Source organism: Actinomadura rudentiformis (genome assembly GCF_008923185.1).
Lineage (GTDB): Bacteria > Actinomycetota > Actinomycetes > Streptosporangiales > Streptosporangiaceae > Spirillospora > Spirillospora rudentiformis.
The window spans coordinates 1-113524 of the sequence record NZ_WBMT01000019.1 but is presented as its reverse complement, the minus strand read 5'-3'; the positions used below and the strand labels follow the sequence as shown (position 1 = coordinate 113524).

General features: G+C 70.4%; 105 protein-coding genes and 2 pseudogenes (2 of these 107 running past the window's edge). 67 read left to right on the top strand and 40 right to left on the bottom strand.

What is annotated here, in order from left to right; translation table 11 throughout:
• A protein-coding gene (gene sodX / locus F8566_RS34890) for a nickel-type superoxide dismutase maturation protease (protein ID WP_225993778.1) crosses the window boundary here: on the top strand, nt 1–32 show its 3' end. Its footprint begins 304 nt before the window's first position; the window shows 32 of its 336 coding nt (coding positions 305–336); its start codon lies beyond the left edge, outside the window; it ends in the stop codon at nt 30–32.
• Here sodX and F8566_RS34885 read toward each other — a convergent pair.
• Both F8566_RS34885 and F8566_RS34880 read right to left on the bottom strand, forming a co-directional pair.
• On the bottom strand, nt 1–610 hold the 5' portion of the coding sequence (locus F8566_RS34885) for a CGNR zinc finger domain-containing protein (protein ID WP_151566131.1). It extends 14 nt beyond the left edge of the window; 610 of the gene's 624 nt are visible here — the first part of the coding sequence; it begins with the start codon at nt 608–610; its stop codon lies beyond the left edge, outside the window. The genes sodX and F8566_RS34885 overlap by 46 nt on opposite strands.
• A gap of 294 nt (nt 611–904) precedes the next feature.
• Nucleotides 905–2095: an NAD(P)-dependent malic enzyme gene (locus tag F8566_RS34880; protein WP_225993777.1), complete on the bottom strand. Its 1191-nt coding sequence runs from the start codon at nt 2093–2095 to the stop codon at nt 905–907.
• Between the two features lie 352 nt (nt 2096–2447).
• Here F8566_RS34880 and F8566_RS34875 point away from each other — a divergent pair, with 352 nt between their 5' ends.
• The 3 genes from F8566_RS34875 to F8566_RS34865 are packed head-to-tail and all read left to right on the top strand — an operon-like array spanning nt 2448 to nt 5016.
• Nucleotides 2448–3293 (top strand): ABC transporter substrate-binding protein, encoded by an 846-nt coding sequence (locus tag F8566_RS34875; RefSeq protein ID WP_151566130.1) that lies wholly within the window; start codon nt 2448–2450, stop codon nt 3291–3293.
• Between the two features lie 8 nt (nt 3294–3301).
• The gene (locus F8566_RS34870) at nt 3302–4153 is read left to right on the top strand and encodes an amino acid ABC transporter permease (RefSeq protein ID WP_151566129.1); all 852 of its coding nucleotides are present in this window, start codon (nt 3302–3304) and stop codon (nt 4151–4153) included.
• Nucleotides 4150–5016: an amino acid ABC transporter ATP-binding protein gene (locus F8566_RS34865; protein ID WP_404800373.1), complete on the top strand. Its 867-nt coding sequence runs from the start codon at nt 4150–4152 to the stop codon at nt 5014–5016. Before F8566_RS34870 ends, F8566_RS34865 begins: the two co-directional genes overlap by 4 nt.
• Before the next feature lie 132 nt (nt 5017–5148).
• On the opposite strand, the gene F8566_RS34860 is transcribed toward F8566_RS34865, so the two are convergent.
• The gene (locus F8566_RS34860; RefSeq protein WP_151566128.1) at nt 5149–5730 is read right to left on the bottom strand and encodes an RICIN domain-containing protein; all 582 of its coding nucleotides are present in this window, start codon (nt 5728–5730) and stop codon (nt 5149–5151) included.
• 231 nt (nt 5731–5961) lie between these two features.
• Here F8566_RS34860 and F8566_RS34855 point away from each other — a divergent pair, with 231 nt between their 5' ends.
• Nucleotides 5962–6930: a zinc-binding dehydrogenase gene (locus F8566_RS34855; RefSeq protein ID WP_151566127.1), complete on the top strand. Its 969-nt coding sequence runs from the start codon at nt 5962–5964 to the stop codon at nt 6928–6930.
• A gap of 4 nt (nt 6931–6934) precedes the next feature.
• Here F8566_RS34855 and F8566_RS34850 read toward each other — a convergent pair whose 3' ends face one another.
• The 5 genes from F8566_RS34850 to F8566_RS34830 all read right to left on the bottom strand — a co-directional run bounded on the left by F8566_RS34850 (nt 6935) and on the right by F8566_RS34830 (nt 13723).
• Nucleotides 6935–7657 (bottom strand): PadR family transcriptional regulator, encoded by a 723-nt coding sequence (locus F8566_RS34850; protein ID WP_151566126.1) that lies wholly within the window; start codon nt 7655–7657, stop codon nt 6935–6937.
• A gap of 1 nt (nt 7658) precedes the next feature.
• A complete protein-coding gene (locus F8566_RS34845; protein WP_151566125.1) occupies nt 7659–8489 on the bottom strand; it encodes a DUF4097 family beta strand repeat-containing protein in 831 nt (276 codons plus the stop codon).
• Nucleotides 8490–8597: 108 nt separating this feature from the next.
• Nucleotides 8598–8777, bottom strand: a complete 180-nt coding sequence (locus tag F8566_RS34840; protein ID WP_151566124.1) for a DUF6104 family protein — start codon at nt 8775–8777, stop codon at nt 8598–8600.
• A 248-nt stretch (nt 8778–9025) separates the two neighbouring features.
• The gene (locus tag F8566_RS34835) at nt 9026–12787 is read right to left on the bottom strand and encodes a multifunctional oxoglutarate decarboxylase/oxoglutarate dehydrogenase thiamine pyrophosphate-binding subunit/dihydrolipoyllysine-residue succinyltransferase subunit (protein ID WP_151566123.1); all 3762 of its coding nucleotides are present in this window, start codon (nt 12785–12787) and stop codon (nt 9026–9028) included.
• A gap of 237 nt (nt 12788–13024) precedes the next feature.
• Complete coding sequence (locus tag F8566_RS34830) at nt 13025–13723, bottom strand: AIM24 family protein (RefSeq protein WP_192810027.1); 699 nt, start codon at nt 13721–13723, stop codon at nt 13025–13027.
• A gap of 130 nt (nt 13724–13853) precedes the next feature.
• Between F8566_RS34830 and F8566_RS34825 the strand changes: the two genes are divergently transcribed.
• Nucleotides 13854–14903 carry a serine/threonine-protein kinase gene (locus F8566_RS34825; protein ID WP_151566121.1) on the top strand — a complete coding sequence of 350 codons (1050 nt, stop codon included), beginning with the start codon at nt 13854–13856 and terminating at the stop codon, nt 14901–14903.
• Here the strand turns inward: F8566_RS34825 and F8566_RS34820 are convergent.
• Complete coding sequence (locus F8566_RS34820; RefSeq protein ID WP_151566120.1) at nt 14890–15810, bottom strand: glutathione S-transferase family protein; 921 nt, start codon at nt 15808–15810, stop codon at nt 14890–14892. The two genes, F8566_RS34825 and F8566_RS34820, sit on opposite strands and share 14 nt — an antisense overlap.
• Nucleotides 15811–15948: 138 nt before the next feature.
• Here F8566_RS34820 and F8566_RS34815 point away from each other — a divergent pair, with 138 nt between their 5' ends.
• From F8566_RS34815 to F8566_RS53115, 3 genes and pseudogenes are all read left to right on the top strand, one after another.
• Nucleotides 15949–16851, top strand: coding sequence for an SDR family oxidoreductase (locus F8566_RS34815; RefSeq protein ID WP_151566119.1), 903 nt, complete (start codon nt 15949–15951; stop codon nt 16849–16851).
• 12 nt (nt 16852–16863) lie between these two features.
• The gene (locus tag F8566_RS34810) at nt 16864–17658 is read left to right on the top strand and encodes an enoyl-CoA hydratase/isomerase family protein (protein WP_151566118.1); all 795 of its coding nucleotides are present in this window, start codon (nt 16864–16866) and stop codon (nt 17656–17658) included.
• Between the two features lie 142 nt (nt 17659–17800).
• A pseudogene (locus tag F8566_RS53115) lies at nt 17801–18528 on the top strand (tyrosine-protein phosphatase).
• A gap of 30 nt (nt 18529–18558) precedes the next feature.
• Here F8566_RS53115 and F8566_RS34800 read toward each other — a convergent pair.
• Together F8566_RS34800 and F8566_RS34795 are read right to left on the bottom strand one after the other, a co-directional pair.
• Entirely contained in the window at nt 18559–19404 is an 846-nt protein-coding gene (locus tag F8566_RS34800) for a sirohydrochlorin chelatase (RefSeq protein ID WP_151566116.1), read from the bottom strand.
• Nucleotides 19405–19414: 10 nt separating this feature from the next.
• Nucleotides 19415–21148, bottom strand: coding sequence for an AMP-dependent synthetase/ligase (locus F8566_RS34795; RefSeq protein ID WP_151566115.1), 1734 nt, complete (start codon nt 21146–21148; stop codon nt 19415–19417).
• A 320-nt stretch (nt 21149–21468) separates the two neighbouring features.
• Between F8566_RS34795 and F8566_RS34790 the strand changes: the two genes are divergently transcribed.
• The 16 genes from F8566_RS34790 (at nt 21469) to F8566_RS34715 (ending at nt 40457) form a co-directional block, all read left to right on the top strand.
• A complete protein-coding gene (locus F8566_RS34790) occupies nt 21469–23997 on the top strand; it encodes a sensor histidine kinase (RefSeq protein WP_151566114.1) in 2529 nt (842 codons plus the stop codon).
• A 90-nt stretch (nt 23998–24087) separates the two neighbouring features.
• The gene (locus F8566_RS34785) at nt 24088–24465 is read left to right on the top strand and encodes a DUF742 domain-containing protein (RefSeq protein WP_151566113.1); all 378 of its coding nucleotides are present in this window, start codon (nt 24088–24090) and stop codon (nt 24463–24465) included.
• 113 nt (nt 24466–24578) lie between these two features.
• A complete protein-coding gene (locus F8566_RS34780) occupies nt 24579–27437 on the top strand; it encodes a sensor histidine kinase (protein WP_151566112.1) in 2859 nt (952 codons plus the stop codon).
• Entirely contained in the window at nt 27434–27892 is a 459-nt protein-coding gene (locus F8566_RS34775) for a roadblock/LC7 domain-containing protein (RefSeq protein WP_151566111.1), read from the top strand. The genes F8566_RS34780 and F8566_RS34775 overlap by 4 nt, the downstream gene beginning before the upstream one ends.
• Before the next feature lie 6 nt (nt 27893–27898).
• A complete protein-coding gene (locus F8566_RS34770) occupies nt 27899–28276 on the top strand; it encodes a DUF742 domain-containing protein (RefSeq protein WP_151566110.1) in 378 nt (125 codons plus the stop codon).
• Complete coding sequence (locus tag F8566_RS34765) at nt 28257–28871, top strand: GTP-binding protein (RefSeq protein WP_151566109.1); 615 nt, start codon at nt 28257–28259, stop codon at nt 28869–28871. Before F8566_RS34770 ends, F8566_RS34765 begins: the two co-directional genes overlap by 20 nt.
• A gap of 146 nt (nt 28872–29017) precedes the next feature.
• Nucleotides 29018–31672 (top strand): sensor histidine kinase, encoded by a 2655-nt coding sequence (locus F8566_RS34760; RefSeq protein ID WP_192810019.1) that lies wholly within the window; start codon nt 29018–29020, stop codon nt 31670–31672.
• Nucleotides 31669–32112 carry a roadblock/LC7 domain-containing protein gene (locus tag F8566_RS34755; protein ID WP_151566107.1) on the top strand — a complete coding sequence of 148 codons (444 nt, stop codon included), beginning with the start codon at nt 31669–31671 and terminating at the stop codon, nt 32110–32112. Before F8566_RS34760 ends, F8566_RS34755 begins: the two co-directional genes overlap by 4 nt.
• Before the next feature lie 13 nt (nt 32113–32125).
• On the top strand, nt 32126–32587 hold the full coding sequence (locus F8566_RS34750; protein ID WP_151566106.1) for a DUF742 domain-containing protein: 462 nt from the start codon (nt 32126–32128) through the stop codon (nt 32585–32587).
• A complete protein-coding gene (locus tag F8566_RS34745) occupies nt 32568–33182 on the top strand; it encodes a GTP-binding protein (RefSeq protein WP_151566105.1) in 615 nt (204 codons plus the stop codon). Before F8566_RS34750 ends, F8566_RS34745 begins: the two co-directional genes overlap by 20 nt.
• Before the next feature lie 202 nt (nt 33183–33384).
• On the top strand, nt 33385–34566 hold the full coding sequence (locus F8566_RS34740) for an ROK family transcriptional regulator (protein ID WP_151566104.1): 1182 nt from the start codon (nt 33385–33387) through the stop codon (nt 34564–34566).
• A gap of 35 nt (nt 34567–34601) precedes the next feature.
• On the top strand, nt 34602–36119 hold the full coding sequence (locus F8566_RS34735; protein ID WP_151566103.1) for a sugar ABC transporter ATP-binding protein: 1518 nt from the start codon (nt 34602–34604) through the stop codon (nt 36117–36119).
• The gene (locus tag F8566_RS34730; protein ID WP_225993776.1) at nt 36116–37120 is read left to right on the top strand and encodes an ABC transporter permease; all 1005 of its coding nucleotides are present in this window, start codon (nt 36116–36118) and stop codon (nt 37118–37120) included. Before F8566_RS34735 ends, F8566_RS34730 begins: the two co-directional genes overlap by 4 nt.
• Nucleotides 37121–37180: 60 nt before the next feature.
• Entirely contained in the window at nt 37181–38236 is a 1056-nt protein-coding gene (locus F8566_RS34725) for an ABC transporter substrate-binding protein (protein ID WP_151566102.1), read from the top strand.
• A gap of 50 nt (nt 38237–38286) precedes the next feature.
• A complete protein-coding gene (locus F8566_RS34720) occupies nt 38287–39435 on the top strand; it encodes a Gfo/Idh/MocA family protein (protein ID WP_225993775.1) in 1149 nt (382 codons plus the stop codon).
• Nucleotides 39432–40457 (top strand): sugar phosphate isomerase/epimerase family protein, encoded by a 1026-nt coding sequence (locus F8566_RS34715; protein ID WP_151566101.1) that lies wholly within the window; start codon nt 39432–39434, stop codon nt 40455–40457. Before F8566_RS34720 ends, F8566_RS34715 begins: the two co-directional genes overlap by 4 nt.
• 12 nt (nt 40458–40469) lie before the next feature.
• Here the strand turns inward: F8566_RS34715 and F8566_RS34710 are convergent, their stop codons facing one another.
• Nucleotides 40470–40946: a MarR family winged helix-turn-helix transcriptional regulator gene (locus tag F8566_RS34710; protein ID WP_192810018.1), complete on the bottom strand. Its 477-nt coding sequence runs from the start codon at nt 40944–40946 to the stop codon at nt 40470–40472.
• Between the two features lie 82 nt (nt 40947–41028).
• Between F8566_RS34710 and F8566_RS34705 the strand changes: the two genes are divergently transcribed.
• On the top strand, nt 41029–41862 hold the full coding sequence (locus F8566_RS34705; protein WP_151566099.1) for a TIGR03619 family F420-dependent LLM class oxidoreductase: 834 nt from the start codon (nt 41029–41031) through the stop codon (nt 41860–41862).
• Here the strand turns inward: F8566_RS34705 and F8566_RS34700 are convergent.
• Nucleotides 41859–42533: a cupin domain-containing protein gene (locus F8566_RS34700; RefSeq protein WP_225993774.1), complete on the bottom strand. Its 675-nt coding sequence runs from the start codon at nt 42531–42533 to the stop codon at nt 41859–41861. The two genes, F8566_RS34705 and F8566_RS34700, sit on opposite strands and share 4 nt — an antisense overlap.
• Before the next feature lie 107 nt (nt 42534–42640).
• Nucleotides 42641–43372, bottom strand: coding sequence for a CPBP family intramembrane glutamic endopeptidase (locus tag F8566_RS34695; RefSeq protein ID WP_225993773.1), 732 nt, complete (start codon nt 43370–43372; stop codon nt 42641–42643).
• A gap of 340 nt (nt 43373–43712) precedes the next feature.
• Here F8566_RS34695 and F8566_RS34690 point away from each other — a divergent pair, with 340 nt between their 5' ends.
• Nucleotides 43713–44303, top strand: coding sequence for a hypothetical protein (locus F8566_RS34690; RefSeq protein ID WP_192810017.1), 591 nt, complete (start codon nt 43713–43715; stop codon nt 44301–44303).
• Here the strand turns inward: F8566_RS34690 and F8566_RS34685 are convergent.
• Entirely contained in the window at nt 44204–44791 is a 588-nt protein-coding gene (locus tag F8566_RS34685; RefSeq protein WP_225993772.1) for a Uma2 family endonuclease, read from the bottom strand. The two genes, F8566_RS34690 and F8566_RS34685, sit on opposite strands and share 100 nt — an antisense overlap.
• Before the next feature lie 185 nt (nt 44792–44976).
• Here F8566_RS34685 and F8566_RS34680 point away from each other — a divergent pair, with 185 nt between their 5' ends.
• From F8566_RS34680 to F8566_RS34670, 3 genes are all read left to right on the top strand, one after another.
• Nucleotides 44977–45531 carry a DUF1707 SHOCT-like domain-containing protein gene (locus tag F8566_RS34680; protein WP_151566098.1) on the top strand — a complete coding sequence of 185 codons (555 nt, stop codon included), beginning with the start codon at nt 44977–44979 and terminating at the stop codon, nt 45529–45531.
• A gap of 1630 nt (nt 45532–47161) precedes the next feature.
• Nucleotides 47162–48760, top strand: a complete 1599-nt coding sequence (locus F8566_RS34675; protein ID WP_151566097.1) for a hypothetical protein — start codon at nt 47162–47164, stop codon at nt 48758–48760.
• Nucleotides 48757–49710 (top strand): D-cysteine desulfhydrase family protein, encoded by a 954-nt coding sequence (locus F8566_RS34670; protein ID WP_151566096.1) that lies wholly within the window; start codon nt 48757–48759, stop codon nt 49708–49710. Before F8566_RS34675 ends, F8566_RS34670 begins: the two co-directional genes overlap by 4 nt.
• Nucleotides 49711–49851: 141 nt before the next feature.
• Here the strand turns inward: F8566_RS34670 and F8566_RS34665 are convergent, their stop codons facing one another.
• The 5 genes from F8566_RS34665 to F8566_RS34645 form a co-directional block, all read right to left on the bottom strand.
• The gene (locus F8566_RS34665; protein WP_151566095.1) at nt 49852–50040 is read right to left on the bottom strand and encodes a hypothetical protein; all 189 of its coding nucleotides are present in this window, start codon (nt 50038–50040) and stop codon (nt 49852–49854) included.
• A 141-nt stretch (nt 50041–50181) separates the two neighbouring features.
• On the bottom strand, nt 50182–52062 hold the full coding sequence (locus tag F8566_RS34660; RefSeq protein WP_225993771.1) for an endonuclease/exonuclease/phosphatase: 1881 nt from the start codon (nt 52060–52062) through the stop codon (nt 50182–50184).
• Between the two features lie 81 nt (nt 52063–52143).
• A complete protein-coding gene (locus F8566_RS34655) occupies nt 52144–53229 on the bottom strand; it encodes a Zn-dependent alcohol dehydrogenase (RefSeq protein ID WP_151566094.1) in 1086 nt (361 codons plus the stop codon).
• 102 nt (nt 53230–53331) lie between these two features.
• Nucleotides 53332–53526 (bottom strand): ferredoxin, encoded by a 195-nt coding sequence (locus tag F8566_RS34650; RefSeq protein ID WP_151566093.1) that lies wholly within the window; start codon nt 53524–53526, stop codon nt 53332–53334.
• A 15-nt stretch (nt 53527–53541) separates the two neighbouring features.
• Complete coding sequence (locus tag F8566_RS34645; RefSeq protein ID WP_151566092.1) at nt 53542–54012, bottom strand: pyridoxamine 5'-phosphate oxidase family protein; 471 nt, start codon at nt 54010–54012, stop codon at nt 53542–53544.
• Between the two features lie 232 nt (nt 54013–54244).
• Here F8566_RS34645 and F8566_RS34640 point away from each other — a divergent pair, with 232 nt between their 5' ends.
• Entirely contained in the window at nt 54245–54901 is a 657-nt protein-coding gene (locus F8566_RS34640) for a class I SAM-dependent methyltransferase (RefSeq protein WP_404800374.1), read from the top strand.
• A 45-nt stretch (nt 54902–54946) separates the two neighbouring features.
• On the opposite strand, the gene F8566_RS34635 is transcribed toward F8566_RS34640, so the two are convergent.
• Genes F8566_RS34635 through F8566_RS34625 form a run of 3 tightly spaced genes read right to left on the bottom strand, consistent with a single transcriptional unit; the run spans nt 54947 to nt 58184 of the window.
• Nucleotides 54947–56083 carry a prenyltransferase/squalene oxidase repeat-containing protein gene (locus F8566_RS34635; protein WP_151566091.1) on the bottom strand — a complete coding sequence of 379 codons (1137 nt, stop codon included), beginning with the start codon at nt 56081–56083 and terminating at the stop codon, nt 54947–54949.
• Entirely contained in the window at nt 56073–56828 is a 756-nt protein-coding gene (locus F8566_RS34630; RefSeq protein ID WP_192810026.1) for a class I SAM-dependent methyltransferase, read from the bottom strand. The genes F8566_RS34635 and F8566_RS34630 overlap by 11 nt, the downstream gene beginning before the upstream one ends.
• A 45-nt stretch (nt 56829–56873) precedes the next feature.
• Nucleotides 56874–58184 (bottom strand): glycosyltransferase family 4 protein, encoded by a 1311-nt coding sequence (locus F8566_RS34625; protein WP_225993770.1) that lies wholly within the window; start codon nt 58182–58184, stop codon nt 56874–56876.
• A 155-nt stretch (nt 58185–58339) separates the two neighbouring features.
• Here F8566_RS34625 and F8566_RS34620 point away from each other — a divergent pair, with 155 nt between their 5' ends.
• The 3 genes from F8566_RS34620 to F8566_RS34610 all read left to right on the top strand — a co-directional run bounded on the left by F8566_RS34620 (nt 58340) and on the right by F8566_RS34610 (nt 61362).
• Nucleotides 58340–58807 carry an SRPBCC family protein gene (locus F8566_RS34620; RefSeq protein WP_151566089.1) on the top strand — a complete coding sequence of 156 codons (468 nt, stop codon included), beginning with the start codon at nt 58340–58342 and terminating at the stop codon, nt 58805–58807.
• Between the two features lie 49 nt (nt 58808–58856).
• On the top strand, nt 58857–59948 hold the full coding sequence (locus F8566_RS34615; RefSeq protein ID WP_151566088.1) for a zinc-binding dehydrogenase: 1092 nt from the start codon (nt 58857–58859) through the stop codon (nt 59946–59948).
• A gap of 160 nt (nt 59949–60108) precedes the next feature.
• Entirely contained in the window at nt 60109–61362 is a 1254-nt protein-coding gene (locus F8566_RS34610) for a cytochrome P450 (protein WP_151566087.1), read from the top strand.
• 62 nt (nt 61363–61424) lie between these two features.
• Here F8566_RS34610 and F8566_RS34605 read toward each other — a convergent pair whose 3' ends face one another.
• The 4 genes from F8566_RS34605 to F8566_RS34590 all read right to left on the bottom strand — a co-directional run bounded on the left by F8566_RS34605 (nt 61425) and on the right by F8566_RS34590 (nt 66001).
• A complete protein-coding gene (locus tag F8566_RS34605) occupies nt 61425–62666 on the bottom strand; it encodes a cytochrome P450 (protein WP_151566086.1) in 1242 nt (413 codons plus the stop codon).
• 58 nt (nt 62667–62724) lie between these two features.
• Nucleotides 62725–63618: an SDR family NAD(P)-dependent oxidoreductase gene (locus F8566_RS34600; RefSeq protein ID WP_225993769.1), complete on the bottom strand. Its 894-nt coding sequence runs from the start codon at nt 63616–63618 to the stop codon at nt 62725–62727.
• A gap of 224 nt (nt 63619–63842) precedes the next feature.
• A complete protein-coding gene (locus F8566_RS34595) occupies nt 63843–64838 on the bottom strand; it encodes an MBL fold metallo-hydrolase (protein WP_151566085.1) in 996 nt (331 codons plus the stop codon).
• Between the two features lie 2 nt (nt 64839–64840).
• Complete coding sequence (locus tag F8566_RS34590) at nt 64841–66001, bottom strand: steroid 3-ketoacyl-CoA thiolase (protein WP_151566084.1); 1161 nt, start codon at nt 65999–66001, stop codon at nt 64841–64843.
• A gap of 131 nt (nt 66002–66132) precedes the next feature.
• Here F8566_RS34590 and F8566_RS34585 point away from each other — a divergent pair, with 131 nt between their 5' ends.
• Complete coding sequence (locus tag F8566_RS34585; RefSeq protein ID WP_151566083.1) at nt 66133–67206, top strand: SCO2583/SCO2584 N-terminal domain-containing protein; 1074 nt, start codon at nt 66133–66135, stop codon at nt 67204–67206.
• On the opposite strand, the gene F8566_RS34580 is transcribed toward F8566_RS34585, so the two are convergent.
• Nucleotides 67203–68429: a cytochrome P450 gene (locus tag F8566_RS34580; RefSeq protein ID WP_151566082.1), complete on the bottom strand. Its 1227-nt coding sequence runs from the start codon at nt 68427–68429 to the stop codon at nt 67203–67205. The genes F8566_RS34585 and F8566_RS34580 overlap by 4 nt on opposite strands.
• Before the next feature lie 218 nt (nt 68430–68647).
• Between F8566_RS34580 and F8566_RS34575 the strand changes: the two genes are divergently transcribed.
• The 7 genes from F8566_RS34575 to F8566_RS34545 all read left to right on the top strand — a co-directional run bounded on the left by F8566_RS34575 (nt 68648) and on the right by F8566_RS34545 (nt 76479).
• Nucleotides 68648–69655, top strand: a complete 1008-nt coding sequence (locus F8566_RS34575; RefSeq protein WP_151566081.1) for a 3-oxoacyl-ACP synthase III family protein — start codon at nt 68648–68650, stop codon at nt 69653–69655.
• A gap of 37 nt (nt 69656–69692) precedes the next feature.
• On the top strand, nt 69693–70445 hold the full coding sequence (locus F8566_RS34570; protein ID WP_151566080.1) for a glycosyltransferase family 2 protein: 753 nt from the start codon (nt 69693–69695) through the stop codon (nt 70443–70445).
• 14 nt (nt 70446–70459) lie between these two features.
• On the top strand, nt 70460–71614 hold the full coding sequence (locus F8566_RS34565; protein WP_151566079.1) for a cytochrome P450: 1155 nt from the start codon (nt 70460–70462) through the stop codon (nt 71612–71614).
• The gene (locus F8566_RS34560) at nt 71611–73131 is read left to right on the top strand and encodes a class I adenylate-forming enzyme family protein (protein ID WP_151566078.1); all 1521 of its coding nucleotides are present in this window, start codon (nt 71611–71613) and stop codon (nt 73129–73131) included. The genes F8566_RS34565 and F8566_RS34560 overlap by 4 nt, the downstream gene beginning before the upstream one ends.
• Complete coding sequence (locus F8566_RS34555) at nt 73128–74102, top strand: NAD-dependent epimerase/dehydratase family protein (protein WP_151566077.1); 975 nt, start codon at nt 73128–73130, stop codon at nt 74100–74102. The genes F8566_RS34560 and F8566_RS34555 overlap by 4 nt, the downstream gene beginning before the upstream one ends.
• Before the next feature lie 142 nt (nt 74103–74244).
• Nucleotides 74245–75705, top strand: coding sequence for an MFS transporter (locus F8566_RS34550; protein WP_151566076.1), 1461 nt, complete (start codon nt 74245–74247; stop codon nt 75703–75705).
• A 177-nt stretch (nt 75706–75882) separates the two neighbouring features.
• Nucleotides 75883–76479, top strand: a complete 597-nt coding sequence (locus F8566_RS34545) for a hypothetical protein (protein ID WP_151566075.1) — start codon at nt 75883–75885, stop codon at nt 76477–76479.
• 21 nt (nt 76480–76500) lie between these two features.
• On the opposite strand, the gene F8566_RS34540 is transcribed toward F8566_RS34545, so the two are convergent.
• Entirely contained in the window at nt 76501–77445 is a 945-nt protein-coding gene (locus F8566_RS34540; protein ID WP_449693129.1) for a helix-turn-helix domain-containing protein, read from the bottom strand.
• Between the two features lie 85 nt (nt 77446–77530).
• On the opposite strand from F8566_RS34540, the gene F8566_RS34535 reads away from it, so the two are divergent.
• Together F8566_RS34535 and F8566_RS34530 are read left to right on the top strand one after the other, a co-directional pair.
• On the top strand, nt 77531–78067 hold the full coding sequence (locus tag F8566_RS34535) for an NIPSNAP family protein (RefSeq protein ID WP_225993767.1): 537 nt from the start codon (nt 77531–77533) through the stop codon (nt 78065–78067).
• A gap of 43 nt (nt 78068–78110) precedes the next feature.
• On the top strand, nt 78111–78596 hold the full coding sequence (locus F8566_RS34530) for a YfbM family protein (RefSeq protein ID WP_151566073.1): 486 nt from the start codon (nt 78111–78113) through the stop codon (nt 78594–78596).
• A 5-nt stretch (nt 78597–78601) separates the two neighbouring features.
• Here the strand turns inward: F8566_RS34530 and F8566_RS34525 are convergent, their stop codons facing one another.
• Both F8566_RS34525 and F8566_RS34520 read right to left on the bottom strand, forming a co-directional pair.
• Nucleotides 78602–79366, bottom strand: coding sequence for a PP2C family protein-serine/threonine phosphatase (locus tag F8566_RS34525; protein ID WP_225993766.1), 765 nt, complete (start codon nt 79364–79366; stop codon nt 78602–78604).
• Complete coding sequence (locus F8566_RS34520; protein ID WP_151566072.1) at nt 79363–79980, bottom strand: TetR/AcrR family transcriptional regulator; 618 nt, start codon at nt 79978–79980, stop codon at nt 79363–79365. The genes F8566_RS34525 and F8566_RS34520 overlap by 4 nt, the downstream gene beginning before the upstream one ends.
• A 36-nt stretch (nt 79981–80016) precedes the next feature.
• On the opposite strand from F8566_RS34520, the gene F8566_RS34515 reads away from it, so the two are divergent.
• Nucleotides 80017–80424: a RidA family protein gene (locus tag F8566_RS34515; protein WP_151566071.1), complete on the top strand. Its 408-nt coding sequence runs from the start codon at nt 80017–80019 to the stop codon at nt 80422–80424.
• A gap of 5 nt (nt 80425–80429) precedes the next feature.
• On the opposite strand, the gene F8566_RS34510 is transcribed toward F8566_RS34515, so the two are convergent.
• Nucleotides 80430–81998 carry a PucR family transcriptional regulator gene (locus tag F8566_RS34510; RefSeq protein WP_151566070.1) on the bottom strand — a complete coding sequence of 523 codons (1569 nt, stop codon included), beginning with the start codon at nt 81996–81998 and terminating at the stop codon, nt 80430–80432.
• A 246-nt stretch (nt 81999–82244) separates the two neighbouring features.
• On the opposite strand from F8566_RS34510, the gene uraD reads away from it, so the two are divergent.
• The 16 genes from uraD (at nt 82245) to gcl (ending at nt 99823) form a co-directional block, all read left to right on the top strand.
• Entirely contained in the window at nt 82245–82820 is a 576-nt protein-coding gene (gene uraD / locus F8566_RS34505) for a 2-oxo-4-hydroxy-4-carboxy-5-ureidoimidazoline decarboxylase (protein WP_225993765.1), read from the top strand.
• Nucleotides 82817–83131, top strand: coding sequence for a hydroxyisourate hydrolase (uraH, locus tag F8566_RS34500; RefSeq protein ID WP_151566068.1), 315 nt, complete (start codon nt 82817–82819; stop codon nt 83129–83131). Before uraD ends, uraH begins: the two co-directional genes overlap by 4 nt.
• A gap of 5 nt (nt 83132–83136) precedes the next feature.
• Nucleotides 83137–84057 carry a factor-independent urate hydroxylase gene (gene pucL, locus F8566_RS34495; protein ID WP_151566067.1) on the top strand — a complete coding sequence of 307 codons (921 nt, stop codon included), beginning with the start codon at nt 83137–83139 and terminating at the stop codon, nt 84055–84057.
• Between the two features lie 31 nt (nt 84058–84088).
• Nucleotides 84089–85021, top strand: coding sequence for an FAD binding domain-containing protein (locus F8566_RS34490; RefSeq protein WP_151566066.1), 933 nt, complete (start codon nt 84089–84091; stop codon nt 85019–85021).
• Nucleotides 85021–85515, top strand: coding sequence for a (2Fe-2S)-binding protein (locus F8566_RS34485; RefSeq protein ID WP_151566065.1), 495 nt, complete (start codon nt 85021–85023; stop codon nt 85513–85515). Before F8566_RS34490 ends, F8566_RS34485 begins: the two co-directional genes overlap by 1 nt.
• The gene (locus F8566_RS34480) at nt 85512–86870 is read left to right on the top strand and encodes an 8-oxoguanine deaminase (protein ID WP_225993764.1); all 1359 of its coding nucleotides are present in this window, start codon (nt 85512–85514) and stop codon (nt 86868–86870) included. Before F8566_RS34485 ends, F8566_RS34480 begins: the two co-directional genes overlap by 4 nt.
• A gap of 80 nt (nt 86871–86950) precedes the next feature.
• The gene (locus tag F8566_RS34475; protein WP_225993796.1) at nt 86951–89248 is read left to right on the top strand and encodes a xanthine dehydrogenase family protein molybdopterin-binding subunit; all 2298 of its coding nucleotides are present in this window, start codon (nt 86951–86953) and stop codon (nt 89246–89248) included.
• Between the two features lie 221 nt (nt 89249–89469).
• Nucleotides 89470–90924 carry an NCS2 family permease gene (locus F8566_RS34470; RefSeq protein ID WP_192810014.1) on the top strand — a complete coding sequence of 485 codons (1455 nt, stop codon included), beginning with the start codon at nt 89470–89472 and terminating at the stop codon, nt 90922–90924.
• A 38-nt stretch (nt 90925–90962) separates the two neighbouring features.
• A complete protein-coding gene (locus tag F8566_RS34465; RefSeq protein WP_151566064.1) occupies nt 90963–92081 on the top strand; it encodes an XdhC family protein in 1119 nt (372 codons plus the stop codon).
• Between the two features lie 151 nt (nt 92082–92232).
• The gene (locus tag F8566_RS34460; RefSeq protein WP_151566063.1) at nt 92233–92625 is read left to right on the top strand and encodes an allophanate hydrolase-related protein; all 393 of its coding nucleotides are present in this window, start codon (nt 92233–92235) and stop codon (nt 92623–92625) included.
• A complete protein-coding gene (locus F8566_RS34455; RefSeq protein WP_151566062.1) occupies nt 92622–93434 on the top strand; it encodes a hydroxypyruvate isomerase family protein in 813 nt (270 codons plus the stop codon). The genes F8566_RS34460 and F8566_RS34455 overlap by 4 nt, the downstream gene beginning before the upstream one ends.
• On the top strand, nt 93431–94333 hold the full coding sequence (locus F8566_RS34450; protein WP_151566061.1) for an NAD(P)-dependent oxidoreductase: 903 nt from the start codon (nt 93431–93433) through the stop codon (nt 94331–94333). Before F8566_RS34455 ends, F8566_RS34450 begins: the two co-directional genes overlap by 4 nt.
• Nucleotides 94334–94366: 33 nt before the next feature.
• On the top strand, nt 94367–95530 hold the full coding sequence (locus tag F8566_RS34445) for a glycerate kinase (protein WP_151566060.1): 1164 nt from the start codon (nt 94367–94369) through the stop codon (nt 95528–95530).
• Nucleotides 95527–96939 (top strand): amidohydrolase family protein, encoded by a 1413-nt coding sequence (locus tag F8566_RS34440; RefSeq protein ID WP_225993763.1) that lies wholly within the window; start codon nt 95527–95529, stop codon nt 96937–96939. Before F8566_RS34445 ends, F8566_RS34440 begins: the two co-directional genes overlap by 4 nt.
• Before the next feature lie 8 nt (nt 96940–96947).
• A complete protein-coding gene (alc, locus tag F8566_RS34435; protein ID WP_151566058.1) occupies nt 96948–97976 on the top strand; it encodes an allantoicase in 1029 nt (342 codons plus the stop codon).
• A 65-nt stretch (nt 97977–98041) separates the two neighbouring features.
• Entirely contained in the window at nt 98042–99823 is a 1782-nt protein-coding gene (gene gcl / locus F8566_RS34430) for a glyoxylate carboligase (RefSeq protein WP_151566057.1), read from the top strand.
• On the opposite strand, the gene F8566_RS34425 is transcribed toward gcl, so the two are convergent.
• Entirely contained in the window at nt 99820–100746 is a 927-nt protein-coding gene (locus F8566_RS34425; RefSeq protein ID WP_318836456.1) for a GbsR/MarR family transcriptional regulator, read from the bottom strand. The genes gcl and F8566_RS34425 overlap by 4 nt on opposite strands.
• Before the next feature lie 180 nt (nt 100747–100926).
• Between F8566_RS34425 and F8566_RS34420 the strand changes: the two genes are divergently transcribed.
• The 3 genes from F8566_RS34420 (at nt 100927) to F8566_RS34410 (ending at nt 104859) form a co-directional block, all read left to right on the top strand.
• Nucleotides 100927–101775: an ABC transporter ATP-binding protein gene (locus tag F8566_RS34420; protein WP_151566055.1), complete on the top strand. Its 849-nt coding sequence runs from the start codon at nt 100927–100929 to the stop codon at nt 101773–101775.
• Nucleotides 101772–102608, top strand: coding sequence for an ABC transporter permease (locus F8566_RS34415; RefSeq protein WP_151566054.1), 837 nt, complete (start codon nt 101772–101774; stop codon nt 102606–102608). The genes F8566_RS34420 and F8566_RS34415 overlap by 4 nt, the downstream gene beginning before the upstream one ends.
• A 73-nt stretch (nt 102609–102681) precedes the next feature.
• Entirely contained in the window at nt 102682–104859 is a 2178-nt protein-coding gene (locus F8566_RS34410) for a bifunctional serine/threonine-protein kinase/ABC transporter substrate-binding protein (RefSeq protein ID WP_151566053.1), read from the top strand.
• On the opposite strand, the gene F8566_RS34405 is transcribed toward F8566_RS34410, so the two are convergent.
• Nucleotides 104819–105280, bottom strand: coding sequence for an ATP-binding protein (locus tag F8566_RS34405; protein ID WP_192810013.1), 462 nt, complete (start codon nt 105278–105280; stop codon nt 104819–104821). The genes F8566_RS34410 and F8566_RS34405 overlap by 41 nt on opposite strands.
• A 148-nt stretch (nt 105281–105428) precedes the next feature.
• On the opposite strand from F8566_RS34405, the gene F8566_RS34400 reads away from it, so the two are divergent.
• The 3 genes from F8566_RS34400 (at nt 105429) to F8566_RS34390 (ending at nt 108731) form a co-directional block, all read left to right on the top strand.
• On the top strand, nt 105429–106229 hold the full coding sequence (locus F8566_RS34400; protein ID WP_192810012.1) for a helix-turn-helix domain-containing protein: 801 nt from the start codon (nt 105429–105431) through the stop codon (nt 106227–106229).
• Nucleotides 106220–106465: a DUF397 domain-containing protein gene (locus tag F8566_RS34395; protein ID WP_151566050.1), complete on the top strand. Its 246-nt coding sequence runs from the start codon at nt 106220–106222 to the stop codon at nt 106463–106465. The genes F8566_RS34400 and F8566_RS34395 overlap by 10 nt, the downstream gene beginning before the upstream one ends.
• A gap of 88 nt (nt 106466–106553) precedes the next feature.
• On the top strand, nt 106554–108731 hold the full coding sequence (locus tag F8566_RS34390) for a bifunctional serine/threonine-protein kinase/ABC transporter substrate-binding protein (RefSeq protein ID WP_151566049.1): 2178 nt from the start codon (nt 106554–106556) through the stop codon (nt 108729–108731).
• 30 nt (nt 108732–108761) lie between these two features.
• On the opposite strand, the gene F8566_RS34385 is transcribed toward F8566_RS34390, so the two are convergent.
• From F8566_RS34385 to pafA, 6 genes and pseudogenes are all read right to left on the bottom strand, one after another.
• Nucleotides 108762–108998 (bottom strand): DUF397 domain-containing protein, encoded by a 237-nt coding sequence (locus F8566_RS34385; RefSeq protein ID WP_151566048.1) that lies wholly within the window; start codon nt 108996–108998, stop codon nt 108762–108764.
• A 41-nt stretch (nt 108999–109039) separates the two neighbouring features.
• Nucleotides 109040–109432, bottom strand: coding sequence for a hypothetical protein (locus F8566_RS51765; RefSeq protein ID WP_225993762.1), 393 nt, complete (start codon nt 109430–109432; stop codon nt 109040–109042).
• Nucleotides 109429–109674 (bottom strand): DEAD/DEAH box helicase family protein, encoded by a 246-nt coding sequence (locus tag F8566_RS51760; RefSeq protein ID WP_225993761.1) that lies wholly within the window; start codon nt 109672–109674, stop codon nt 109429–109431. The genes F8566_RS51765 and F8566_RS51760 overlap by 4 nt, the downstream gene beginning before the upstream one ends.
• A 16-nt stretch (nt 109675–109690) precedes the next feature.
• On the bottom strand, nt 109691–110047 hold the full coding sequence (locus F8566_RS34375) for a hypothetical protein (protein WP_151566047.1): 357 nt from the start codon (nt 110045–110047) through the stop codon (nt 109691–109693).
• Nucleotides 110048–110108: 61 nt separating this feature from the next.
• Nucleotides 110109–111207: pseudogene (locus F8566_RS34370) on the bottom strand (RNA polymerase sigma factor).
• 479 nt (nt 111208–111686) lie between these two features.
• Nucleotides 111687–113045 (bottom strand): Pup--protein ligase, encoded by a 1359-nt coding sequence (gene pafA / locus F8566_RS34360; protein WP_151566046.1) that lies wholly within the window; start codon nt 113043–113045, stop codon nt 111687–111689.
• Nucleotides 113046–113524 lie beyond the last annotated feature (479 nt).

Below are 113524 nucleotides of genomic sequence, written 5' to 3'. Positions count from 1 at the left end.
CGCGGGCCTCGGTCTTCCGTCCGTCCGGCTGAGAGGACCGCCGCTGGGCCGGCACGGTGGTGTCGATCGCCGCCCGGGCGCTCGTACGGGACGGATGGTGGGCCGCGGCCACGCTCGGCCGGCCGGCGCACCGTTCCGAGCAGTAACGCTGGGACATGTTGGCCGTCGAGTCGAAGAACACCCGCTCGCAGCCGTCGGCGCGGCAGATCCTGAGCCGGTCGAGTCCGCGGTCGCTCACCTTGACGGCCAGCCCCATCGCCGCCCACGCCGCGTACCGGTCCTGAATCGAGCCGCCCTCGTTCAGATGCAGGTGCCAGCGCAGGCCGTCGTGGCCGGAGAGCTGCGGATGGACCGGATGGTGCATCAGCAGCGAGTTGAGCCGGTCGATCGCGTCCTCTTCGTCACCGGCCACCGCGGAGACGAAGACGGCGCGCAACTGGGCGCGCAGTTCGCGCATGGCGTCGAGGTCGCGGTGGGAGACCCGGCCACCCAGATGGGGCCGGATCACCAGCAGCTCCCGCAGCGCGTCGAGGTCACGCAGATTGTCCGCCTGCGAGTCTTGCGTGTTCACGAGTTCGATCGCCAGGTCTGCGTAAGAGGCGAGGTCCACGTTCGCTCCTGACGGAGTCGACCTGATCGTGCGAATCGTAGGTGTCATTCCCCCTTGTCGAGTATTACACCTCCGAGCATCCCGGAGACCGAAGTGGCCAACGCGGAATATGAAATATTGTGCGGCACCCATGGGTGTGGACCGGCAAATTGATCGCCACATGCCCGATATAACGGAGATTTCACAGTCGTCACGGATGCTTCGCAGACGATTACGGCCCGTGATCCTCGCCTAGGGATCACGGGCCGTTCGCTCAGATATGAGGGACCATCCTCGCTTCGCCGCGGTCGCCCCTCATATCCGGTTGACGCCGTCCGCGCGGGCCTGCGCGGCCACGGCCGCGGTGACGGCGGGCGCGACGCGCTCGTCGAACGGGCTCGGGACGACGTAGTCGGGGGCCAGGTCGTCGCCCACGATGTCGGCGATCGCGGTGGCCGCCGCGAGCTTCATGTTCTCGGTGATGGAGTGCGCCCGCACCTCGAAGGCGCCCTTGAAGATGCCGGGGAACGCGAGCACGTTATTGATCTGGTTGGGGAAGTCGCTGCGGCCGGTGGCGACCACCGTGGCGTGCCGCCGCGCGACCTCCGGGTGCACCTCGGGAGTCGGGTTGGACAGCGCGAAGACGATCGCGTTGTCCGACATCGTGGCGATGCACGACTCGTGCACGGTGCTCCCGGACAGGCCGATGAACACGTCGGCGCCGCGCAGCGCCTCCTCGGTCGAGCCCTTGAGGTGCGACCGGTTGGTGATCGCGGCGATCCGCTGCTTGATCGGGTTGAGGCCGTCCCGGCCCTCGTAGATGAGGCCCTTGCTGTCGGACAGCGCGATGTCGCCGATGCCGGCGTTGATCAGGATCCGGGAGACCGCGATCCCCGAGGCGCCCGCCCCGGCGACCACGGCGCGCAGGTCCGACAGCGGCTTGCCGATCAGCCGCGCCGCGTTGGTCAGCGCCGCCAGCGCCACGATCGCGGTGCCGTGCTGGTCGTCGTGGAAGACCGGGATGTCGAGCGCTTCCCGCAGCCGGTCCTCGATCTCGAAGCAGCGCGGCGCGCTGATGTCCTCCAGGTTGATGCCGCCGAAGCTCGGCGCCATCCGGGTCACGGTGTCGACGATCTCGTCGACGTCGGTCGTGCTCAGCGCGATCGGCACCGAGTCCACCCCGGCGAACTCCTTGAACAGCAGCGACTTGCCCTCCATGACCGGCATGGAGGCGGCCGGGCCGATGTCGCCCAGACCCAGCACGGCGGTGCCGTCGGTGACGACCGCGACGACCTTGGAGGTCCAGGTGTAGTCGTAGGCCAGCTCCGGGTGGTCGGCGATGGCCGTGCACACCCGCGCGACCCCGGGCGTGTAAGCCAGGGACAGATCGTCCTTGTTGCGCACCGGGATGGTCGAGCGGACCTCGAGCTTGCCGCCGCGGTGCAGCGGGAAGGCCGGATCGTCGTCATAGGAGAGCGGTTCGTTGGGAATGGGCTGAGCAGCCACAGCGACCCCTGTCAGAGAATTGGGTATGCGGGCGATGCCGCCGCGTAGGTGCGGTCTGTTGGCCGTCACCGTGTTGGGCATCTCGCGACGTACGGGGGTCACCCGTTGTCCGATTGTGCCATACCTGACCGCGCCCGATCCTGAAGTGTGAGGTGGCGGCCATCACCATGACGTCACAGCGTGATACCAATCTTACGCACTGCGTTCGTATTACGGTGATCTTCCCAAGCGGGGTTGCAGTGTTGTCCGATTGTTTCGGAGCCTTAATCCAGATAGCGCCTGGTGTAGGCCAAAATGTGCCATTGACCTCCGGATCTGCGAGGATCCGCTGAACCGAACTGGAGGGGGACCTGTGATCATTGGTTCTCTGCGCCGTAGTGTTGTAGCGACGGCCGCGCTTGCCCTGACCGGTCTCCTGGCGCTGAGCGCCTGTGGTGACGACGGTGGAGACACGGGCGGGACCAAGGCCGCCGGCGGCTACAAGCCGGTGAAGGCCGGCAAGCTCACTGTCTGCACCAACCTGCCGTACCCGCCCTTCCAGTTCGACCAGGGTGGCAAGACGGTCGGCTTCGACGTCGACATGATCGACCTCGCCGCCAAGAAGCTGGGGCTGACCCAGGAGATCACCAGCCTCGACTTCAACCTGATCAAGAGCGGTGCCGCGCTGAACTCGCGCAAGTGCGACGTGGCGGCGGCCGGCATGACGATCACCGACGAGCGCAAGCAGGTGTTGAACTTCTCGCGTCCGTACTTCCCCGAGTACCTCGCTCTCCTGGTGAAGAAGGGCTCCGGCCTCAAGACGCTTGACGACGTCAAGGCCAAGAACCTCAAGCTCGGCGTTCAGGCCGACACCACCAGCCTCGACATGGCCAAGGAGAAGGGCTTCACGCCCAAGGAGTTCAAGGACTCGGGCAAGCAGCTCCTCGCGCTCCAGTCCGGTCAGGTCGACGCGGTCCTGCAGGACCTGCCGGTGGTGAACGACTGGATGAAGAAGGGCGACATCTCCGGCAAGTTCGAGGTCGCCGGCGAGATTCCGACCGGCAAGCAGTACGGTTTCGCGGCCAGGAAGACGGGCAGTGAGGACCTGATCAAGGCCATCAACGAGGCCGTGACCGAGTCCATCAAGAACGGCACCTGGGCCGCCACCTACAAGAAGTGGATCGGTTCGGAGCCCAAGTCGATGCCCGCGGAGAGCTGATCCCGGCGATGACCACGACCACGGAGCCTGCCGGACCGGCCGGGAAGACCCCCGGCCGGTCCGGCGGGCTGAGCCCCCGCAAACGGCAACAGATCATCCGGTACGTCCAGTACGCGGTCTTCGTCGGCCTCGTGGTGGTGGCCGCGCTGCTGGCGGACTGGCCCAGGCTCTCCGACCAGTTCCTCAACTTCGGCAAGCTCGAGGGCAGGTGGGGGACCCTTTTCACCACCGCCCTCAAGAACACGATCATCTACACCCTGCTCGCCTATGCGGTCGGCATGGTGATCGGGCTGGTCGTCGCGTTGATGCGGCTGTCGCAGGCCGCGCCCTACCGCTGGTTCGCTCTGGTCTTCATTGAGATCTTCCGGGGGCTGCCGGCGCTGCTCATCCTGGTGCTGTTCGCCTTCGTCCTGCCGGTCGCCTTCCCGATCTTCGCCAACCCGCCGGGCGGCGTCTACTTCCAGGTTGCGGTCGGCCTCGGCCTCGTCGGCGCGGCCTACATGGCCGAGACGATCCGGGCCGGCATCCAGGCGGTGCCGAAGGGGCAGCTCGAAGCCGCCCGTTCGCTGGGCATGTCCCGCGGTCGGGCGATGATCTCGATCGTCATCCCGCAGGCGTTCCGCATCGTCATCCCGCCTCTCACCAACGAGCTGGTCCTGATGTTCAAGGACTCCTCGCTGGTCTTCGCCCTCGGCGTCACCGCGAACGAGATCGAGCTGACCAAGTTCGGTGAGAGCATCTCGATCGAGAAGGTGAACCCGACCCCGATCATCGCCGCGGGTCTGGCCTACCTGATCATTACCATCCCACTGGGTTTCGTCGTGCGCCGACTCGAGGCCCGCCAGGCGAAGGCTCGGTGAGCGCAGTGAACCATGTGGTTGAGATCCGCGACCTGCACAAGTCGTTCGGCAACCTCGAAGTCCTGAAGGGCATCGACTTCACCGTCGACCGCGGCCAGGTCATCTGTGTCATCGGCCCGTCCGGCTCCGGCAAGTCGACGCTGCTGCGCTGCGTGAACCTTCTGGAGGAGCCCACCAAGGGCACGGTGCTCGTCGACGGGGCAGACCTCACCGACCCCGACATCGACATCGACGCGGCCCGCCGCCAGATCGGCATGGTCTTCCAGCAGTTCAACCTCTTCCCGCACCTGAAGGTGCTGGACAACCTCACCATCGCGCAGCGCCGTGTTCTCAAGCGCGGCAAGGCCGAAGCAGTGCGGGTGGCCCGGGAGAACCTGGCCAAGGTCGGGCTGGAGGACAAGGCCAACAGCTACCCGGCTCAGCTCTCCGGTGGCCAGCAGCAGCGCGTCGCCATCGCGCGGTCTCTGTCGATGGACCCGGACCTGATGTTGTTCGATGAGCCGACGTCGGCGCTCGACCCCGAACTGGTCGGCGATGTGCTCACCGTCATGCGCAAGCTCGCGCAGGACGGCATGACCATGCTCGTGGTCACGCACGAGATGGCCTTCGCCCGTGACGTGGCCGACCGCGTGGTCTTCATGGACGGCGGTGTGATCGTCGAGCAGGGTCCGCCGTCCCAGGTCATCAGCGACCCGCAGCACGAGCGCACCAAGATCTTCTTGCGCCGCGTCCTCGACCCCACCCACGTCGAGGTCGGCGGGGCATCCGACGTGGACACGCTGGACGCGTCCCGATCCCACGAGACAGGAACTCCCCCGGTCGACCCGACCCATCGCGGCGGCGGTGGTGTCGGCGGCTTCTGACCGGAGCCGCCGACACCACAAGGCAAGGGCGGTTGGTTCTGCGAAGGCAGAGTCGGCCGCCTTTGCCTTGTCACTCAACACGTTCGACCACGCCAAGAGGTCTCACCGACAAGGCCGGGCACCCGGTCAGGGTCAGCGGATCGCGAAGCGCTGGTCGCGGGTCTTGTTGCACTTCCAGAGGATCAAGGGTGCGTTCTCCCGGTTCGAGCCCCCCTTGATGGAGAGGCACTTGGTGCGCTCGGAGTACCGGGCGGGGCGGATCTCGCAGTTGGACTGGTTTCCGTAGCAGACGATCCAGAAGACCTGGTTGATCCGGCCGTTGCAGGACCAGACGATGGCTTGCGTGCCCTTCCGGTACCGGTTGGGAATGTCGAGGCACAGATTTCCTCGGTGCTGGGCCCTCAGCGTGTACCAGCCGCCTCGAACAGGAGTGATCTCCCACTTCTGGTTCTTCTTCCCCAGGCAGGTGTACTGGTTCACCTTGGCGCCCTTCCCGCGGGCACCGTGGACGGTGATGCAGACGCCTGGGGCGTGCCTCGGCTTGAGGTAGTGGACGCCGGGCACTCCGGCCACCTTCGCCGCCGGTGGCTTGGCGGAGGTCCCGGACGGCTCCGGGTCCGCCTGGTCCGCCCAGGCCGACGCGGTGCCGAGAGTGCCGGCCGCCGCAATGGCGGCCGCTCCGATGACCACGGAGTTACGGATGGATCGTCGCATGGTGGCTCCTTTGCTCAAGGTGGGAAGAGCGCACCATGCGACCGTCTCGGTGCCGTCTCAGGAACGTCGTGAGAGCGTCTTCAGCGCAGGTCAGGCGTGCCGTGGTGAGGGGAGAGGCAGGCGGCCCGGGGCGGCAGCGAGATGTACCTGCCGACGCGATTCGCGCACTGAGCGAGCGGAACGCGGCCCGGGGGCGTTGCGGCGATCTAGGCCGTGTGTAATGTGCGGGGCATGTTCGCTGTCACGGCTTCGCAGTTCGACGCAGACAATCCGCTGACCGGCCTGACCCTGGGCGAGCGGCCCGATCCGGTGGCGCCCGAGGGTTGGACGACGGTCACGGTGAAGGCGACCGCGCTCAACCATCACGATCTGTGGTCGCTGAAGGGCGTGGGGCTCCGCGCGGAGCAGCTCCCGATCATCCTCGGCTGCGACGCGGCGGGTGTGGACGAGGACGGGAACGAGGTCATCGTGCACTCGGTGATCGGCGACCCGGACCGGGGTGGCGGTGACGAGACGCTCGACCCGAAGCGTTCGCTGCTCTCGGAGTCCCACGACGGCACGTTCGCCGAGAAGGTGGCGGTGCCGCGGCGCAACATCGTGCCCAAGCCGGCGGAGCTGTCCTTCGAGGAGGCCGCCTGCCTGCCGACCGCCTGGCTCACCGCCTATCGCATGCTGTTCGACAAGGCGGGCCTGGCGCCGGGCTCGACCGTGCTGGTCCAGGGGGCGGGCGGAGGTGTCGCGACCGCGCTGATCGCGCTGGGCGCCGCGGCGGGCTTCCGGGTGTGGGTCACCAGCCGGAGCGAGGGCAAGCGCAAGCGGGCGCTGGAGCTGGGGGCGGACGAGGCGTTCGAGCCTGGCGCGCGGCTGCCCGAACGGGTCGACGCGGTCATGGAGACCGTCGGCGAGGCCACCTGGTCGCACTCGCTGAAGTCGCTCCGGCCGGGCGGGCGCATCGTGGTCTCTGGCGCGACCAGTGGCCAGGTGCCGCCCGCGGAGCTGAGCCGGGTGTTCTTCCTGCAGCTGTCGGTCGTCGGCTCGACGATGGGCACCCGCGACCAGCTGGAGCGGCTGGCCCGCTTCCTGGTCAAGAGCGGCGTCCGGCCGCGGATCGACCGGGTGCTGCCGCTGGCGCGGGCGAACGAGGGCTTCGCGGCGATGGCCGAGGGCGAGCTCTTCGGAAAGATCGTCTTCACGCCCTAGCGGCTCAGCGGTCGCGGTCCAGGATCTCGTTCTTGAGACGTTCGCGGGTCTCGTCCAGGAGCGCCTGAACGGCGGTGAGGTCGTCGTCGTCCAGGCGCGCCTTCTTGGCGCTCTTGCGGACGTCCTCGACGAACTTGCGCAGCAGGCGCTCCAGCTTGAGGCGGGCGATGTCGTCCTTGGAGCCGGTCGCGGTCTTCCAGGCTTCGTCCCAGTTCTGCCGCCACTCCTCCATCCAGGCCTGCTTTTGCTCACGCCAGTGGTCCTTTTGGCGGCGCCACTCCTCGCGCGGGCGGTCGGTGGTCTCCTTCCAGGCGTCCTTGGACGTGGACCGGGACTGGTCGCGCATGTCGCGGGCGGCCTGGGTGAGCTCCTCGCGCAGTGACCGCACGGTCTGGCGGACGTCCTGCTGGACCTCGCGGGCGAACTCCTGGGCGGAGGCTGTGATCTCCTCCTCCAGTTCGGCCAGCTCGTCCATGCGGCGTTCGAGCTCCGCGCGCCCCTTGTCGGTCAGCGTGTAGACCTTCTTGCCCTTGATGACCTCATGGCTGACCAGGCCCTCGGCCTCCAGCCTGGCCAGGCGGGGGTAGATCGTGCCGGGTGAGGGGGAGTAGACCCCGAGGAACCGGTCCTGCAGCAACCGGATGACCTCGTAGCCGTGCCGCGGGCTCTCCTCCAGCAGCTTGAGCAGGTACAGCCGGAGGCGGCCATGGCCGAAGACGGGGCTCAACTCAGTTCTCCATTCCGGATGTGTCGATCTCTGGGGCGTCGTCCTCGGGCCTGCTGAGGAGGGTGACACCGCCCGAGACCGTGGTGACCGACAGCTTGCCGGAGCCGTCCCCGATCGTGCCGCCCAGGCTCCGGCCGACGGGCGGCCGGTCCTGCCGGTCGAGGCCGGCGAACGAGGTGTCGATCTGGCCGACCGCCGAGTTCAGGTTGACCGTGGCCGAGGTCGAGTCGGGGACCCGGAGCGTGACCTCGCCGGAGACGGTGTTGACCTCGACCCGGCTCGTCCCGGCCAGATCGACGTCGGCGGCGATCCGGCCGCTGACCGTACGGGCCGCGAGCCGGTCGATCGAGCCGCCGGCGAGGGCCAGGTCGCCGGAGACGGAGGTGAACGCGACCTTGCCGTCCAGGCCCTGTGCCTCGACGGCGCCCGACACGGTGTTGGCGTCGATGTCGCCGACGACCCCGTCGAGGGTGACGTCGCCGGTGCCGCTCTTGATCGAGGCACGGGCGGTCAGCCCGGCGATCACCGCGTCCGCCGAGACCAGGTTGATGGTGACGGGGCACTCCCGGGGGACCGTGACGGTGATGTCGGCGTGCACCTTCTGCCGTTGCAGCCAGCTGAGCATGCCCTCCCACATCCGCTCGTGGGTGACGCTCAGCATGCCCGCCTCGTGTGTGATCACCAGCGGCGGCCCGTCGATCGCGGCGACCTGGATCGAGGGCCGGTCGTCGGAGGCCAGTACCGAGATGCTCCCGGCGATCAGCGTCGCCTTCAGCGCGACCACGCCGTCGAAGTCGAGGGTGGTCGGTTCTTCGATCGTCCAACGCGACATCGCGTCTTGCCTTTCGTTCGAGCCCTCAGGTCACGGGACCGGAGACCACCTACCAGTAAACACGATATGTCGCGTCCACCCAAAGTCAAGACATGTCGCGTCTGTCGGCTACTCGTCGTCCTCGTCGTCCAGCCGTGCCAGCCAGGTCGCCAGCCGTTCGACCGGCGTCTCGAACTCGGGGTTGAGGTCGACGAACTCGCGCAGCCGGTCGGCCAGCCAGACCAGGCTGACCTCCTCCTGGCCACGCCGCTCGACCAGCTCCTCGATCCCCCGATCGGTGAAGTACATGTTGTGATCCTCTCACCAAACGTGAAGGGTCCCGGGCGAGCGCCCGGGACCCTTACATGACCTTCATCGCGACGACCGCCTCGGCCACTGTCACCACGCGACGACCCCAGCCCGCACGCGAGCGCGCTAACGGGTCGTGAAGCGAGCCGAAGGCGAAGCTTCACGAGAGATCGCGAAGCGATGTCGCGCTCGCCGCTTTTGCGGTTCGGGGGCCGAGCCGCCAGGCGAGGCCCCCGAGGCCGAAAAAGCTATGAAAAAAGGCGGGCTAGGAGGGCCTCCTGCTCGGCCTGGTGGAGCTTGCCCGAGCCGACCGCGGGCGAGGACGAGGCCGGGCGGGAGACCCGCTTCAGGACACGTCCCTCCAGATGCGGCTGGAGCTTGAGCGCGAAGAACGGCCACGCGCCCATGTTGGCCGGCTCGTCCTGGACGTAGACGACCTCGGCGTCGGCCGGGTACTTGGCCAGCTCGGCCTTGATCTCGTCGATCGGCGGCGGGTAGAGCCGCTCCAGCCGGACCACCGCGGTGTCGCCCGCGCCGGCGGTCTTGCGGGCGTTCACCACGTCGTAGTAGATCTTGCCGGTGGTGAGCAGCACGCGCTTGACCCCGGCCGGCTCGATCGCCGGGTCGCTCTCCGGGATGACCGGGAGGAACGCCCCGCCGGTGATCTGCTCGACCGACGAGGTCGCCGCCTTGAGCCGCAGCAGCGACTTGGGCGTGAAGACGACCAGCGGCTTGCGGCGGTCGGACAGCACCTGCCAGCGCAGCAGGTGGAAGTAGTTGGCCGGCGTCGTCGGGTAGACCACGGTCATGTTGTCCTGGGCGCACAGCTGCAGGTAACGCTCGATGCGCGCCGAGGAGTGGTCTGGGCCCTGGCCCTCGTAGCCGTGCGGCAGCAGCAGGACCACGCCGGAGCGCTGGCCCCACTTCTGCTCGCCGGACGAGATGTACTCGTCGACGATCGACTGGGCGCCGTTGGCGAAGTCGCCGAACTGGGCCTCCCACGCCACCAGGGCGTCCGGCCGGGTCATCGCGTAGCCGTACTCGAAGCCCATCGCCGCGTACTCGCTGAGGAGCGAGTCGTGCACGTAGAACTTGGAGATGCCCTGGCCGAACTGGCGGAGCGGGGTGTACTCCTCGCCCGTCTTGCGGTCGACGAGCACCGCGTGCCGCTGGCCGAACGTGCCGCGCCGGGTGTCCTGGCCGACCAACCGCACCGGGTGGCCGTTGATCAGTAGCGAGCCCATCGCGAGCAGCTCACCGGTCGCCCAGTCGATCGCGTCGTCCTCGATGGACTGCACGCGGCGCTGCAGGATCGGCTGGAGCCGCGGGTGGACGGTGAAGCCCTCGGGCAGGCTGAGCTGCGTCTCGATGATCCGCTTGACGACCTCCTGCGGGATCGCCGTCCCGGCCGAGGCGTGGTCGATCGGGATGCGCTCCTCGACGTCGGGCTTGACGACCGAGCCGGGCGCGGGGGGCTGCTTGACCGCCTCACGGGTCTCGGTGAAGGCGCGTTCGAGCTGCTCCTGGTAGTCGCGGAGCGCGGCCTCGGCCTCCTCGACCGTGATGTCGCCACGGCCGATCAGCGCCTCGGTGTAGAGCTTGCGCACCGACCGCTTGGCGTCGATCAGGTCGTACATCAGCGGCTGGGTGAACGAGGGGTTCTCACCCTCGTTGTGGCCCCGGCGCCGGTAGCAGACCATGTCGATGACGACGTCCTTCTTGAACGTCTGGCGGTATTCGAACGCCAGCCGCGCGACCCGGGCGCAGGCCTCGGGGTCGTCGCCGTTCACATGGAAGATCGGCGCCTGGATCATCCGGGCCACGTCGGTGGCGTAGACGCTGGAGCGCGAGTACTCCGGCGCGGTGGTGAAGCCCACCTGGTTGTTGATGATCACGTGCACGGTGCCGCCGGTGCGGTAGCCGCGCAGCTGCGACAGGTTGAGGGTCTCGGCCACCACGCCCTGCCCGGCGAACGCGGCGTCGCCGTGGATCAGGACCGGCAGCACGGTGAAGCCCGCCTCGCCGACGTCCAGGATGTCCTGCTTGGCGCGGACGACGCCCTCCAGCACCGGGTCGACCGTCTCCAGGTGGGAGGGGTTGGCGACCAGCTCGGTGCGGATCTTGGAGCCGTCGTCGGCGATGAAGTCGCCCTCGGCGCCCAGGTGGTACTTCACGTCGCCGGAACCCTGCGCGCTGCGCGGGTCGAGGTTGCCCTCGAACTCGCCGAAGATCTGCGCGTAGGACTTGCCGACGATGTTGGCCAGCACGTTGAGGCGGCCGCGGTGCGCCATACCGATGACGACCTCGTCGAGGCTCGCCTTGGCGGCGGCGGAGATCACCGAGTCGAGCAGCGGGATGACCGACTCGCCGCCCTCGAGCGAGAACCGCTTCTGGCCGACGAACTTGGTCTGCAGGAACGTCTCGAACGCCTCGGCGCTGTTGAGCCGGCGCAGGACGTGCAGCTGCTCGTCGCGCGACGGCTTGTCGTGCGGGACCTCGACGCGCTCCTGGATCCAGGCGCGCTCCTCGGGGTCCTGGATGTGCATGAACTCGATGCCGACCGTACGGCAGTAGGCCATGCGCAGCACGCCGAGGATCTCGCGCAGCTTCATGGTCGGCTTGCCGCCGAAGCCGCCGGTCGCGAACTCGCGCTCCAGGTCCCACAGGGTGAGGCCGTGCTTGAGGATGTCGAGGTCGGGGTGGCGGCGCTGCTTGTACTCCAGCGGGTCGGTGTCGGCCATCAAGTGGCCGCGGACCCGGTAGGCGTGGATCAGCTCGTGCACGCGGGCGACCTTGGCGACGTCGTCCTCGTGGCTGGCGGAGATGTCCTTGACCCAGCGCACCGGCTCGTACGGGATGCGCAGCGCCTCGAAGATCTCGTCGTAGAAACCTTCCTCGCCCAGGAGCAGCTGGTGGATCCGGCGCAGGAAGTCGCCGGACTGCGCACCCTGGATGATCCGGTGGTCGTAGGTGGAGGTCAGCGTCATGACCTTGCTGATCCCCATGCGCGCCAGGGCCTCGTCGGAGGCGCCGGCGAACTCGGCCGGGTACTCCATGGCGCCCACGCCGATGATCGTGCCCTGGCCCGGCATCAGGCGCGGCACCGAGTGCACGGTGCCGATCGTGCCGGGGTTGGTCAGGCTGATCGTGGTGCCCTGGAAGTCGTCCAGGGTGAGCTTGTTGTTGCGCGCCTTGCGCACGATCTCCTCGTAGGCCGCCCAGAACTGGCGGAAGTCGAGGGTGTCGGCGGACTTGATGCTCGGCACCACCAGCTGGCGCTGGCCGTCGCTCTTCTGCAGGTCGATGGCCAGGCCGAAGTTGACGTGCTCGGGCTTGATCAGCACCGGCTTGCCGTCGACCTCGGTGTACGCGGCGTTCATCTCCGGCATCGACGCCAGCGCCTTGACGATGGCGTAGCCGATCAGGTGCGTGAACGACACCTTGCCGCCGCGGCCGCGCTTGAGATGGTTGTTGATCACAATGCGGTTGTCGATCAACAGCTTGGCCGGCACGGCCCGCACGCTCGTCGCGGTCGGCACCGCGAGGCTGGCCTCCATGTTGGTGGCCGTCCGGGCGGCCACGCCGCGCAGCCTGACCTCCTCGGCGCCGGCGGGCACCGGGGGCGGGGCGGGCTTGGCCGCCGCCGGCTGGGCGGCGGGCTTGCCGTCGGCCTTCGCGGGGGCCTTTGCAGGGGCCTGCGCGGGGGCCTGCGCCGGAGCGGCGGGCTTGGCGGGGGCCTGCGCCGGCGGCGCTGTCGGCGGTGCTGTCGGCGGGGCGGCTGCCGTACCGTTCGCGGCCCGGGGGGCCTGGCCGTCGGTCGCCGTGGTCACTCCCGGGGTCGCGGACGGCCGGGTGTCCGGCTGGTAGTCCGCAAAGAAGTTCCACCAGGCTTCGTCAACGGAGTTGGGGTCTTCGAGGTACTTCTGGTACAGCTCGTCGACCAGCCACTCGTTGGCGCCGAAATCTGTGTGCTTGGGGTCGGCACTTGAATGCGACGACTCTGTCGACACGGCGGAGATCGCCCTCTTCCGCAGCTCGCAGGTGAGTTCTGAGACGAGTCAAGGCTACTCGCACTTCCGTGTCGCAGAAGCAACCGAGGTGCCTTCCACCGCCTGTCACACCCCAATCCGGCCGATCTTGCCCAAGCCCGGCAGCCGGTTTCGTCAAGATCGGCCGGTGTGGAGAACGTGCTGGTGACGAGAGGGTGCCGCCCCCCACAGGAGGGGATCAGCCCCCTCAGGAGGGGATCAGCCGCCCAGGATGCCGCCGAGGCCGCCCTTGCCGCCCTCACCGATCACGGGCGGGCCCTCGCTCGCCTGGACGAGCACGAAGCCCTGGCCCTGGTAGGCGAGCTGCATGGCCTCGCCGCTGCCCCGTCCGATCAGCGCGCCCGCCTTGAACGTCTTGTTGACGCCCACCTGGAGGCTGGTGCTCCAGGCGATCGCGGACTGGCCGTCGGCGAACGTCGGGGCCCGGCCGCAGTCCAGCATCACCGGGGTGCCGTGGGCGGTGAGCGCCACCCAGCCGGTGCCGGTCAGCGTGGTGTTGAACAGCCCGCCCGCCGCGACGCCCGCGCCCTGCACGCGCTGGATGTCGGACTGCAGCTGGGGGTCGTAGGCCAGGATGTTGGTGCCGTTGACGGTGATCCCGTCGTTCTCCAGGTAGAACAGGTGGATGTCGTCGGCGTTGTTGGCCACGAACAGCAGGCCCTGCCCGCGCACCCGCATGAGCGGGACGCCCTCGCCGGTGACGGCCTTCTTGAGGAACTTGCCCATCCCTCCCGAGCCCTCGTAATCGAAATCCATCTGGCCCTGGAAGGCGACCATTGAGCCCTGCCGGGCCAGGACCTCGCCGTTCAGGTGCACCCGGAGCATCTTGGAGTTCTGCAGGGTGAAGTGGCCGGGGACCTGCCCCTGCTCCAGGTTGCCGAAGAACTGACTGCGCAGCATCGGAGGGCCTTTCTCGTTCTATCTCGGAGAGTGTCCGTCGGTGGGAAAGCTCGCCAGCATAGTGGCGGGTCGATTTTTGGACGACCAGGGCAATCCAGACGGTTCCCGCCACCGAATCACCCGTGTGATGCAGACGGATCGGGTGATCGCCGAACGCTACCGCCTGCTGGCCGAGCTCGGCCGGGGAGGCATGGGAATCGTCTGGCGAGCGGAGGACATCGTCCTCGGCCGCCAGGTCGCGGTGAAGGAGGTGCTGAGCCCGTCCGACGACGCCGCGCGCCGGGCCCTGCGAGAGGCCCGTTCGGCCGCGCGGCTGTCCCATCCCTCTGTCGTCAAAGTCTATGACGTGGTCGAGGAGGGCGGCCGGCCGTGGGTGGTGATGGAGTACGTCGAGGCGCGTTCGCTCCACGAGGTGATCAACCAGGACGGCCCGCTGCCGCCGGACCGTGCCGCTCGCGTCGGCCGCCAGCTCCTGTCCGCGCTGGGCGCCGCGCACAGCGTGGGCATCCTGCATCGCGACGTCAAGCCGGGGAACGTTCTGCTGGCCAAGGGCGACCGCGCGGTGCTCACCGACTTCGGCATCGCGTCCATCGAAGGCGACGTCACCCTGACCCAGGCCGGCGGCCTGCTCGGCTCACCGGCCTACATCGCGCCCGAGCGCTTCCTGGGCGAACGTGCCCTCCCCGCCTCCGACCTGTGGGCGCTCGGTGCGACGCTCTATGCGGCCACTTCCGGACGGCCGCCCTTCCACCGTGACGATCCGGTGGCCGTGTTCGGGGCCGTCCTCAACGAGGAACCGCCCATCCCGCCCCATGCCGAGGCCCTCCGGCCCGTCCTCGAAGGCCTGCTCCGCAAGGACCCGCGCGAGCGCATGCCGATCGGGGTGGCCGAGGCCGTCCTCCTGGCGATCAGCGAAGATCGCCTTCCCCGGCTGCCGCCGGTGGCCCCTCCCCAGGTCACCGGCGGCGGCACCCACCGCACGACCGCCGCCACGACCGAGTTGCCCGTCGTGCCGGAAACCGTCGTGCCGGAAACCGTGGCGCCGGAAACCGTCCTGCCCGAAGCCGTGCCGGAAAGGGGCACGGATCTCACCTGGCGGGTGGGAGGGGTCTTCGCGTACGTGGGGATGGCGCTGCTGTTGCTGGGATCCCTCTTCGTACTCCTCAGCTCGCGCTGAGCGCCGCGCGGCCGTGGGGCTCGGTCCAGTCGACGACCGGGCCCTTGGGGACCACGCCGGACGGATTGACGTTGGTCAGGGTCACGTAATAATGCCGCTTGATCTGGTCAAAGTCGGTGGTGTCGCGGAAGGCCGGCTGCTCGTAGAGGTCCCGCGCGTACCCCCAGAGGTTGGGGTAGTCGACCAGCCGGCGCAGGTTGCACTTGAAGTGGCCGTGGTAGACCGCGTCGAAGCGGGCCAGCGTGGTGTAGAGGCGGATGTCGGCCTCGGTCACCCGGTCGCCGAAGAGGTAACGGCGGGTGCTGAGCCGCTCCTCCAGCCGGTCCAGCGTCGCGAAGAGGGCGTCCACGGCCTCCTCGTACGCGTTCTGCTCGGTGGCGAAGCCCGCGCGGTAGACGCCGTTGTTGACCGTGGCGTAGACGAGCTCGTTCAGCTCGTCGATGTCCGGCCGCAACTCCACCGGATAGAGGTCGGGCGCGCCCGTGGGGTGGTAGTCGGTGAACTGCGTCTCGAACGTGGTCGTGATCGCCGGGAAGTCGTTGGTGACCAGGCGGCCGGTCACCGTGTCCCAGATGCAGGGCACGGTGTACCTGCCCTTGTACGAGCCGTCCGTCGCCAGATAGAGCTCGGAGAGGAAGGCCGCCCCGGTGACCGGGTCGCGGTCGGGGAAGCGCCAGCCCCGTTCGTCCCGGATGGGGTCCACGACGCCGAGGCTGATCACCTCGTCCAGCCCCAGCAGCGCGCGCACGATGAGGGTGCGCTGTGCCCACGGGCAGGCGTAGGAGACGAAGAGCCGGTAGCGGCCGGACTCGGCCGGATACCCGCTGGAGCCGTCGGCCGTGATCGTGTCCGTGAACCGGTTGGGCTGGCGTACGAACCGGCCCGCCGCCATCTCCTGGGTGATCATCCGCGTTCCTCCTGGGTGGGAGCCCTTCCGCCACGATAACCGCGGGCCCGAATCCGAGCGCCGTTCGGTCGGCGTGGTACTAAGTAACCCCCTGGTCGTTCACAGGGGACGGCAGTCGGTGCGATGTGAGGAGACAGGATGTCGGAACTGCGCTACGACGGGCGGGTCGCGGTCGTCACCGGGGCGGGGCACGGCCTCGGCCGGCAGCACGCGCTGGAGCTGGCGTCGCGCGGCGCCAAGGTCGTCGTGAACGACCTCGGCGGCGACCGCACCGGCGCGGGTGCCTCCGCCGGCCCGGCTCAGGAGGTCGTCGAGGAGATCAAGAAGAACGGCGGCGAGGCCGTCGCCAACCCCGACAACGTCGCCACTCCCGAGGGCGCCCAGGCGATCATCCAGACCGCGCTCGACGCGTTCGGCAAGGTCGACATCGTCATCAACAACGCGGGGATCCTGCGCGACAGGTCGTTCAAGAACATGAGCGTCGAGGAGTTCGACGCGGTCATCGCCGTGCACCTGCGCGGCTCGTTCCTGGTGTCCTCGGCCGCGTGGCCGGCGCTGCGCGAGCAGGGCTACGGGCGCATCGTCAACACCTCGTCGCCGGCCGGGCTGTTCGGCAACTTCGGCCAAGCCAACTACGCCACCGCCAAGATGGGCCTCGTCGGCTTCACCAAGACGCTCGCCCACGAGGGCGCCAAGTACAACATCAAGGCCAACGCGATCGCCCCGGTCGCGTGGACCCGCATGACCGAGGATCTGCTGCCGGCCGACTTCGCCGACAAGCTGGGCGTCGACCAGGTCACCCCGCTGGTGGCCTACCTGGCGCACGAGAGCAACCCCGACTCCGGCGAGGTCTACACGGTCGGCGGCGGCCGGATCGCCAAGATCTTCGTCGCCGAGGGACCGGGCTACGGCCAGAAGGAGACGCTCACGGTCGAGGCCGTCCGCGACAACTGGGCCGCGATCAACGCCGACTCCCCGCTCACGGTCTTCAAGAACGTGGGCGAGCAGATGGGTCCCCTCATCCAGCAGCTGACCTCCTGACGGGACCTCCTCATGGGAGACCTACGGCTCGACCGGCGGGACGGGGTGCTCACCATCACCCTGTCCCGCCCGGAGCGGCTCAACGCGGTCACCGCGTCGGTCACCGAGGAGATGCTCGACGTCCTCAACGAGCTGATGCGCGACCCGGACACCCGGGTCGTGATCCTCACCGGTGAGGGGCGCGGCTTCTGCTCCGGCATGGATCTCCAGGGCGGCGACCCGGGAGGCGGGGACGAAGGGCGCATCCAGCGCATCTATCGCGGCATCGCGCGGGGCGGCGAGGTGACGGCCCGGCTCCGGGAGATCCCGCAGCCGGTCATCGCCGCGCTGCACGGCCCGGTCGCCGGCATGGGAGTCTCCTGGGCGCTGGCCTGCGACCTGCGGGTGGCCGACCCGACGACCAGGTTCGTGGTGCCGTTCGTCGACCTCGGGCTGTCGGCGGGCGACTGCGGCCTCTCGTGGCTGCTGCCGCGGCTCGTCGGCCCGGCCAAGGCCGCCGAGATCTTCTACCGGGCCCAGCGCCTGGACGTGGCGAAGGCGGCCGAGCTCGGGCTCATCACCGAGCTCACCGCCGAGGGCGCCGACCTCGAAGGCGCGCTGGCGCTCGCGGGGGAGCTCCTCACCAAGTCCCCGTACGGGCTCCGCCGCACCAAGGAGCTCCTCAACATGTCGCTGGACGCTCCAGGCCTCCGCCAGCAGCTCGCGATGGAGACGGGCATCCAGACCATGGCCTTCTTCACCGAAGACCTCGTCGAGGGAATGACGGCCACGCTCGAAAAGCGCCCCCCGGCGTTCAAGAACCGCTAGGGCGTGTCTCAAGGTCGGCGCCCGTGACGAGCGTCGCGCAGTAGGGCAGCTGAGCTTGAGACACGCCCTGGGCCTGCTGTTGACTCGTGGCGGTTCGTCTACCGGACGAACCGCCACATGTCGACCAGCGCAAGGGGGCGCGGTGGAGCGGGAGATCGCTCTCGAGGGCTGCGTGAACTTCCGGGATCTCGGCGGTTACGCCGCAGACGGCGGCCACGTCCGGTGGCGCAGGCTCTTCCGCAGCGACGCGCTGCACGAGCTGACCCCGGCCGACGTGGCGGCCATCCGGGACCTCGGCGTGACCACGGTGATCGACCTGCGGTCCGACTTCGAACGGGCCCACGACGGCGGCCCGCATCCCCTCGGCGGCGCGGTGGAGCTCGTCCGCGCACCGATCATCAACGAGGGCAACGGGCACCTCATGGCCGACACGTCGCTGACGCTCGCCCAGCGGTACGCCGGATCATGGAGAGCACCGGCACCGCGCTGGCCGACGCGGTCCGCGCCATCGCCGAGGCGCCGGGCGCGGCCGTCTTCCACTGCGCCGCGGGCAAGGACCGCACCGGGATGGTCAGCGCCGCCGTGCTCGGCACGCTCGGCGTCGCGGACGAGGACGTGATCGCCGACTACGCCATGACCGGCCGCAACCTGGTGGACATCCAGGCCCGCCTTGAGCGCCACGCCGCGTACGAGCAGACCTACGCCTACGTGCCGCGCGACGCCATGACCGCTGAGGCCGACACCATGGGCGAGCTGATCGCCGACCTGCGCGCACGCCACGGGGACATGCCCGCCCTCCTGCGTGCCCTGGGCGTCACCGAGGCCACCATCACCCGCCTCCGCGCCACCCTGATCGAAGCGCCCGCCTGACCGAACGCCGGGGCTCCGGTCGAGCGCCGTTCAGTCGGACAGTGCGGTGGCCAGGGCCTCCACGTAGCGGAGCGCGGCCACCTGGGCCAGCGCCGGGTGGGCGCCGATGGGGGCGGCGTGCTCCGCGCCGGCCGCCGCCGCGGCGGCGGCGAGGCGCTCGGCGGAGACCTCGGGACCGATCAGGTGCGGCGCCACCGCCAGCCGGGTGGCACCGGACGCGCGCAGCTGCGCGGCGGCCGCCGCGATGGCGGCCTCGTCGCCGAGCGAGGCGGTGAAGACCGGTGCGGCCAGCCGGGCCGCCAGCAGGACGCTGGTGACCTCTGCCTGGCGGACCGCCTCCGGGTCGCCGGGCGTGACCACCACGACCCCGCTGGCGGCGGTCACCATCGTCATCATGCGCACCCGGTCGGCGCGGGCCAGCCCCGCCTCGGCGAGCCGCTCGTGCAGCGCCTCGGCGATGAGCGGGTGCGGGCCGAGCGGATCGGCGGCCACGGCCGGCACGTGGGCATCGGCCACGATCTTGCGGACCGCGGCCTCCACCTCGGGATCGGGGCCCGTGGTGAGCGGCACGACGACGGCGGCCGGTTCGTCGGGCCGCTCCGCGCGCACCTCCGCGAGGACGGCGCTCAGGTGCTGCTCGGCGCCTTCGAGGTGGCCGACCAGCGCGGGCTGGCCGGTCTGCTCGATCTCGACGAGCCGTGCGAGCTCGGTCGCGACGGCGCCACCGGGAGCGGTGGCAGGGCCGGGAGCTGCGAGGATGAGGGCGGGGGAGCCTGGTGGCAGCAGATAGGATTCAGCGCCGCGATGCCGCCCGCCCCTGGGGGTTCGGCGGCGCCGCGACGGAAGTGCCTCGGATGCCTGGCTTTCGGGACTCACGGCCGGAATGTTAACGCTCCTGAGCGTGTCTGTCGGTCTCGAGTCGTGATCCCCGCTGGTAGAGATCTTCGATCTCCCTGCCGTACCGGGCCGCGATCGGCTTCCGCTTGAGCTTCATGGTCGGCGTCAGCTCGTCGCCGCCGGGCGCCCAGTCGTCGGCGATCACGGTGAATTTCTTGATCTGTTCGACCCGGGACAACCGGGCGTTGGCGCGTTCGACCGCCGCCTCGACCTCGGCCAGCGTGGCGGGGTCGGCGGGGGAGCGGCCGGTCTCGGGGTCGAGGACGATGAGGGCCACGTTGTACGGGCGGCGGTCGCCGACGCAGACCGCGTGCGCGATGAGGGGACTCTCGGCCTTGATCGCGTTCTCGATGTTCGCCGGGGACATGTTCTTGCCCGCCGCGTTGATGATCATTTCTTTCTTGCGGTCCACGATGGTGACGTAGCCGTCGCCGTCGATGGTGGCCACGTCACCGGTGCGCAGCCAGCCGCCGGCGTCCATCGCCTCGGCGGTCAGGTCGGGCCGGTTGCGGTAGCCGCGCATCACCACCGCGCCGCGGCAGAGCAGCTCCCCGTCGTCGGCGAGCCTCACCTCGACGCCGGGAAGCGGCCGTCCGACCGAGCCGGGACGCAGTTCGCCCGGCCGGTTGACCACCGCGAACCCGCTGGTCTCGCTCATGCCCCAGCCCTCCAGGAGGGGGATGCCGATGCGGCCGAAGAAGTCCTGCACGTCGCGCGGGGTCGGGGCGGCGCCGGTGAGGAAGTACTCGGCCTGGTCGAGCCCGATCGCCTCCTTGATCTTCTGGTGGCCGGCCGGGTCGCCTGCGGCGAGCTCGCCCGGGAACAACACCTCCAGAGCGGCCTTGAGCTTCTCCCAGATGCGCGGCACCCCGCCGAAGAACGTCGGGCGGAGCTGCGCGGCCAGCCCGATCAGCGCCTTGGGGTCGGGGCAGGTGGTGACGGTGAGGCCCCAGGTCATGAGGCCCGAGTAGTGCGAGGTCCAGCGGTCGGCGACGTGAGCCGAGGGCAGGTAGGAGATGAGCCGGCCGCCGGGCGTCACCGGCATGACCTCGTGCAGCCCGCGGATCTCGGCCATCATCGCGGCGTGCGTGATCTCGACGCCCTTGGGCGGGCCGGTCGTGCCGGAGGTGTAGATGAGCGTGAGCACGTCGTCGGGGCGCACTGAGCTCCAGGCGGCGTCGAAGTCGAAGTCCGCAGTCCCGGCCGCCTCGACGTCGCCCAGGCTCAGCGCGCCGTCCCCCGGGCTGTCCCCTTCTGTGCCGTCCCCTTCTGTGCCGTCCACGATGACCAGGTGCGCGGCGGGCACGCCCGCCGCCTTGACGGCGTCCGCGAACAGCCGCTCGGTGACGACGATGTGCGGCGCGGCGTCGGTCAGCACATGTGCGATCTGTGCGGGCGCGCTGGTGTTGTAGACCGAGAACGGGACCGCGCCGAGGTGCATCGCGGCGGTGTCGACGAGGTGGAACTCCGGCCGATTGGTGAGCATGACGGCGACCCGGTCGCCGTGCCCGAGGCCGAGGGCGGCGAACCCGGCGCTCAGCGCGCGCACCCGCGCGGCCAGTTGCGCGTGCGTCAGCTCCACGGTCCCGTCGTGGCTGCGGACCGCGAGCTGGTCTGGCCGTTCGGCGGCGGTGGCCTGGTACGCCGCGCAGAGCGTGTCCGCCGACAGGGCCCGCGCCGCGGTGTCGATCGACAGGGGCTCCGCTGCTGTGTCCGTGCTCAACGTTCCGACGCCTCCGCTCGAAGATGATCAAACTCGAAGGTGATCAAAGAGGCCGAGTATGGCGTACGGCCCGGGCCCGCGGCAGGGGCTTGAGGGTGAATTGCCCGGTGTGGTCCACGCCACAGACCTACATGATCACTAAGCGCGACTCGTTTCGGTCGGCCCCATTCCCATCAGGCCGAATGGCCACCAGGCATTCGAAATCCGGGCGAGGGGGGTTGCGGCGGCATTCGGGGCGGCCTTTATGATCGAGAGCTCTGGCCCCGCGGGTGCTGGGGCCGGATGTCAGGACACCATGAGTCCGAAGGTTCGAGGTTCATTTGAAATCCCCCCGCACACGGTCGATTCGCGCTGAGATCGCCGTTCTGCTCTTCGTGCCGCTGATCTCCCTGATCGCGCTCTGGGGCTACGCCGCGAGCGTCACCGTCGGCGACGCGCTGGCCCAGCGCCGCTACCACACGCTGGACCGCAAGTTCGCGCCCAGCGGCCAGGGAGTGCTGATCGAGCTGGGCAAGGAGCGCCTCGCCTCGGCCATCTTCCTCAGCACGCCGGAGTCGGCCGCGCCTGAGGTCCCCGCGGAGCTGCGTGCGCAGCGCGCCAAGGTCGACGCGGCGGTGGCCTTCTTCCGCAAGGAGGCCACCGGCGACGTGGCGCGCGGCGCGACCAACGCCGCCATGGAGCAGCGGGTCGCGGACGTGCTCGACGAGCTGGACATGCTGCGCACGTCGCGTGCGGCCGTGGACGACCGGTCGGTGGACCGGCTGGAGGCCGTCCAGGGCTACAACCGCATGGTCGACGCCATGCACCGCGCCTACGACGCCCTGGTCGTGATCGACGACTCGTCCCTCTACAACTGGACGCTGTCGACGCGTGCGGCCGGGCGGGCACTGGAGCTGATCCAGCGTGAGAACGCGCTCGTGGCCGGGGCGTTCGTCACCAAGAACCGGATGACCGCCGCCGAGCACCGGATGTTCGTGGAGATGGTCGGCGAGCAACGCCAGCAGTGGGTGAAGCAACGGTCCCTGCTCGACCCGGCCATCTACAACACAGGCACGGCGCAGGTCTTCGCCTCGCAGCAGTACCGGGCCTTCAGGATGATGGAGGACCGCATCGCCGAGCAGGGACGCGGCGCGCTGCCGGTGTCCGCCGGCGAGTGGCAGGCGACGGCGCAGCCGCTGGTCCTCAGCATCAACAAGATGGTGCTGACCAACTCCAAGCGCGCGGGCGAGCACGCGGACGACCTCGGACGCTCGGCCTACATCCGGGTGGGCGTCGTCGGCGGTGTCGGTCTGCTCGCGGTCATCGTGTCGATCCTGCTGTCGCTGCGGTTCGGCCGCGGCCTCGGCCGCGAGCTGGTCGGACTGCGGCGGTCCGCGCAGGAGATGGCCGAGCAGCGGCTGCCCGGCGTCGTGGAACGGCTGCGGCGGAACGAGAGCGTGGACGTGGCCGCCGAGGTCCCGGCACTGCAGACCCGCGGCAAGATCGACGAGGTCGTCAAGGTCTCCGAGGCGTTCGCGTCGGTGCAGCGCACCGCCGTCGACGCCGCCGTGGGCCAGGCGGAGCTCCGCCGCGGCGTCAGCCGGATCTTCCTCAACATCGCGCGCCGCAACCAGTCGCTGCTGCACCGGCAGCTGACGATGCTGGACACGCTGGAGAGCCGGGCGGAGGCCGACGACCTCGATGACCTGTTCCGGCTCGACCACCTCACGACCCGCATGCGGCGGCACGCCGAGAGCCTCATCATCCTGTCCGGCGCGACCCCGGGGCGCGGTTGGCGCCAGCCGCAGCGGATCGTGGACGTGCTGCGCGGCGCCGTCGCCGAGATCGAGGAGTACACCCGCGCGAAGGTGATGACCGACTCCGCCGACGGCCTCGTCGGCCCCGTCGTGACCGACGTCGTGCACCTGCTCGCCGAGCTGGTGGAGAACGCGGTCGCCTTCTCGCCGCCCAACACCGACGTGCGCGTGCTCGCCGAACGGGTCGGCAGCGGGTTCGTCGTGGAGATCGAGGACCGGGGCCTCGGCGTCCAGCCCGAGCTGCTCGCGAGCATCAACGCGCGGCTGGCCGAACCGCCGGAGTTCGACCTCGTCGACACCGACCAGCTCGGCCTGTTCGTGGTGGCGCGGCTGGCCGCCCGCCACAACATCAAGGTCTCCCTGAACCCGTCCCCGTACGGCGGCACCACGGCGATCGTCCTGCTTCCGCACGAGCTCGTCGTGCCGGCCGAGCACATGACCGATGCGATGGCGTCCGCCGAGGCCGAGCGGCAGAACCAGGGTCCCCGGGAGACGCCCAGAAGGCCGGTGCCCGTTCCGCAACTGCATGCGCAGCCACCCGCGCCGCCAGCACCGCCCCCGCCGCCCGCGCAGGTCGTGCAGCCTGAGCCACCTGCCCCGGTCGTGCAGGCTGAGCCACCTGCCCCGGTCGCGGAGACTGAGCCCTCGTCGCCGCCCACGCCGCCCGCGCAGGCGGTGCCTTCGCTTCAGGCTCCGGCGGAGCCCACGCCTGCGCCTCCGCCGCCCACGCCTTCGAGGCGGCTGGGTAATCCCTGGTTCGACGACGCCCCAGAGCTGCCGCAACACTCTCAAAGTCCTGCGCCGGCGCCGGTCCCCGAGAACGGCGAAGCACCCGTGAACGGTGAGGCTCCGGCGACGCACGCGGGACTGCCGCGCCGCGTTCGCCAGGAGAACCTCGCCCCACAATTGCGCAAGGAGCGTCCTGCGGCGCCCGACCTCGCCACCGGCCCGGTCGCGCGGTCTCCCGAGGAAGCGCGGTCGCTGATGGCTTCGATGCAGCAAGGGTGGCGACGTGGCCGAGAGTCGGACGTCGAGGGTGAGGACGAGCAGTGACCAAGGACGAGCAGTGACGACGCACACGATGGCGGTGCCGGTCAAGCGCGTCGGCAGGCACCTGCAGGCGAACCCGAGGTCGGTACCGTGATGAGCCGTTCACGGGACCAGTGGTTCGACCGCGAGGCCGGACCGCTCGTCCGCCCGTACGCCATGACTCAGGGGAGGACGCGGCCGAGCGGCGAGTCGTTCGACCTGATCGCGGTCGTCGCCGCCACCGGCGAGCCGCCGGGCGACCGGCTGCGCTACAGCCCCGAGCACCAGTGGATCCTGCGGCGCTGCGGTACGCCGGTGTCCGTGGTCGACCTGGCCTCGGACGTCGGGCTGCCGCTCGGGGTGGTGCGCGTGGTGCTCGGTGACCTGCGCGACGAGGGCCTGATCCGGGTGGTCGCGACCATCGACCGGTCGAGCGAACGGCCCAACCTGGGAGTGCTGCGGGAGGTCCTCGACGGCCTCCGTGCCCTGTGACGCGGGGGGAGCCGGTGCGCCTGAATTGTCGGGAACTTGCGGTTGAAGTGTGACGAAGGCCCTATGATCGGCGGACATATGCCGTACGGGGGGTCGTACTGCCACGAGGTGTCATGAGTCCTCGCACGCGATCGATCCGGTCGAGAACCGTCGTGTTGCTGCTGGTTCCGCTGCTGTCGCTGGTGGCTCTCTGGGCGTTCGCGGCCAGCCTCACCCTGGGCGACGCATTGGAGCACCGCCGGGGTGAGTCGTCGACGTCGCGCCTGACCAAGCCGCTGCAGGCCGCCACCTACATGCTGGAGATGGAACGGCACGCGGCGGTATCGCTGCTGAGCGCGGGCAAGTCGGCGCCGCCCCAGCCGTTCGACGCCCTGCGGGGGCGCACCGACAGCGCGCTGGCCGATCTGCAGAAGCTGGCCAAGAAGGAGATGGACGAGGCCGGCGACCCCGACTCCCAGCGGATCAGGCTGCTGCGGGAGGCCCTCAAACAGCTGGAGGCGCTGCCCACCACGCGCACCTCGGTCGAGACGCACGCGGTGACCCGCCTCCGCGCGCTCGAGTCGTACAGCACCATGATCGACGCGCTGTTCGACTTCTCCGCCAAGCAGACGCCGACCGACGACGCGCGTCTGCACTTCTGGGCGTCCAGCCTCGTCGCGGGCTCGCGCGCCATGGACATGGTCATGCGCGAGAGCGCGCTGGTGGCCGGGGCCGCCATCACCGGCGGGCGCATGAACGCGGCGGAGCACCGGCACTTCGCCGGGCTCGTCGCGCAGCAGCAGGCCTACTGGGCCGAGCAGCGCGCCAGCCTCGACCCGAAGATCTACGCCCGGTCCTGGGCCCCGCTCTTCTCGTCCGCCGCGTACACCGGCTTCAAGACGATGGAGCAGGACGTCGCCGAGGCCACCGGCAAGATCGACATCAACACCGAGCAGTGGGACGCCAACTCCAAGGCGCTGCTGGGCGCGTTCACCCAGGCCGCGCTCCAGGACAGCAAGGCGCTCGCCGCCGACCAGGACTCGGCGAGCCAGAGCATCCTGCTCCGGCTCATCGTCGCCGGCGGACTCGGGCTGGTCGCGGTGATCGGGTCGATCCTGCTGTCGGTGCGGTTCGGCCGCGGCCTGGTGCGCGAACTGATCGACCTGCGCGCCGCCGCGCAGGACCTGGCCGGACGGCGGCTCCCGGACGTGGTCGCGCGGCTGGTCCGCGGTGAACGCGTCGACGTCGCGGCGGAGGCGCCGCCGATCCCGGCCGGACGCACGGCGGAGATCGCCGCGGTCGCCGAGGCGTTCGGCACCGTGCAGCGCACCGCGATCCAGGCCTCGGTCGGCCAGGCCGACCTGCGCGACGGCGTCAGCCGGATCTTCCTCAACATCGCGCGCCGCAACCAGTCGCTGCTGCATCGCCAGCTCGCGATGCTCGACTCCCTGGAGAGCCGGGCGGAGGCCGACGACCTCGATGACCTGTTCCGGCTCGACCACCTCACGACCCGCATGCGGCGGCACGCGGAGAGCCTCATCATCCTGTCCGGCGCGACGCCCGGTCGCGGCTGGCGCCAGCCTGTGCGGATCGTGGACGTGCTGCGCGGCGCCGTCGCCGAGGTCGAGGACTACACCCGCGTCACGGTGATGACCGAGTCCGAGGACGGCCTGCTCGGCGCGGCCGTCACGGACGTGATCCACCTGATCGCCGAGCTGGTGGAGAACGCGTGCTCCTTCTCGCCGCCCAGCACCGAGGTCCGGGTCATGGCCGAACGTGTGGGCAGCGGTTTCGTGGTCGAGGTCGAGGACCGCGGCCTCGGCGTCCAGCCGGACCTGCTCGAAAGGATCAACCAGCGGCTCGCCACGCCGCCCGAGTTCGACCTCGTCGACACCGACCAGCTCGGCTTGTTCGTGGTGGCGCGGCTGGCCGCCCGCCACAACATCAAGGTCTCGCTGCGGCCTTCCCCGTACGGCGGCACCACGGTGATCGTCCTGCTTCCGCACGAACTCGTCGTGCCGGTGGAGGACTTCGACAAGGAGCCGCCGGTCGAGGAGCCGCCCGAGCCCCAGATCGACGCCCGGCCGGACGCGGGCGTCGTGGCGCTGCGCGATGTCGGCGCTCTCCGGCGGGGCGACGCGGCGCCCGAGGCCGAGCCCGCCCTCCCGCCCCCTACCGCTCCCGCTCCCGAATCCTTGCCACCAGCCGGCGGTGGCCTGTACGACGCGCCGTGGGAGACGGTGACCGTTCCACAGCAAGTCGATTCCGTTCCCGCGGCGACACCTGCACCTCCGGCCACCCCGGCCGCTCCCGTGCCGGATCCAGCGCCGCCCGCACCCCCGGCACCACCGGCACCCCCGGAGCCGCCCGCGCCATTCGGGCCGCCTGAGGTGACATTCGAGCAGCCGCCGGCCGCGCCCGCGGTCCCTGCGACCGTCCAAGCTCCCGTGGACACACCCGAACCGTCCGGCAACCCGTGGGGGAAGCCGGACGCGACCGCGACACCGGCGGGAAGCGGCGAGACCAGCGCCGGCAACCCCTGGTTCGACGAAGTGAAGTTCGACGAAGTGAAAGGGCCGGACCGCTTGGCCGTACCACCACAGCCCCCCGCCACCAACGGCAATGGCAACGGCACTCCGCAACCGCCTGGCAAGGCCACCTCGGAACCGGCCGAGACCCACGCCGGACTCCCACGCCGGCGGCGCCAAGAGAACCTGGCGCCCCAGCTTCGTAACGAGAACCGCCCAACGCCGCCTCCAGCGGTCGGCGACAGCGCGCATGGTGTCGTGGCGCGCTCGCCCGAGGAGGCGCGCTCGCTGATGTCGTCGATCCAGCAGGGATGGCGGCGCGGGCGGGTCACCGGTTCGAGCAAACCGGACACAGAGACTGATCCGGGCGTAGAGACTGAACCGGACACAGAGACTGATCCGGGCATAGAGACTCAACCGGACGCACAGACTGATTCGGACTTGAACGGGGAGGAAGCCCGATGATGCACAACTCGACCGCCACCGGCGAACTGAACTGGCTGCTCAACGACTTCGCCGGGCGGATCCCGGCGGTGCGCCAGGCCGTGATCCTCTCCAGGGACGGGCTGGCGATCGCGGCGTCGCAGGAGCTGGGGCGGGAGGACGCCGAGCATCTGTCGGCGTTGGCCGCCGGGGTGCAGAGCCTCGCACGCGGTGCGGGGCGGCATTTCAACGGCGGCAACGTGCGGCAGACCATCATCGAGATGGACGCGGTGTTGTTGTTCGTGACGGCGGCCGGCGACGGCACCTGCCTCGCCGTGCTGAGCGACGCGGACGCCGACGCGGGCCTCATCGCCTACGAGATGGCGGTGCTGGTCAAGCGCGTCGGCCAGCACCTGCAGGCACATCCGCGCTTCGCTCCCGGGACGGGCGGAGGTGTCGCCCCGCAGCCCGGTGGCGCGGGCTTCGGCGGAAACTGACCCGTCATGGACGCGCGGGGTGATCGGTGGCTGGACCGGGAGGCCGGTCCGGTGGTACGGCCGTACGCCATGGTCCGCGGGCGCACCCGCCCGCGCGGTGAGAGCTTCGATCTCATCTCCGTGGTCGCGGCCACCGGGGAACGGCCGGGCGACCGGCTGCGCTACAGCCCCGAACACGCGCGGATCCTGCGCCGCTGCGCGAACCCGGTCTCGGTTGTCGACCTGGCCTCGGAGATCGCGCTGCCGCTCGGCGTGGTGCGCGTGCTGCTGGGCGACCTGCGCGACCAGGGGCTGGTCGCCGTGGTCGCCACGATCCAACCCGTGGGCGACCGGCCCAACAGGGGCGTGCTGAGGGAGGTGCTCAATGGTCTTCGGGCGCTCTGAGCCAGGTGAACCGCCGCTGGTCACCACGAAGATCCTCATCGCCGGAGGTTTCGGCGTCGGGAAGACCACCATGGTCGGGTCGATCAGCGAGATCCGGCCGTTGCGGACCGAGGAGCCGCTGACCGACCGCGGCGTCGGCGTGGACGACGTGTCGGGGGTGGAGCGCAAGTCCACGACCACGGTGGCGATGGACTTCGGCCGGATCACGCTGACCGACCGGCTCGTGCTCTATCTGTTCGGCACGCCCGGGCAGGAGCGGTTCTGGTTCATGTGGGACGAGCTGGCGCTCGGCGCGCTCGGCGCCGTCGTGATCGCCGACACCCGGCGCCTCACCGACTCGTTCCCGTCCATCGACTACTTCGAGCGGCGCGGCACGCCGTTCGTCGTGGCGGTGAACTGCTTCGACGGCGCCGAGCGGCACCGGGCCGAGGACATCGCGATCGCGCTCGACCTCGACCCCGGCGTCCCGGTCCTGCTGTGCGACGTCCGGCAGCGCGAGTCCTCGAAGGAGGTGCTGATCTCGCTCGTGGAGCACGTGCTGTCCTGGTCGGAGACCGAGCCTGGTCCTGCGGGCGCGGCAGCCCCCGCAGGGTAGTAGGCTCCGGCAGATCCGTAGACCTCCGTCGTTTCCCCCGTTATCGGGAGGTTTCCCCGCATGGCGTTCCACCGACCGCCCACGACCGCGCTCGCGCGTCCGGTGTGCGAGCGGTGATGTTCCGGCGCATCGTTTCATCGATCCGGATGAGGATCACTCTCCTGGTCCTCGTTCCGCTGCTCGCCCTTGTCGGGCTCTGGTCGTTCGTCACCGGCATCACGTTCACCGACGCACGCCAGTTGCTCGCGGGCAAGGAGTTCCAGGACAAGACCGTGCTGCCCACGCAGGACCTCATCGCGGCCCTGCAGAAGGAGCGGCGCCTGTCGCTGTGGCAGATCGGCAGTGGCGGCGCCCGGCCGTCCGACCGCGTGGCGCTGGAGGCGCAGCGGCGGGTGACCGACCGGGCACGGGAGAAGGTCCAGCGGAACACCAAGGACGGCGGGCTGCGCCGCGAGCTCCAGGTGCCCGTCGTGCAGCGCATGGACGCCTTCGTGCTGCGGATGGGCGCACTCGACACGGTGCGGCGGACGATCGACGCCGACGTCGCCGAACGCACGCGGACGCTGGACGAGTTCGCGGGGATGATCGACGCGGGCTTCGCGATCTACTCCGCGGTGGCGCCGGGCAACGCCGACATCGCGATGGACGCGCGTACCCTCACCACGATCGGCCGGGCCCGGGAGATCCTGTCACGGGAGGACGCGCTGCTCACGGGCGCGCTCGCGGCGGGCCGGTTCACCACGGCGGAACGTGCCACTTTCGCGCAGATGGTCGGCGCGCAGCGTTACCTGTACTTCGACAGCATCCCCCAGCTCAGGAACGCCGACCTCGCCCGCTATCGGGCTGCCGTCGAGTCGCCGCAGTTCGCCCAGTTGCGCGCGCTGGAAGACCAGGCGATCCGCAGCTTCGACCCGGCCGAACAGTCGGGCGGCGGCCGCACCGGCGGCGCCGGCAACAACGGTGGCGCCGGTAACAACGGCGGTGCCGGTAACAACGGCGGCAACGGCGCCAACGGGGGCACGCGCAACGGCACCGGTACGAGCGGCCGCCCCAACAGCGGGGTCGAAGGCCCGGCGCGCGCGCCCGCTCCGGTCGACGCCGTCGCCTGGCGCACCTCGGCCGACGCCGTCATGGCCAAGTTGTTCGAGTTCGAGAACGCGCAGCTCGACAGTGTGACCAAACGCGCCACCGACATCGCGATCGGCGTGCTCCTGCGCCTGCTGATAGCGGGCGGGCTCGGCCTCATCGCGATCGTCGTCTCGACCTATATCGCGTTCCGCATCGCCCGCCGGCTGCTGCGCGAATGCCGCACGCTCGCGTCCCGCGTCGTCGACTTCACCCAGCAGCGGCTGCCGGAGCTGGCCCGGCAGGTACGCGACGGGGAGCCCACCGAGACGGGCGATGACCTGCCCGACTACGACTACCGCATCAACGAGATCCGGCAGATCGCCGAGTCGTTCAACCGGGCCCGCGACGCCGTGCTCGTCGCGGCCGCCGGCGAGGTCGCCGCCCGCGAGGGCATCAGCGAGGTCTTCGTCAACCTGGCCCGGCGCAACCAGGCGCTGCTGCACCGCCAGCTCAGCCTGCTCGACACGATGGAACGCCGCACCGAGGACCCGTCGGAGCTGGGCGACCTGTTCAGCCTCGACCACCTCGCCACCCGCATGCGGCGGCACGCCGAGGGCCTGGTCATCCTGGCGGGCAAGTCAGCCGGACGGTCCTGGCGGCGGCCGGTGCCGCTGGTCGACGTGATCCGCGGCGCGGTCGCCGAGGTCGAGGACTACACCCGGGTACGGGTCGAGCCGATGCCCCGGCTCGCCCTCCGCGGCGCGGCGGTGGCCGACGTCATCCATCTGCTCGCCGAGATCGTCGAGAACGCGACCACCTACTCGCCGCCGTCGGCGCCCGTCCAGATCGCCGGCCACGAGGTTGCGAGCGGTTTCGTCATCGAGGTCGAGGACCGCGGCCTGGGCATGTCGGCCGAGGAGGTCGAGGCGGCCAACGCGCGGCTGGCGGAGCCGCCGGAGTTCGACCCGGCCGACAGCGTCCAGCTGGGCCTGTTCGTGGTCGCGCGGCTGGCCCGCCGCCACGACATCATGGTGACGCTCCGCCCGTCCCCCTACGGCGGCACCACCGCGATCGCCCTCATCCCCACCGCGCTCATCGTCCCGATCGACGAACCCGAGCCGCCAGAGCCCCCCGCGACCACGACAGGCCCGATGCGAGCCCTGCCCTACACCGGCGGGTCCGATGACGACGAGCCCCATGGCGGCGGTGAGCGGACCGGGGCAGAGCTCGCGAACGGCGTCGTACGGCTGGTCGCGGAGCCGCCGCGACCCTCGCCCGTGCGAGACCGGCCGGCCGTGCGCACGTTCCCGCAGTCCGCGCCTGAGCCGGCGCCCACACCACCTGCACCTGCACCGGCGCCGGCACTTGCGCCTGAACCTGTGCCGACCCCCGCCGTGCCACAGCGGGAGGGGGACCTGCCCCGGCGACGGCGGCAGTCTCACCTGGCGCCGCAGTTGAAGGAACGGGTGGACGCCGACCTCGCCGCCGAAGCCGCGGAGAGACAGGCCGCCGAAAGACAGGCGAACGGCGTGCCCGCCCCGCCGATGCCGTTGGCGGCGCCGGTGCCTCCCCCCAATGGGCATCCGCCCCCCGAGGATCCGGCGCGATCCCCCGAAGCGATGCGATCGATGATGACTGCCATGCAGCGAGGCTGGCAGCGCGGCCGGGACGCGGCCGCACAGGCTGACGCCACCGACCGGACCCAAGCCGAGCAGGAGGACGAGAGGCCATGACGAAAGCCCAGGAGATCGGTCTGGAGACCGCGGCACCCAACGGGGAGCTGAACTGGCTCCTCGACAGCCTGGTCCAGCGGGTGGCCCAGGTGCAGAACGCGGCGGTGCTGTCCAGTGACGGGCTGCGCATCGCGGCCTCGCAGGGGCTGGGCCGGGAGGAGTCCGACCACCTGTCCGCCGTGGCCGCCAGCTTCCAGAGCCTGGCGCGCGGCGCGGGCGAGTCGTTCGGCGGTGGAGCGGTCCGGCAGACGATCGTCGAGATGGAGAACGCCTTCCTGTTCGTGACGGCGGCCGGCCGCGGCGCGTGCCTGGCGGTGCTGGCGGACGCGGAGGCCGACCTCGGCGTCATCGCGTACGAGATGGCCATGCTGGTGACCCGGGTCGGGCAACATCTGTCCGCCAACCCGAGGACCGGCGCGGCGGAGCCGGGTGGCGTCTGAGGTGCCGCCAGAGATGTCTCCGACGGAAGGCCCCGAGCCGGGGGAGCGGCCCGGGGCGGACGGCTCTGCCTGGTTCGACGACGACGCGGGCCCGGTGGTCCGGCCGTATGCTCTGACGGGTGGACGCACGCACTACGACGGCGGTGATTTCGACCTGGTGGCGCTGATCGTCACGCGGGACGCCGCCGACGCCGGCGAGCCGGACCGGCCGGGGCCGCTCGTGCCTCACGTGACAGGCCCGCCGAACCGGTGGGCACCGGACCCGGAACATGAGATGATCTTGGAGCTCTGTCGCAGTCCGCTCTCGGTGGTGGAGGTCGCGTCGGAGCTCGAGCTCCCTCTCGGGGTCGTCCGGGTCCTGCTCGGCGATCTGCTCGACCGCTCGCTCATCCTCGTTCGACGTCCCGCGCCGGTGGCACAGTTCCCCAGCGAGCGCGTACTCAAGGAAGTGATCGATGGAATACGTGCGCTCTGACGCGGGCGCCCAGCAGGGCGAGTCCGCGCTGACCGTCAAGATTCTGGTGGCCGGCGGCTTCGGCGTCGGGAAGACCACCCTGGTGAGCGCGGTCAGCGAGATCCGGCCGCTGCGCACCGAAGAGGCTCTCACCGAGAAGAGCATCGGCATCGACGACACCAGCGCCGTGGCGAACAAGACGACCACGACGGTGGCGATGGACTTCGGCCGGATCACCCTGCCGAACGGGCTGGTGCTGTTCGTGTTCGGCACGCCCGGGCAGGACCGGTTCTGGTTCATGTGGGACGAGCTGGCCAAGGGCGCGCTGGGCGCGGTCGTGCTGGTAGACACCCGCCGGCTGGCCGACTGCTTCCAGTCGGTGGACTACTTCGAACGCCGCGGGCTGCCGTTCATCATCGCGGTCAACCGGTTCGACGGAGCCGGGATGCACACGCCGGACCAGGTCCGCGACGCGCTCGACCTGCCCGCCGACATCCCGGTCATCAACTGCGACGTGCGCGACCGCGAGTCGGCCAAGCAGGTGCTCATCGCGCTCGTCGAGCACATCATGCGGACGATGAGCGGCCGCCGCGATCCAAGCGCCGTCAGCTACTGATCCCCGTCAGTAGCTGACCTTCGAGAGTTCTCTTTCGCCGACCCCGTGTTCCGCGGGGTCGGCGTTCTCGTGCCCGGCTTTGTTCTGCGAATGGAGAAAGTTAGACGATATTGAGGGAAAGGTCTTCTCAATCCGGCGAAAGCGCGTTACGTTCTCGCCACAGCCCCGATGGAGGGACCTGTGAGAGGACGGCGTGATGCGCATGACGGCTCGGCCAGAGAACGCGCATCAGGCACGCCTGCTGCGGCTCCTGCGCGATGAGGGCCCGCGCTCCCGCGCCGAGCTGGGTGACGTCGTCCAGCTGTCACGGTCGAAGCTGGCCCAGGAGCTCGACAGGCTGGTCGAGACGGGACTCATCGAGACGGCGGGCCTGGCGGCCTCGCGCGGCGGGCGGCGCTCGGGCATCGTCCGGCTCTCACCGAAGCTGCGGTTCGTCGCGTTCGACATAGGAGCCACCTCGATCGACGTCGCCGTCACCAACGGCGAGCTGGAGATCCTCGGTCATGTCACCGAGGCGTGCGACGTCCGGCAGGGCGCGACCGCCGTGCTGGACCGGGCGCTCGAGCTGCTCGGCAAGCTGCGCGACGAGGGCCTGATCCCGCAGGTGCACGGCACCGGCATCGGGGTGCCCGGCCCGGTGAGCTTCCGCGAGGGCATGCCGGTCGTACCGCCGATCATGACCGGGTGGGACCGGTTCCCGGTCCGGGACGCGATCGGCCAGGAGCTCGGCTGCCCGGTGCTGGTCGACAACGACGTGAACATCATGGCCCTCGGCGAGCTGCACGCCGGGCTGGCCCGTTCGGTGAACGACTTCCTGCTCGTCAAGATCGGCACCGGCATCGGCTGCGGCATCGTCGTGGACGGCACCATCTACCGCGGGGTCTCCGGCAGCGCCGGCGACATCGGGCACATCCGGATCAACGACGGCGGCCCCGTGTGCGCCTGCGGCAACGCGGGCTGCCTGGAGGCCTACTTCGGCGGCGCCGCGCTCACCCGGGACGCGCTCGCCGCCGCCCGTTCCGGCCGCTCGCCCTACCTCGCGGAGCTCCTGGCGAGCGGCGCCGAGATCACCGCCCGTGACGTCGCCGACGCGGCCGCCGCGGGCGACCCCGAGGCGGTCCGGCTCGTCCGCGAGGGCGGCCGCCACGTCGGGCAGGTCCTCGCCTCGCTGGTCAGCTTCTTCAACCCGGGCCTGGTCATCATCGCGGGCGGCGTCGCCGGCTTCGGCCACACGCTGCTCGCCGAGATCCGCAGTGTCGTCTACCGCCGGTCGCTGCCGCTGGCGACCGGCAACCTTCCGATCGTGCTGTCCGAGCTCCCCGGCACCGCCGGGGTCATCGGCGCCACCCGACTCATCAGCGACCACGTCTTCTCCACAGCCTGACCCTCGTTCCCCACCCGTTCGATCGAGGAGCCCCCATGGGCCAAGCCACCTCGCCGCCGCTGTTGCGGATGCGCGGGATCGTCAAGCAGTTCCCCGGCGTTCGCGCGCTGGACGGCGTCGACCTCGAAGTGCGCGCCGGTGAGGTTCACTGCCTGCTCGGGCAGAACGGCGCCGGCAAGTCGACCCTCATCAAGGTGCTGGCCGGAGCGCACCGGCCCGACCAGGGTGAGATCGAGCTGGACGGCGAGCCGCAGCGCTTCGCCGACCCGACGGCCGCGATGCGGGCCGGGATCGCGACCATCTACCAGGAGCTGGACCTGGTCGCCGGGCTCTCGGTGGCCGACAACATCTTCCTCGGCCACGAGCGGGCCCGATGGGGCTTCACCCGCCGGGGCGAGGGGGAGAAGGCGGCCCGCGAGCTGATGGGCCGGCTCGGCCACCCCGAGATCCCGCCGCGCCGCGAGGTCGGCCGCCTCCCGGCCGCCGGGCAGCAGGTCGTGAGCATGGCGCGGGCACTGTCCCACGACGCGCGCCTCATCGTGATGGACGAGCCGTCCGCCGCGCTGGCCCACGACGAGGTGGAGAACCTCTTCCGCATCATCCGCGAGCTGACCGCCGCCGGCGTGGCCGTCGTCTACATCTCGCACCGGCTGGCCGAGATCCGCGAGATCGGCGACCGCGTCACCGTGCTCAAGGACGGCCGTTCGGTGGCCGGCAACCTCCCGGCGCGCACCACCCCGACCAGCCAGGTCGTCGCCCTGATGACCGGACGGGACGTGGAGTACGCGTTCCCGGATCCGGGCGAGCCCGCCGACGACCGGGCCGAGGTGCTGCGGGTCGAGAACCTCTCGCTGAAGGGGGCGTTCGAGAACGTCTCGTTCAGCATCCGCGGCGGTGAGATCGTCGGCCTCGCCGGACTGGTCGGCGCGGGACGCTCGGAGATCCTGGAGACCATCTACGGCGCGCGCCGTCCCACGTCCGGCCGGGTGCTGATGGAGGGGCGGCCGGTCCGGCCCGGCGACACCGGCGCGGCCGTACGCCGCGGCATGGGCCTGGCGCCCGAGGAGCGTAAGAGCCAGGCGCTGCTGCTGAACGAGACCGTCGCCGCCAACATCAGCCTGGCCGGCCTCGGCCGGTACGCGAAGGCGGGCTGGCTGGACCGCCGCCGCGAGCAGGCCGACGCGCACGCCCAGATCGAGGCGCTCGACATCCGGCCGGCTGACCCGCGCCGGCAGGTGAAGACCCTGTCAGGCGGCAACCAGCAGAAGGTCATCCTTGCCCGCTGGCTGCTCAACGGCCGCAAGCTGCTCATCCTCGACGAGCCCACCCGGGGCGTCGACGTCGGCGCCCGCGCCGAGCTCTACGGCGTCGTCCGGCGGCTGGCCAACCAGGGCATCGCGGTGCTGCTGGTCTCCAGCGAGGTTCCCGAGGTCCTCGGCCTCGCCGACCGCGTCCTGGTCATCCGCGAGGGCCACCTCATCCACGAGGCGCCCGCCTCCGAACTCGACGAATCCCGTGTTCTCAACATGATCATGGAGGGCAGTGCACTTTGAGCGACGCCACCTCCCTCAAGAAGGCGCCCGCCCCGGCCAACGGCACCCGCCGCGTCTGGCAGGGAATGGGCGAGGTGCGGCATGTCGGCCTGGTCGTGGCGCTCGTGCTGCTCGCGATCGTCGGCCTGATCACCGAACCCGACAACTTCGCGACGTCCAGCAACGTCGTCGGCATCCTCGCGCTGGCGTCCACGATCGGCGTCATCACGGTCGGGATGACGTTCGTCATCATCGGCGGCGGCATCGACCTGTCGGTCGGCGCCCTCATGGCACTGGCCTCGGTGTGGGCGACCACGGTCGCCACCCAGTCGTACGGGCCGTGGGTGATGGCGCTCTGCGCGATCCTGGTCGGCGCCGGCGCGGGGCTGGTCAACGGCCTGCTCATCTCGTACGGGCGGCTGGTGCCGTTCATCGCCACCCTCGCCATGCTCGTCGCCGCGCGCGGCCTCGCCCAGCGGATGTCCGACCGCAAGACCCAGCTGATCCGCCCGGAGAACGACGCCATCGAGGCGCTGTCGACCACCAAGGTGCTCGGCCTGCCGCTGGTGGTGTTCATCTTCGCGGCGGTCGCCGTGGCGGGCTGGGTGCTGCTCAACCGCACCACGTTCGGCCGCCGCACGTTCGCGGTCGGCGGCAACCCCGAGGCCGCGCGCCTGGCGGGCATCAACATCCGGCGGCACACCCTGGCGCTCTACGCGCTGTCGGGACTGTGCTGCGGCATCGCCGCGATCATCATCATGGCCCGCACCACCACCGGCTCCAGCACCCACGGAGACCTGTACGAACTGGACGCGATCGCCGCCGTCATCATCGGCGGCACGCTGCTCACCGGGGGACGCGGCACGCTGCTGGGCTCGATTCTCGGCGTCCTCGTCTTCACCCTCATCACCAACCTGTTCATCCTGAACGGCCTGCAGACCAGCGACCAGCTCATCGCCAAGGGCGTGATCATCGTCATCGCCGTGCTGCTGCAGCGCCGCGGCTTGCGCACCCCCACATAGGCCCCCGCAGATGACCCCGCATTTAACCCCCCGCGTTTTCCACCCCCCTTGGAGCACGTCATGACTGAGCACAGCCGTCCAAGCCGCCGCGGAGTGTTGTTCGGCGGCGCGGTGATCGGTGCGGGCGCCCTCGCGACCGCCTGCACCAGCAACGAGGAGAAGGACCCCGCGCCGGTCGCGCAGACCGGCGCCGGGGGCGGCGACAACGACAAGCCCGGCAAGGCCGTGACCATCGGCTTCTCCGCCCCGGCGGCCGACCACGGCTGGATCGGCGCCATCGCCAAGAACGCGCAGGCGACGGCCAAGCAGTACTCCGACGTCACGTTCAAGCCGGTCGAGCCCACCAACGACATCAACCAGCAGATCTCCGCGGTCGAGTCGCTGATCTCGGCGAAGGTCAACGTGCTGGTGCTGCTGCCCAACGACGGCGAGCAGCTCAACCAGGTGGCGCGCAAGGCGACGGACGCGGGCATCCCGGTGGTCAACCTCGACCGGATCTTCCCCGACAAGCTGTCGTACCGGACCTGGATCGGCGGCGACAACTACGGCATGGGCGTGGCAGCCGGGCACTACGTCGGCAAGAAGCTCAAGGAGAAGGGCGTGGCCAAGCCCGTCATCGTCGAGATCCAGGGCATCGCCACGCTGCCCCTCACCCAGGACCGCAGCAAGGGCTTCGCCGACGCGCTCAAGACCTACGGCTTCACCGTGACCGCCAAGCAGGACGCCAAGTTCACGGTGGAGAGCGGCAACCAGGTTGCCAGCAACCTGCTCCAGGCGCACAAGAAGATCGACGCCCTCTGGAACCACGACGACGACCAGGGCGTGGGCGTGCTCGCCGCCATCAAGCAGGCCGGCCGCAAGGAGTTCTTCATGGTCGGCGGCGCCGGCTCCGCCAATGCGATGCGCGAGATCAAGGCCGGCGGGCTGCTGGAGGCGACCGTGACCTACAGTCCGACCATGGCCGGCTCGGCCATCAAGGTCGCCCGGTTGCTCGCGCAGGGCCGGGGCATGGGTGATCTCGTGGAGCTCCAGGTTCCGCAGTCGATCACCTTGGCGTCCGAGACGATCACCAAGGAGAACGTGGACCGCTATCTGCCGCTCGGCTTCGAGTCCTAACGGCGGCGAACCGAGAAGCGGAACGAAGCGGAACCGGAGAAGGGAGACGTATGACCACGGTCGGGGTCGGGATGGTGGGGTACGCGTTCATGGGGCGCGCACACTCCCAGGCGTGGCGAAGCGTCGGGCCGTTCTTCGACCCGCCGGTGCGGCCCGTGATGGCCGCGCTGGCGGGCCGGACGGAGGAGAAGGTGCGCGCCGCGGCGGCGGAGCTCGGCTGGGCGTCGGTCGAGACGGACTGGAAGGAGCTCCTCCGCCGCGACGACATCGGCCTGATCGACATCTGCACGCCGGGTGACGGCCACGCCGAGATCGCGGTGGCGGCGCTGGACGCGGGCAAGCACGTGCTGTGCGAGAAACCGCTCGCCAACAGCGTCGCTGAGGCGGAGGCCATGGTGGCGGCGGCCGAGCGGGCCCAGGCACGCGGGATTCGCTCGATGGTCGGGTTCAACTACCGGCGCGTGCCCGCCGTGACCCTCGCGCACAAGCTGGTGGCCGAGGGGCGGATCGGCACGGTGCGCCATATCCGGGCGCAGTATCTGCAGGACTGGCTGAACGACCCGGAAGCACCGTGGTCGTGGCGCGTGGACCGCGACCGGTCCGGGTCGGGCGCGCTCGGCGACATCGGCGCACACATCATCGACACCACGCAGTTCGTCACCGGTGACTCGCTCGTCGGGGTGACGGCGCTGACCGAGACCTTCGTCGCGGAGCGGCCCTACCCGGGTGGCACGGGCCGTGGCCGGGTGACGGTCGACGACGCGGCGTTGTTCATCGGGCGGACGAGCCGTGGCGCCACCGCGTCGTTCGAGGCGACGCGGGTCGCGGCGGGGCGAAAGAACTCGCTCCGCTTCGAGGTCAACGGCTCGAAGGGCAGCCTGGCCTTCGACCTGGAGTCCATGAACGAGCTCTGGTTCCACGACGGGACCGCCGACAAGGTCGAGGCGGGCTTCCGCCGGATCCTCGTCACCGAGCCGGACCATCCGTACATCGATGCCTGGTGGCCGCCCGGTCACGTGCTCGGCTACGAGCATTCGTTCACCCATGAGTTGGCCGATCTGCTGGCCGCGATCGGCGAGGGCACCGACCCGCGGCCCTCGTTCGCCGACGGGCTGCAGGTGCAGCGGGTGCTGGCGGCGGTCGAGGAGAGCGCCGCGCGCGGAAGCGGATGGACGTCTGTCGAAGGGAGCGCATCATGACGGAACGCACGGCGGCACGGCCGGTCACCCTTTTCACCGGCCAGTGGGCGGACCTGCCGTTCGAGGAGGTCTGCCGGCTCGCCGCGGACTGGGGCTACGACGGGCTGGAGATCGCCTGCTGGGGCGACCACTTCGAGGTCGACAAGGCCCTCGCGGACGACTCGTACGTGCCGCGCAAGCTGGAGATGCTGCGCAAGTACGACCTGAAGGTCTGGACGATCTCCAACCACCTCGTCGGCCAGGCGGTCTGTGACCATCCCATCGACGAACGGCACCAGGCGATCCTGCCCGCCCGCATCTGGGGGGACGGTGAGGCCGAGGGCGTCCGGCGGCGGGCCGCGGAGGAGATGAAGGACACCGCCCGGGCCGCCGCGCGGCTCGGCGTGCGCACGGTCGTGGGCTTCACCGGGTCGTCGATCTGGCATCTGGTGGCGATGTTCCCGCCGGTCACGCCGGGCATGGTCGAACGCGGGTACGAGGACTTCGCGGAACGGTGGAACCCGATCCTCGACGTCTTCGACGCGGAGGGTGTGCGCTTCGCCCACGAGGTGCACCCGAGCGAGATCGCCTATGACCACCACACGACCGTCCGCACGCTGGAGGCCATCGGGCACCGTCCCGCGTTCGGCCTCAACTGGGACCCCTCCCACATGGTGTGGCAGGACATCGACCCGGTGAACTTCCTGCTGGACTTCAGCGACCGCATCTACCACGTGGACTGCAAGGACACGAAGGTGCGCACCCGCGACGGCCGCCGCGGGCGTCTGTCCTCGCACCTGCCGTGGGCCGACCTCCGCCGTTCCTGGGACTTCGTCTCCACGGGCCGCGGCGACGTTCCCTGGGAGGACTGCTTCCGCGCGCTCAACGCCATCGGTTACGACGGGCCGATCTCCATCGAGTGGGAGGACGCCGGCATGGACCGGCTCCAAGGCGCACCAGAGTCACTGGCGTACGTTCGTGCGCTCAACGCCATCACCCCTCCGACGACCTCGTTCGACGCGGCCTTCGGCGGTGAGGGCTGACCCGTCTTACGGCTAACCCGTCTTGCGGCGTGGGCGTTCGGTCTGCTCGGTCCAGAAGGGCTCCATGACCCGGCCGATCGCCTTGGCGACGGTGCGGAGCTCTTCTGGGCTCAGCGGGCCGAACACTTCCGCGCCCACTTGATCGGCGAGGGCGCGCGCTCGTTCGTGCAGCGCGCGCCCGTCCGCCGTGATGCGGACCGAATAGCGCCTGCGATCCTTCGGATCGCGGGCGCGTTCGCATAGTCCGAGAGCCTCCAGATCGTCGACCAGGCCCACCATCAGGGTTGGGTCGAGCAGGAGATACGTCGCCATTTCCTGCTGGGAGAGCGTCTCGCGGGAGCTCAGCATCGCCAGGACGAGATAGTGGCGGACGCGGATCTCCAGGGGCTCCAGGGCCTCTTCCAGGCGTTGCTCCAGCCACCAGCCGCACTTGGACAACTGGAAGCCCAGCACGTTCGCGAGTCCCTCGGGAAGGGCGGAGTCGGCCACGGGCCCAGCGTATATCGATCCGAGCATCGTGCCGATCGACTGTCTATTGACACGATCGTGGAATTTTTCGATTATCTTGTCCATGACAACTCCCACGATCGGGCTGTACGGCTTGAATCTGCACGCGTGCGCGGAGCCGTTCACCGCGGCTCGTATCGCCGCCCTCGCCGAGGAACTCGGCTATGACTCGTTGTGGGTGGCCGACCACCCGGCCCTGCCGAGCCCTCGGACCGGGCTGTCGCCCATGGAGCCGGACGAGCCGTTGCTAGAGCCCGTGGTGGCGCTTGCCCACCTGGCCGCGCATACCGCCCGGATCCTGCTAGGGACAGGGTGCGTGGTCCTGCCGCAACGCAACCCGGTGATTCTCGCCAAGCAGTTGGCCGGCGTCGATGTGCTGAGCCGGGGACGGCTCGTCTTCGGCATGGCGGTCGGATACCTGGAGGCCGAGATGCGTGCGATCGGCGTTTCCATGGAAGGGCGTGGCGCGCGCGCTGACGAGTATCTGCAGGCCATGAGCTCGCTTTGGTACGACGAGAAGCCTGAGTTCCATGGAGAGTACGTGGACTTCGAGGGCGTGGACGCCTATCCGCGTCCTGTACAGCAGCCCATTCAGGTGGTGGTCGGAGGGCACAGCCCAGCGGCCCATCGCCGGGCTGCGCGCCACGGGGCTTGGATGGGATGGCTTCTGGGGCTGCGTGCCACTGCGGAGCAGTTGGCGGCGCTCCGAGCCACGGAAGAGCCCGTGCACGTGTCGGTGGTGCCCCAGCGGCGGCTGGACCCTGGCGTGGTGCGGGCGTACGGGGAACTCGGCGTCGACCGGCTCATCGTGAGCCCGCCCTTGGGGCTGCGGCCGGAGGAGCTGATCGAGTTCGTCACCGGCCACGCGCCCGGACAGCTGGAAGCCCGGGCTGCCTAGACGCGGAAATCGGCGAAGTCGAATCCCGGCGAGACGATGCAGGTCACCAGGACCTCCTCGGCAGTGGCCGGCCGGGCCGCCTGCCAGACCCCGCCGGGTACGACGGCTTGAGGGACCTCGCCGGACTCCAGCCCAGCGCCGAGGGTGATGGCGGTCTCCTCGCCGGGACGTTCGCCGTCGCCGCCCAGGAGGAGCGTCAACGGGCCGCCGCGATGCCACAGCCAGACCTCGTCCGACCGCACGGCATGCCACATGGACTCCTCGCCGGGCGGGAGGAGGAAGTAGATGCCGGTGGCGCTGGCACGTTCGCCCGGGTAGCCGTCAGGCGTGAAGCTCGGCGCCGCCTTCCACGTCTCGCGGAACCAGCCGCCCTCAGGATGGGGGAGGAGGCCCAGGGCCTCGGCGGTCGCCGGACGCTCCAGCAGAGCCGTGTGGTGGCCGTCGGGCGCCCGGCGGAGGTAGCGGAGACCGGAGGCGGCCGTGCGGTCGACCGTGCCGCGTGGCGGCGAATCCATGGCCACCGCGATGATCTGGCCTTCGCTGAAGACCTCGTCGGCGACGGCCAGCGCGGCCTTGGGATCGTCGGGCGCCCAGCAGGCGCCCGCCTCGTCCAGGACGAACCGGGGATCGTCGTTGGCTTTCCAGGCTTCCAGCGTTGTCAGCAACAGCACGAGAACAGAGCCTATTGATCCGGGTTCCGGCGTGCGGCGGCCGGGTCACTGCGCCGATTGCCACATCCCGCGCTTCATTCTGGTCTTGCAGTTGCGGGCCGAGCCGGTCACCGCAGCAGGAAGCCGGTCAGATAGCCGAGCGCGTTGACGGCCCAGTGCAGGCCCATCGGCGCCAGCAGGCTGCCGCTGCGGTGGCGCAACTCGCACAAGAGCACGCCCGCGGCCGCGGTGAACAGCACCGCGCCCGCGTTGACCAGGGCGGCACCGAGCGCGGAGTGGCCGAACACCGGTGTCAGCACGGGCTTGGCGGACGCCAGGTGCAGCGACGGCAGGATGTGCCACAGCCCGAACAGGACGCTGGACACCGCCGTCGCCCACACCGCCCCGCGGGCCCGGCGCACCAAGCCGTACAGCACGCCCCGAAAGGCGACCTCCTCCAGCAGAACCGTGCCGAACGGAACCGTGACCAGCATCCGCAACGCCACCTGCCCACCGGTCAGCCCGCTGTAGCGCTGGTCCACGAACAGGTGACGGGTAGCCGGCAGCAGCGCCCCGACCACGTACACCACGCCGACCAGCCCGATCAGCGCCAGCGCCCAGCGCGCCCCGCGCCCGAGTGCGACGAGATCCAGGCCCGCGTCCGCCCAGGTGCCCCCGGCACAGAAGAGCACACCCAGCAGCAGCACGCTGACCACGACCGCGGTCAGCAGCCCGAACGAGGATGCCCAACGGTGGTTGAGAAGGTTGGTGACCACGAGCACGACGACAATGAAGCCCACGGCCACGCCCGTGCCGATCGGACGCCGGTCCCTGTTCTGCGCCGAGCCGGACGGAACCACGACGTGATCGCCACCGTCAGGAGCCGGCCAGGCACAGCATGACGACGTACTCGACCGAGCCGGGAGCCTTCAGGTCCATGACGGGCTCCAAGACCCTCATGGCACGGTTCCTGCCCACCGTCTCTGGCGAGCACACCCTTCTGGTTGTCCAAGCAGACCCCGGGCTGGAGCTGCCCGAAGATCCGCATTCCGCATCCCGCCGACCTGCAAGGACCTGGCCAGTGGCCGGCTTCACATGCCGGGGCCGGCTTCACCCGTCCGGGGGAGCCGGGAGATACCCGCGCGGGAAGTGGCGGCGCGGGCCCGGCGCGAGCATGGCGGTGTGGACAGGACAAAGACCATGGACGCCGTTCCTCGCTGGGCCAACGTGGCGGCCCGTCTCGTACCGCTGACCGTGCTGCCGTTCGGACTCTGGTTGATCGCCATGGGTCTCGGCGTGCCGCTTGGGTTCAGCGGGGAGCTCGCGGACGGGCCGTCATGGAGGTTGACACCGTCCGTCCTCACGTTCAGCCTCCTCATCGGGTTCTTCGCGTTCCTCGCGCTCGGGCTGGTGCGGCCGTGGGGTGAGGTGTTCCCGCGCTGGATCCCGTTCGCCGGCGGCCGGAACGTGCCGACGCTCTTCGCGGCCAGTGTCGCATCGCTCGGCGCCGTCGCGGTCACGTTCGTCGGGTTCGCGGGAGCGCTGGGATGGTACGACACCCGGGACGAGGCCGGTGCGCCGCAGGGTGTCGCGGCTTGGGTGATGGTCCTGTGCTACGCGCCGTTCCTCGCCTGGGGGCCGCTGCTGGCGATCGTGACCGTGCACTATCTGCTGCGCCGTACGCGCGGGACTCATTCCATCTCGGAGAGCCGGGCCGGATCGAAGCCGACCGGAAACGGCGCCTCGGTGGAGAACGACTCGCCTGCCTTGACTTTGCGGACCATGCGGTAGCCGGACTCGGTGAGCTCCAGAAGCGTCAGCCTGGGGCGCGGCTCCAGGTCGACGAGCCAGTAGTGCGGGATGCCGACCGCCGCGTACTCGTTCACCTTGGTCACCCGGTCGTTCACCTCGCTGCCCGTACGGGGCGAGACGACCTCGCCGACCAGCAGCAGGTCCGGCCCGTAGTAGGTGCGGCGGGTGCGGCTCTCCAGCGCGTTCCGCGCCACGTCCCGGCTGACCACGAAGACATCGGGCTTGCGCACCCCGGCGGGCGTGGTGACGTCCTGCGGGATGCCCGCGACGTGCATGTCCGCGTCCGCGTGCCGGGCCGCCTCCTTGAGGATCTCCTTGAGCCGCTCGGCGGCATGGTCGTGCCAGAAGTCGCCGGGCAGCTCGGTGAGCCAGCCGTCGGCGAGCTCGTACCGCCTGCCGTCCTCCGGCATGGCGTCCAGGTCATAGAGCGTGTACGGGCCGTGCGGGTGGCCGACGGTGCTGCTCACGGGGTCGAATCTAGAGGAAAAGACCTGGTCAGGGCGGTAGGTGCGAATGGCGAGTCGGCCCGGTGGCCGAGATGTGCCTTTTCTCTCGAATGGCGAGGAAGGGCGGGTTAAGATACATCTCGTTCACGCCTTGACCTTCCCCTGGCGGCAGGGTGCAGGCTCGGAGGCGGACAAAGGAGGGACGCATGGGTCTCGACCCCGCCCTGCGCGCCTCGGACCAGGACAGGGACGAGGTGCTCGTCCGGCTGCACACCGCGTACGCCGAAGGCAGGCTCACCGAGGTGGAGCTGGACGAGCGCATCGACCTGGTCCTGTCGGCGCGCACCCACGGTGAGCTGGACCGGCTGGCCACCGACCTGCCTGCCTGGCCGATCCCGGAGAAGGCCGCCGCGCCGCGCATCGGCGGACGCTTCCAGCTGGCCTACAAGAGCAGCATGAGGCGTGCCGGCCGATGGCGCGTCCCCGACCAGTACACGGCGATCGCCTACAAGGGCGGCTGCCTCCTGGACCTGCGCGACGCGGACATGTGCAGCCTGACCACCATCCACGTGATCGCCTACAAGTCCAGCATCGAGATCATCGTCCCGCCCGGCGCCCGCGTGGAGATCTCCGGCATCGGCATCTCCACCGAACTTCGGGAACCGGCCTCCCCCGCCGCCCCCGTCATCCACGTCCGGGGCCTCGCCTACAAAGGACACATCGAGGCAAAAGATCATCTCCACCGCCATGGACGTTCATGAGGTGATATGAACGCTCCCGCAGCCTGATCGGCTGCCGATCAGACCGATGTGCGCCCGAAGACGGATGTGGCGCGGTTTGATGGTGAGTCATCGCAAAGGCGAAGGAGCGCGAGTGACGGCGAGCGACCTTTCGGGCACGTCCCGGGAGATCCGGCGGCGGCTGACGACCGACCCCCACCGGGTGACAGGCGACGGCTCACCCTGGCAGCACGCATACGAGGCCTGGCGCACAGCCGACCTGGCTTGGTCAGGCGACTCCGGCCCCACCAAGCTCCGCAAACCGCCCCGCAAATCCAAGTCGCGCGCCGCCAAGCCCAAATCCAAGCCCAAGCCCACCGCGCCAAGGCTCACACCCGAGCCCGCCCTCAAACCCGCCCCTGCCGCCACCTCAGAGCCCCCCACGCCCAAGCGCGCCGAGCCCGCGGCCGTGGAAGCGGCCACCCCTGAGCCCGAGACGGTTTCCGTACCTGCCACCGCCAAGCCTGAGCCCGCTATCGCGTTTGCGGCTGCCGGAGTAGCCGTAGAAGCGCCCACGTCCGAGCCTGCCGCTGCCTCCGAGCCCGTTGTCGCATCTGCGGCTACACCAGCGCCTGTTGCAGCTGAGCCTGTCGCGTCCGCAGCCGCACCTGCTGCCACCCAAGGTGCTACCTCTGCTGCAGAGCCTGCCGCCGCGTCGGAGACTGTCGCCGCCTCCAAGGCTGCCGCTGGGCCCGAGTCTGTCGTCGCGTCTGCGGCTGCTGCCACAGCTGCGTCTGCGGCCGTGGTTGAGCCTGTGGATGTGTCTGCGGCTGCCGTCTCGGGGTCCGACGCCGCGTCCGCGTCTGCCGCCGTAGTGGTGGGTGCGGGAGCGTCAAAGTCTGTGGCCATTTCGGAGGCTGCTGCCGCCAATGGAGCTGGTACAGCCGCAGAGCCTGCTGCTACCTCGGGGCCTGCCGCTGAGGCCGAGCCGGTTGTCGAGTCTGCGGGGGCCGCCACACCAGCGCCTGCGGCCGCAGGTGAGCCTGTCGCGTCCGCCAATGGAGCTGCAGTCGATTTCGAGTCTGAGGTTGCCTCTGAGGCTGTGGCCGAGGCTGCCGCAACGTTGGAGACGGCGTCGGTGGAGGAGGGCGTCGGTAATGCGGGCGCTCGTCGGCGGCGGGGTGGGTTGTTGCGGGCGGTGGCCATGGCCGCTGTGGTCGTGGTCGTTGCGGGCGGGGGTGTCTACACGCTCAGTAAGGGGGAGGGCGAGGGGCAGGCCTCGGCGACGCCTGGGGCGGAGCCGGCCGATCAGGTCTTTGTGGCCAACCACGCGAGGCCGGACGGGTTGGTGCAGGAAGTCGCCGCTGTGGCTTCCGTAGGGGCGACCGTTGTGGCGGTTGGTACGGAGGGGGAGGAGAGCGCCTCTCGGGCCGAGTTCCTTGTGTCTGGGGATGCGGGGCGCACCTGGCGGCTTGCCCGGGTGCGGAGTGCGGATGGGACTGAGCCCACGCTGGGGGATCGGCCGCGGCTTGTCGCGGGCGGGCAGGGCGCCTGGGTCGCGCTCGGGCGGGGCGTGGTGTGGACCAGCACGGACGCGCAGACTTGGACGCGGCAGGCAGCTCCGCTTGAGCAGGTCGATGGGCTTGCCAGGACGGCTTCGGGGTTTGTGGCCGTGGGCAAAGCGGGTGGGCGCGCGGTCGTCTGGACCTCGGCCGACGGGCGGAGCTGGGAGCGGAACGATCAGGTTGGTGCGGCCTTCGATCGGGTGGCCTCGGTGGGCGGCGTCGCCGTCGCGCACGGCACGTCCAGCAAGAAGGTCACCAGGAAAAAGAAGAAGCGCAAGGTCGCCACGACCGTGCAGACGCAGGGGTACTGGCGGTCGGCCGACGGCGGCCGTACGTGGGCGCCGGTCACCATCCGGCAGGGCGAGGGCTCCTTTGGGAACGCGTGGGGGCTGGTGGGCGGACCGGGCGCGTTCTTTGTCTACCGGGACGGCAAGCGGATCACCGGGCCCAAGAAGCGGCGCAAGACCGAGCGCTTCAGTGTCGTCTTCGGATCGGCAGATGGGACGACGTGGTCTCCCTACGGACGGGTCAACGGTCGCATTGTCCGGCTTGGGGGGTCCGGGGCGGGGTTGGCCGCGCTTGCCGGTGCGCGGTTGTTCCGGAGCAAGGACGGCAAGGCGTGGCAGGCGGCGGGTGAGACGCAGGGGACCGTGAACGGGATCTCCGTCGGGGAGGGCGGTGTTCCCGTCGTCGTGGGGCGGCGGGACGAGGATCCCTACCTGGCGGTCTCCGGGCAGGCCGTTGACCTGAAGAAGGTGCCGGATGTCGTACAGCCGGAACGTTCGGTGGCGGCCATCGCGGCGGGCAGCGGCATGGTCGCCGTTGGCAGCTCCAACCGTGAGGCCACGGTGTGGTCCGGGGGCGGGTGGACGCGGTCGGGAATCGGCAAGGGGCGGTTGACCGACGTCGCGTACGGCCCCAAGGGCTGGGTCGCGATCGGCCGCACCGACCGGGAGAAGGCGCTGGCCGTGGCCTCGCCGGACGGCAAGGCCTGGGCACCGGTGACCGTGACCGGAGAGGGCGCGCTCGGGGGCGTCGTCTCGGGTGCCAAGGGGTACGTGGTGGTCGGCGTGGCGGGAGGCGCCGCACGGACCTGGCGGTCCACTGATCTCAAGAAATGGACGCGTTCCGCCAACCTGGACAAGGGAACGTGGATGCGGGACGTGGTGGCCACGTCCACGGGCTATGTGGCCGTGGGCGGCCGCCAGAGCGCCGGGGGCAGCCGGCCCGCCGCCTGGACCTCGACCGACGGGGTGAAATGGACCGCCGCCCCGGCGCCCTCGCTGCCGTCCGGTCTGACGGCGGGCGTGCTGGCGCAGGTGGCCGTCCGTGGTGACCGGCTGGTCGCGATGGGGTCCGGTGGTACGGCCGGGCAGGGTTTCGTCGGCGAATCGGCCGACGGCGGGCGTACGTGGCGCCTGGCGATTCCGCAGGGGGCCACGACGCTGACGGCGCTCACCGCCACCGCGAAGGGGTTCGTGCTGGCGGGTGTCTCCGGTGCGCCGGGCAACCGGAACGTCGCGTTGTGGACATCTCCGGACGGGACGGCCTGGCAGAAGACGCTGGCGCAGGGCACGGGTCTGGACGGGCCGGGCGACCAGCGGCTCACCGGGATGACCGGGCTCGGATCCGAGCTGGTCGCGGTGGGGGTCACGGCCGACCATCGTGGTGAGACGCCGACGTTGTGGCGCACAATGGCCCCATGATCGATCATCCCCGTACCGTCCTCGGGCACTGGCCGACGCCGCTGGAGCACGCGCCGCGGCTGACCGCGGCGCTCGGCGGCCCGCAGATCTGGATCAAGCGCGACGACTGCACCGGTCTGGCGATCGGCGGGAACAAGACGCGCAAGCTGGAGTACCTGCTCGGGCAGGCGCTGGCGGAGGGGCACACGACCGTCGTCACGTTCGGCGCGGTGCAGTCCAATCACGCCCGGCAGACGGCCGCCGCCTGCGCGCGGCTGGGGTTGCGATGCGAGCTGTTGCTGAGCCGCCTGGTGCCGAGGACGGACACGTTCTACGAGACGTCCGGCAACGTGCTCCTCGACGGGCTGTTCGGTGCGCGGGTGCGTTTCGTCGACGGTCTGGACGAGACGGCGGCGGCGCTGGAGGAGATCGGACCGGCGTACGTCATCCCGACCGGCGGCTCCAACGCGGTCGGCGCCCTGGGGTATGTGAACGCGGCGCTGGAGCTCGCCGAGCAGATGCGCGATGCCGATCGGATCGTGGTCGCCACCAGCACCACCGGCACGGCCGCGGGCCTGCTGGTGGGGTTGGAGCAGGCCGGGCTCGAGACCGTCGGTGAGGTGATCTGCGTCTACCGGCCGGAGGCCGAGACGGAGGCCGAGTTGGACAAGCTGGTCGGCGAGACGTCGGGACTCGTGGGTGTCGTCCCGCGCACGGGTGGGCGCCATGTGCGGGACGACTGGCTCGGCCCCGGGTACGGGATGCCCACCCCGGAGATGATCGAGGCGGTACGGCTGTTCGCCCGCACCGAAGGCGTGCTGCTGGACCCGGTCTATTCGGGGAAGGCGGCTGCGGCGCTCGTTGGCATGGTGCGCTCTGGGGAGATGGGCCCGGACGAGACCGTCGTGTTCTGGCATACGGGCGGCTCGCCCGGGCTCTTCGCCTATCCGGACGTCTTCACCGAGCGGTAGCCGTCAGCCGTTGCAGCCGCAGGAGCAGCCCTTGGGGCAAGTGCAACCACCGCCGTGTCCACAACTGCATCCACCTTTTGCCATGGACGGAACGTACCTCCGGGTCGACGTCAGGACTATGGCTGTCACGCGACGTTACGCTCACGCGCGGATGTGCAGGTCGACGCCCAGCAGGATGAGGAACCACAGGATTATGGCCAGCAACGCGCTGAGCACGCGGCGCAGGAGGTCGGGGTATATGTAGCCGCGGTCCCATGCCACGAAGATGCCGATGATGATGTAGATCAGGCCGATCAGGCCGATGCCCCGGCCGCGAAATCGGTACGCCATGAGGCGTCTCCTTCCAAGGTGCTGACTGACGCCCGGGCGGTGCCCGGGGTCGCGGGAAGGAAACACCGGCGCCTTTCGGTGCGGTTCCGTGCCGATCTATGGGTCCTGCCCAAATACGGGACAGGTTTCGGGATGAGCGGGCTATTTGGCCGGCAGTTCCAGCCGGACGACGGCGGGATCATGGTCGCCCGCGCGGTCGGCGAACTCCGCGGCCCGGTGCACGATGTCGAACTCGTGCTTGCCGCGCCGGAGCGACGGGCTCAGCAGGATGTGGTCGAGCGCCTGCGCGTTGCCGCCGACGATCGCGGTGTAGCGCTCGTGGGGCGGCAGCGCGGCGGGCAGGTCGGTCAGCCCGGTGTCCCGGGTGAGGATCGTGGGCGGGGAGGCGAAGTCGCGTTCGTTGAGGTTGCCCGCCACGATGACGCCGGCGTTCTTGTCGACGGCGCGCACCGACCTGACGAAGCGCGCCACGACGCGCGCCTGCGCCTCCCGCCGCCATTCGCTCGGCCGCATCGGCGGCTGCCGGCGGCCGAACAGCGGCTGGTCGTCGCTGAGCCGGGGCGACCAGTGGTTGGCGATGACGATGAGGCGCCTGCCCTGCCACGTCACCTCGGCGGCGAGCGGCTTGCGCGTCCCGCTCCACGCCGGGTCCGTGGGTGCGATGCGGCCCGGGCTGAGCGACAGCCGGGCCCGGCCCTTCTCGGAGACGACCCGGGTGGCGGTGGTGGCCAGGTCCGGGCCCTTGTCGGCGGCGGTGCCGGTGCCCTGCTCCGGTTCTGTGCCCTCCGGCTCCGAGCTGAGCGCGGGCCGGTCCACGAACGCCAGCCCGCGGTCGGTGCGGAACAGGAACACCAGGCGGTTGTTGCCGCCGGTCTCGCCGCCGTCGGCGTTGTCGCGCGGCGAGATCGCGCGCCAGTCGTACGCGGGGCCGCCCGCGGCGCTGATCGCCGCGATGAGCTCGGCGAGGGTCTGGTCGGCGACCACGATGTCGTCGTCCTTGGTGCCGCTGTTGTCCTGGATCCCGGACACGGCGACGAGGTCGGGGGAGCGGAGTCCCTCGACGATGTCCGCGGCCAGCGCCGCGACCCGCGCCCGGGGCGTGTCGGGGCTGAGGCCGTCCATGGACGCGGTGGCGACGGACAGTTCGCCGGAACGTGCCACGCGGGTGGTCTCGCGCACGAGGCCGCCGCTCTCGGCGCGCGGGGCGGCGGTGAGCAGCAGTTTGAAGTCGCCGTAGCCGTAGTCGAGCACGCCGTCGTTCGCCCCCGGCAGCCGGTCGCCGACGTTCATGGCGGGCAGGGGGGCGAGCGCGTCACCGAGAATCACCCGTTCGGGATTGGCGTCGCCGGGCCGCAGGACGATGCCGCCGCGCTTGGTGCGCGGGCCCGCGCCCTCGCCCCCGCCGGGCAGAACGGGCAGTTCCCCTTCGCCGGAGGGGCCGACCGCCACCGCGTTCTCGACGCGGACGCGCATGCCTTCGAGCGCCTCGTAGAAGTCGAGCGCGTCGCGGCGGGGGTCGAACGTGTCGCTGGCACTCTTGATCGCGCCGGGCGCCCTGCGTCCCTTCGGGCCGATCAGGACCGGCGCCGGCAGCGGGGTGCCGCGCCCGTCCACCGTGGTCCGCGTGGCGTCGATCTCGGTGCGGCTGAGGTTGGCCGAGGACGAGCCGCCCGGACGGAATTCGCTCACCTTGCCGTCGACCCGGACGGAGTCGCCGGCCACGGGGGTGGGACGCGTGCGCGTGAAGACGAAGACGCCCTCCGACGTCGTGTCCTTGCCGTCGGGACGCGGGTCCTGCATCCAGAAGCCGTTGCCGGTCACGGCGGTCACGACCCCCGGCACCCCGGACACCTTCCGCCCGCTGATCGGAGACTCGTGGCCGGCGCCCTGGATGTCCCGGATCCGCTGTCCCGCCGCCGTGGCTTGCACGGCTAGGGAGGAGTGCGCGGGGAGGACGGCGAGCGGCAAGGCGAGCACCATTCCGGCGGTGAATGCCCGGAACGTCAGAGTCCCATTGAACACCGCAGCAGGATCCCATGCCCGGCGACCCGCCGGTGCCCCGCACCCGGCCGATTTCGGCCGGGCGCGGGACGCCGGCACGGCTCAGTCGAACAGCACGACTTGGCGGATCACGTCACCGCTGTTGAGCGCCTGCACGGCGTCGTTGAGGTCCTCGAAGCGGATGCGCCGCGTGATGAGGCTGTCGATGTCGAGCTTGCCCGCGCGCCACAGGTCGACGAAGAGCGGGATGTCGCGCTTGAGGTCGCACCCGCCGTAGAGCGACGCCTTGAGGCTCTTGCCCTCGAACAGCAGGGAGAACGCGCTCTGCTGCCAGTTGTCGTCGGCCGCGCCCGCACCGACCACGATGACGTCGCCGCCGCGCCGGGTCGCCGCCCACGCCGTCTGGATCGCGGCCGCCTTGCCGACCACCTCGAAGGCGTAGTCGAAGCCCTGCCCGGCGGTCAGCAACCCCTTGGTCTCGTCGAGGTTCTCCAGCGTCGCGGTGTGCGTGGCGCCGAACTGCTTGGCGATGGGGTGCTTGGCCTCGTTCGGGTCGATCGCCAGGATGGTGGCCGCTCCGGCGATCTTGGCGCCCTGGATGACCGACAGGCCCACCCCGCCGGCGCCCACGACGGCGACCTTGGACCCCGGCCGGACGCGGGCGGTGTTGATCACAGCGCCGACGCCGGTGGGGATGCCGCAGCCGAGCAGCGCCGCGTACTCGAACGGCACATCCTCGGCGATCTTGACGACGCCCTGGAAGGGCACCACGACCTCCTCGGCCCAGGTGCCGCAGCCCGCCATGCCGAAGACCGGCCCCGCCTCGTTCTGGAACCGGGGCTCGGTGAACGTCGCGCCGATGAACGTCATGCAGAGGAACGGCTCGCCGCGCAGGCACTCCGGGCATGTGCCGCAGTCCGGGCTCCAGTTGATCACTACGTGGTCGCCCGGCTGGACGTTGGTGACGTGGTCGCCGACCTCGGTCACGACCCCGGCACCCTCATGGCCGATCACCACCGGGATCGGCATCGGCAGGACCCCGGTCATGACCGACAGGTCCGAATGGCAGACCCCGGTCGCCTTGATCTTCACCTTGACGTGGTCGGGACCCGGATCGACGGCGGTGACGTCGTCGCGCAGGTCGAGTTCCTTGTCGCCGACCGCATGCATGACCGCGGCGCGTGCCATGGCTGCCTCCTCATTGAGGGTCGGACGCCGGCATGGGCTGCGCGGCGTCCTGAGGGGTGGGTGGGTTCGCGGGTGAGGACGGGCGGCCTGGCGGAGCGCCCGCTATTCGTCGAGCGTGAGCGCGGCCTTGGGACAGGAGCGCACCGCGTGCCGGACGAGGTCGAGCTGGTCCGCCGGCGGCTCCGGGAGGAGGATGGTGAGCTCGTCGTCGTCGTTGAGGTCGAAGACCTCCGGCGCCAGCCCCACGCAGACCGCGTTGGCCTCGCACACGAGCGGGTCGACTTGGACTCTCGGCATCGTCGTTGCCTCCGTTCAGTTGCCGGCGAGCTTCCGGTGGTCCCACGATGCGACGCGAACAGGTTCTACGAGATAGGCATGGCGCTTCGCCGCGGTCGCGTCCACGAAGGGCGCGATCTCGTCGTCTCCTCCCGAGCCATGGGTGAGGTCCATCATGCGCCGGACCACCTCGGTGCCAACATACCGAACCCGGTTCGGCTCGGTCACTACTTCGGCCTTGCCGTAAATCAGCGCCCCGCTCAGCTCGAAGTAGTCCTCGCCGGACTCGATGAGGCAGGTCACCCGTGGATCACGGGCGATGTTGCGCGCCTTCTGGGAGGACCGGTACGTCCAGAACGCGATCTTGTCCTCGATGACCGCGTGGAACATGGTCACCATGTGGGGCGTGCCGTCCGGGTTGATCGTTCCCAGCTGCAGCTTGCGCTGGGCGCCCATCAGGGCGGTGACCTCGTCCGCGGTCAGCGCTATCCGCCTACGCTCGCTCATCGAAAAAGTAGAACACGTTCCAGTATGCTCCGGCAAGGCTCACCTCGCAGGAGAGTGATCAAGATGACACGGGCAGGTGAGCGTGCGCGCAACCCGGAGGGGGGACGCGTGCAGAGAAGACAAGTGCGGATAAAGTGCGCGGCGGAGGCGATCAATGACCGAGACCATGGCGTCCACCCCCGCGGGGACGACCGCTCCCACCATGCCTGCTCCCAACATGCCTGCTCCCACCATGCCCGCTGATCTGCTGCGGTACGCGAAGTCCTCCAAGGGCTTCATGCCGGTGAACGAGGGCCAGGCCCTGTACGAGACCGCCGTGGATTACGGGTCGCGGCAGGGTGAGGCCGCCACGTTGCTGGAGGTCGGCACCTACTGCGGCAAATCGGCGATCTATCTCGGGGCGGCGGCCCGCCACACCGGCGCGACCGTCGTCACCGTCGACCACCACCACGGTTCCGAGGAGAACCAGGCGGGCTGGGAGCACCACGACCCGTCCCTGGTCGACCCCTGCACGGGCCGGATGGACACGCTCCCCACCTTCCGGAAGAACATCGGCGCCGCGGGCCTGGAGGACGTCGTCGTCGCCATCGTGGGCCAGTCACGCACCGTGGCGCGCCTCTGGCGGACGCCCCTCGCCCTGCTGTTCATCGACGGCGGCCACGCCGAGGAGCACGCCCAGGCCGACTACCGGGGCTGGACGCCCTGGGTGGCGGTCGGCGGCGCGCTCGTGATCCACGACGTGTTCCCCGACCCCGCCGACGGCGGCCAGGCGCCCTACCACCTCTACCTGCGCGCACTGGCAAGCGGCGCGTTCGAAGAACGCCGCGTGGAGGGCTCACTACGAGTACTGGAACGGGTCAACGAGAACGACCCCGTAGCCCGCGCCTGACCGGGCGCCGCCGCGCCGCGCCGGGCGTCGTTGCCCGGTGCGGTCTCAGAGGCGGGTACGAACGGGGTTGGCCACCGAGACCAGGGCGCAGCCGCAGGCGACCGGGTCGGAGGCCTCGGACGGGCCGAGGGGGCGTCCGGCGATCTCCTTGAAGAGGTGCGCGCCGGGGGAGGCGCCCTCCAGCGCGTCGGCGGCCAGGATGACGGCTGCGGCGGTGTAGGTGGAACGGTCGCCCGGGAAGTGCCGCTGGTTTTCGAACTGCCAGCCGGTCCAGTACGAGCCGTCGTCGTGGCGCAGGTGCTGGATCGTGCGGAACAGCTCCAGCGCGCGGTCGCGGTCGCCGGCGGCGTCCAGGGCCATCACCAGCTCGCAGCTCTCGGCGGCGGTGACCCAGGGCTGGTCGCTGACGCAGCGGCAGCCCAGGCCGTCCACCACGAACGTGTCCCATCCGGCGGCCAGGCGGCGGGCGGCGGCCTCGCCGCGAACAGGCCCGGCGAGGACCGGGTAGTACCAGTCCATCGACCAGCGGCTCTTGTCGGCGAAGGCCTCCGGGTGGGCGGCGACCACATGGCCCAGCTGGTCGGCGGCCAGTTCCCAGTCCGGCTGCGGCTCGCCCAGGTGCTCGGCCAGCGCGACGGCGCAGCGCAGCGACTGGTAGATGGACGAGCAGCCGGTGAGGAGCGCGTGATCGGCGTCCTCGCCGTTCTCATGCCGGATCCAGAGGATCTCGCCGCGCCGGGTCTGCAGGCTGAGCACGTAGTCGACGGCGCGGCGGACGGTCGGCCACATCGCGCGGGCGAACGCCTCGTCGTCGGTCATCAGGAGCTCGTGCCACACGCCCACCGCGATGTACCCGGCGTGGTTGGACTCGCCGCCGGGCTCGGTGACCTCGCCGAGGATCCACTTGGCGGGCCAGGAACCGTCGGGGCGCTGGACGGCGCGCAGCCACTCGTAGGCGCGGCGGGCGGGGGCGTTCAGCCCCGCGATGGTGAGCGCCATGGCGGCCTCGACGTGGTTCCAGGCGTCGACGTGGCCGGGCACGCCCTCGACCGGTGCGAACCACGGGATGGCTCCGGACTCCTCCTGCTGCGCCACGATGCTGTGCGCTGTGGCCAGGACGTCGTCGGAGGTCACCACACCCGGGACCGCCGGCGGCCTGGAGCGGACGCCGTCAGACCGCATCGGCCGTCTCCCGCTCTCCTGCCGGGGCGCGGGTGGCGGGCTTGGTGAAGTAGACGACCACGCTCTTGCCGATGAGCGGGTTCATCACACGCTCGGCCAGCCGGGTGGCGAGCGGGCGTTTCATGATGTCCCAGACGAGGATCTGGTGGTAGGCCTTGGCGAGCGGGTGGCCGTCGTTGTTCACGCCGACCGCGCACTTGATCCACCAGTACGGGGCGTGCAGCCCGTGCGCGTGGTGGTGGCCGTTCACCCGGAAGCCCGTCGCCTTGAGCTTGGCCTCCAGCTCGGCGCGGGTGTAGATGCGCACATGGCCGCCCGGGGCGGTGTGGTAGTCCTCCGACAGCGCCCAGCAGACCCGTTCGGGCAGCCAGGACGGGACGGTCACGGCCAGCCGCCCGCCGGGCTTGAGCACCCGCAGCAGCTCGGTCATGGCCTTCATGTCGTCGGGGATGTGCTCGAGCACCTCGGAAGCGATGATCTTGTCGAAGTGGTCGTCGGGGAACGGCAGGTCGAGCGCGTCGCCCTGGACCGTCTCGGCGGCCGCGGCCTCGGGGACCTCGCCCTCCAGGCGCATGGCCCCGAACATCTTCTCCACGCCGGCCAGCTCGTCGGCGTCCAGGTCGAAGGCCACGACGTCCGCACCCCGCCGGTACAGCTCGAAGGCATGCCGTCCGGCACCGCACCCCATGTCGAGGACGCGCTCACCGGGGGTGACGCGGAACCGCTGGAAATCCACGGTCAGCAGGGTCGTGCTCCTTCCGTACGGGAGGTCGTCGCGCCGGACGTCTCCTCAGGGCTTGGCTGCGGCGCGCCGCAGGTACCGGTGCTGGGTGATCGCGGCACGGTAGTGCCGCACCGTGGCCTGCGCGACGGCAGGCCAGGCGTACCGCTCCTGCACCCTGGCCAGACCCGCCGCACCGAGCCGTGCCCGCTCCTCGGGGGAGTCGTGCAGGCGGCGCAGCGTGGCGGCCAGCTCTTCGACGTCGCCGGGCTCGACGAGCACCGCCGCGTCGCCGACCACCTCGGGCAGCGCGCCCGCGCGGCTGGCGACCAGCGGCGTGCCGGAGGCCATGTGCTCGACGGCCGGCAGTGAGAAACCCTCGTAACGGGACGGCACGACGGCGATCTCGGCGGAGGCCATGAGCTCGCCCAGCTCGTCGTCGCTGATGCCGTTGACGAACCGCACCCGCTCGCCGAGGGCCAGCTCGCGGATGAGGCGCGCGGTGGGGCCGTCCTTCTGGGGACGGCTCACCACGATCACGTGGACGTCGCGTTCGGTGGCGACCTTGGCGACCGCGCGCAGCAGCACGTCCACGCCCTTGATGGGCGCGTCGGCGCTGGCCATCGCGACGATCCGGCCGGGCACGCGCTCGCCCAATCCCTGGTGGCCCGTGGCGCGGCGCGGGTGGAAGATCTGGGTGTCGACGCCCAGCGGCAGGATGTCGATGTCCCGCGGATCGACCTTGAAGTCCTTGACGATGTCGACCTTGGAGGACGAGGAGACCGTGAGCACCGGGCCGATCCGCCGCGCGACCTGGGACTGCATGGTCACGAAGCCGTACCAGCGGCGCTTGCCGAGGCGCTGCTTGATGCCCTCGGCGGCCTCCAGCTCGATCCGCCGGTCGACGCTGATGGGATGGTGGATGCTGGTCACCAGCGGCAGGCCGAGGCGGGCGATGCCCAGGTTGCCCAGGCCCAGCACCTGGTTGTCGTGCACGACGTCGAAGTCGCGGCGGCGGCTCCGGAGCTCGCGGAGCACCCGGATGGAGAACGTCAGCGGCTCGGGGAAGCCGCCGGTCTTCATGTGGGCGAACTCCAGCACGTCGATCCAGTCGCGGAACTCGCGCAGCGCGGGGGTCCGGAAGGGGTCCTCGTCGCGGTACAGGTCCAGGCTGGGGATCTTGGTGAGGTGGATCTGGTCCCGGTCCAGCTCCGGATAGGGCTGCCCCGAGAGCACCTCGACCGTGTGCCCGAGGTCGATCAGTTCGCGGCTCAGATGCCGCAGGTAGACACCCTGGCCGCCGCAGTGCGGCTTGCTCCGGTAGGAGAGCAGGGCGATCCGCAAGCGATCACGGTGTGCGTCGTCCTCGGACCTGCTCACGAACCACCTCTTCAGGACCCGGTGCTAGGCCCGTCGATGTTACCGGACGGTTGGAATGCGAACATGACCGCCCTTGCCCGCACTGTCGATACCGGCGAGATTCTGCTAGAACATGTTACATTCTGCTGCCGAGCAAGCGCTTGGGAGGAGCCCCCGTGCCCGAGCCCGACGTGAGCTGTGCGATCGAGATCGCCGCACCGCCCGACACCGTCTACGCCATCGTCAGCGACCTTCCGGGCCTCCCGGCGTGGGCTGCCGAGACCACGAAGGTCCGCTGGGCCAGGGGCGCGACCCGGCCCGAACCGGGGGCGCGGTTCCTCGGCAGCAACCGCAACGGGTTCTTCCGCTGGGTCACCGTCAGCGAGATCGAGGTCGCCGAACCCGGTCGCCGTCTCACCTGGCGCGTGCTCGGCGCGGCCCGCTGGGAGTACCGGATCGAGCCCACCCCGGACGGCTGCCGGGTCACCGAGAGCTGGTGGGACCTGCGGGGCTTCCTCCTCAAGCGGATCCTCGCGCCGGTCCTCTCCGGCGTCGGTGACCGCGTCAGCCACAACCGCGCGAACATGACCCGCACGCTCGAACGGCTGAAGAACGCCGCCGAGAACGCCCAAGTGGCGGGGTGAGCGGGGTCCGAACAAACGGGTTTGACTCGAGAGAGCGAGAAACACTCTGATGCGAGGCGCAGTACTGCACACCGCCGGCGGCGACGCCAAGCTCGACCTGCGTGACGACCTGTCGCTCGCCGGGCCCGACGCGGGCGAGGTCCGGATCCGGATCCGGGCGGCCGGTGTCTGCCATTCCGACGTGTCGGCGATGGCGGGCATCCTGCCGACCTCCGTGCCCGCCGTGATCGGGCATGAGGCCGCGGGCGAGGTCGTCGAGGTGGGGGAGGGCGTGACGACGGTCGCGCCCGGCGACCATGTCCTCATCAGCTTCGTTCCGGCCTGCCGCCACTGCCCCGACTGCCTGGGCGGCCAGCCCTACCTGTGCATGTCGGGCATCGGCGACGCCTTCGCCAAGGCACCCTTCCGGTACGGCGAGACCGACGTGTTCCGGATGGCGGGCTGCGGCGCGTGGGCCGAGGAGACGGTGGTGCCCGAGACCGCCGCCATCAAGGTCGACCCGGACGTGCCGTTCGACCTCGCCGCCATGATGAGCTGCGGCATCACCACCGGGGTGGGCGCGGCGCTCAACACCGCGAAGGTCGAGCCCGGCTCCAGCGTCGTGGTGATCGGCGCGGGCGGCGTCGGCCTGGCGGTCGTCCAGGGGGCGAAGATCGCCGGGGCCGCCACCATCGTCGCGGTCGACCCGCTGGAGGCCAAGCACGAGACGGCAGTGCGCTTCGGCGCCACGCACGTGACGACGCCCGACGGGCTCGCCGCGCTCCAGGCCGAGCTCACCGCGGGCCGCGGCTTCGACTACGCCTTCGAGGCGGTCGGCCGCTCCGCGACGCTGACCGCCGCCTGGGACGCGACCCGGCGGGGCGGTGACGTGGTGCTGGTCGGCGCGGGAGCGGTCGACGACCAGTGGCAGGTCGACATGTTCTCGCTGCTCTTCCTCGGCAAGAACGTGCTCAGCTCGATGTACGGGACGGCCGACATCGAACGCGACACCCGGCGCTGGACCGACCTTTGGCGTCGCGGCCGCCTGGACCTCGACGGGGTCATCTCCGACCGGATCCGCTTCGAGGACCTCAACGACGCGGTCGACGCGCTCCGCACCGGCACGGCCCTGCGCCAGGTGGTGATGTTCGACGAGGGGTGAGACGAGTGCCATGACGGGCCGGACCTGGGGCGACGGAGCGGGGACCTTGATGAGACTGGGGTCTCATGTTAGAACCCGTTCTAGGTAATAGCCGAGCAAGCGATCGGTGGGGCGGCAACGCGGCTCGCACAGCCGGCCCGCCGGTCCGAGAGGAGCTCGCATGGCCCCCCAGTACGGCCGGTCCGGTCCGTCCCGCCCACCGATCGACCTCATCGACCCCGACCTCTACGAGCGCGGGGGCATCCCGCACGACCAGTTCGCCTGGCTGCGGGACAACGATCCGGTGCACTGGCACGCCGACCCGAACGAGAGCGTGCCCGGATTCTGGGCGGTCACCCGGCACGCGGACGTGGTGGAGGTGTCGCGGCGCGCGGACCTGTTCTCGTCGGCCGAACGGGGTGCGATGTTCGCCGAGAACGACCCCGCGGATCTGGAGCTCTACCGGCTGATGATCCTCTACATGGATCCGCCCGACCACACCCAGCGCCGGAGCATGGTCAACAAGGGCTTCACACCCCGCATGATCAACCAGCTGGAGGAGCATGTCCGTGACATCGCCCACCAGCTGATCGACGCGGTGGCGGCCAAGGGCGAGGCCGACTTCGTCGAGGACATCTCCGCGCCGCTGCCCGCGTACGTCATCTGCGAGCTGCTCGGCGCGCCGGTCGAGGATCGCGACCGCATCTACCGCTGGTCCAACCAGATGATCGGCTTCGACGATCCCGAGTTCTCCGGTTCGCGCGAGATCGGCAAGCAGACGGCCGCCGAGATCTTCGCGTACGCGGGCGAGCTGGCGGCGCTGCGCCGGGCCGAGCCGCGCGACGACATCGCGACCAAGCTGCTGCAGCCGGACGCCTCCGGGCACGCCCTCACCGACGAGGAGTTCCAGCTCTTCGTGCTGATCCTGGTCATCGCCGGGAACGAGACGACCCGGAACGCGTCGTCGGGCGGCATGCACGCGCTGTTCCAGCATCCCGAGCAGTGGCGGCGGCTGCTGGAGGACAGGTCGTTGCTCCGGACCGCGCCGGACGAGATCGTCCGCTGGGCCAGCCCGGTCAACCAGTTCCGGCGTACCGCGATGGCGGACACCGTGCTGGGCGGCAAGCAGATCAAGAAGGGGGACAAGGTCGTCGTCTTCTACGGTTCGGCCAACCGCGACGAACGGGCGATCGACGACCCGTTCACGTTCGACGTCGGCCGCGACCCCAACCCCCACATCGGGTTCGGCGGGGGAGGCCCGCACTTCTGCCTGGGCACCCACCTGGCCCGCCTGGAGCTGAGCGTGCTCTTCGAGGCGATCCTGGACCGGATGCCCGACATCCGCCTCGCCGCGGAGCCGCGGCGGCTCCGCTCCAACTTCCTCAACGGCATCAAGGAGATGCGGGTGGAGTTCACGCCCAGCGCTCCCCGCTGATTCAGCGAGAGGCTGATTCAGCGAGAGAGGGAGGGGCGGGCTTCCCGCCCCTCCTTTTCGCCTTACGTCTGGCTGTGCCCGCCCTGTGGCGCGGACGGCGTGAAGCGGACCCGCAGCTCCTTCACTCCGTTCACGAAGTTGGAACGCAGGCGGCGGGGTTCACCGGCCGGCGCGATGTCGGGCATGCGATCGAGGATGGCCTCGAAGAGCACGCTCAGCTCCAGCCGGGCGAGGTGCGTGCCCAGGCAGAAGTGCGCGCCGCCGCCGCCGAAGCCCACATGCGGGTTGGGATTGCGGCCGATGTCGAACGTGAACGGGTCCTCGATCACACGGTCGTCGCGATTGGCGGAGCCGTAGAAGATGACGACCTTGTCGCCCTTCTTGATCTGCTTGCCGCCCAGCACGGTGTCGGCCGTGGCGGTGCGGCGGAACTGGTTGATGGGGCTGGTCCAGCGCACGATCTCGTCGGGGGCGGTCCGCAGGAGCGACCGGTCGGCCTTGAGCCGCTCCCACTGGTCCGGGTGGTCGAAGAAGGCGAGCATGCCGCCCACCGAGCCGTTCCGGGTGGTCTCGTGGCCCGCGATGATCAGCATCAGCAGGAAGAGCTGGAACTCCTCGATGCTGAGCCGCTCGCCGTTCTCGTCCGGCTGCAGCAGCGTGGTGGCGATGTCGTCGCGCGGCTCGGCCAGGCGCCGCTCGGCCAGCTCGGCGGCGTACCCCATGAGCTCGCCCGCGAAGGCCTTGGCCTTCTCCTTGGCCCCCGCGAGCTCGGGGTCGGCGAACCCGATGATGTAGTTGGACCAGTCGCAGATCTTCTGCCGGTCGTCCACCGGGGCGCCGAGCATCTCGCAGATCACGTACGCGGGCAGGTGCGCGGCGATGTCCTCGACGAAGTCGGCCTCGCCCTTCGCCACCACATCGTCGATCAGCTCGTTGCAGATGTCGCGGATATGGCCCTCGAGCTGCTTGATCATCCGGGGGGTGAAGCCGCGGTTGACCTTGGACCGGTTGCGGGTGTGGTCGGGCGGGTCCTGGAACAACATCATCATGCCGTAGAGCAGGACCTCGTCATCGGTGAACTCCTCGTACATCGAGGTGCGCACATGGCTGGAGAACAGCTGGGAGTTCCGGGAGACCGTGACCACGTCCTCGTGGCGGGTGACCGCCCAGAATCCGGGCACGCCCTCGTTCAGGTCGCGATGCCAGTGGACCGGATCGTTGTCCCGCAACCAGGTGAACTGCTCGTGCGGGATGCCGCCCTGCTCGTAGATGCTCGGGTCGATGATGTCGATCTCAGGTGCCATGGGAGAGATCCATCCAAGGAGGTGGGGAGGGACGGGGCAGGATCGGGCGAAGGAGGGGTCAGTCGAACGTGAGGGCCGCGGCGGCGCTGAAGCCCGCGGAGCCGGTCGAGATCTTCGGGCCGAGCGCCTCGGCCAGCGCGGCGGCGGTCCACACGCCGTCGGTCGTCACCTGATGCGCGACCGAGGGCGGTGCCATGACCGCGACCCGGCCGCCGTACGCGACGAACACCTGGCCGGTGACCTGTTCGGCGGCGGGTGAGGCCAGGTAGGCGACCAGCGGCGCCACATGGTCGACCGAGAGCGGATCGGGTCCCTCCGCGGGGGGCGGGCCGAAGACGTTCGCGGTCATGTCCGTGCGGGCGCGCGGGCAGATGGCGTTCGCGCGTACCCCGTACCGGCCGCAGGCCTGCGCGGTGGACAGTGTCAGTGCGGCGATGCCCCCCTTGGCCGCGGCGTAGTTCGGCTGGCCCGGGGCTCCCAGCAGGAACGCCTCGGAGGCCGTGTTGATGATGCGGGCGTAGACCGGCCCGCCCGTCTCCTTGGATCTGCCCCGCCAGTACGCGGCGGCGTGCTGCGACGTGACGAAGTGCCCCTTGAGGTGAACACGGACGACCGCGTCCCACTCCTCCTCGGACATGTTGAAGAGCATCCGGTCGCGCGTGAACCCGGCGTTGTTGACGACGATGTCCAGCGAGCCGTACTCGGTGAGCGCGGTCTTGAGCAACCCCTCACCCGTGGCCCAGTCGGCGATGTCGCCGGGATGCACGACGGCCTCGCCGCCCGTGGCGCCGATCTCCTCGGCGACGGCCTGGACGGCGTCGGCGTGCAGATCGTTCAGCACCACGCGGGCCCCGGCCGCGGCCAGCGCGAGGGCCTCGGCCCGCCCGAGCCCGGCGCCGGCACCGGTGACGATCGCCACCCGCCCCGCCAGGCCCACCTCTCCATCGATCACTGGTCTCCCCTCTGCGGGGCGGCACGTCGCGCCTCGTGCCGCCGGATAACCGGTGGTCAGATCATGAATTGAGCGCTTGCTTGGTCAATTTCGTATAGAACGAGTTCTAACATGAGACTCCAGTCTCATCAAGGGTCTAGACGTGAGAGTGAGATGCGTCGCAGTCCGCGGCCTCGGGGTTTGCCGCGCCGCGTTCCGGCCTCGCCTGCGGGCCGGGCCGAGCCTCAGCCGAGGACGAAGCGGATGGGGTCCCCGGCGCCGTCGCGGCGCGCCACGCCCCGGCGTTCCAGGACGCGCAGGTGCGCGGCGGCCTCGCCCGCAGCCATCTGGCGGGCGGTGATGTTCATCGTGTCCCACCCATGGCGCCAGTGCATGCCCGCGGCGAGTTGCCAGAGCGTGGCGGGCTCGCGGGAGAGCAACTCGGCGACCTCGGTGAGCCGGTCCTCGTGGTGCCCGATGATGGCGTGCGCGCGTTCAGCGAGGCCGTTGAAACGGTGCTGGTGGGCGGGCAGCACCTCGCTCGCGGTGAGACCGGCGACCCGGCCGAGCGAGCCGAGGAAGTCGCCCAGCGGATCCACGTCCGGCAGGTCGTACGGGTAGAGCCCGATGTGCGGGGTGATCCGCGGCAGGACGTGGTCGCCGGTGAAGATACGGTCGCCGTCCTCCAGATGCAGGCAGATGTGGCCGGGCGAATGCCCCGGCGTCCACACCACCCTCAGCCTGCGCCCCGGCAGGTCCACCAGCTCGCCGTCCGCGAGCTCGCGGTCCGGCTGGGCGGGTGGATCGATGTGCTCGCGCGCCGAGTGGGAGGCGAGCTCGTCCTCCTCGGCCCCGGCGCGGGCGAGCGTCCCGCGGACCCAGGTGCGTTCGGCGTCCTGCTCGACCATGCCGCGGAAGAGCCGGATGACCTCGGCGTCGGCCTGGTGCATCGCGATCCAGGCTCCGGACGCCTCGCGCACGCGACCCGCGAGCCCCGCGTGGTCGGGGTGGTAGTGCGTGACCACCACTCCGGCCACGTCCGCCACGTTCATGCCGAACGTGGCGAGGCCGTCGCGCAACGCCGCCCAGGCGTCCTCATGTTCCCAGCCCGCGTCCACCAGCACCGGCCCGCGCGGGCCTTCCAGCGCGTAGACCAGCGTGTACGCGAGCGGATTGCCGGGAATCGGAACCGGAACACTCCAGATCCCCCCACCCAGATCCTCGGCCTTGGGAAGCCCCACGGTCAGGCGCGTTCGAGGATCGTGGCCGTGGAGAGGGCGCCGCCGCAGCACATGGTGACGAGCGCCGTGGAGGCGTCGCGGCGTTCGAGCTCGTGGAGGGCCGTGGTGATCAGGCGGGCGCCGGTGGCGCCGACGGGGTGGCCGAGCGCGATGGCGCCGCCGTTGACGTTCACCCGGTCCATGTCCGGCTTGTGGACCGATGCCCAGGAGAGGACGACGGACGCGAACGCCTCGTTGATCTCGGTGATGTCGAGGTCGTCCATCGTCATCCCGGCCCGGGCCAGCACGCGCTCGGTGGACTGGATCGGGCCGTCCAGGTGGTAGTACGGCTCGGAGCCGACGAGGGCCTGGGCGCGGATGCGGGCCCGGGGCCGCAGGCCGAGCGCGGCGGCCTTCTCCTCGGACATGACGAGCACGGCGGCCGCGCCGTCGGAGATCTGCGACGAGGTGCCCGCCGTGTGCAGGCCGTTCTCGCCCATCACGGCCTTGAGCTTGGCGAGGCCCTCCTTGGTGGTCTCGCGCAGGCCCTGGTCGCGGGTGACGGTCCGGGTCTCGCCGGTGGGCGTGCCCTCCGCGTCCAGCACGGGGGCGTCGATGGGGGCGATCTCGCGTTCGAAGCGGCCGTCGGCCCAGGCCTTGGCGGCCAGCTGCTGGGACCGGGCGCCGAACGCGTCGAGGTCGTCCCGGGTGAGGCCGCGGCGCTGCGCGATCCGTTCGGCGGCCTCGAACTGGTTGGGCATGTCGATCGACCAGTCGTCCGGCCGTGGCTTGGCCGGGAGGACGTTGCTGCCCAGCGGTGCCCGGCTCATCACCTCGACGCCACATCCGATCGCGACGTCCACGGCGCCGGCGGCGATCTGGGACGCGGCCAGGTGCACAGCCTGCTGGGCGGAGCCGCACTGGGCGTCGATCGTGGTGACTCCGGTCTGCCAGGGGAGACCCGCGTACAGCCACGCGTACCGGCCGACATGGCCGCCCTGCTCGCCCGCCTGCGTGACGCATCCGGCGAAAACCTGTTCCACTTCGGCGGGGTCGGTGCCGGCGCGGTCCAGCAGCGAGCCCATCGCGTGTGCGAGCACGGCCTGCGGCTTGAGCCCCGCCAGCCAGCCATTACGTTTGCCGAGGGGAGTGCGTACCGCCTCGACGATCACCGGGGTGCCCATGCGGTCTCCTTCTAGAACGTGATTCACTTGCGACTATAACGAGTTCTAGTTTTCTGGAGAAGCCTTGGACTGTGATCCGTCCTGGGATCCATCCTGTGATCCGTTCGGGGGGCTCACGCGTCATATGTGGCATGGCTCCCGATCCTGACCAGCCGGTGTTCGACGAGGACTTCGTCAAGGGGGCGGCCTTCACCGAGCCCTCCGCCCAGGAACGCGGGCGCGCCCCTGGCCGCCTGGAGCAGAAGCGTTCACGGCGGCGGACGCGGCGAGCCGAGCGCAAGGCCGAGAAGCTCCTCTACGGCGGGTCGCCGTCGGGGAGCGGCTACCGCGCGACCGGCCGGACGAAGGCCGCCGCGTACGTGCTGATCGGCGCGGTGCTCGTGGCCGTGGTCGGCGGGGCGGTCTGGGAGCAGACGCTGAAGGGCGACGGTTCCGGGAGCGCGCCGCAGATCTCGATCAGCGAGCTCGAACGGTCGCCGGGCATCTCCACCGGGCCCTCCCTGAACCCGGCCGATCCGTTCGCCGGGTCGCCCGCCGCGAGCTATGCCGACGGTGAGGCCGGCATCGAGATGCCGGTTCCCACGGCGATGAACGGCCTGTCGGCGAGCGACCTCACATCCGCGTACGGTCTCGTCAAGCAGACGATCGCCGCCGCCAACCTCGAACCGCGGGTCGTCTTCAAGAACGAGACGGACCCGTTCACGAGGCTCCTTCAACCCGACCAGCGCGACGACGTCCGCACCAGTCTCAAGAGCAAGGGCGACGGCAATCTGCGCAGCTGGATGAGCATGTTCGCGCCCGGCACCGCCGAGCAGGTCGGCACGGTCATCAAGGTGAACGGCGCCGTCAAGGCCAGCAAGGCCACGCGGCAGGGCAACAAGGGTGTGCTGGTCAAGTCGGACCACAACTTCGTCTACGCGGTCCAGAGGCCGGGCAAGCCGGACACCCTCATGCGCGTGGTCGTCCGCCGGACGCACGAGATCTTCCTTTACCGCGAGGACGGGAAGGTCATGTTCTGGCAGTACGAGTCAGGCCGCAGTCCGGCCCCGGCCGAATGCGATACCAAGGACGGCTACATCCACCCCTCCTACCCGGAAGACCGGGGCGGGGAAGATGTCCAGCCGAGCGGCGAACCCCTCGACCCGTATGACATGTCCAGGGCACCGGACTATGACCGTGGCTGCGGGCGGGTGCAGCCGGTCTAGCCGGCCGTGGCCCTATCGATTTTCACGCTGAGGCTTGCGTACGTGGGGACGAGCACGCGGCGGGCGGCCTGGCGCGAGACGATGCGGTAAGGCTTGCCAGTGGCGAGCAACGTCTCCAGCATCCGGGTCACCTGCATGCGTGCGACAGCGGCGCCCAGGCACAGATGGCGGCCCGCGCCGAACCACAACTGCCGCGTCTCCGGAACGTACTCCCGCCGAATGTCGAACGGGCCTGCGCCGTTGTCTGCCAGGTAGGTGAGCAGGAGGATGCGGTCGCCCGCACGGAGGTCGCGGCCGCCCACAGCGACGTCCCGGTTGACGTGGCGTCCGATGACCGGGGCCGGCGTGGCGACGCGGAGGCCCTCGCGGACGGCGTTCGCCATGAGCGCCGGGTCGGCGAGGAGCAGTTCCTGCTGGCCTGTGTCGTGCAGCAGCGCGACCGTACGGGACGTACCGGACGCGCCCGTCTCGGTGCCCGCGATGGCCAGCAGGGTGGCCAGGCCGCGGGTGAGCGGCAGCCCGAGGTCCATCTCGCGGCAGCGGCCGATGATCGTGTCCGGTCCCGCGGTGCGGTACGCCTCCTCCACGCCGACCGTGATCTCGCCGACGACCGTCCGGGCCTCGTCGATCACCTCGGGCGGCAGGTGGGTGGAGGCGGTCGTGCCCATCGCCAGCCCTGCCAGGCGTTCCCCGGCGGCGAAGACCCGGCGGTACGAGTCGTCCGTACGGCTGTCGCCTATGTGGTGCTCGCCCGGCAGTCCGAGCAGGTTGGCGACCAGCCGCCCGGCCAGGACGCGGGTCGCGTCGGCGACGTCGACGGTCTCGCCTGCGGCGAGCCGCGCGCCCATCGCCCGGTAGTGCGCGCCCTGCGACCGTTCGACGAGGGTGCGGGCGCTGTCCTCGGTGAAGAGATCGCGGGCGCGCGTGCGCATCTCCGCGTGCCGTGCCCCGCCGAAGAACTGCGCCATCTCGGGGCCGAACAGCTGGGTCCACAGGTGCCCGACGCCGCCCTCTCCGGCCATGCCGAAGTGCGCGTGGTCGTTCAGCACGCGGCGGGCCAGCACGGGGTCGGTCACCACCCAGCCGAGCCGGGGCACGCGTGCGATCGGGCCCGTCTGCCGGGCCGCGCTGAGGAGGGCGTAGAGGCCCCGGTTGCCGGTCCACAACAGGCGCGCCTCATGCCGGGCGGCGGCCTTGCCACTGTTGATCTTCCTGCTGGTCACAGGTCGATTGTGCAGGTCACGGCGAGGGCGCTGAATGGGAGGTATCACTCAATTGGCATGAGTGGTGGTACTCACCCTCAAATAAGCCGCAATGCCCCCTCGGGTTCCGTAGGGTCTCCCTCGTCGGCGGGGGGCGTGGTCGGTGAGGCTGAATCCCGACATCACGCAAATGCCTTATCTTCACACCTCATATCTCCACACCCGGGGGACATCAGCCCATGAGAGCCCGTATCGCCGGCGTCACGGCCTACCTGCCTGAACGCACCGTCACCAGTGCCGAGGTGGAGGCCCGCGTCGCGGCGGAGAGCGCCGGCCACGGCTTCCGGCCGCTGCCCACGATCGTCGAGCGGATGACGGGGATCCGCACCCGGCACGTGATGCGCGCCGACCAGCAGGCGTCCGATCTCGCGGTCGAGGCCGCGCGCAAGCTGCTCGCCGACCGGGGGGCGGCGCCGCACGACCTCGATCTGCTGATCTTCGGCTCTGCCTCGCAGGACCTGATCGAGCCCGCCACGGCCCACATCGTCGCGGCCAAGCTCGGTGCGACCTGCCCGGTCTTCGACGTGAAGAACGCCTGCAACAGCTTCCTCAACGCGCTGCAGATCGCCGAGGCCCTCATCCGCACCGGCCAGCACGAACGGGTGCTGGTCTGCGGAGGGGAGACGCCGTCACGGGCGATCCGCTGGAACGTACGGGACAGGGCGCAGTTCGTGGACGCGTTCGCGGGCTACACGCTGTCGGACGGCGGCGCCGCGATGCTGGTCGAGGCCGCGCCGGACGGAGGGATCTTCTACCGCGACTTCGCCGCGGTCTCCACGGCCTGGGACGTCGGCACCCTTCCGGGAGGCGGGTCGATGCATCCGCGCGACCCCGAGTTCTCCTACTTCAGCGGGGACGGGCGGCGCCTCAAGGACGCGTTCATCGCCAACGGCCCGGAGCTCTTCGTGACGGCGCTGGAGAAGACCGGCTTGACCTGGGACGACTTCGCCATCGTCGCCGTGCACCAGGTGACGCTGCCCTATCTGGACGTGCTCCGGACCATCCTCGGCATCCCGGTGGAGAAACTCGTCGTGACGTTGCCCGACCACGGCAACGTCGCATCCGTGACGCTTCCGCTGCAACTCGCCACGGCGATGGAGGAGGGCCGGTGCGGGCCGGGCGACCGGGTGGCGCTGGTCGGGCTGGCGGGCGGCGTCAGCCTCGGCGTCACGTTCGCAGAGCTGTGATCGGGCCAGTGACGGAGCTGTGAACGGAGCTGTGGGCATGGATCTCTGGGTGGTCATCCCCGCGTACGACGAGGAACGCTCGATCGGCGCCACGCTGCGGCGTCTCAGCGAGCAGACCGACGCCGACTTCACCGTCGTCGTCGTGGACAACGCCAGCACGGACGGCACGGTGGAGGTCGTTCGGGCGTTCGGCGACGAGCATCCCAAGCTCGACCTCCGGATCGTCCACGAGCCGCAGAAGGGGACCGGCGCGGCGGCCGACACCGGCATCCGGCACGCCCTCGCCGCCGGCGCGACGCACGTCGCCCGCACCGACGCCGACTGCCTGCCCGACCATGGCTGGATCGAGGCGGTGAAGCGCGCGTTCGACGACGGGCTGGAGATGGTCAGCGGGCCGCTGCGGCCCCGCACGGACGAGTTCAAGCTGAAGCTGTGGGAGCGGCGGCTGCTGCCCGCCGTGGTGGGGGTGGCCGCGACGTTCGGGCGGTTCCGGCCCGGCAACCAGGACCCGCTCTATCTTGGGCCGTACGTGATGATGCCCGGCTGCAACGTCGCGATCAGCGGCGATCTCTACGAGCGGGCCGGGGGCTTCCCGCGTACCAGGATTGAGGACGTGCACGAGGACCGCGCGCTGGTCAACCGCGTGCGCAAGCTGACGACGGCGTACGGGTTGCGCAAGGACATGACGGTGTACGGGTCGGTGCGGCGGCTGCGCGCGTACGGGCTGGTCGGGACGCTGGGCTGGTACGCCGACCACCGCTACAAGCCCGACATCGTGGACATCCGGTGAGGGGCGACCATCCGATGAACTGGGAGCGGAGGCTTTACCTCACCGCGCATCCGTTCGCCTACCCGCTGCTGCGCGCGCTTGCCCGGCGCGGCCCGGTCGTCCGGGTGCCGCGGCTGGGAGTCGTGGTTAACGACGCGCGGCTGGCCCGCGACGTCCTCATGGACGGCGAGACGTTCCGCAAGGACGGACCGGGCTCGCCGGGCGACCTGTGGACGCCGATCCTGGGGCCGTCGGTGCTGCTCAACATGGAGGGCGAGGGCCATCGGGCGCTGCGGCGGCGCCTCGCCGAGCTGTTCACGCCGTCGTACGTCGACGGCCTGTGCGCCCGGATCCTCGCCGAACCGCTCGAGCGCCTGACCGAACGGCTCGCGGGGGGCGACGCGGTCGATCTCGTCGACACCATGCGTGTCATGGCGGGCACGGTCATCGGCGAGGTCATCGGACTGGAGGCGGGTTCGGAGAACGACTACCGGCATCTCTTCGAACAGGGCGAAGAGATCGTCTCCATGGTCTCGTTGCGGACCCGGCGCTTCTCGCCCGCGCAGATCGAACGGGCGCGGGCGGTGCTCGACCCGCTTGGGGACATCGCCGCCAAAGCGTTCGCGGCCGGAGACGAGGGCACGGTGATGGGCCGGATGCGCACGCTCGGCCTGTCCGAGGACGAGGCGCGCGGAGCCGCCGGCGCGTTCTTTCTCACCGGCACCGAGACCGTGGCCACGCTCGTGCCGCGCCTGACCGCGCTCCTGCACGACTCGGGCTCGCTGGCACGCGTCGCCGCCGACCCCGGGCTGCTCGATCCGGCGATCGACGAGGCCATGCGCGTGACCACGCCGACGCCGGTGATGTTGCGGAGCGTGCACGGGCAGGCCCGGATCGGCGGTGTGGCGGTGAGACCCGGGGACCGGGTGCTGATCGCCACGCACAACTGCTGCCGCGCGTACGGACCGTTCGACCTCGACCGCCCGCATCCTCCCGAGCTGCGGCGGCTGTGGTTCGGCGCCGGGCCGCATTTCTGCCTCGGCTATCCGCTGGCCATGGCCGAGACGCGGGCGGTGGCCCGGACGCTCCTGGCCGCGGCGCCGCTGCAGATCGCTCGGCGGGAGGCGGCGCGGGGCGTGCTCATCCCGACGTACCGGCGGCTCGTGATCCGTTCCGGGGAGGCGGCGTGACGCTCGTTCGACGGCTGCTGGACCAGGCGGCGCGGACACCCGGCGCGGTGGCGCTGGTCGCGGGGGACGGCGCCGAGCTCACGTACGGCGAGCTGCGGCGGCAGGTGCTCGCCGTCCGGCACGGGCTGCTGGCGAACGGGCTGGAGCCGGGCGACGGGATGTTGTTCTCGGTGCGGCCGTCACCCGAGTCGCTCGTGCTGGCGCTCGGTGTCGTCGCGGCGGGCGGCGTGGTGGTCTTCGCCGATCCGGGTGCGGGCTCGGAGATGTTCGAGGCGCGGCTGCGGCTGGCGCGTCCCCGCTGGTCGGCGGCGGAATCCCTGCTGTACGCGGCGAGCAGGCTCCGCGTCGTCCGGGCGTACGCGAAGAGGCGGGGATTGCTGCTGCCGAAGCTGGCTGACCTACCGATGCGGCACCTCTACGTGGGCCGATGGCTGCCCGGTGTGCCGCGCGGTGCCCTGTCGTTCGGCGCACTCGTCCAGGGAGAGCCGCCGGAGGCCGAGGCGTACGGGGACCCGGACGCACCGGCGGCGGTGATCTTCACCTCGGGCACGACCGCGAACCCGCGCGCCGTCGTCCACACGCAGTCGTCGCTGGCCGCCGCGCTCGACCTCTTCCAGGAACGGCTGCCCCTCGGCCCGGGCGCCGTTGTCCACACCGACCAGCTCATGCTCGGGCTGCCGACGCTGATCTCGGGCGCGAGGTGGTCGATGCCGCCGCTCTTCTGCTCGCCCGCGGACTTCGCCCGCCAGCTCCGTGAACGCGGCGCCACGCACACCTTCTGCGTCCCCGTCCACCTGGCGGAGGTGCTGGACGAGGAACCCGAGCTCCCCGAGTCGCTGCGGTACCTGCTCCTGGGGGCGGCCCCCGCGCCCGCCGGGGTGCTGCGCCGCGCGCTCGCGGCGGCGCCCGGTGCGGAGGTCCTTTCGGTGTACGCGATGACCGAGATCCTGCCGGTGGCGATCGCGTCGGCGAGGGAGAAGTTCACCCATACCGGGACAGGCGCCGACGGGGATCTCCTCGGGCGACCGCTGCCCGGGGTCGGGATCTCGATCGCCCAGGACGGAGAGCTGCTTCTGTCGGGGCCCAACCTCTGCAGCGGCTACCTGGGCGACGAGCCGCTGAAGGAGCTGCCCACCGGGGACCTGGCCCGCCTCGACGAGCAGGGCCGCCTCGTGCTCGTCGGGCGCAAGAAGGACATGCTGATCCGTGGCAAGTTCAACCTCTATCCGGGGTTGTACGAGCCCGCCATCGCGGCGCTGGACGGGGTGACCGAGGCGGCCATCGTCGGCCTGCCCGATCCGGAGACCGGCGACGAGGAGGTCGTCCTGGCGGTGGTCGGTGCCCCGGACGCCCCCGCTGACCTGGCCGAACGCCTCCACCGGCGGCTCCCGGACGTGATCGACCACGACGCGCTGCCGGACCGGATCATCGTGCTGCCCGATTTGCCACGGTCCGGCCGAGGCCGCAAGCTCGACCGGGGCCGGCTGCGGGAGCTGGCGCGAGGGGGGAACGCATGAAGGTCGCGGTGACGGGCGCCTCCGGCTTCGTCGGAGGCGCGGTGTGCCGGGCGCTGGCGGACCACGGCATCGAGACGCTGGCCTTCGGCCGCCGCCCCGAGGTCGCCCCCGGCCACCTGGGCGGCGCCACCTACCGTTCGTGGGACCTCACCTCCGGCCCGCTCGCGGCCGCGCCCGAGGTCGACGCGGTCGTCCACTGCGCGGGGACCGTCACCGACTGGGGACCGGCCGCCACGTTCTTCGCCACCAACCTCGGCGGCACCCGCAACGCCCTCCGGACCTTCCCCGGCGCCCGATTCGTGCACGTGAGCACGGCCAGCGTGTACGACCCGTACCGCCCGACCGTGATGGCCACTGAGGACGAGGCCCCGGTCTTCCGTTATCTCAACGCGTACGGCGCCTCCAAGATGGCGGCGGAACGCGCCGTTCTCTCCGTCATGCGTGGTCATGGCCCCGCCCCCTGGCGGCGCGCCCGTCCGCGCCGCGAGGCGATCATCCTGCGCCCGCACGCCGTCTACGGTCCCGGCGACACCACGCTCCTGCCCCGTGTCCTGTCCTCCGTACGCGGCCCGGTCCTGCCCGCCACAGGCCGCGGCGGGAACCTGGTCAGCCTCACCTCGATCGGCAACCTCGTCGAGGCCTGCCTCCTCGCGGCCTGCGGCCCGACCGGCACCGGCGTCTACAACGTGACCGACGCCGAGCCGGTCACCCTCCGGGACGCGCTCCACGAGATCCTCGCCGAACGCGGCGTCCACGCCCGCCCGATCTTCCTGCCCGCCCGCGCCGTCCGCCCGATCGCCACGGCCGTCGAGGGAGCCTTCCTCCTGGCCCGCCGCCCCAACCCCCCGCGCCTCACCCGCTACGCGGTCAGTCACCTTGCGGTCGAGCGCACTCTCGACATCACCGCCGCCCGCGACGCCCTCGGCTACGACCCCAAGCCGACGTCCTTCGCCGGCGCCGCCGACTGGTAACCGGCCAGCTCAGGCCGTCTTTGGAGAGTGAGGAGAAGCTCGGGAAATCTCTGCGCCGATTTGTGGAATGAAGCGTTCCGTTCTGCTACAGTGGAAGCAGAACGAAGCGATCCGTTCCCCATGACGGAGAGGGAGAAGCGCGATGACCGTCACACTTGAGGCCCCGGCGACGACCGCCGCGACGGCCGAGGCACGACCCGTTCCCCGGCGCTGGCTCGGGCTGTTCGCGATCCTGACCGCGACGCTGCTGAACCTGCTGGACGCCAGCATCGTGAACGTGGCGCTGCCGGTGATCCAGGCCGACATCGGCGGGTCGTACGCGGCGCTCCAGTGGATCGCGGCGAGCTACACGCTGGCGCTGGCGGCGGGGCTGCTGACCGGCGGGCGGCTGGGGGACATGTTCGGCCGCAAGCGGATGCTCATCATCGGGGCGACCGGGTTCGTGGCGGCGTCCGTGCTGTGCGCGCTGGCGTTCTCACCCGAGACGCTGATCGTCGCGCGGGTCGCCCAGGGGCTGTTCGGCGCGGTCATGATCCCGCAGAGCTTCGGGCTGATCCGGGACCTGTTCCCCGGCCCGGACCAGGCCAAGGCGTGGGGCGTGATGGGCCCGGCGATCGGGCTGGCGAGCATCCTCGGCCCGATCGTGGCCGGTCTGCTGATCAAGGCAGACCTGTTCGGCACCGACTGGCGCATGATCTTCGCGATCAACCTCCCGCTCGGCGCGTTCGCCATCGTCGCCGGTCTCAAGGCGCTGCCCTCCTCCCGCGGTGACCGGTCCGGCGGGCTGGACGTGGCCGGGGCACTGATCGGCGCCGTGGGGATGGGGCTGCTGGTCTACCCGCTGGTGCAGGGTCGCGAGCAGGGTTGGCCGGCCTGGATCTGGGCCGTTCTCGCTGGTTCGGTCGTCGTTCTCGCCGGGTTCGTGGTCCAGCAGCTGCGCCGCGGCGCGGCGGGCAAGACCCCGCTCGTCCAGCTCGGCGTGTTCGCCTACCGCTCGTACACCTCCGGCGTCGTGTTCGTCATCGCCTTCTTCATCGCGATCATCGGCTTCTCCCTGGCGCTCGGCTTCCTGCTCCAGCTCGGCCTGCACTACAGCCCGATCGGCGCCAGCGTCGCGATGGCCACCATGGCGGTGGGCGCGTTCATCGGCTCGGCCGGCGGCGGCATGCTGGCGGCGTCCCTGGGCCGCAAGATCCTGCACGTCGGGCTCGTCGTGATGACCGCGGGCATGGTCGGCGTCTACCTGGTCTTCCGGACGGCCGGCGTCGAGCTCGGCGGCTGGCACCTGGCTGCGCCTCTGCTGGTCTTCGGGATCGGGATGGGCATGATCTTCGTCCCGCTGTTCGGGATCATCATGGGCGACATCGCCGACCACGAGGTGGGCTCCGCCTCCGGCGCGCTGGAGTCCATCCAGCAGCTCGCCGCCGCCCTGGGCGTCGCGGTCCTCGGGACGGTCTTCTTCAACCGGTTCACCGTCCCCGGCGACCCCGCGGCCAACGCGCTGGCCGGAGCCGAGCAGGTCACGCTGATCGCCGCCGGGCTGGCCCTGCTCGCCATCGTGATCGGGTTCTTCCTGCCCAAGCAGGCACGCCTGGACCACTGATCCGGCCTCCGTCCGGTGATCCGGCCTCCGTCCGGGCCCGTCTCCTCCGGGAGGCGGGCCCTTCGGCGTTGGGGCCCGCGAGTGGGCCCATCGGCCCTATCCGGTGGGTCCCCGGGATTCCCTAACGTCTGGTGTGCAGCGCTGCATCGATTCGTTCGAGCACGCAGGGAGAACACCATGTTCAGACCCGACTACCTCGCCCTGGCGACGGCCTCCCTCGGGGCCGCCGTCGCGGTGGGCGGCCTGGCCCTGGCCGGGCCCGACAGAGCGTCGACGACGCTGGCCGGGGCGAAGGCGACCCCGCTGGTGACCGTCCACAACCCGAAGGCGACCTTGCAGACCGGCCTCCGGGTCACCCGCTACGACCAGGCGCGCGGGAGGCAGAGCGGCTACAAGCTGGTCACCCGCAACGGCAAGAAGATGATCGTGAAGAAGGGCAAGGACCCTGTTCCCTACGAGGTCAGGGGCCGTTGCGGCTCCTCGTGGTTCACATTCACGGCCCCGAGCGGGACGCACGCGCGGTCCTTCACCTTCCGCACCGGTTACAACGCCGTCGGGCCGGTGGCCGCATACCACTGGGAATGGCGCATCGACGGCCCCGGCAGCGTCGGCTGGGCGAACGGCCTCGGCGGAGGGGCCAAGAAGGAGTTCTCCGGCCGTCACGCCATCGCCCGGCATGGCACGTACTCGGGACTCGTCACGAACGCCTGGGTCATCCTGGACGACGGCCGGGTGTGCGGGTCGTTGCACCCCACCGATGTCCGGATCTTCTGATCCGTGCGCGCCCACCTGGGCTCACCTGCGGAACGTCCGCCGGTAGGCGGTCGGGGTGACGCCGACGGCACGGATGAAGTGATGCCGCAGGTTGGCCGCGTCACCCATGCCGGAGCGGCGCCCGACCTCCTCGACCGGCAGGTCCGTCGTCTCGAGCAGCTCCCGCGCCAGCGTGAGGCGCCGGCCTTGCAGCCAGCGCATCGGAGACATCCCCGTCGTCGCGTGGAAGCGCCGGATCAGCGAACGCGTGCTCACGCCCGCCTGCCGGGCCAGGTCGTCGATGGTGAGCCGGTGGTCGAGCCGTTCCGCCGCCCAGTCGAGAAGCTCGGCAAGGCCGTCCGCCCGCGCCGGCATCGGCTCCGCCACGAACTGCGCCTGGCCGCCCGACCGGTGCGGCGGCGTGACCATCCGCCGCGCCAGCTCGTTCGCCGCCCGTGAGCCGAAGTCCGTCCGTACGACATGCAGGCACAGATCGATGGCGGCGCTGCGTCCGGCACTGGTGAGGATGTCGCCCTCGTCCACGTACAGCACGCTGGGCTCCACCCGGACCTGGGGAAACCGTTCGGCCAGCACATCCGTGTACATCCAGTGCGTGGTGGCCGCATGCCCGTCCAGCACCCCGGCCTCCGCCAGAGCGAACGCGCCCGTGCACAACGAGACGATCCGCGCGCCGTCCGCCCGGGCGACGCGGAGCGCCTCGACCAGGCGCGGATCGGGTCCAGGACCCGTCAGCGGATAACCGTTCGGCAGCGCGGGGACCACGACTGTGTCCGCGCCCGCGAGCGCTGCCAGGTCGTACGGCGTGTCGGGCCGCATCCCGTTCTGGGTGCGCGTCCTGCCGACGTCGGTCACGCACAGGCGGAAGTCGTACCAGGGATCGGCGAGGTCGTCGCGGTAGGTCCCGAACACCTCGCAGGCGATGCCGACCTCGAAGTCGGGCACGTTGTCGCTGACGACCAGCGCCACGGAGATGCCCACGTGGCAATTTTTCCACGAAGATGGGCAATCTTGCCACTCGTGCAGGCTCCGTCGCCCGCGAGACCCTCAGCCCGTGGACCTCACCGTGATCGAGTTGCGCCAGTACACCCTCCACCCCGGCCGCCGGGACGAGCTCATCGAGCTGTTCGAACGAGAGCTCGTCGAGCCCCAGGAAGCCGTGGGCATGACCATCCTCGGCACCTTCCGGGACCTCGACGACCCCGACCGCTTCGTCTGGCTGCGCGGCTTCCGCGACATGCCCACCCGCAAGAAGGCCCTGACGGCGTTCTACGGCGGCCCCGTCTGGGCGGAGCACGGCCCGAAGGCCAATGCCACCATGGTCGACTCGTCCAACGCCCGCCTGCTCCACCCGTCACATTGGTCAGTCCCCAACACGCCAAGCCACTGTGTGACCGCCGAGCTGACAACCGGCCGGGTGACCGACAACACAGCGCTGGCCGTCCTGACACCCCTGAACGTCGAGAACGACTTCCCGCGCCTCCCCGTCCGCACCGACCCGATCACCGTGGTCCTGCGCCGCGACCCCGACCCGCAGCCCGCTCCCGGCCTCCTCCGCCTGGCCCCGACCGCCCGTTCCCGGATCAGCTGAGTGCGCCGCGACTCATCAGCCCCTGCGCGTAGCATTCCGGGGCATGCTTGGAGTGCACTTCGCCATCACCGCCGACCAGGAGCGACTCCTGCTCGCGGCGGACGATGAGGACGGCGCGGGGATCGGAGAAATCCTCGAAGACATCGAAGAGAACTGGGACGACGACCTTCTCTCGGTGTCCACCGACAAGGCGTGGGATGCGATGCACCGCTGCCTCAGCGACGGGACTCTCGACCCCGACGGCGGCGAGTATCCATTGTCGTACGCCGTCCTCGGCGGCCGGCATCTGCACGAGGAGTACTACGTCGTCTACCTCACCGCAGCGGAGGTACGCGACGTGGCCGAGGCGCTGAGCCGGGTGGATGAGGCGTGGCTGCGACAGCGGTTCAACGCCATGGACGATGTCGACTACGGCGGGGCGCACGACGACGAGGGCTTCGAGTACGTGTGGGGAAATTTCGTGGACGTGCGGGCGTTCTACGAGCGGGCGGCCAAAGCCGGACGTCCGGTCATCTTCACGGCGACCTGACCCCGCTACCGTCTGATGAGCAGGGCGGTCACGTTGTCGTGGCCGCCGGCGTCGAGGGCGTACGCGACCAAGTTCTGCGCGTCTTCCAGGGGGTCGCCCTTGAGTCGGGCCTGCAATGAGCTGGCGTCGCTCAGGTAGCGCCACAGTCCGTCGGTGCACAGGAGCAGGGAGCCTGGGCTTTGCGGGCGGTAGCTGCGGCCTTGCGGCGCTGTCTCGCCGGCGTCGGCTCCCAGCCAGGCCGCTAGCGCCTCGTGTTCGCCGATGTCGTCCTCGGTCAGCGCCATACCGGGTCCTTCGTCCGGTAGCCAGTACGCGCGGCTGTCTCCGACCCAGCCGACCCAGATGCCGTCAGGGCCGACGAGGCCCGCGACGTATGTGCACGCCGGAGCGGCGTTCACTGAGGTGGCCAAGGCGGTGACCGCTCGGCCTGCGCGGATGGCGGCCACTTCGTGTGCGACTTCGGGCAGGGCTCCTGATCTCAGTTGCGCGTCGAGGGCCGCCGCTCCGGTTTCGGCTGCGACCTGGGCGGCTCGTTCGGCGCGAGGGGACATGGAGACGCCGTCGCAGACGACTCCGATCGTCCATGCCGCGCTGGTGGCCAGGGTGAGGGCGTCGGCGTTGATCTGGCGGCGATGGCCGCGATCGCTGACACCGGCGCCTGGGCCGAGGGTGTGCTCCATGTGCGCGCGGAAGGCCGGTTGTGTTTCGCCGCAGTCCCAGCAGTGCCCGTCCGGCGCGACGGTTCCGCCGCACGCTGCGCAGGGGGTCATGACGGGATCGTAGGGCGCCAGCCGCGTTCTACCGAGCGGCGGCACTGGTCCGGGTCGTCGCCTGCGCTGGTGAAGAGGGCGGTGAGGAGTGGGGTGCCGTGGGCCAGGGCCTCGTGGGGGAGGGGGCCTGTGACCACCAGTGAGGCCAGGCCGTGGCCGATGGTCCAGCTTTGAGTGGCCAGTTCGAGGGGGGCGACGTCCGGGCGGAGGCGGCCGGTGGTCTTGGCTCGTTCGACCGTGCGGACGAGGTGGTGCAGGGTCGCGTCGGCGGCTGCGGCGTCCTCCAGTTCGAAACCGGCGTCGAACATGATCCGGTAGAGGTCGGGGCTGGCCAGGGCGTTGGAGAGGTAGGCGGCGCCGAGGGCGGCCAGGTCATGGATTGGATCTGGCGTCGGGGAGACCGTGTCCAACTGGGCGGCCAGGCGGGTGAATCCCTCTTGGCGCATCGCCTTCCACAGGCCGTCCATGCCGCCGAAGTAGGTGTACACGGCCATGGTGGAGACGCCCGTACCGGCGACGAGGGAACGGAGGGTGATCGGCTGGCGGGTGCTGAGCATGTGCGCGGCACGGTCGATCAGCAGGGAACGGATCGCCGGATCTTTCGTCCTCACCATGGCGCCACAATACATAGCGTTGCTATGTTTTGAGTCATGACCGTGAAACTGATCAATCCGGATGGGCTTCCCAAGCCCGATGTCTACCGTCAGATGTCGGTTGCCAGCGGGACGAAGCTGGTCTTCCTCGCGGGCCAGGTGGCCCGCGACGCTGAGGGACGGCGGGTGGGTGAGGGGGATCTCGCCGCCCAGGTCGAGCAGGCGTACGTCAATATCGCGACCGCGCTGGCCGAGGTCGGCGGGTCCTTCGATGACGTGGCGAAGCTGACCGTCTATGTCGTGGACTGGACGCCCGACAAGATGCCGCAGCTCGGAGAGGGGGTCGGCCGGGCGGCTGAGAAGTTGGGGATCGACCCGGTCAAGCCGATCACTTTGCTGGGCGTCGCGGCACTCGGTGAGCCTGATCTTCTTGTCGAGGTCGAGGCCACCGCCGTGCTCGACTAGGTTCGTCAGCCGAGGCGGAGGGCCAGGAAGAAGTCCACCCGGTCCTCCAGGCGGGAGAGATTGCGGCCGGTCAGCTCCTCGATGCGCTGGATGCGGTAGCGCACGGAGTTGACGTGGAGGTGGAGCTGCTCGGCGCACCGCGTCCATGATCCGGAGTTCTGGAGGAACGTCTCCAGGGTGCGGATGAGGTCGGCCTTGTGCTCCTCGTCGTAGGTGCGGAGGGGGTCGAGGAGGCGGACCCGGAACATGTGCCGTACGTCGTCAGGGACGCTCGCCAGGAGCAGGACGTGGGTCGCCAGCTCGTCATGGCCGACGACGCAGACCGGGTCGGTGCGGCCCGCGGCGAGCCGGCGGGCGTAGCGGGCCTCTTCGACGGCGCCGCGGAGCTCGCCGGCGGCCACCACGTCGCTCACTCCGACGGCCAGCCCGCTGTCGGTGAGGCCGGGCGCGAGGGTCTGGAGGACGCGGTGGATGCCGCCCGCGACGTCGTGCTCGGCCGGAACGGGGAGCAGGGCGATCACCTCCTCGTCCAGGAGGCCGACCACCGGCCGCGGCGGAGCCGCTCCGGAGGGTCCCCCCTCCGGCGGTGCGGTGCGGGGGCCGGGGAGGATCTCGCCCAGCAGGGTCCGGAGCTCGCCCGGGCGCAGGTTGCCGCGGGCGGTGGCGGCGACGGCCACGAAGGACGACAGGACGTCCAGGCCGCTGAGTTCGAGGCGGGGCAGGATCTCGTCCGTTCCCGCCGCCGCGACGATCAGGCGGACGAGCTCCTGAGCCAGGCGTCCCTCGACGCTGAGCCGGTCGTCGGAACGGACACGTTCGAGCGCCACGATCGCGGCCAGCTCGCCGGTCAGGGCGCGGCGCTCGGGGGGCCATTCCTCCCAGTCGCCCTCGCACACGATGAACCAGTCGGCCACGCGGGAGGTGGTGTCGGCGGCCACCGGGAAGATCGACAGGTCGGGGGTGCGGAGCCGGTGCGGCAGCCGGGGCGCGGTCAGGAAGACACGGGCCACCCCGGCCGGGTCGATGTCGTCGGGGAGCGGGTGCGAGCCCGCCACGACGCGGCCGGTGGGAGTCACCACCCAGCAGTGCATGCCCAGGTCACGGCCGACGAGTTCGAGGACGGACCCGAGCCCGGCGCCCTCGGTGGCGCCCGCGACGAGACGGCGGTGCCGGTCCAGCACGGCGGTCAGGTCGGCGGCGCGGGCGGTGGACAGGTGCCGGACCACCTCCTCGGTGACCGTGGCGAAAGCGACGTCCTCCGGAACGCGGAAGAGCGGCAGCCGGTGCTTGCGGCAGGCCTCGATGAGGTCGTCGGGGATCGTTCCCGCGTCGGCGTCCCAGGCGGCCAGCGCGGAGACCCCCGCCTTGGCCAGCGACTGGACGAAGATCTCCGAGTCCGCCGGGCCGGACCGCCAGACGAGCCCGCTGAGCACCAGCTCGCGGCCGCTCAGATAGCGGCTCGGGTCGAGCATGTCGGTGGTGACCACCCACCGGATCACCCGGTCGAGCTGGTCTTCCCCCGTGACGACCGCCAGCCGCAGGTCCGGCATGTCGAGCAAGGTCCGCAGCCTCATGATCGCCCCCCTTCGTCGCCCTCCGGAACCGGCGCCACCGCCGGGTGAGGTTAACCCATTGTTCAGCGAGGTCCTCGGCATGATCTTCGCCAGGGCCCCCCGGCCCGCGGGCATCCGGCGCCTCGCTTGGAGCAACGCACGAAAAGTTTCCGGTGAGCGCGGTCACACTTCGGACTTCCTGTCTCTTCACCTTCCCCGGGTCGGCTGTGTGTACTTCAGGACAACCCACCTATGAGGAGGCGGAAAGTGCCGGTGACGACAGGAGCGCGCCAGAACCTGGAACGGTTCAACGTGCTGCCGGTGGCGGACGCCGAGTCCGAGCTGCTCACCTGCTGCGCCTCGCGCCGCTGGGCGGCGGCGGTCGCAGGCGGGCGGCCCTTCGGCGACCCGGCCGCGCTGCTGGCGGCCGCGGCCAGGGAACTGGCGGGCCTGGACTGGCAGGACGTCCTGGAGGCGCTGGAGGCCCATCCGCGGATCGGTGAACGGGTGGCCGGGCAGGACCGAGAGTCCGCCTGGTCGCGCGGCGAGCAGTCGGGCATGGACGCCGCGGCCGCCGAGCTGCGCGCCGCGATGATCGAGGGCAACCGGGCGTACGAGGCGCGCTTCGATCATGTCTTCCTCATCTGCGCGACCGGCCGCAGCGCCGCCGAGATGCTCGGACGGCTCCAGGCCCGGCTCGGGAACGACGAGGACACCGAGCGGGCCGTGGTGCGCGACGAGCTGGCCAAGATCGTCGAGCTGCGGCTCACCAAGCTCCTGAACGAGCCCCGCCCCGCCAAAGACGACGCCGGGCTCGCCGAGACCACGGGGGACGCCGTATGAGCCTCTCGACCCACGTGCTCGACGCGGCGCAGGGGAGGCCCGCGCCCGACCTGGCCGTACGGCTGGAGGAGCGGGACGCGGCCGGCGCCTGGACGCCGGTCGCCGAACGCCGCACCGACGCCGACGGGCGGATCAAGGACTGGGGCCGGGCGCCGGGCGCCGGGACCTACCGGCTGACGTTCGACACCGCGGGGCTCTCCGACTTCTTCCCCGAGATCACAGTGACCTTCACGATCACCGACCCGGCGCGGCACCACCATGTGCCGCTGCTGCTCAGCCCGTTCGCCTACTCGACCTACCGAGGGAGCTAGACCAGATGGCCATCGTTCTCGGGCCCAACCGCTACGGCAAGGCGGAGACCCGCGTCGTCCGTGTCGTCCGCGAGGGCGGTACGCACCACATCAAGGACATCAATGTCAGCTCCGCGCTGTCGGGCGACATGGAGGCGGTCCATCTGACCGGCGACAACGCCAACGTGCTGCCGACCGACACGCAGAAGAACACCGCGTACGCCTTCGCCAAGAAGTACGGCGTCGACGAGATCGAGGACTTCGCGCTCCTTCTCGCCCGCCACTTCGTGGACTCCCAGCCCGCGATCCACCACGCCCGCGTGGAGATCGAGGAGTACTTCTGGGACCGCATCCCGGTGGCGGAGGGGCCGGATCTCGGCCTGCGCGACGAGCAGCACTCCTTCGTGCGCAGCGGCCGTGAGGTCCGCACCTGCGTCGTGCACTACGACCAGGACGGGGGCACCTCCGTCGTCTCCGGCCTGAAGGACCTGGTCGTGCTCAACTCAACGGGCAGTGAATTCCACGGCTACATCGAGGACGAGTACACGACCCTCAAGCCGACCAGCGACCGGATCCTCGCCACCGAGGTCTCCGCCCAGTGGCGGCATCGCGGCGACGACTCCTCGTCCGGACGTTCCGGCACCGGCTCGTTTGGACGTTCCTACACCGAGGCCCGCCAGGCGCTGCTCGACGCGTTCGCCGATACCCACAGTCTCTCCCTCCAGCAGACCCTCTACGAGATGGGCCGCCGGGTGCTGAACGCCCGCAAGGAGATCTGCGAGGTGCGCATGGCCATGCCCAACAAGCACCACTTCCTCGTGGACCTGGAGCCCTTCGGCATGGACAACGACAACGAGGTCTTCTTCGCCGCGGACCGCCCGTACGGCCTGATCGAGGGTTCCGTGCTCACCGACGACGCACCCGACGCCGGGTACGCCTGGAACTGAGTGATTCTGGGGATTGGGGGATTGTAGAGACATGGACTTCTTGCGCCCTACGACCTGGGCGGACGCCCTGGCCGCCAAGGCTGAGCAGCCGGACGCCCTGCCCATCGCGGGCGGTACGGACGTCATGGTGGAGATCAACTTTGACCTCCACCGCCCGCCGGCGCTCCTGGATCTCAACCCGATCAAGGAGCTGGCGACCTACGACACCGCCGAAGCCCCTGTTCTTTCGAGGGGGGACGACCCCCCGCACCCCCCGGTAAAGAGTGGGTGGCTCCGGATCGGCGCGTCCGTCCCGTACACCCGGCTGATCAACGAGCTGGGCGACGCACTGCCGGGCCTGGCCCAGGCGTCCCGCACGGTCGGCTCGCCGCAGATCCGCAACCGCGGCTCGGTCGGCGGCAACCTCGGCGCCGCCTCGCCCGCCGGGGACAGCCACCCGCCGCTGCTGGCGGGGAACGCGGTCATCGAGGTCGAGTCCGCCGCGCGCGGCGTCCGCATGATCCCGGCGACCGAGTTCTACCTCGGCGTCAAGCGCAACGCCCTGGAGCCGGACGAGCTGATCCGCGCGTTCTGGACGGCTCCCGCGACCGGCGCCCAGTACTTCTCCAAGATCGGCACCCGGAACGCGATGGTCATCGCGGTCTGCTCGTTCGCGATCGCCCTCCATCCGGAGGAGCGCCGCGTGGGCACCGGGGTCGGCTCGGCCGCGCCGACCCCGCGCCGAGCCACCGCCGCCGAGGAGTTCCTGTCGAACGAGCTGGACTGGGACGGCCGTACGCCGTTCAGCGTCTCGGCCGCGCAGCGCTTCGGCGAGCTCGTCAAGGAGGCGGCGTCGCCGATCGACGACGTGCGAGGCACCGCCGACTACCGCAAGCACGCCCTGTCCGTCATGGCTCGGCGGACGCTGACCTGGGCCTGGAACGACTACCGGGCCAACAAGATCGCAGGAAGGGAGGCCTCCTGATGCGCGTCAACCTCACCGTGAACGGTGCCAAGGAGACCGTGGACGACGTGTGGGAAGGCGAGAGCCTGCTTTACATGCTGCGGGAGCGGATGGGCCTCCCGGGTTCCAAGAACGCCTGTGAGCAGGGCGAATGCGGCTCCTGCACGGTCTATCTCGACGGCGTTCCGGCCTGTTCGTGCCTGGTCGCGGCCGGTCAGGTCGAGGGCCGCGAGGTCGTCACCGTCGAGGGGCTGGCCAAGGGGTCCAGCGGCGTCGACGAGCAGCTCGACCCGGTGCAGGAGGCGTTCGTCGAGGCGGGCGCGGTCCAGTGCGGATTCTGCACGCCGGGCCTCATCGTCCAGTCGCACGACCTGATCGAGCGGGTCCCTGACCCCAGCGACGCCGAGATCCGCGAGGCGCTCGCCGGCAACCTGTGCCGCTGCACGGGCTACGAGAAGATCCTCGACGCCGTGCGGCTCGCGGCGTCGCGCAAGGCAGAGGCGGCCGCCCGGTGAGTAAGACGATCATTGAGAACGCGTACGTCGTCACGGTGACCGGCGAGGAGCACCCCGCCGGCCACATCGTGATCGACGGCAACACGATCACGGCCGTCGGCCCCGGCCCGGCCCCCGATACCGAAGGCGCCGTCGAACGGATCGACGCGCGCGGCTGCATGGCGACACCCGGCCTGGTCAACACGCACCACCACCTCTACCAGTGGGCGAGCCAGGGCCTGGCCAAGGACAACACGCTCTTCGAGTGGCTGGTGGCCCTCTACAAGCCGTGGTCGAAGATGGACGCCGAGGTCGTCCGCGGCGCCGCGAGCGCCGGGCTCGGCTGGCTGCTCAAGTCGGGCACCACCACCTCGACCGATCACCACTACGTCTTCCCCAGCGGGCGGGGCGACCTGTTCGCCGCCGAGATCGAGGCGGCCGCCGAGCTGGGCGTGCGCTTCCACCCGTGTCGCGGGTCCATGGACCGTGGCCAGTCCGACGGCGGGCTGCCGCCGGACGAGGTGGTCGAGGACCTGGCGACGATCCTGGCCGAGACCGAGGCCGCGATCGACCGCTACCACGACGACTCGTTCGGCTCGATGCTGCGGATCGCGGTGGCGCCGTGCTCGCCGTTCTCCGTCAGCAGGGAACTGCTGGTCCAGTCGGCCGAGCTGGCGCGGGCCAAGGGCGTGCGCCTGCACACCCACCTGTGCGAGACGCTCGACGAGGAGGAGCACTGCGTCGCGCAGTTCGGCATGTCCCCGGTCGACTACATGGAGACCGTGGGGTGGCTGGGCGACGACGTCTGGTACGCCCACGCGGTCCACCTCCAGGACGCCGACATCAAGAAGATGGCCGCGACCGGCACGGGAGCGGCGCACTGCCCCAGCTCCAACGCCCGCCTCGGGGCCGGCATCGCCCGGGTCGCCGACATGCTCGCGGCCGGCGTCCCGGTCGGGCTCGGCGTCGACGGCGCCGCGTCCGCCGAGATGGTGCCGCTGGCCGGCGAGGTCAGGCAGGCCATGTACATGCAGCGTGCCCGGTACGGCCCGACCGCGCTCACCGCGCGCCAGGCCCTCGCCATCGGCACCATCGGCGGCGCGAGGGTGCTGGGCCGGGACGCCGAGATCGGCTCGCTGGAGCCCGGCAAGCTCGCCGACATCGCACTGTGGCGGGTGGACGGCTTCTACGCGGCGATCGACGATCCGGTGACGGCGTTCGCCTACGGGCAGACCCCGCCGCTGGACCGGCTGATCGTGAACGGGCGGACCGTCGTCCGCGACGACGTGCTGGTCAGTGTCCCGCAGGACGAGGTCGCCCGCCGTGGTGCCGACGCCCACCGCCGTCTCATGAAGCTCGCGGAGGAGGTTCTCTGATGACATCCCCTGTGAAGTCGCCCGGCCCAGTGAAACCGAACGGCCCTGTGAGATCACCCGGCCACGTGGCGGCGCCAGGCATGGGCGGGGTGGGCGACAGCCCGCTGCGGCCCGACGGCACGCTCAAGGTCTCCGGCGAGTTCGCGTACGCGTCGGACCTGTGGATCGACGGGATGTTGTGGGGCGCGACGCTGCGCAGCCCGCATCCCCGCGCCAAGATCCTCTCGATCGATCTCGGTCCCGCGCTGGCGATGGCCGGCGTCCACGCCGTCCTCACGCACGAGGACGTGCCGGGCCGCAAGCTGTACGGGCTCGACCACACCGAGGACCAGCCCGTGCTGGCCATCGGCGAGGTCCGCCACCAGGGCGAGCCGATCGCGCTCGTCGCCGCCGACCATCCCGAGATCGCCCGCCGCGCGATGGAGAAGATCGCCGTCGAGTGGGAAGTGCTGGAGCCGATCACCGACGCCCGGGCCGTGATCGCCGAGCCGGACCGGTACAGGGTGCAGGAGCGCGGCGGCATCGCTCGCCACCAGCCCGTACGGGTCGGCGACGTGGACCGGGCCAAGGCCGAGGCGGCCGTGGTGGTGTCGAGCGACTACAGCGTCGGCATCCAGGACCAGGCGTTCCTCGGCCCGGAGTCCGGCCTGGCCGTGCCCGCTGAGGACGGCGGGCTCGACCTGTACGTGTCGACCCAGTGGATGCACAACGACCTCAAGCAGATCGCGCCCTGCCTGGGGCTGGCCGAGGACCAGATCCGGATGACGCTGGCCGGCGTCGGCGGCGCGTTCGGCGGCCGCGAGGACCTGTCGATGCAGATCCACGCGGGCATGCTCGCGCTCTACACCGGCAAGCCGGTCAAGATGTCCTACAACCGGTACGAGTCGTTCTTCGGCCACGTGCACCGCCACCCGGCGGAGATGCGGTACGAGTTCGGCGCGACGGCCGAGGGCAGGCTGCTGTACGCCGACGTCGAGATCATCCTCGACGGCGGCGCGTACACCTCGGCCACGCTCAACGTCACCGGCAACGCCGCCTCCCTCGGCGTCGGTCCGTACGAGATCCCCAACATCAAGATCGACGCGTGGGGCGTCTACACCAACAACCCGCCGTGCGGCGCGATGCGCGGCTTCGGCGCGGTCCAGGCGTGCTTCGCGTACGAGTCGATGATGGACAAGCTGGCCGAGGCCTGCGGGATCAGCCCCGTCCGGGTCCGGCAGATCAACGCCGTCAGCCAGGGTTCGAAGCTCGCGACGGGCCAGATCATCGACTCGCCCGCGCCGCTGGCGGAGATGCTGGAGCGGCTCGAGGCGATGCCGATGCCCGCCCCGCTCGGCGCCGGGCCCGACGGCGAGATCGACATCCGTGCCCTGCCCGGTGGCGTGTCCCAGACCACGCACGGCGAAGGCGTCGTGCGCGGCGTCGGCTACGGCGTCGGCATCAAGAACATCTGCTTCTCCGAAGCCTTCGACGACTACTCCACGGCCCGCGTGCGCCTGGAGGTCATCGGCGGCGAGCCCACCGCACTCGTCCACACGGCGGCGGCCGAGGTCGGCCAGGGCCTGGTCACGCTGCAGGCGCAGATCGCCCGGACCGAGCTGGGCGTCCAGCGGGTCACCATCCATCCGGCTGACAACCAGGTCGGCGACGCCGGCTCGTCCAGCGCCTCGCGCCAGTCGTACATGACCGGCGGCGCGGTCAAGACCGCCTGCGAGGCGGTCCGCGCCGAGCTGCTGGCGATGGCGGAACGCAAGCTCGGCAGGGCCTTCCCGGGAATCACGCAGGGCGAACTGAACGTGGTCGGCGGCAAGATCATGTCGCGGACGGAGGGCGTCATCGCCTCCATCGAGGAGATCCTCGGCGACGACGTGATCGAGGAGACCCGCGAGTTCCACCACCATCCGACCAGCCGCATGGATCCGGTGACCGGCCAGGGTGACAGCCACACCCAGCTCGCGCTGTGCGTGCACCGCGCGGTGGTGGACGTGGACGTGGACCTCGGCCTGGTCAAGGTGGTCGAGATGGCCGCAGTGCAGGACGTCGGCAAGATCCTCAACCTGCTGTCCCTGGAGGGGCAGATCCACGGTGGCTCCGCCCAGGGCCTCGGCCTGGCGGTGATGGAGGAGATCGTCGTCTCCGGCGGCCTGGTCCGCAACCCGTCCTTCACCGACTACCTCATCCCGACCATCCTCGACATGCCGCCGATGCGGCTGGACATCCTCGAGAATCCCGACCCCAAGGCCCCATACGGGCTGCGGGGAGCCGGAGAGCCACCCACGCTCTCCTCCACCCCGGCGATCGTTGCGGCCATCCGCGACGCCACCGGCAGAGCACTGACCCGAGTGCCGGTTCGACCGGAGCACATCATCCGCGGCTGACGGACGCACAGCAGCCGAGGCTCCGGTTCAGCAGTTGATCAACAGGGGCAGCCCCGTGCCGTGAAACCTGGGGGACGGCACCTGGGAGGGACCTCACAACCGCACCGATCGAGACGAACGGACGGCGCCCGGACCGAGAGGTCCGGGCCCGCCCGGCGGCCGATCACGCCCGCAGCACTCGCCTGGGGGCGACCCCAGACCCCGAAAGAGGGCACCGAACCGTGACCGAGACCAAAGCAGCACCACCCCCGAAATCACCGTCTCCCATCCCGCGCTCGCGCTCCGTCCTCGACCGATTCTTCGATCTGAGCGGCCGGGGGACCACCGTCGCACGCGAGGTGCGCGGCGGCGTCACCACGTTCGTGGCGATGGCCTACCTCGTCGTCCTGATCCCCCTGATCATCGGTGACGCCAAGGACGTCACCGGAGCCCAGCTCGACGCGGCCCAGCTGACCACCATGGTGGCCCTGTCGGCCGGTCTGTCCACGCTCCTGATGGGCCTGGTGGGCAACGCGCCGCTGGCCATGGCCGCCGGGCTCGGCGTCACGCCGATCGTGGTCTTCCAGGCGGCGCCGCACATGACGTGGCCGCAGGCCATGGGGCTGGTGGTGCTGGAGGGCGTCGTCATCGTGCTGTTCGCGCTGACCGGCGTCCGTACGCTGATCATGGATGCCATCCCGCTGGCGATCAAGCAGGCGATCGGCGTCGGCATCGGCGCGTTCATCGCGCTGATCGGGCTGGTGGACGCGGGTTTCGTCGGCCATCACGAGGCGTCCGCGACGCCCGTCACGCTGGGCGTCTTCGGCAAGCTCACGGGCTGGCCCGTCGTCGTGTTCTGCGCAGGCCTGGTGCTCATGCTGGTGCTGTTCGTGCGCCGGGTGCCCGGCGCGATGCTGATCAGCATCGTCGCCGCCACCGTGTTCGCGATCGTGGTCGACTCGGTCGCCGCGGTGGACCCGAAGGCCTGGGGCCCGGTCGAGCCGAAGCTGCCGGACTCGATCGTGGCGACGCCGCAGTTCGACCTGCTGTTCAAGGTGGATCTGTTCGGCGGCTTCGAACGGGCCGGGGTGGTCACCGCCTCGGTGGTGCTCTTCACGCTGGTCCTGTCCGGCTTCTTCGACGCGATGGGCACGATCCTCGGCGTCGGTGAAGAGGCCAAGATGCTGGACGACAAGGGCAGGATGCCCGGCATCAGCAAGATCCTGACCGTGGACGGCTTCGGCGCGATCATCGGCGGCGGCGTGAACGGCTCGGCCAACACGGCGGTCGTGGAGTCGGCGGCGGGCGTCGCCGAGGGTGCGCGGACCGGGCTGGCCAGCGTGGTCACCGGCGGGCTGCTCACCGCGCTGATCTTCCTCACCCCGCTGGCCGGGGTGGTGCCGATCGGCGCCGCGGCCCCCGCGCTGGTGATCGTGGGCGCGCTGATGATGATGCACGCCCGCAAGATCGACTGGGAGGACCTGGAGGTCGCGATCCCGGCGTTCCTCACGATCGTCCTCATGCCCTTCACCTACTCGATCACGGTCGGCGTCGCCGCCGGCGTGCTCGCGTACACCCTGCTCAAGGCGGCGCGCGGCAAGTTCGGTGAGATCCACTGGCTGCTGTACGTGTTGTCGGCGGTCTTCCTCGCCTACTTCGCGCTCCACCCGATCGAGCAAGCCCTCGGGATCAACTAGCGGGGATCAACTAGCGGGGATCAACAAGGAGGTTCTGGATGCGTGAGATCGCCGATCGGCTGCGCGACTGGCACTCGGCGGGCACCGCGTACGCCGTCGCGACCGTCATCTCGGTCGGGGGAAGCGCGCCCCGGCAGCCCGGCGCCGCCATGGCGGTGTTCGCCGGGGGCGAGGCGGTCGGCAGCGTCTCCGGCGGCTGCGTCGAGGGCGCGGTGTACGAGCTGTGCCAGGAGGCGTTGCGCACCGGGACGGCGATCCGGGAGAGCTTCGGCTACAGCGACGATGACGCGTTCGCCGTGGGGCTGACCTGTGGCGGCACCATCGAGGTGTTCGTTCAGCCGGGCCCCGTGCCCGAGTCGGCGCTGACGGCGATCTCACGCGATGAACAGGTGGCCGTCGCCCACCTGATGAACGAGTCGGGCACCACCGACGGCACCACCCGCGGCGCCATCTACACAGTGTGGCCTGACCGCCATGCCGGGAGTTCGGGCCTCGCCGACGTCGACCAGGTCGTCGTCGGTGAGGCCCGCGCGATGCTCGACGGCGGTACGACCGGCATCCGGTCGGTGCGCTGCCGGGAAGGGCTGGACGTCTTCGTGCAGTCGTACGCCCCGGCGCCGCGGCTGCTCGTGTTCGGCGCGATCGACTACGCGACCGCGGTCGCGCGGATGGGTGCGTTCCTCGGATACCGCGTGACGGTGTGCGACGCGCGCCCGGTCTTCGCCACCCCGGCGCGCTTTCCCGACGCCGACGAGGTCATCGTCGACTGGCCGCACCGCTATCTGAACGACCAGGCCCAGCGGGGACTCGTGGACGGCCGTACGGTCGTCTGCGTCCTCACCCATGATGCGAAGTTCGACGTCCCGCTCCTCGACGTCGCTCTGCGCCTCCAGGTCGCGTACGTCGGGGCCATGGGCTCGCGGCGGACGCACGATGACCGGATGCGCCGCCTGCGCGATGCCGGGATGACCGACGCGGAGCTCGCGCGTCTCCACTCGCCCATTGGCCTTGACCTGGGGGCGCGCACGCCGGAGGAGACGGCGCTGTCCATCGCGGCGGAGTTCGTCGCGCTGCGCCGTGGCGGCTCCGGGGTGTCGCTGGGCCGTACGCGGGGTCCCATCCACCACGACGCGGCGACCGTCCCAGGCGTCGCCTGAGGCATTCCTACAAGGGACCCGCCCACCCCGGGATCCGGGCGTCGTAGGACCCGACAGGCTTCCTTGACGGCCCTGACATCGGGATTTAGTGTGATTTTCACGAAGCGGCAATCATATTTCGTACAGCGAAATTCCTTCGCCGGAGGACCATATGCCACTGATCTTTCTGAACGGCGGCGCCATGCGCGGCGGTCCGCTCCACCATCTTCTCGACGGCGCTCCGCTGGTCACCGTGACCACCACCGCCCCGTGCTACCGCTTCTACTCGGTGGGGGACCGGTGCCCCGCCCTCCAGCCCGTCGCCCATGGCGGCACGGCGATCCAGGGCGAGGTCTACGACGTACCAATGGACGTGCTGCGCGACAAACTGCTCCCGGCGGAGCCACCCGAGCTTGAGCTCGGCGTCATCGAACTGGCCGACGGCACCTCGTCACTGGCGATGGTGCTGCGCCGCCCGTACACCTCCTACACCCGGCTGACCGACATCACCGAGCACGCCAGCTGGACCGACTACAAGAAGACCAGGGAAGGAGCGGCCGCGTGAGGCCGACCGAGCGATACGTGGTCAACTGCTCGATCCTGTTCGGCGAGCTGCCGCTGCTGGAACGTCCGGCCGCGGCCAGGGCCGCGGGATTCGGGCAGGTCGAGTTCTGGTGGCCCTGGCCTGGCGTGCCGGTGCCCACCGATGCCGAGGTGGACGCGTTCTGCCAGGCGCTGGAGGACGCGCGCGTCCAGCTCACCGGGCTCAACTTCTACGCGGGCGACATGCCGGCGGGGGAGCGCGGCATGCTGTCCGACCCCGCCCGTTCCCTGGAGTTCCGTGACAGCGTCGGCGTGCTGGTCCGCATCGCCGAGCGCACCGGCGTCAAGGCGTTCAACGCGCTCTACGGCCAGCGTGTGGACGGTGTCTCACCGGCCGAGCAGGACCGCGTCGCCACCCAGAACCTCGTGTACGCGGCGCGCCAGGTCGGCGCGTTCGGCGGCACGGTGCTGATCGAGCCGCTCGCCCGCGGCCTGAACGGCGCGTACCCGCTGGAGACCGCCGCCGACGCGATCGCGGTCATCGACCGCATGCGCATGGAAGGCGTGGAAAACACCACGTTCCTCTTCGACAGCTTCCACCTCGCGAGCAACGGCGAGGACCTGGCGAAGGTCGTGCACGCCCACGCCGCCGAGATCGGCCACGTGCAGCTCGCCGACGCACCCGGCCGGGATCATCCCGGCACCGGCGACATCGACTTCGCGGCGCTCTTCGGCGCCCTGGACGCGGCCGGCTACGCCGGCCGGATCGCCCTGGAGTACAAGCCCGCCGGCGCCACCGACTTCACCTGGATGGAGAACTTCCCCACATGAGCAAGATCGCTTTTATCGGACTCGGCATCATGGGCGGCCCGATGGCCGGCCACCTGGTCAAAGCCGGGCACGAGGTAACCGGCTACGACGTCGTCCAGGCGGGAGTCGACCGCCTGGTCGCGGCGGGCGGCGCCGGTGCGTCGAGCGTCGCCGAGGCGGTCGCGGAGGCCGAGATCGTCATCACCATGCTGCCGCAGGACGAGCACGTCGAGACCGTCGTGTTCGGTGACGGCGAGGGAGGCGAGGACGGCGGCATCCTGCGCAACGCCAAGCCGGGCGTGCTCCTCATCGACTTCTCCACCATCAAGCCGGAGACCTCGATCAAGGTCGCCGCCGCGGGGCGCGAACTGGGCCTGCGCGTGCTGGACGCCCCGGTCAGCGGCGGCGAGAAGGGCGCCGTGGACGCGGTCCTCTCCATTATGGCCGGCGGGTCGGCGGAGGACTTCGAGGCCGCCAAACCGATCTTCGAGGTGGTGGGCAGGACGTTCGAGCGCGTCGGCGACAGCGGAGCCGGCCAGTACGTCAAGGCCGCCAACCAGCTGATCGTCGGAGGCACGTACGCCCTCGTCGCCGAGGCCATCGTGCTGATGGAGGCGGCGGGCGTGGACGCCAAGGCCGGGCTCGACGTGATCGCGGGCGGCTTGGCCGCCAGCCGGATCCTGGACCTCAAGCGTGACACGATGCTGGCCCGGCAGTTCGAGCCGGGTTTCCGCATCGACCTGCACCACAAGGACATGGGCATCGCGTCCGCCGCCGCCCGGTCCGCCGAGGTGTCGCTCCCGATGACCGCCCTGGTCGCCCAGCTGATCGCGGCGGCGCGGGCCAAGGGCTACGGCTCCCTTGACCACTCCGCGCTGCTGAAGGTCGTCGAGGACCTGTCGGGTCGTACGTCCGCGTAGGAAAACGTTCAGCCTGGGAGAATGGTGACAATCATGGGCAATTCTCAGCGGGGCCAGGTGGTGATCGCCCCCGACAAGTTCAAGGGCTCGCTCACCGCCGTGGAGGTGGCCGGGCACGTGGCCGCCGGCCTGCGCCGCGTCCGCCCGGACCTGCCGCTCGTCGCCATGCCCGTCGCGGACGGCGGCGACGGGACGGTGGACGCCGCCGTCGCCTGCGGATTCGCCCGGCTGCGGACCACCGTCACCGGCCCTGCCGGAGAGCAGGTCATCGCCTCCTACGCGGTCCGGGACGGTACGGCGGTGATCGAGCTCGCCGAGGCCTCCGGGCTGCGGCGGCTCCCCGGCGGCGAACCCGCCCCGCTGACCGCCTCCAGCCACGGCACCGGCGAGCTCATCGACGCGGCGATCCGCGGCGGTGCCACGCGGATCGTGCTCGGGCTGGGCGGCAGCGCCTGCACCGACGGCGGCAGCGGCATGGCCGCCGCCCTCGGCGCGCGTTTCCTGGACGCCGGCGGCGAGCAACTCCCTCCCGGCGGCGGCGCGCTCCGTTCGCTGGCCTCGATCGACACCGCCGGGCTGGCCGGACGGCTGCGCGGCGTGACTGTGATCGTGGCGAGCGACGTGGACAGCCCGCTGCTCGGCCCTGAGGGCGCCGCCGTGGTCTTCGGCCCGCAGAAGGGCGCCTCGCCGGCGCAGGTCAGGGCGCTGGAGAAGGGACTGGCCCGGCTGGAGGCGATCGCCCGGCGCGATCTGGGCGCGTTCGCCGCCGAACGTCCTGGCGCGGGCGCCGCGGGCGGTGTCGGCTTCGGCGCGATGGCCTTCCTGAACGCGACCGTACGGCCCGGCATCTCCTACCTGCTCGACCTTCTGGGCTTCGCCGACCAGGTGGCGGGCGCCAGGCTCGTGATCACCGGTGAGGGCTCGCTGGACCGCCAGTCGCTGCGCGGCAAGGCCCCCATCGGGGTGGCCCGCGCGGCGGCCAAGGCGGCCGTCCCCGCAGTGGCGGTCTCCGGACGCCGCTCGCTGACCGGCGAGCAACTCCGCAAGGCCCGCCTGCAGAGCGCCTATGCCCTCACCGACATCGAGCCCGACCCGGAGCGGTGCATGGCCGAGGCGGGCCCGCTGTTGGAACGACTGGCGGAGGAGATCGGCCGTACATGGCTGACCGAGCCCGCCCCCATGGGAGGAGCAGCGTGAACGACCAGTCCCAAGACAGCACGTACGACTTGGTCATCCGGTCTCAGCGCGCGGTGCTGCCGTCCGGTGAGCGGGCCGCGGCCGTCGCGGTCAAGAACGGCACGATCGCGGCCATCGACGATCACGACGCGGTGATCGTGGCGGCTGCCGAGGTCGATCTCGGCGAGACCGCGCTGCTGCCCGGGCTGGTGGACACGCACGTCCACATCAACGAACCCGGCCGGACCGAGTGGGAGGGCTTCGCCACCGCGACCCGCGCCGCCGCCGCCGGGGGCGTGACCACGCTCGTGGACATGCCGTTGAACTCGCTCCCGCCGACCACGCTGCCGTCGGCGCTGGCCGTCAAGCGCGATGCCGCCGCAGGCCAGGTCTTCGTGGACGTGGGCTTCTGGGGCGGTGCGATCCCGGGGAACGTGCCCGCGCTGCGCACCCTCCACGACGACGGAGTGTTCGGCTTCAAGTGCTTCACCGCGGACTCGGGTGTGCCGGAGTTCCCGCCGCTGTCGCATGAGGAGATGCACGAGGCGTTCCGTGAGATCGCCTCGTTCAGCGGCCTGGTCATCGTGCACGCCGAGGACCCGGCGGTGCTGGCGACGCCCGCCGACGGCGGCTACCGGGCGTTCCTCGCCTCGCGCCCGCCGAGCGCCGAGCGCCGAGCGGTCGAGCAGGTCATCCGGCTGGTCGAGCAGACCGGCGTGCGGGCGCACATCCTGCACCTGTCGGCCGCCGACTGCCTGGAGCCGCTGGCCAAGGCGCAGGCACACGGCCTCCCGGTGAGCGCCGAGACCTGCCCGCACTACCTGACCCTCTCCGCCGACGACGTGCCCGCTCCCGCCGAAGGTCTGCCTTCGAGTCTTCTGGGGGGCGGCCCCCAGACCCCCGCAACGTCGACAGCATCCCTTGCTTCGCTGCGGGCGCTGCCGACGTCCTACAAGTGCTGCCCTCCCATCCGCGACGCCGGCAACCGCGACGAGCTGTGGCGCGGCCTCGCCGACGGCGTGATCTCCTGCGTCGTCACCGACCACTCGCCGTGCACACCTGACCTCAAGCGCGGCGACTTCGTCTCCGCCTGGGGCGGGATCGCCTCCGTCCAGCTGGGGCTGCCCGCCATCTGGAGTGCCGCGCGCGCCCGGGGCCATGGCCTCGACGCCGTCGTGCGCTGGATGGCGGAGGGCCCCGCCGACCTCGCCGGTCTCCCCGCCAAGGGCCGGATCGCGGTGGGGAACGACGCCGACCTGGTCGCGTTCGCCGCCGACGAGGCGTTCACGGTCGATCCGGCCCGGCTCCACCACCGCCACCCGGTGACGCCGTACGCGGGCCGCGCCCTCAGCGGCGTCGTCCAGACCACGTGGCTCCGCGGCGAGGTGGTCGGCGACACCCCGCGCGGCGAGCTCCTCCGACGAAAGTGACGTTCCTGATGACCGACTTCACCTCCCTTCCCGACCTGGCCGTCCGTTCGTTCGGCGGCTCGGTCCTCGCCGCCAGCGACGAGTCGTTCGAGGAGAAGGAAAATCTGATCAACCCCTGGAAGCCGCAGTTCAAGCCGGAGACGTTCGGCGCCAAGGGCCAGGAGTACGACGGCTGGGAGACCGCGCGCCGCCGTCCCGACGAGAACGGCGAACTGGGCCATGACTGGGCGATCGTCCGGCTCGGCCTGCCCGGCATGATCCACGGCATCGTCATCGACACCGCCTGGTTCAAAGGCAACTTCCCGCCGTACGCCTCCGTGGAGGCCTGCGCCGTCCCCGGCTACCCGTCCGTCGCCGAACTGGCCGGTGCCGACTGGACCGAGATCGTGCCGCAGAGCCCGCTCAAGGGCGACGCGGAGCACCCGTTCGAGGTGGCCGTCGAACGCCGCTTCACCCACGTTCGCCTGAACATGTTCCCTGACGGCGGCATCGCCCGCCTCCGCGTGCACGGCGAGGTCGTGCCGGACCCGGCGCTGCTCACGGGCCTCACCGTGGACCTCGCGGCGCTGGAGAACGGGGCGCGCGTGACCGGCTGCTCCAACATGTTCTACTCGCGCCCCGACAACATGCTGGCGCCCGGCCTCGCCCGCAACCAGGCCGAGGGCTGGGAGACGGCGCGCCGCCGCGAGCCGGGCAACGAGTGGGCGATCGTCGAACTGGCCGCTCCCGGCGTCGTCAAGCTGGCCGAGATCGACACGACCAACCTCAAGTTCAACGCTCCCGCAGCGGCCTCGCTCTCAGGCATCGACGCACGGTCCGCATCGCTCGACGACGAAGCCGCGTGGTCGGCTCTGCTGGAACGCACCCGCCTCCAGCCCGACTGCCGGCACCGCTTCCGCCTCGACGACTCGCCTGAAGTGACCCACGTACGCGTGGACATCTACCCCTGCGGAGGCATCGCCCGCCTTCGCCTTCTCGGCGACCTGACCCCGGCGGGCGAGCAGGCCCTGACCGCCCGCTGGCAGGAACTCGCCTGACCCACCTACCCATCGAGTGGCCGGTACGCCGCGCCACGAGTTCAGCGACCCCTGAGGAGCGCGACATGCCTCGAATGACAGCCGCCCGCGCCGCGGTCGAGATCCTGAAGCGCGAGGGCATCGACGCCGCGTTCGGCGTGCCCGGCGCGGCGATCAACCCGTTCTACGCCGCCTTGAAGGCCTCCGGCGGGATCCGCCACACCCTCGCCCGGCATGTCGAGGGCGCCTCGCACATGGCCGAGGGCTACACCCGCACTCGCGCGGGCAACATCGGCGTCTGCATCGGCACCTCCGGCCCGGCCGGCACCGACATGATCACCGGGCTCTACTCCGCCATCGGCGACTCGATCCCCATCCTGTGCATCACGGGCCAGGCCCCCACGTCCGTGATCCACAAGGAGGACTTCCAGGCCGTCGACATCGCCTCGATCGCCAAGCCGGTCACCAAGATGGCCGTGACCGTCCTCGAAGCCGCCCAGGTGCCCGGCGTGTTCCAGCAGGCGTTCCACGTCATGCGCTCCGGCCGCCCCGGCCCGGTGCTCATCGACCTGCCGCTGGACGTCCAGCTGACCGAGATCGAGTTCGACCCCGACACCTACGAGCCGCTCCCGGTCTTCCAGCCGAAGGCCACCCGCGCGCAAGCGGAGAAGGCCATCGCCCTCCTCAACGCGGCGGAACGCCCTCTGATCGTCGCGGGCGGCGGCGTCATCAACGCCGACGCGTCCGACCTCCTGGTGGAGTTCGCCGAGCTCACCGGCATCCCGGTCATTCCGACCCTGATGGGCTGGGGCGCCATCCCCGACGACCACGAGCTGAACGCGGGCATGGTCGGACTCCAGACATCGCACCGCTACGGCAACGCGACGTTCCTGGAATCGGACCTCGTCCTGGGCATCGGCAACCGCTGGGCCAACCGCCACACCGGCAAGCTGGACGTCTACACCAGGGGCCGCACGTTCGTGCACGTCGACGTCGACCCCACCCAGCTCGGCAAGATCTTCATGCCCGACTACGGCATCGCGTCCGACGCCAAGGCCGCCCTGGAGCTCTTCATCGAGGTGACCCGCGACCTCAAGGCCGCCGGAAAGCTCCCCGACCGCCGTTCCTGGGCCGCGTCCACCCAGGAACGCCGCGCCACCCTCCAGCGCCGCACCCATTTCGACAACGTCCCGCTCAAGCCGCAGCGCGTCTACGAGGAGATGAACCGCGCGTTCGGCCCCGAGACCCGCTACGTCACCACGATCGGCCTGTCCCAGATCGCCGGCGCCCAGATGTTGCACGTCTACCGCCCGCGCCACTGGATCAACTGCGGCCAAGCGGGCCCGCTCGGCTGGACGATCCCCGCCGCCCTGGGCGTGGCCACCGCCGACCCGGACGCTCAGGTGGTCGCTCTCTCCGGCGACTACGACTTCCAGTTCATGATCGAAGAGCTCGCCGTCGGCGCCCAGCACAACATCCCCTACGTCCACGTCGTCGTGAACAACTCCTACCTGGGCCTCATCCGCCAGGCCCAGCGCAATTTCGACATCGACTTCCAGGTCAACCTCGAATTCGAGAACATCAACAGCCCCGAGCTGGGCGTCTACGGAGTCGACCACGTCAAGGTCGCCGAGGGCCTGGGCTGCAAGGCCCTCCGCGTGACCACCCCCGACGATCTCCTGCCCGCCTTCGAGGAGGCCAAGAAGCTCGCCCACGAGTTCCGCGTCCCCGTCGTCGTCGAAGCCATCCTCGAACGCGTCACCAACATCTCGATGAGCGGCACCGACATCGCCAGCGTGAACGAGTTCGAAGAACTCGCCACTGAGGGGTCCCACGCCCCCACCGCCATCCGCCAGCTCGCGAACTAGGCGTGGGAGGTCTCGGTGTCCGATTCGACGGCGTCGAGGGCCTTGCGCTGGGCGGGGGATAGGCGGTCGGGGCCGGCGGTGATCGTGTATGCGCCTGACTCGGTGCGGTGGAGGACGACGGGGTCGGCGAGGCCGGAGTGTCGTTCGGCGTCGTCCAGGGCCTTGGTGACACGGTCCGCAGGCCAGTCGAGTGCGGTGGCCAGGTGTTCCACGGTGAGGGGCCTCTTCGCGTGGACGAGGGCGGCGAAGACGGTGACGGCGTCGTTGAGGGCGGCCAGGTCGGGGTACTCGGTCATGTCGTCGCTGAGATCGGCGAAGAACCGGGCCATCTGGGTCAGCCGGGCTCCGGCCGGGCTGTCGGCGCCGAAGAGCTCGGCGCCCTGGCGAGCGGCGTCCGCCCACATCGCGTGGGTACGGGCGCTGCTGAGCCAGGTGCGGAGCCAGGCGTCGTCGTCGATCAGATAGCGTTCGCGGCCACGGCGGCCGCGTTCGCGCTGGACCAGTTCAAGAGGTTCGAGATAGGCGATCGCTTTGGAGATCGAGGCGGGGCTGACACGGAGCCGCTGGACGAGTTCGGCGGCGGTCAGTGCGCCCGCGTCGGTGGCGACCAGGCAGACGAGCACGCGCGCCGCCGTGCGCGGTAGACCGGCCTGGATCATGAGGCCGGCGAACCGCTCGATGAACTCCTGCACGTCCGCGTCGTCGGTGGGTTCTCCGGAAGGAGGCCTGGCCAGGGTGGCACGGCGGGCGCGGCGCTCGGTGGCGAGATGGGCGTGGTCCGCCCGGTAGCGGTCGGGGCCGCCGTTGCGGGTCACTTCGCGGCTGATGGTCGAGGTCGGCCGGTCCAGCCGCCGGGCGATCTCGGCATAGCCGAGCCCGTCGGCGAGGCCGGTGGCGATGCGCCGCCGGTCCTGATGCGTCAACCTTCCTCCTGGCATAGGGCCAGTGTGCGTTCGCCGTCAGGTCATTGCAACTCAAGAAGGGTCGGACGTTGCATTCATGCATATCGCCATTGCAATGTCAGGCGGCTTTCTCCTGATTCCAGGCGTCTTCTGGTCGTTTTTGTGTTGAGGGGGGCTGAAACGCAACTTAGTTTTCGGTTCATGGAAACAGCGATCGATGTCAGTGGGCTCCGTATGCGGTACGGGGCCGACGATGTGTTGAACGGGGTGGCGTTCCGGGTCGGGGAGGGAGAGGTGGTCGCCCTGCTCGGGCCCAACGGGGCGGGCAAGACCACGACCGTCGAGATCCTGGAAGGGTTCCGGATGCGGTCGGCGGGACGGGTGGAGGTGCTCGGGGCCGATCCGGCGCAGGGCGACGAGCGGTGGCGGGCGCGGGTGGGCGTCGTCCTGCAGTCGTGGCGGGACCACGGCAAGTGGCGGGTACGCGAACTGCTCGCCCATCTCGGTGCCTACTACGCCAAGCCCTGGGACACCGGTGCGCTCATGGCGATGGTCGGGCTCGACGCACACGCGGACAAGAAGATCAAGATGCTGTCGGGCGGGCAGCGGCGGCGGCTGGACGTGGCCATCGGGATCGTGGGGCGGCCGGAGGCGCTGTTCCTGGACGAGCCGACGGTGGGCTTCGATCCGCGGGCGCGGCAGGAGTTCCACGATCTGGTGCGCCGGCTCGACACGACGATCCTGCTGACCACGCACGATCTCGCGGAGGCCGAGAAGCTCGCCGACCGGATCGTGATCCTCGCCGGTGGCCGGATCATCGCCGACGGCACGGCGGCCGAGCTGGCGCGCCGGATCGCGGGCGAGGACGAGGTGCGCTGGACCTGCGGCGGAGAGCGCCATGCCGCCTTCACCACCGAGTCGACGGCGTTCGTCCGCAAGCTGTTCGGTGAGTACGGCGAGGCGATCGGCGAGCTGGAAGTGCGCCGGGCCTCGCTGGAGGACACCTACCTGGCGCTCGTACGCGAGCACGAGACGGAGGCGGCCCGATGAACGCGGTACGGCTGGGCTGGACCCGCGGCCTGATCGAGCTCCGGCAGTCGTTCACCAACGCCGCCGACCTCGTCTCGCACTTCCTGTGGCCGGTGATGATGCTGGTCGTGTTGTGGTTCCTGCGCGACCGGGACTTCGGGTCGAGCGGCTTCGTGCTCGGCACCCTGGCGTTGCCGAGCATCCTCGGGATGAACGCGGCGATGGGGATGGTGAGCATGAGCCAGCAGCTCACCGCCGACCGGGAGGACGGCACGCTGCTGCGCGCGAAGGCGACGCCGCACGGCATGCGGGCCTACCTCATCGGCAAGATCGTCTCGGTGTCCGGCGGGCTGCTCGCGGACCTGGCGATCCTGCTGATCCCCGGCATGCTCCTCATCGGCGGGCTGGCGGCCGGCGACGCGGGTTCGTGGCTGACCCTGCTCTGGGTGCTGCTGCTCGGCATGGTGGCGACCCTCCCCATCGGCGCGATCCTCGGCTCGGTCTTCACGAGCGCGCGGAGCCAGGGACTGATCCAGCTGCCCGTGCTCGGCATGATCGGGATTTCCGGGATCTTCTATCCGATCACCTCGCTGCCGGACTGGCTGCAGTGGATCGCGCAGGTGTTCCCGGTCTACTGGCTCGGCCTGGGCATGCGGTCGGCGCTGCTCCCGGACGGCGCGGCAGCCATCGAGATCGGCGACTCGTGGCGCCACTGGGAGACCGTGGGAGTGCTCGGTGCCTGGGCCGTGGCCGGGTTGATCGTCGCCCCGATCGTGCTGCGGCGGATGGCGCGGCGCGAGTCGGGGTCGAGCGTGGCCGCCCGCCGCGAGAAGGCGCTCCAGCGAGTCGGCTGAGCACGCCAACGAATACCCTCCGGGATGCGTCGTATCGGTGACGGCCGTGATCGTGAACCCTCGGAGGTGTTGGATGACCGACCCGCTGCTGCCCGGAGATCCGCGGCGGGTGGGGGCGTACGAACTGCTCACGCGGCTCGGTGAGGGCGGGCAGGGGTCGGTCTACCTGGGCCGTGACCCGCAGGGGCGCGAGGTCGCGGTCAAGCTGCTGCACGCGCGGCTGAGCCGCGACCCCGACGCGCGGCGGCGCTTTGTGCGCGAGCTGGAGGTGGCCGAGCGGGTCTCCGGCTTCTGCACGGCCCGGGTGCTGGACGCCGACATCCAGGGTGACCAGCCGTACATCGTCAGCGAGTACGTGCGCGGGCCTTCGCTCACCGATCTCGTCCGCACCGAAGGGCCGATGGACGCGGGTGCGCTGCTCCGGCTGGCGATCGGAACGGCGACGGCGCTGGCGGCGATCCACCGGGCCGGGATCGTGCACCGTGACTTCAAGCCGCCGAACGTGCTGATCGGGCAGGGCGGCCCGCGCGTCATCGACTTCGGGATCGCGCGGGCGCTGGACTCGTCGGCGATCACGATGACCAGCCAGATCGTGGGGACGCCCGCGTACATGGCGCCGGAGCAGGTGGCGGGCGGCGCGATCGGGCCCGCCGCCGACGTGTTCGCGTGGGGCGGGACGATGCTCTTCGCCGCAACGGGCCGGTTGCCGTTCGGCGGGGACTCGATCCCGGCCGTCATGCACCGCGTTCTGAACGCCGAGGCGGACGTGAGCGTGCTGCCCGGCCCGCTCGCGCAGCTGGTGGGCGCGTGCCTGGCCAAGGATCCCCAGCGGCGGCCGTCGAGCTCGGACGTGTTGTTCCGGCTGCTCGGCATGGTCGGCGCCGAAATGCCCGCGGGCGCCGATCCGCTCGAACGCGGCGCCACGCTGGTGACCACCGCGATCACCGTCGACCTGCCCCATGCCCCGCCGCCACCGCAGCTGTCGCAGACGGCACCGCCCCAGTCGCCGCCCAAGCGGGCGCCGAACCGGAAGCCGTTGATGATCGGGCTCCCCGTCGCCTTGGTCGCCTTGTCCATCGCCGTTCCCACCGCCATCATCAACCTGCCCACTGACGGCGACGGGCGTGGTGGGAGCGGAGCCACAGGGATCGTCAAGGTCGGCGTGATGGGGCCCATGACCGGCGACGTGGCGGCGTTCGGCACGTCGGCGCTGGCGAACGCCCGGCTCGCGGCGGACGAGTACAACAAGACGAACCCGCCGGCACGCGTTCAGGTCGTCTCCCTTGACACCAGGGGGAAGCCGGAGATCGCCGCGTCCGTCGCTCGCGCGGCCGCCGGTGAGGGCCTGGCGGCGGTGGTCGGTCCGATCCTCAGCGGCGAGACGCAGCGGGCCATGCCGATCCTGGAGGCCGCCACGATCCCGAGCGTGTCGCCCTCCGCGGCGGCCGGCCTGCTGTCGACCCAGGGCTGGAAGCACTGGCACACCATGGTCCCCGACGTGGAGGAGGCGGTCGGAGCCCTGGCGGCACTCGCGGGCCGCACCAGTGGCACAGCGAAGGTCGCCGTGGTTGAGGACGAGGTGGTCGAGCCCGGGAAGGAGGGCTCCCGTACCGCCGCGAACATGTTCACGACCCGCGTACAGGCCGCCCCCTACAGCAAGCAGGTCGTGCGCGTCTCGATGAGGCTGCCCAAGTTGCCGCGGGACGGCGACTACTCGGCGACGGTCAAGAAGCTAAGGGATTCCAAAGCGGACGCGGTGTTCTACGGCGGCTTCTACGACTCGGCCGGGCCGCTGGTCAAGCAGGCCAGGGCGGCGGGATTCACGGGGCGCTTCTACCTGTCCGACGGTTCGTTCGACAAGACGTTCATCCAGCGCGCGGGCAGCTCCGCCGCCGAGGGAGCCGTCCTGACCTGTCCCTGCCTGGACATCAGCACGGGAACGACCGGAATGCCCAAGACCTTTGGCGACTACCTGGCCCGCTACGCGAAGGCGAACAACGGCCAGAAGCCCGGCGCGTCCGGGCCCGAGGCGTACGACGCGATGACGGCGATCCTCGCGGCGGTCAAGGCGGGGAAGCGCACGGGCACGGAGATCAACGGATATCTCCACGACATCAACGTCCCCGGCGTCACCCAGCGGATCAGGTTCAAGGAGCAGGGACAGCTCACCGACAGCGTCAGCTACGCCTACCAGGTGCGCGACGGCGCGTTCACCTTCCTCGGAGACTCGCGCACGGCCGTGGTCCGGTGACCGGCCCGGGTTCGCGGGGCCACGCCGCCTCGATCTCGAACCAGGCGGCCTTGCCGGTCGCGGTCGGGTAGCAGCCGCAGGCGGTCACGATGTCGTCCACGATGAGCAGCCCGCGCCCGGACACGTCGGTGACCGCCGGGTCGCGCCGGACGGGCAGGGCCGGGGACGCGTCGTGCACCTCGACGCGCAGCCGGGTGCCGACGCGCGTGCTGAAGACGAGCATTTCCGTGCCGCCGCCGTGGCGTACGGCGTTGGTCGCGAGCTCGGACGCCGCCAGCCGCGCCCGGTAGGCGACGTCGTCGCCCACGTCCCATGCCCGCGCGGACATCGCGACCAGGTCACGCGCTGCCTTGGCGCTCGCCTCGACCCGGGGAAGCCGGATATGCCCGAGAAGCACCCCGACCAGGCGTGGATCTGACACTGCGACCACCTCATCACCGCTTTTCCTGCTTTCCGGCCCCCAGCCTCCCCGCCGATCCATACTGAAAGTGACCGAACCCTCGACAGACTGTGACCCACGCGGCAACGGACCCCACCCGCTTGCCATCGCTTGCGAACGGAGTGTCGTCATGCCCCGGCGTTCAGGAGCCCTCAACCCCTCGTCCTCCCCGCTCGCGCTCTTCGGCTCCGAGGTGCGCGTACGCCGCGAAAGCATGGAGCTGTCGCTCGACCAGCTCGGCTCACGCGCCGGTTACACCGGGTCGTACGTCGGCGCGGTGGAGCGTGCCACCGAGATGCCGCTGCGCGCGTTCGCGGTGCGGATCGACATCGCCCTCGACGCGCACGGCGCGATCGTCCGTCTCTGGGACGGGCTCCTCAAGGAGAGCATCTATCCACCGTGGTTCGACTGGCCCGAACACGAACGGAAAGCGATCGCACTCCGTAACTTCCAGCTCGCGGTCATCAGCGGTCTGCTGCAGACCGAGGCCTACGCGACCGAACTGCTCTACGGAGACAAGGCCGCTGTCACCGCCCGGATGGCCCGGCAAAAGATTCTCACTCGGGAGAGTCCCGCCCCGCCGATGCTGATCTGCCTCATCGACGAGGCCGCGCTGCTCCGTGACGTCGGAGGCCCGGACGTGATGCGTGAGCAATTCGACCATCTACTCGCGTCGGCCTCCGAAAACATCAACATCCACGTCGTCCCCTCCAGACGCCATCGCGGCGTCGCAGGCTCGTTCGTGCTCGCGACACTGGAGGATCGAAGCGAGGTAGCGTACGTGGAGACGGCCGTTCGCGGGATCACCACGGGCGAGCCGAAGGACCTGCGGACCGCCTCCGAGAGGTTCGAGGCGATCCGCTCGCTCGCCCTCCCCGTCGACCAGTCGCTCGAACGCATCGAGAGGATCAAGGTAGAGAGATGGACCTGAGCGGCGCCCGATGGCGCAAGTCCAGCCGCAGCGCCGACAACGGCGGCGAGTGCGTCGAGCTCGCGCTGATCTGGCGCAAGTCGAGCCGCAGCGGCGACAACGGCGGCGAGTGCGTTGAGCTCGCTTCGCAGCCCGGCGTCGTTGCCGTGCGCGACAGCAAGGATTCCGACGGCGGCGTGCTCCTGCTGCCGCGCGACACCTTCCGGCGCCTCACCGATCGCATCAAGGAAGGCTGATCGAAAAGACGGCGGGCACGGCCAACTGAGATCTTTCGGGGAGCGTCATATGGGTGACGCGCGAGCCTGATCCCCGGGAGGTTTGCCGATGGCCGACCCGCTGCTGCCCGACGATCCCCGGCGTGCGGGCACGTACGAGCTGGTCGGACGCCTCGGCGAAGGCGGGCAGGGCTCCGTCTTCCTGGGGCGTGACCAGCAGGGCCGCGACGTCGCGGTCAAGCTGCTGCATTCGCGGCTCGGTTCGGACGCGGTGGCCCGGCGGCGGTTCATGCGCGAGCTTGAAGTCGCCGAACGGGTCTCCGGCTTCTGCACGGCTCGCGTCCTGGACGCCGACATGCTCGGCGACCGGCCGTACATCGTCAGCGAGTACGTTCGCGGACCGTCGCTGATCGACGTCGTCCGCGACGAGGGGCCGCTCGACCACGGCGCGCTGATGCGGCTTGCCATCGGCACGGCGACCGCGCTGGTGGCCATCCACCGGGCCGGAGTCGTTCACCGCGACTTCAAGCCGCCGAACGTGCTCATCGGACCGGGCGGGCCACGGGTCATCGACTTCGGCATCGCGCGTGCGCTGGACGCATCGGCGACTGCGTCGGGCGCGCTCGGGACGCCCGCCTACATGGCGCCCGAACAGGTGGCCGCGGACGACGTCGGGCCCGCCGCCGACATGTTCGCCTGGGGCGGGACGATGGTGTTCGCGGCCACCGGGCGGCGGCCGTTCCCAGCGGAGTCGATCCCGGCGCTGTTCAACCAGGTGCTGAACGCCGAGCCCGACCTCAGCGGAGTGCCCGAGCCGCTGACCGACCTCGTCGCCGCGTGCCTCGCCAAGGACCCGGCAGTACGACCCACCAGCTCGGACCTGCTGTATCGCCTGATGAGCCTCGTCGGCGCCGAGCCACCGGCGGACGCCGATCCCGTCGAACGCGGCGCGGAGGTGGTCGCAGCGCCGACCGTCCCCGCCGCGCCCGCACCCGCACATGCCCGCACGGCGGAGCCCCCTCCCGCGGATCCTCGCCGTAGTCCCTGGATGCTCGCGACGATTCCGGTCGCCCTGGTGACGCTCGCCGTCGCGGTGCCGGTGGCGTTCGCCAACTTCGGGCCTGGCGGAGAGAAGTCCGGCGGAGACGGCCCCGAGAAGGTCAGGATCGGCGTGATGGGGCCCATGACCGGCCCGTCGAGCAAGTACGGCGTGTCCGCGATGGCGGCAGCGAGGCTGGCGGTCGAGGAGCACAACGCCGGCAACCCGCGGACGCGCGCCGAACTCGTCCCCATCGACACCAAGGGCGACCCGGCGACGGCGGAGGCGGCGGCGACGCGGGCGACCGGGCAGGATCTCGTCGCCGTCGTGGGGCCGATGCTCACCGGTGAGAGCGAGAAGGCCATACCGGTATTCGAGCGACGGGGACTGCCCAGCGTCTCGCCTTCGGTCTCGGACGCGAAGCTCCCGGAGAAAGGGTGGAAGTACTGGCACACCATGCTCCCCGGCGCGAAGGAAAGGCTGAACGCCCTGAACGCCCTGATGCCGTCGACGTGGGATCCGTATGGCACAGACAAGCTCGCGGTGCTGGTGGACGACCGGCCGGAGACCCGGGCCGCCACCGACATGTTCACTGCCGGCGCGCAAGAGAGCAGGTGGCGCGGGCGGCTCAGGCGGATCTCGATGAGCCCGCCGGGCGATCCGAGGCCTGAGGATTTCGCGGAGGCTGTGAAACGGCTGAAGGAGGGCGGCAAGGAAAACCCGAAGGGGCTCTGGATCCCCGAAGCCGTGGTGGGGGCCTTCTACGGCGGCCACTTCAAGACGGCCGGCCCCCTCATCAAGCAGGCGCGGAAGGAGGGTTTCAAGGAGCCGTTCTATCTCACCGAGGAAGCGTTCGACGACCGGCTCATCAAGCTCGCCGACGGCGAGGCCGAGGGCGCGGCCCTCGCCTGCTCGTGCGTGGACGTCAGCCGGGGGACGACGGGGATGCCGAAGGAATTTCTCGACTTCCTGAGGCGGTACGCGAAGGCGAACGGCGGCGCGCGGCCGGGACCGTACGGACCGGAGGCCTATGACGCCGCGAAGGGGATCCTGTACACGATCGCCACGGGGGACACCACGCCCGAGAAGATCAACGGCCACCTCCGCACGTTCGACATCCAGGGGGTCACCCAGCGGATCCGGTTCGACGCGAAGGGACGGCTCCGCGGCGGCACCAGCTACGTCTACCAAGTGCAGAACGGCAAATTCGTCCTTCTGGGGCCTGCGACCACCGCCAAGCTCAGATGAGGCGGCCCCGCACGGCGGGGCCGCCGTCGCTCACACGTCGGCGGGCGGCTCCTCGTCGAGGAGGTCGTCGAACTCGCCGTCCTTGACGCCCGCGATGAACGCGTCCCACTCGGCCTCGGTGAAGTAGAGGATCGGCCCCTCGGGATTCTTGGCGTCGCGCATGACCACGGCGCGTTCACCGAAGTCCTTGTGGCCCACCGGGACGTCCTTGCCATCGATGAACTCGATGATGACGCCGTCGCTGAGGATCGGCTCCTGCTCGCTCACTGACACACCTGCTCCGTTCCGCTGCCGGGTCGGCCTCCAGGTTAGTGCGGGCCGGATCGCCGTGCGGGCGGAGACGCGTGATCCCCGGCCACCGAGGATGACTCCCCGCCGTTGTCGCACCCACGCCAGAGCCCGAACGCCCGCGTCACCTGCCTGGCCAACTCGCCCTCGTTCATCACGGTGTCGACCTCGATGACGGGCAGTTGCAGGCGCTTCGTCTCCTTGAAGAGGCGGTCGGTGAACATCCGGTCGCGCTCGAGCAGGTTGTGCTTGGCCAGGTCAGGATTGCTGGTCTTGAGCGGGATCTCCCAGCCGCGGCTGTCGAACGCGGCACGGCGGAACCGGGGCGTCGGCAGAAGCCAGACCGCGTGGCCAGGCTCGGCGAGCAGCGGCTTGACCAGCTGGGGCAGCAGCCGGAAGCCCTCGGCGATCACACCGGTCTCTGCTCGTCCATGTCCATGGCCTTGAACCTGCTCAGGCAAGGGGCGTCTTCCGGCGTGCTGCGGCCGGCGTGGTCCGGCATCGCCTCGTCGGTCGAGTACACCCGCAGACCGTGCCGGGCCGCGATGCGCAGGGCAACGGTCGACTTGCCCGCGCCGCTGCCGCCGCCGATCCAGTGGACATGCCGCAGCCGTGCCGAAGCGTCGGCGGTCTCTTCGCGTTCGTCAGGTCGCATTCATCCACCGAATGCGTCAGCTGTGGATGAGGCGCTGTGCGTGGTCCGTCTCGTCCGTTGAGACCTCGGCGGCCGCGCTGGTCTGTAGTTGCCAGGGGGTGGTGAGGCCGTCGGGAAGGGTCAGCTGTCCGGACAGGGCGAGTTCGATGAGGTGCCGGACCTGTTGTTCGGCGTCGGGCTCGGCTGCGAACAGGATCCTGATCCGTACCTGGTCGCCGACCTGGTCGGCGCGGACGTGGTGCGGCGCCAGCGGACATGGCGGGTGGTGATCCCAGTGTCCGCACAGCCCCGCCGTGACCGCCGCCCCGGGAGCCCGCATGTCGGCGTTCGGCCCCATGATGAGGACCGCCTCATGAGCAAAGGCTTGGCGCACAAACCCAGTATCCCCACGACAGCCGCGACAACGCCCTCATCGGCTGGCCGGGCTGGAGGAGTCAGCTGAGCGCGGCGGCCTTGCCCAGCAGCACTGAGCGTTCGCGCTGGTTGGCGCACAGCCGGGCTGCCAGCTCCAGCTCGGCGCGCGCTTCCTGCCGTCGTCCGAGCCGGGCCAGCAGCTCACCGCGTACGGTCGGGATCAGATGCGAACCGGGGAGCCGGTCGGAGGCGATCAGCTCGTCCACGATGGCCAGGGCTTGCGCCGGGCCCGAGGCCATGGCGACCGCGACGGCCCGGTTGAGCTCGACCACCGGCGAGGGTGCGACCCGGCCGAGTGCCTCGTAGAGCACCACGATCCGGTCCCAGTCGGATCGCCGAGAAGTCCCACAGCCGCCGGTCCTGCTCGTCGAGCAGGACCGGCGAGCCGTCCGGACCGGTCCGGGCCCGGAAACGCGCGGCCGTCAGCTCGCACAACGCCAGCAGGCCGTGCACCTCCGGCTCGTCCGGCTGCAGCGCGGCCAGCGTGCGGGCCAGCCGGATCGCCTCGTACGCCAGGTCGGGGCGCAGCAGCCGGTCGCCCGACGTGGCCGTCGACCCCTCCGTGAAGATCACGTAGAGGACGCTGAGCACGCCGCCCAGCCGCTCCCGACGCTCGGCCGCCGGCGGCAGCTCGAACGGCACACCGGCCGCCGCGATCGTCTTCTTGCCCCGGGTGATGCGGGCCTGCACGGTCGGCACGGATACGAGGAACGCGCGGGCGATCTCCTCGCTGGACAGGCCGCCGACCACGCGCAGGGTCAGCGCCACCCGGGCCTCGGGCGAGAGCACCGGGTGGCAGCTGACGAACATCAGCGCCAGCACGTCGTCATCGATCTTGTCGGGATCGATGTCTTCGTCAACCGCCAAGCCGGCCGCCAGCAGGGCGTATCGGTCCTGGAGGGCGGTCCGGCGGCGGATCGCGTCGATCGCCCGCCGCCGGGCCGTGGCCATCAGCCAGCCCGCCGGATTCGCCGGAGAGGCCAGCGGCCACGACACCAGCGCCTCGGCCACCGCCTCCTGGGCCGCGTCCTCGGCCAGCCCGAAATCGCCGGTGAACCGGGTCAGCGCGGCGACGATCCGCGCCGACTCGATCCGCCAGACGGCCTCGACATCGGCCATCAGATCTGGCCGTTGCTCTCGCGCCCGGCCCGGTCCTTCACGTGTCGACCTGCGGGACCTCGTCGCTCCCGGGCACTCGCCGGACCTCGATCTTGGCCCCGGGGGCCGCCGGGACCCGCGTGGCCCACTCGACCGCCTCCTGCTTCGAGGCGACGTCGAGCAGGAAGAAGCCCCCGAACAGTGGTCTCGCCGTACGGCCCGTCGGTGACCACCGGGGTCTCGCCGCTGAAGTCGACCACGACGCCCTGGCTCGGATCGTCCAGCCCCTCCGCCGCGAGGAGAACGCATCTCCTCGATGAACTGGCGGGTCGTGGCCATCATCTCGTCGATGTCGGCCATCATGGCCGCGTTCGACTCATCGGATCAGCGGGTACTTCGGCATCGCGTTCTCCTCGTCCGGCAGGCCGCCTCTCGGCCCGTCGCACCCACATGTCGAACGAGCGGCCCGCGGATCGACACGGCCCCGGAGAAGTCTCTCGTCACATGCTGGCGATGAGTTTGTCGACCCGTTCGTCCACCGATCGGAACGGGTCCTTGCACAGCACGGTGCGCTGGGCCTGGTCGTTGAGCTTGAGATGCACCCAGTCGACGGTGAAGTCGCGGCGCTTCTCCTGCGCCTTGCGGATGAACTCGCCGCGCAGCCGCGCCCGCGTCGTCTGCGGCGGCACCGACTTGGCCTCGAAGATCTCCAGATCCTTGGCCACCCGCTCCACCGAGCCGCGCTTCTCCAGCAGGTAGTACAACCCCCGGTCGCGGCGCACGTCGTGGTAGGCCAGATCCAGCTGAGCCACCCGCGGCGAGGACAGCGGCAGATCGTACTTGCGCCGGTAGCGCTCGATCAGCTGGTACTTGGTCACCCAGTCGATCTCCCGCGCGACCAGATCCAGATTGCCGGTCTCCACCGCCCGCAAGGTCCGCTCCCACAGATCCAGGACCCGCATCGCGACCTCGTCGCCGCCGCGCCGGTCGACGAAGTCCTTGGCCTTGCCGAAGTACTCCTTCTGGATATCCAGCGAACTGGCCTCGCGACCGTTGGCCAGCCGCACCTTGCGGCGGCCGGTCATGTCATGACTGACCTCGCGGATCGCGCGGATCGGGTTCTCCAACGTCAGGTCACGCAACACCACACCGGCCTCGATCATGCGCAGCACCAGGTCGGTCGCGCCGACCTTGAGCAACATCGTGGTCTCACTCATATTCGAGTCGCCCACGATCACATGCAGCCGCCGGAACCGCTCGGCATCACCGTGCGGCTCATCCCGGGTGTTGATGATCGGCCGGGACCGCGTCGTCGCCGACGACACGCCCTCCCAGATGTGCTCGGCCCGCTGCGACACGCAGTAGACCGCCCCACGCGGCGTCTGCAGCACCTTGCCCGCACCGCAGATGATCTGCCGGGTCACCAGGTAGGGGATCAGCACGTCCGCGAGGCGCCCGAACTCGCCGTGGCGACTGACGCAATAGTTCTCGTGACAGCCGTAGGAGTTGCCGGCCGAGTCGGTGTTGTTCTTGAACAAGTAGATGTCGCCGGCGATGCCCTCCTCGCGCAGCCTGCGCTCGGCGTCGACCAGCAACCCCTCCAGGATCCGCTCGCCCGCCTTGTCATGCGTCACCAGATCGATGACGCTGTCACACTCGGGCGTGGCGTACTCAGGGTGGCTACCCACATCCAGGTACAGCCGCGCACCGTTGCGCAGGAACACATTGCTGCTGCGACCCCACGACACCACCCGACGGAACAGATAGCGCGCCACCTCATCGGGTGACAACCGCCGCTGACCGCGGAAGGTACAAGTGACGCCGTACTCGTTCTCAAGCCCAAAGATGCGCCTGTCCACACCGCGAGCGTATGCGCCCCGACGCCCAGCCGACAGTCCCTGAAGCCTCCATTCAACCCCCGCGCACCCGCGGCGAAAGACCGGACGACAGCGCTCTATGCCCTCGGCGACTGTGACGGGCCCCTAGCGGAAGCCGTCGCCGACAAAGCACGACCCCCATGACGACCATCCGCCACCCCGCGCACTCACTTGCCAACTGAAGAGCTCAGTGCGCAACACAACAGCTGCTGATGGTCGTCCTTCCGGCCATCGTTGTCCTGCACGGGACTGTCTGAAAGATCGTGTGGGTGGGGTGGTGATCCGGAAGGCTGGGGCTGAGGCCCCGGCCGGGAAGGATCATGCGTGACCAACGACGATGAGGACGAGACAGGTAGCGGGTTGGATGTCCAGCTCGCGGCTGAGCTGATCGAGCGGGCCAAGGCTGAAGGAGTGTCGCTGGTCGGGCCGGATGGGCTGCTGGCCGGGATCACCAAGACCGT

What these genes read in the sequence shown, in the direction of transcription:
- F8566_RS34870 (WP_151566129.1), top strand. Translation starts at nt 3,302, where the DNA reads ATGACCACGACCACGGAGCCTGCCGGACCGGCCGGGAAGACCCCCGGC.
- F8566_RS34860 (WP_151566128.1), bottom strand. Translation starts at nt 5,730, where the DNA reads ATGCGACGATCCATCCGTAACTCCGTGGTCATCGGAGCGGCCGCCATT.
- F8566_RS34855 (WP_151566127.1), top strand. Translation starts at nt 5,962, where the DNA reads ATGTTCGCTGTCACGGCTTCGCAGTTCGACGCAGACAATCCGCTGACC.
- F8566_RS34845 (WP_151566125.1), bottom strand. Translation starts at nt 8,489, where the DNA reads ATGTCGCGTTGGACGATCGAAGAACCGACCACCCTCGACTTCGACGGC.
- F8566_RS34840 (WP_151566124.1), bottom strand. Translation starts at nt 8,777, where the DNA reads ATGTACTTCACCGATCGGGGGATCGAGGAGCTGGTCGAGCGGCGTGGC.
- F8566_RS34825 (WP_151566121.1), top strand. Translation starts at nt 13,854, where the DNA reads ATGCAGACGGATCGGGTGATCGCCGAACGCTACCGCCTGCTGGCCGAG.
- F8566_RS34820 (WP_151566120.1), bottom strand. Translation starts at nt 15,810, where the DNA reads ATGATCACCCAGGAGATGGCGGCGGGCCGGTTCGTACGCCAGCCCAAC.
- F8566_RS34815 (WP_151566119.1), top strand. Translation starts at nt 15,949, where the DNA reads ATGTCGGAACTGCGCTACGACGGGCGGGTCGCGGTCGTCACCGGGGCG.
- F8566_RS34810 (WP_151566118.1), top strand. Translation starts at nt 16,864, where the DNA reads ATGGGAGACCTACGGCTCGACCGGCGGGACGGGGTGCTCACCATCACC.
- F8566_RS34785 (WP_151566113.1), top strand. Translation starts at nt 24,088, where the DNA reads ATGAGCCGTTCACGGGACCAGTGGTTCGACCGCGAGGCCGGACCGCTC.
- F8566_RS34780 (WP_151566112.1), top strand. Translation starts at nt 24,579, where the DNA reads ATGAGTCCTCGCACGCGATCGATCCGGTCGAGAACCGTCGTGTTGCTG.
- F8566_RS34775 (WP_151566111.1), top strand. Translation starts at nt 27,434, where the DNA reads ATGATGCACAACTCGACCGCCACCGGCGAACTGAACTGGCTGCTCAAC.
- F8566_RS34770 (WP_151566110.1), top strand. Translation starts at nt 27,899, where the DNA reads ATGGACGCGCGGGGTGATCGGTGGCTGGACCGGGAGGCCGGTCCGGTG.
- F8566_RS34765 (WP_151566109.1), top strand. Translation starts at nt 28,257, where the DNA reads ATGGTCTTCGGGCGCTCTGAGCCAGGTGAACCGCCGCTGGTCACCACG.
- F8566_RS34760 (WP_192810019.1), top strand. Translation starts at nt 29,018, where the DNA reads ATGAGGATCACTCTCCTGGTCCTCGTTCCGCTGCTCGCCCTTGTCGGG.
- F8566_RS34755 (WP_151566107.1), top strand. Translation starts at nt 31,669, where the DNA reads ATGACGAAAGCCCAGGAGATCGGTCTGGAGACCGCGGCACCCAACGGG.
- F8566_RS34750 (WP_151566106.1), top strand. Translation starts at nt 32,126, where the DNA reads ATGTCTCCGACGGAAGGCCCCGAGCCGGGGGAGCGGCCCGGGGCGGAC.
- F8566_RS34745 (WP_151566105.1), top strand. Translation starts at nt 32,568, where the DNA reads ATGGAATACGTGCGCTCTGACGCGGGCGCCCAGCAGGGCGAGTCCGCG.
- F8566_RS34740 (WP_151566104.1), top strand. Translation starts at nt 33,385, where the DNA reads ATGACGGCTCGGCCAGAGAACGCGCATCAGGCACGCCTGCTGCGGCTC.
- F8566_RS34735 (WP_151566103.1), top strand. Translation starts at nt 34,602, where the DNA reads ATGGGCCAAGCCACCTCGCCGCCGCTGTTGCGGATGCGCGGGATCGTC.
- F8566_RS34725 (WP_151566102.1), top strand. Translation starts at nt 37,181, where the DNA reads ATGACTGAGCACAGCCGTCCAAGCCGCCGCGGAGTGTTGTTCGGCGGC.
- F8566_RS34720 (WP_225993775.1), top strand. Translation starts at nt 38,287, where the DNA reads ATGACCACGGTCGGGGTCGGGATGGTGGGGTACGCGTTCATGGGGCGC.
- F8566_RS34715 (WP_151566101.1), top strand. Translation starts at nt 39,432, where the DNA reads ATGACGGAACGCACGGCGGCACGGCCGGTCACCCTTTTCACCGGCCAG.
- F8566_RS34705 (WP_151566099.1), top strand. Translation starts at nt 41,029, where the DNA reads ATGACAACTCCCACGATCGGGCTGTACGGCTTGAATCTGCACGCGTGC.
- F8566_RS34690 (WP_192810017.1), top strand. Translation starts at nt 43,713, where the DNA reads ATGGACGCCGTTCCTCGCTGGGCCAACGTGGCGGCCCGTCTCGTACCG.
- F8566_RS34680 (WP_151566098.1), top strand. Translation starts at nt 44,977, where the DNA reads ATGGGTCTCGACCCCGCCCTGCGCGCCTCGGACCAGGACAGGGACGAG.
- F8566_RS34670 (WP_151566096.1), top strand. Translation starts at nt 48,757, where the DNA reads ATGATCGATCATCCCCGTACCGTCCTCGGGCACTGGCCGACGCCGCTG.
- F8566_RS34665 (WP_151566095.1), bottom strand. Translation starts at nt 50,040, where the DNA reads ATGGCGTACCGATTTCGCGGCCGGGGCATCGGCCTGATCGGCCTGATC.
- F8566_RS34655 (WP_151566094.1), bottom strand. Translation starts at nt 53,229, where the DNA reads ATGGCACGCGCCGCGGTCATGCATGCGGTCGGCGACAAGGAACTCGAC.
- F8566_RS34650 (WP_151566093.1), bottom strand. Translation starts at nt 53,526, where the DNA reads ATGCCGAGAGTCCAAGTCGACCCGCTCGTGTGCGAGGCCAACGCGGTC.
- F8566_RS34645 (WP_151566092.1), bottom strand. Translation starts at nt 54,012, where the DNA reads ATGAGCGAGCGTAGGCGGATAGCGCTGACCGCGGACGAGGTCACCGCC.
- F8566_RS34640 (WP_404800374.1), top strand. Translation starts at nt 54,245, where the DNA reads ATGCCCGCTGATCTGCTGCGGTACGCGAAGTCCTCCAAGGGCTTCATG.
- F8566_RS34635 (WP_151566091.1), bottom strand. Translation starts at nt 56,083, where the DNA reads ATGCGGTCTGACGGCGTCCGCTCCAGGCCGCCGGCGGTCCCGGGTGTG.
- F8566_RS34615 (WP_151566088.1), top strand. Translation starts at nt 58,857, where the DNA reads ATGCGAGGCGCAGTACTGCACACCGCCGGCGGCGACGCCAAGCTCGAC.
- F8566_RS34610 (WP_151566087.1), top strand. Translation starts at nt 60,109, where the DNA reads ATGGCCCCCCAGTACGGCCGGTCCGGTCCGTCCCGCCCACCGATCGAC.
- F8566_RS34605 (WP_151566086.1), bottom strand. Translation starts at nt 62,666, where the DNA reads ATGGCACCTGAGATCGACATCATCGACCCGAGCATCTACGAGCAGGGC.
- F8566_RS34590 (WP_151566084.1), bottom strand. Translation starts at nt 66,001, where the DNA reads ATGGGCACCCCGGTGATCGTCGAGGCGGTACGCACTCCCCTCGGCAAA.
- F8566_RS34585 (WP_151566083.1), top strand. Translation starts at nt 66,133, where the DNA reads ATGGCTCCCGATCCTGACCAGCCGGTGTTCGACGAGGACTTCGTCAAG.
- F8566_RS34575 (WP_151566081.1), top strand. Translation starts at nt 68,648, where the DNA reads ATGAGAGCCCGTATCGCCGGCGTCACGGCCTACCTGCCTGAACGCACC.
- F8566_RS34570 (WP_151566080.1), top strand. Translation starts at nt 69,693, where the DNA reads ATGGATCTCTGGGTGGTCATCCCCGCGTACGACGAGGAACGCTCGATC.
- F8566_RS34565 (WP_151566079.1), top strand. Translation starts at nt 70,460, where the DNA reads ATGAACTGGGAGCGGAGGCTTTACCTCACCGCGCATCCGTTCGCCTAC.
- F8566_RS34555 (WP_151566077.1), top strand. Translation starts at nt 73,128, where the DNA reads ATGAAGGTCGCGGTGACGGGCGCCTCCGGCTTCGTCGGAGGCGCGGTG.
- F8566_RS34550 (WP_151566076.1), top strand. Translation starts at nt 74,245, where the DNA reads ATGACCGTCACACTTGAGGCCCCGGCGACGACCGCCGCGACGGCCGAG.
- F8566_RS34545 (WP_151566075.1), top strand. Translation starts at nt 75,883, where the DNA reads ATGTTCAGACCCGACTACCTCGCCCTGGCGACGGCCTCCCTCGGGGCC.
- F8566_RS34530 (WP_151566073.1), top strand. Translation starts at nt 78,111, where the DNA reads ATGCTTGGAGTGCACTTCGCCATCACCGCCGACCAGGAGCGACTCCTG.
- F8566_RS34525 (WP_225993766.1), bottom strand. Translation starts at nt 79,366, where the DNA reads ATGACCCCCTGCGCAGCGTGCGGCGGAACCGTCGCGCCGGACGGGCAC.
- F8566_RS34520 (WP_151566072.1), bottom strand. Translation starts at nt 79,980, where the DNA reads ATGGTGAGGACGAAAGATCCGGCGATCCGTTCCCTGCTGATCGACCGT.
- F8566_RS34515 (WP_151566071.1), top strand. Translation starts at nt 80,017, where the DNA reads ATGACCGTGAAACTGATCAATCCGGATGGGCTTCCCAAGCCCGATGTC.
- F8566_RS34510 (WP_151566070.1), bottom strand. Translation starts at nt 81,998, where the DNA reads ATGAGGCTGCGGACCTTGCTCGACATGCCGGACCTGCGGCTGGCGGTC.
- uraH (WP_151566068.1), top strand. Translation starts at nt 82,817, where the DNA reads ATGAGCCTCTCGACCCACGTGCTCGACGCGGCGCAGGGGAGGCCCGCG.
- pucL (WP_151566067.1), top strand. Translation starts at nt 83,137, where the DNA reads ATGGCCATCGTTCTCGGGCCCAACCGCTACGGCAAGGCGGAGACCCGC.
- F8566_RS34490 (WP_151566066.1), top strand. Translation starts at nt 84,089, where the DNA reads ATGGACTTCTTGCGCCCTACGACCTGGGCGGACGCCCTGGCCGCCAAG.
- F8566_RS34485 (WP_151566065.1), top strand. Translation starts at nt 85,021, where the DNA reads ATGCGCGTCAACCTCACCGTGAACGGTGCCAAGGAGACCGTGGACGAC.
- F8566_RS34475 (WP_225993796.1), top strand. Translation starts at nt 86,951, where the DNA reads ATGGGCGGGGTGGGCGACAGCCCGCTGCGGCCCGACGGCACGCTCAAG.
- F8566_RS34465 (WP_151566064.1), top strand. Translation starts at nt 90,963, where the DNA reads ATGCGTGAGATCGCCGATCGGCTGCGCGACTGGCACTCGGCGGGCACC.
- F8566_RS34460 (WP_151566063.1), top strand. Translation starts at nt 92,233, where the DNA reads ATGCCACTGATCTTTCTGAACGGCGGCGCCATGCGCGGCGGTCCGCTC.
- F8566_RS34450 (WP_151566061.1), top strand. Translation starts at nt 93,431, where the DNA reads ATGAGCAAGATCGCTTTTATCGGACTCGGCATCATGGGCGGCCCGATG.
- F8566_RS34445 (WP_151566060.1), top strand. Translation starts at nt 94,367, where the DNA reads ATGGGCAATTCTCAGCGGGGCCAGGTGGTGATCGCCCCCGACAAGTTC.
- alc (WP_151566058.1), top strand. Translation starts at nt 96,948, where the DNA reads ATGACCGACTTCACCTCCCTTCCCGACCTGGCCGTCCGTTCGTTCGGC.
- gcl (WP_151566057.1), top strand. Translation starts at nt 98,042, where the DNA reads ATGCCTCGAATGACAGCCGCCCGCGCCGCGGTCGAGATCCTGAAGCGC.
- F8566_RS34420 (WP_151566055.1), top strand. Translation starts at nt 100,927, where the DNA reads ATGGAAACAGCGATCGATGTCAGTGGGCTCCGTATGCGGTACGGGGCC.
- F8566_RS34415 (WP_151566054.1), top strand. Translation starts at nt 101,772, where the DNA reads ATGAACGCGGTACGGCTGGGCTGGACCCGCGGCCTGATCGAGCTCCGG.
- F8566_RS34410 (WP_151566053.1), top strand. Translation starts at nt 102,682, where the DNA reads ATGACCGACCCGCTGCTGCCCGGAGATCCGCGGCGGGTGGGGGCGTAC.
- F8566_RS34400 (WP_192810012.1), top strand. Translation starts at nt 105,429, where the DNA reads ATGCCCCGGCGTTCAGGAGCCCTCAACCCCTCGTCCTCCCCGCTCGCG.
- F8566_RS34395 (WP_151566050.1), top strand. Translation starts at nt 106,220, where the DNA reads ATGGACCTGAGCGGCGCCCGATGGCGCAAGTCCAGCCGCAGCGCCGAC.
- F8566_RS34390 (WP_151566049.1), top strand. Translation starts at nt 106,554, where the DNA reads ATGGCCGACCCGCTGCTGCCCGACGATCCCCGGCGTGCGGGCACGTAC.
- F8566_RS51760 (WP_225993761.1), bottom strand. Translation starts at nt 109,674, where the DNA reads ATGCGACCTGACGAACGCGAAGAGACCGCCGACGCTTCGGCACGGCTG.